Source organism: Pannonibacter sp. Q-1 (assembly GCF_054073275.1).
Map to the genome: position 1 here is coordinate 731,451 of NZ_JBSXNB010000002.1, position 113,017 is coordinate 844,467.

The 113,017-nt window shown below is 63.7% G+C and carries 101 protein-coding genes (2 of these 101 only partly in view); 47 read left to right on the top strand and 54 right to left on the bottom strand.

The genetic code is table 11. The annotated features are described in order from the left end of the window. Positions 1 to 527, bottom strand: partial view of a LabA-like NYN domain-containing protein gene (locus tag ACVNHC_RS07425; protein ID WP_457166845.1) — the 5' portion only. The gene continues 61 nt to the left of window position 1, outside the view; the window shows 527 of its 588 coding nt (coding positions 1-527); the start codon lies at positions 525 to 527; its stop codon lies beyond the left edge, outside the window. Positions 528 to 892: 365 nt separating this feature from the next. On the opposite strand from ACVNHC_RS07425, the gene rpoZ reads away from it, so the two are divergent. From rpoZ to parC, 10 genes are all read left to right on the top strand, one after another. Continuing rightward, a complete protein-coding gene (gene rpoZ, locus ACVNHC_RS07430) occupies positions 893 to 1,291 on the top strand; it encodes a DNA-directed RNA polymerase subunit omega (RefSeq protein WP_019962555.1) in 399 nt (132 codons plus the stop codon). A gap of 77 nt (positions 1,292 to 1,368) precedes the next feature. Further along, positions 1,369 to 3,579 carry a RelA/SpoT family protein gene (locus ACVNHC_RS07435; protein ID WP_058900230.1) on the top strand — a complete coding sequence of 737 codons (2,211 nt, stop codon included), beginning with the start codon at positions 1,369 to 1,371 and terminating at the stop codon, positions 3,577 to 3,579. A gap of 27 nt (positions 3,580 to 3,606) precedes the next feature. Then, the gene (gene pyrE, locus ACVNHC_RS07440; RefSeq protein WP_457166846.1) at positions 3,607 to 4,188 is read left to right on the top strand and encodes an orotate phosphoribosyltransferase; all 582 of its coding nucleotides are present in this window, start codon (positions 3,607 to 3,609) and stop codon (positions 4,186 to 4,188) included. 32 nt (positions 4,189 to 4,220) lie between these two features. Continuing rightward, positions 4,221 to 4,793, top strand: coding sequence for a DUF2062 domain-containing protein (locus ACVNHC_RS07445; protein WP_058900231.1), 573 nt, complete (start codon positions 4,221 to 4,223; stop codon positions 4,791 to 4,793). A gap of 69 nt (positions 4,794 to 4,862) precedes the next feature. Further along, a complete protein-coding gene (acpS, locus tag ACVNHC_RS07450) occupies positions 4,863 to 5,303 on the top strand; it encodes a holo-ACP synthase (protein WP_123195625.1) in 441 nt (146 codons plus the stop codon). A gap of 136 nt (positions 5,304 to 5,439) precedes the next feature. Beyond that, complete coding sequence (gene lepB, locus ACVNHC_RS07455; protein ID WP_457166847.1) at positions 5,440 to 6,201, top strand: signal peptidase I; 762 nt, start codon at positions 5,440 to 5,442, stop codon at positions 6,199 to 6,201. Positions 6,202 to 6,214: 13 nt separating this feature from the next. Next, the gene (gene rnc / locus ACVNHC_RS07460; RefSeq protein WP_122519775.1) at positions 6,215 to 6,922 is read left to right on the top strand and encodes a ribonuclease III; all 708 of its coding nucleotides are present in this window, start codon (positions 6,215 to 6,217) and stop codon (positions 6,920 to 6,922) included. A 154-nt stretch (positions 6,923 to 7,076) separates the two neighbouring features. After that, positions 7,077 to 7,991, top strand: coding sequence for a GTPase Era (gene era / locus ACVNHC_RS07465; RefSeq protein WP_457166925.1), 915 nt, complete (start codon positions 7,077 to 7,079; stop codon positions 7,989 to 7,991). Between the two features lie 42 nt (positions 7,992 to 8,033). Beyond that, positions 8,034 to 8,798 carry a DNA repair protein RecO gene (recO, locus tag ACVNHC_RS07470; protein WP_457166848.1) on the top strand — a complete coding sequence of 255 codons (765 nt, stop codon included), beginning with the start codon at positions 8,034 to 8,036 and terminating at the stop codon, positions 8,796 to 8,798. A gap of 93 nt (positions 8,799 to 8,891) precedes the next feature. Beyond that, entirely contained in the window at positions 8,892 to 11,141 is a 2,250-nt protein-coding gene (parC, locus tag ACVNHC_RS07475) for a DNA topoisomerase IV subunit A (protein WP_457166849.1), read from the top strand. 710 nt (positions 11,142 to 11,851) lie between these two features. Here parC and smpB read toward each other — a convergent pair. Together smpB and dapA are read right to left on the bottom strand one after the other, a co-directional pair. After that, a complete protein-coding gene (gene smpB, locus ACVNHC_RS07480; RefSeq protein WP_055455546.1) occupies positions 11,852 to 12,328 on the bottom strand; it encodes an SsrA-binding protein SmpB in 477 nt (158 codons plus the stop codon). A gap of 278 nt (positions 12,329 to 12,606) precedes the next feature. Next, the gene (gene dapA, locus ACVNHC_RS07485) at positions 12,607 to 13,485 is read right to left on the bottom strand and encodes a 4-hydroxy-tetrahydrodipicolinate synthase (RefSeq protein ID WP_123193970.1); all 879 of its coding nucleotides are present in this window, start codon (positions 13,483 to 13,485) and stop codon (positions 12,607 to 12,609) included. 226 nt (positions 13,486 to 13,711) lie between these two features. Here dapA and ACVNHC_RS07490 point away from each other — a divergent pair, with 226 nt between their 5' ends. Continuing rightward, complete coding sequence (locus ACVNHC_RS07490; RefSeq protein WP_457166850.1) at positions 13,712 to 14,593, top strand: alpha/beta fold hydrolase; 882 nt, start codon at positions 13,712 to 13,714, stop codon at positions 14,591 to 14,593. A gap of 313 nt (positions 14,594 to 14,906) precedes the next feature. Here ACVNHC_RS07490 and ACVNHC_RS07495 read toward each other — a convergent pair whose 3' ends face one another. The 15 genes from ACVNHC_RS07495 to ACVNHC_RS07565 form a co-directional block, all read right to left on the bottom strand. Beyond that, positions 14,907 to 16,142, bottom strand: coding sequence for a porin (locus ACVNHC_RS07495; protein WP_457166851.1), 1,236 nt, complete (start codon positions 16,140 to 16,142; stop codon positions 14,907 to 14,909). A 467-nt stretch (positions 16,143 to 16,609) separates the two neighbouring features. Continuing rightward, positions 16,610 to 18,817, bottom strand: a complete 2,208-nt coding sequence (gene pbpC / locus ACVNHC_RS07500) for a penicillin-binding protein 1C (RefSeq protein ID WP_457166852.1) — start codon at positions 18,815 to 18,817, stop codon at positions 16,610 to 16,612. A gap of 360 nt (positions 18,818 to 19,177) precedes the next feature. Continuing rightward, complete coding sequence (locus ACVNHC_RS07505; protein WP_457166853.1) at positions 19,178 to 24,715, bottom strand: MG2 domain-containing protein; 5,538 nt, start codon at positions 24,713 to 24,715, stop codon at positions 19,178 to 19,180. A 246-nt stretch (positions 24,716 to 24,961) separates the two neighbouring features. Then, a complete protein-coding gene (parA, locus tag ACVNHC_RS07510) occupies positions 24,962 to 25,633 on the bottom strand; it encodes a ParA family partition ATPase (RefSeq protein ID WP_050471283.1) in 672 nt (223 codons plus the stop codon). A gap of 31 nt (positions 25,634 to 25,664) precedes the next feature. Beyond that, entirely contained in the window at positions 25,665 to 26,915 is a 1,251-nt protein-coding gene (locus ACVNHC_RS07515; RefSeq protein WP_457166854.1) for a lytic murein transglycosylase, read from the bottom strand. Between the two features lie 141 nt (positions 26,916 to 27,056). Beyond that, complete coding sequence (locus tag ACVNHC_RS07520; protein WP_094463734.1) at positions 27,057 to 27,932, bottom strand: alpha/beta hydrolase; 876 nt, start codon at positions 27,930 to 27,932, stop codon at positions 27,057 to 27,059. A gap of 40 nt (positions 27,933 to 27,972) precedes the next feature. Next, complete coding sequence (locus ACVNHC_RS07525; protein ID WP_457166855.1) at positions 27,973 to 28,791, bottom strand: aspartate dehydrogenase; 819 nt, start codon at positions 28,789 to 28,791, stop codon at positions 27,973 to 27,975. After that, complete coding sequence (locus tag ACVNHC_RS07530; RefSeq protein ID WP_457166856.1) at positions 28,778 to 29,479, bottom strand: ABC transporter ATP-binding protein; 702 nt, start codon at positions 29,477 to 29,479, stop codon at positions 28,778 to 28,780. The genes ACVNHC_RS07525 and ACVNHC_RS07530 overlap by 14 nt, the downstream gene beginning before the upstream one ends. Then, positions 29,473 to 30,228, bottom strand: coding sequence for an ABC transporter ATP-binding protein (locus ACVNHC_RS07535; protein ID WP_457166857.1), 756 nt, complete (start codon positions 30,226 to 30,228; stop codon positions 29,473 to 29,475). Before ACVNHC_RS07535 ends, ACVNHC_RS07530 begins: the two co-directional genes overlap by 7 nt. After that, positions 30,225 to 31,208: a branched-chain amino acid ABC transporter permease gene (locus ACVNHC_RS07540; RefSeq protein ID WP_050471278.1), complete on the bottom strand. Its 984-nt coding sequence runs from the start codon at positions 31,206 to 31,208 to the stop codon at positions 30,225 to 30,227. Before ACVNHC_RS07540 ends, ACVNHC_RS07535 begins: the two co-directional genes overlap by 4 nt. Then, entirely contained in the window at positions 31,208 to 32,122 is a 915-nt protein-coding gene (locus ACVNHC_RS07545; RefSeq protein ID WP_094463730.1) for a branched-chain amino acid ABC transporter permease, read from the bottom strand. Before ACVNHC_RS07545 ends, ACVNHC_RS07540 begins: the two co-directional genes overlap by 1 nt. A gap of 187 nt (positions 32,123 to 32,309) precedes the next feature. Continuing rightward, positions 32,310 to 33,476, bottom strand: coding sequence for an ABC transporter substrate-binding protein (locus tag ACVNHC_RS07550; protein WP_058900240.1), 1,167 nt, complete (start codon positions 33,474 to 33,476; stop codon positions 32,310 to 32,312). 128 nt (positions 33,477 to 33,604) lie between these two features. Further along, entirely contained in the window at positions 33,605 to 34,147 is a 543-nt protein-coding gene (locus ACVNHC_RS07555; protein WP_019962580.1) for a 3-hydroxyanthranilate 3,4-dioxygenase, read from the bottom strand. Positions 34,148 to 34,207: 60 nt separating this feature from the next. Beyond that, positions 34,208 to 35,185, bottom strand: coding sequence for a dihydrodipicolinate synthase family protein (locus ACVNHC_RS07560; RefSeq protein ID WP_457166858.1), 978 nt, complete (start codon positions 35,183 to 35,185; stop codon positions 34,208 to 34,210). A 65-nt stretch (positions 35,186 to 35,250) separates the two neighbouring features. Next, positions 35,251 to 36,684 carry an NAD-dependent succinate-semialdehyde dehydrogenase gene (locus ACVNHC_RS07565; RefSeq protein WP_457166859.1) on the bottom strand — a complete coding sequence of 478 codons (1,434 nt, stop codon included), beginning with the start codon at positions 36,682 to 36,684 and terminating at the stop codon, positions 35,251 to 35,253. Positions 36,685 to 36,855: 171 nt separating this feature from the next. Between ACVNHC_RS07565 and ACVNHC_RS07570 the strand changes: the two genes are divergently transcribed. Beyond that, positions 36,856 to 37,758, top strand: a complete 903-nt coding sequence (locus ACVNHC_RS07570; RefSeq protein ID WP_050471273.1) for a LysR family transcriptional regulator — start codon at positions 36,856 to 36,858, stop codon at positions 37,756 to 37,758. Between the two features lie 24 nt (positions 37,759 to 37,782). Here the strand turns inward: ACVNHC_RS07570 and ACVNHC_RS07575 are convergent, their stop codons facing one another. The 7 genes from ACVNHC_RS07575 to ACVNHC_RS07605 all read right to left on the bottom strand — a co-directional run bounded on the left by ACVNHC_RS07575 (position 37,783) and on the right by ACVNHC_RS07605 (position 45,538). Then, the gene (locus tag ACVNHC_RS07575) at positions 37,783 to 39,417 is read right to left on the bottom strand and encodes an AMP-binding protein (RefSeq protein WP_457166860.1); all 1,635 of its coding nucleotides are present in this window, start codon (positions 39,415 to 39,417) and stop codon (positions 37,783 to 37,785) included. 135 nt (positions 39,418 to 39,552) lie between these two features. After that, positions 39,553 to 39,987: a RidA family protein gene (locus tag ACVNHC_RS07580; RefSeq protein ID WP_019962585.1), complete on the bottom strand. Its 435-nt coding sequence runs from the start codon at positions 39,985 to 39,987 to the stop codon at positions 39,553 to 39,555. Between the two features lie 63 nt (positions 39,988 to 40,050). Then, positions 40,051 to 41,196 (bottom strand): acyl-CoA dehydrogenase family protein, encoded by a 1,146-nt coding sequence (locus ACVNHC_RS07585; protein WP_457166861.1) that lies wholly within the window; start codon positions 41,194 to 41,196, stop codon positions 40,051 to 40,053. 1 nt (position 41,197) lies between these two features. After that, on the bottom strand, positions 41,198 to 42,010 hold the full coding sequence (locus ACVNHC_RS07590; protein ID WP_457166862.1) for an enoyl-CoA hydratase family protein: 813 nt from the start codon (positions 42,008 to 42,010) through the stop codon (positions 41,198 to 41,200). Continuing rightward, a complete protein-coding gene (locus ACVNHC_RS07595) occupies positions 42,007 to 42,489 on the bottom strand; it encodes a MarR family winged helix-turn-helix transcriptional regulator (protein WP_050471269.1) in 483 nt (160 codons plus the stop codon). The genes ACVNHC_RS07590 and ACVNHC_RS07595 overlap by 4 nt, the downstream gene beginning before the upstream one ends. Further along, entirely contained in the window at positions 42,486 to 43,226 is a 741-nt protein-coding gene (locus tag ACVNHC_RS07600) for an SDR family NAD(P)-dependent oxidoreductase (protein ID WP_050471268.1), read from the bottom strand. Before ACVNHC_RS07600 ends, ACVNHC_RS07595 begins: the two co-directional genes overlap by 4 nt. After that, positions 43,223 to 45,538, bottom strand: coding sequence for a bifunctional salicylyl-CoA 5-hydroxylase/oxidoreductase (locus ACVNHC_RS07605; protein ID WP_457166863.1), 2,316 nt, complete (start codon positions 45,536 to 45,538; stop codon positions 43,223 to 43,225). Before ACVNHC_RS07605 ends, ACVNHC_RS07600 begins: the two co-directional genes overlap by 4 nt. 200 nt (positions 45,539 to 45,738) lie before the next feature. On the opposite strand from ACVNHC_RS07605, the gene ACVNHC_RS07610 reads away from it, so the two are divergent. The 3 genes from ACVNHC_RS07610 (at position 45,739) to ACVNHC_RS07620 (ending at position 49,349) form a co-directional block, all read left to right on the top strand. Further along, on the top strand, positions 45,739 to 46,149 hold the full coding sequence (locus tag ACVNHC_RS07610) for an MbcA/ParS/Xre antitoxin family protein (protein ID WP_058900249.1): 411 nt from the start codon (positions 45,739 to 45,741) through the stop codon (positions 46,147 to 46,149). Beyond that, a complete protein-coding gene (locus tag ACVNHC_RS07615) occupies positions 46,149 to 46,838 on the top strand; it encodes an RES family NAD+ phosphorylase (RefSeq protein ID WP_457166864.1) in 690 nt (229 codons plus the stop codon). Before ACVNHC_RS07610 ends, ACVNHC_RS07615 begins: the two co-directional genes overlap by 1 nt. 342 nt (positions 46,839 to 47,180) lie before the next feature. Further along, a complete protein-coding gene (locus ACVNHC_RS07620; protein WP_457166865.1) occupies positions 47,181 to 49,349 on the top strand; it encodes an anthranilate synthase component I in 2,169 nt (722 codons plus the stop codon). A gap of 63 nt (positions 49,350 to 49,412) precedes the next feature. On the opposite strand, the gene ACVNHC_RS07625 is transcribed toward ACVNHC_RS07620, so the two are convergent. Then, complete coding sequence (locus ACVNHC_RS07625; RefSeq protein ID WP_457166866.1) at positions 49,413 to 50,441, bottom strand: hypothetical protein; 1,029 nt, start codon at positions 50,439 to 50,441, stop codon at positions 49,413 to 49,415. Between the two features lie 86 nt (positions 50,442 to 50,527). On the opposite strand from ACVNHC_RS07625, the gene ACVNHC_RS07630 reads away from it, so the two are divergent. Then, positions 50,528 to 51,601 (top strand): trypsin-like serine peptidase, encoded by a 1,074-nt coding sequence (locus ACVNHC_RS07630; RefSeq protein ID WP_058900252.1) that lies wholly within the window; start codon positions 50,528 to 50,530, stop codon positions 51,599 to 51,601. A gap of 46 nt (positions 51,602 to 51,647) precedes the next feature. Here the strand turns inward: ACVNHC_RS07630 and ACVNHC_RS07635 are convergent, their stop codons facing one another. Next, positions 51,648 to 52,079: an Lrp/AsnC family transcriptional regulator gene (locus ACVNHC_RS07635; RefSeq protein WP_050471403.1), complete on the bottom strand. Its 432-nt coding sequence runs from the start codon at positions 52,077 to 52,079 to the stop codon at positions 51,648 to 51,650. 145 nt (positions 52,080 to 52,224) lie between these two features. On the opposite strand from ACVNHC_RS07635, the gene rocF reads away from it, so the two are divergent. The 3 genes from rocF (at position 52,225) to ACVNHC_RS07650 (ending at position 54,788) form a co-directional block, all read left to right on the top strand. Beyond that, on the top strand, positions 52,225 to 53,154 hold the full coding sequence (gene rocF / locus ACVNHC_RS07640) for an arginase (protein WP_457166867.1): 930 nt from the start codon (positions 52,225 to 52,227) through the stop codon (positions 53,152 to 53,154). Positions 53,155 to 53,168: 14 nt separating this feature from the next. Further along, on the top strand, positions 53,169 to 54,248 hold the full coding sequence (locus ACVNHC_RS07645) for an ornithine cyclodeaminase (RefSeq protein WP_457166868.1): 1,080 nt from the start codon (positions 53,169 to 53,171) through the stop codon (positions 54,246 to 54,248). 351 nt (positions 54,249 to 54,599) lie between these two features. Then, on the top strand, positions 54,600 to 54,788 hold the full coding sequence (locus ACVNHC_RS07650; RefSeq protein ID WP_050471259.1) for a hypothetical protein: 189 nt from the start codon (positions 54,600 to 54,602) through the stop codon (positions 54,786 to 54,788). An 81-nt stretch (positions 54,789 to 54,869) separates the two neighbouring features. Here ACVNHC_RS07650 and ilvD read toward each other — a convergent pair whose 3' ends face one another. After that, positions 54,870 to 56,732 carry a dihydroxy-acid dehydratase gene (gene ilvD / locus ACVNHC_RS07655; protein ID WP_050471258.1) on the bottom strand — a complete coding sequence of 621 codons (1,863 nt, stop codon included), beginning with the start codon at positions 56,730 to 56,732 and terminating at the stop codon, positions 54,870 to 54,872. A 202-nt stretch (positions 56,733 to 56,934) separates the two neighbouring features. Here ilvD and ACVNHC_RS07660 point away from each other — a divergent pair, with 202 nt between their 5' ends. Together ACVNHC_RS07660 and ACVNHC_RS07665 are read left to right on the top strand one after the other, a co-directional pair. Then, entirely contained in the window at positions 56,935 to 57,276 is a 342-nt protein-coding gene (locus tag ACVNHC_RS07660; RefSeq protein ID WP_058900256.1) for an ArsR/SmtB family transcription factor, read from the top strand. A 1-nt stretch (position 57,277) separates the two neighbouring features. Then, positions 57,278 to 57,739, top strand: a complete 462-nt coding sequence (locus ACVNHC_RS07665) for an SRPBCC family protein (RefSeq protein WP_122519757.1) — start codon at positions 57,278 to 57,280, stop codon at positions 57,737 to 57,739. 96 nt (positions 57,740 to 57,835) lie between these two features. Here the strand turns inward: ACVNHC_RS07665 and ACVNHC_RS07670 are convergent, their stop codons facing one another. Continuing rightward, a complete protein-coding gene (locus ACVNHC_RS07670) occupies positions 57,836 to 58,936 on the bottom strand; it encodes an alkene reductase (protein ID WP_058900891.1) in 1,101 nt (366 codons plus the stop codon). 94 nt (positions 58,937 to 59,030) lie between these two features. Continuing rightward, positions 59,031 to 59,663 carry a TetR/AcrR family transcriptional regulator gene (locus ACVNHC_RS07675; RefSeq protein WP_055455573.1) on the bottom strand — a complete coding sequence of 211 codons (633 nt, stop codon included), beginning with the start codon at positions 59,661 to 59,663 and terminating at the stop codon, positions 59,031 to 59,033. Between the two features lie 99 nt (positions 59,664 to 59,762). Between ACVNHC_RS07675 and ACVNHC_RS07680 the strand changes: the two genes are divergently transcribed. Both ACVNHC_RS07680 and ACVNHC_RS07685 read left to right on the top strand, forming a co-directional pair. Further along, positions 59,763 to 60,779, top strand: coding sequence for an LLM class flavin-dependent oxidoreductase (locus tag ACVNHC_RS07680; protein ID WP_457166869.1), 1,017 nt, complete (start codon positions 59,763 to 59,765; stop codon positions 60,777 to 60,779). A gap of 63 nt (positions 60,780 to 60,842) precedes the next feature. Then, positions 60,843 to 61,385 carry a hypothetical protein gene (locus tag ACVNHC_RS07685; protein ID WP_457166870.1) on the top strand — a complete coding sequence of 181 codons (543 nt, stop codon included), beginning with the start codon at positions 60,843 to 60,845 and terminating at the stop codon, positions 61,383 to 61,385. Positions 61,386 to 61,394: 9 nt separating this feature from the next. On the opposite strand, the gene ACVNHC_RS07690 is transcribed toward ACVNHC_RS07685, so the two are convergent. Continuing rightward, positions 61,395 to 61,880, bottom strand: a complete 486-nt coding sequence (locus tag ACVNHC_RS07690; protein ID WP_050471254.1) for a MarR family winged helix-turn-helix transcriptional regulator — start codon at positions 61,878 to 61,880, stop codon at positions 61,395 to 61,397. Positions 61,881 to 62,007: 127 nt separating this feature from the next. On the opposite strand from ACVNHC_RS07690, the gene ACVNHC_RS07695 reads away from it, so the two are divergent. After that, positions 62,008 to 62,433, top strand: coding sequence for an organic hydroperoxide resistance protein (locus ACVNHC_RS07695; RefSeq protein WP_094463712.1), 426 nt, complete (start codon positions 62,008 to 62,010; stop codon positions 62,431 to 62,433). Between the two features lie 122 nt (positions 62,434 to 62,555). Next, positions 62,556 to 63,761: a lytic murein transglycosylase gene (locus tag ACVNHC_RS07700; protein WP_457166871.1), complete on the top strand. Its 1,206-nt coding sequence runs from the start codon at positions 62,556 to 62,558 to the stop codon at positions 63,759 to 63,761. Positions 63,762 to 63,831: 70 nt separating this feature from the next. Here the strand turns inward: ACVNHC_RS07700 and ACVNHC_RS07705 are convergent, their stop codons facing one another. The 5 genes from ACVNHC_RS07705 to ACVNHC_RS07725 form a co-directional block, all read right to left on the bottom strand. After that, the gene (locus ACVNHC_RS07705) at positions 63,832 to 64,881 is read right to left on the bottom strand and encodes a hypothetical protein (RefSeq protein ID WP_457166872.1); all 1,050 of its coding nucleotides are present in this window, start codon (positions 64,879 to 64,881) and stop codon (positions 63,832 to 63,834) included. Between the two features lie 343 nt (positions 64,882 to 65,224). Then, positions 65,225 to 65,992, bottom strand: coding sequence for an SDR family NAD(P)-dependent oxidoreductase (locus ACVNHC_RS07710; RefSeq protein ID WP_019962609.1), 768 nt, complete (start codon positions 65,990 to 65,992; stop codon positions 65,225 to 65,227). Positions 65,993 to 66,278: 286 nt separating this feature from the next. Continuing rightward, positions 66,279 to 67,103 (bottom strand): MBL fold metallo-hydrolase, encoded by an 825-nt coding sequence (locus ACVNHC_RS07715; RefSeq protein WP_457166873.1) that lies wholly within the window; start codon positions 67,101 to 67,103, stop codon positions 66,279 to 66,281. A gap of 11 nt (positions 67,104 to 67,114) precedes the next feature. After that, complete coding sequence (locus ACVNHC_RS07720; RefSeq protein ID WP_050471401.1) at positions 67,115 to 67,573, bottom strand: cyclic nucleotide-binding domain-containing protein; 459 nt, start codon at positions 67,571 to 67,573, stop codon at positions 67,115 to 67,117. Positions 67,574 to 67,615: 42 nt separating this feature from the next. Continuing rightward, the gene (locus ACVNHC_RS07725) at positions 67,616 to 70,216 is read right to left on the bottom strand and encodes an ABC transporter ATP-binding protein (protein ID WP_050471248.1); all 2,601 of its coding nucleotides are present in this window, start codon (positions 70,214 to 70,216) and stop codon (positions 67,616 to 67,618) included. Between the two features lie 237 nt (positions 70,217 to 70,453). Here ACVNHC_RS07725 and ACVNHC_RS07730 point away from each other — a divergent pair, with 237 nt between their 5' ends. The 5 genes from ACVNHC_RS07730 to ACVNHC_RS07750 are packed head-to-tail and all read left to right on the top strand — an operon-like array spanning position 70,454 to position 75,966. Beyond that, positions 70,454 to 71,668, top strand: coding sequence for a glycosyltransferase family protein (locus tag ACVNHC_RS07730; protein ID WP_122519749.1), 1,215 nt, complete (start codon positions 70,454 to 70,456; stop codon positions 71,666 to 71,668). 36 nt (positions 71,669 to 71,704) lie between these two features. After that, positions 71,705 to 72,925, top strand: a complete 1,221-nt coding sequence (locus ACVNHC_RS07735) for a glycosyltransferase family 4 protein (protein ID WP_457166874.1) — start codon at positions 71,705 to 71,707, stop codon at positions 72,923 to 72,925. Positions 72,926 to 72,929: 4 nt separating this feature from the next. Beyond that, positions 72,930 to 74,039, top strand: coding sequence for a glycosyltransferase family 4 protein (locus ACVNHC_RS07740; protein WP_457166875.1), 1,110 nt, complete (start codon positions 72,930 to 72,932; stop codon positions 74,037 to 74,039). Further along, positions 74,039 to 75,211 (top strand): glycosyltransferase family protein, encoded by a 1,173-nt coding sequence (locus tag ACVNHC_RS07745; RefSeq protein ID WP_457166876.1) that lies wholly within the window; start codon positions 74,039 to 74,041, stop codon positions 75,209 to 75,211. The genes ACVNHC_RS07740 and ACVNHC_RS07745 overlap by 1 nt, the downstream gene beginning before the upstream one ends. Beyond that, positions 75,208 to 75,966, top strand: coding sequence for a polysaccharide deacetylase family protein (locus ACVNHC_RS07750; RefSeq protein WP_457166877.1), 759 nt, complete (start codon positions 75,208 to 75,210; stop codon positions 75,964 to 75,966). The genes ACVNHC_RS07745 and ACVNHC_RS07750 overlap by 4 nt, the downstream gene beginning before the upstream one ends. Positions 75,967 to 76,076: 110 nt before the next feature. Here the strand turns inward: ACVNHC_RS07750 and ACVNHC_RS07755 are convergent, their stop codons facing one another. The 3 genes from ACVNHC_RS07755 to ACVNHC_RS07765 are packed head-to-tail and all read right to left on the bottom strand — an operon-like array spanning position 76,077 to position 78,287. After that, positions 76,077 to 76,523, bottom strand: coding sequence for a Fur family transcriptional regulator (locus ACVNHC_RS07755; RefSeq protein ID WP_050471242.1), 447 nt, complete (start codon positions 76,521 to 76,523; stop codon positions 76,077 to 76,079). Between the two features lie 26 nt (positions 76,524 to 76,549). Continuing rightward, positions 76,550 to 77,377: a metal ABC transporter permease gene (locus ACVNHC_RS07760; protein ID WP_058900269.1), complete on the bottom strand. Its 828-nt coding sequence runs from the start codon at positions 77,375 to 77,377 to the stop codon at positions 76,550 to 76,552. Continuing rightward, the gene (locus ACVNHC_RS07765) at positions 77,367 to 78,287 is read right to left on the bottom strand and encodes an ATP-binding cassette domain-containing protein (protein WP_050471240.1); all 921 of its coding nucleotides are present in this window, start codon (positions 78,285 to 78,287) and stop codon (positions 77,367 to 77,369) included. Before ACVNHC_RS07765 ends, ACVNHC_RS07760 begins: the two co-directional genes overlap by 11 nt. A 153-nt stretch (positions 78,288 to 78,440) precedes the next feature. On the opposite strand from ACVNHC_RS07765, the gene znuA reads away from it, so the two are divergent. Beyond that, positions 78,441 to 79,469 (top strand): zinc ABC transporter substrate-binding protein ZnuA, encoded by a 1,029-nt coding sequence (znuA, locus tag ACVNHC_RS07770; protein ID WP_374628749.1) that lies wholly within the window; start codon positions 78,441 to 78,443, stop codon positions 79,467 to 79,469. A gap of 380 nt (positions 79,470 to 79,849) precedes the next feature. On the opposite strand, the gene cysN is transcribed toward znuA, so the two are convergent. The 3 genes from cysN to pcaQ form a co-directional block, all read right to left on the bottom strand. After that, complete coding sequence (gene cysN / locus ACVNHC_RS07775) at positions 79,850 to 81,787, bottom strand: sulfate adenylyltransferase subunit CysN (protein WP_457166878.1); 1,938 nt, start codon at positions 81,785 to 81,787, stop codon at positions 79,850 to 79,852. A gap of 2 nt (positions 81,788 to 81,789) precedes the next feature. Further along, complete coding sequence (cysD, locus tag ACVNHC_RS07780; protein ID WP_050471400.1) at positions 81,790 to 82,695, bottom strand: sulfate adenylyltransferase subunit CysD; 906 nt, start codon at positions 82,693 to 82,695, stop codon at positions 81,790 to 81,792. 246 nt (positions 82,696 to 82,941) lie between these two features. Beyond that, positions 82,942 to 83,862 carry a pca operon transcription factor PcaQ gene (gene pcaQ / locus ACVNHC_RS07785; RefSeq protein ID WP_457166879.1) on the bottom strand — a complete coding sequence of 307 codons (921 nt, stop codon included), beginning with the start codon at positions 83,860 to 83,862 and terminating at the stop codon, positions 82,942 to 82,944. A 456-nt stretch (positions 83,863 to 84,318) separates the two neighbouring features. Between pcaQ and pcaD the strand changes: the two genes are divergently transcribed. The 5 genes from pcaD (at position 84,319) to ACVNHC_RS07810 (ending at position 88,482) form a co-directional block, all read left to right on the top strand. Beyond that, positions 84,319 to 85,107, top strand: a complete 789-nt coding sequence (gene pcaD / locus ACVNHC_RS07790; protein WP_457166880.1) for a 3-oxoadipate enol-lactonase — start codon at positions 84,319 to 84,321, stop codon at positions 85,105 to 85,107. Then, complete coding sequence (gene pcaC, locus ACVNHC_RS07795; protein WP_050471235.1) at positions 85,100 to 85,546, top strand: 4-carboxymuconolactone decarboxylase; 447 nt, start codon at positions 85,100 to 85,102, stop codon at positions 85,544 to 85,546. The genes pcaD and pcaC overlap by 8 nt, the downstream gene beginning before the upstream one ends. Continuing rightward, entirely contained in the window at positions 85,543 to 86,295 is a 753-nt protein-coding gene (gene pcaH / locus ACVNHC_RS07800) for a protocatechuate 3,4-dioxygenase subunit beta (protein ID WP_457166881.1), read from the top strand. The genes pcaC and pcaH overlap by 4 nt, the downstream gene beginning before the upstream one ends. 3 nt (positions 86,296 to 86,298) lie before the next feature. Continuing rightward, positions 86,299 to 86,925: a protocatechuate 3,4-dioxygenase subunit alpha gene (gene pcaG, locus ACVNHC_RS07805; protein WP_374628745.1), complete on the top strand. Its 627-nt coding sequence runs from the start codon at positions 86,299 to 86,301 to the stop codon at positions 86,923 to 86,925. A gap of 216 nt (positions 86,926 to 87,141) precedes the next feature. Continuing rightward, a complete protein-coding gene (locus ACVNHC_RS07810; RefSeq protein ID WP_457166882.1) occupies positions 87,142 to 88,482 on the top strand; it encodes a 3-carboxy-cis,cis-muconate cycloisomerase in 1,341 nt (446 codons plus the stop codon). A 254-nt stretch (positions 88,483 to 88,736) separates the two neighbouring features. Here the strand turns inward: ACVNHC_RS07810 and ACVNHC_RS07815 are convergent, their stop codons facing one another. Then, positions 88,737 to 89,036 carry an excalibur calcium-binding domain-containing protein gene (locus ACVNHC_RS07815; protein WP_457166883.1) on the bottom strand — a complete coding sequence of 100 codons (300 nt, stop codon included), beginning with the start codon at positions 89,034 to 89,036 and terminating at the stop codon, positions 88,737 to 88,739. Between the two features lie 114 nt (positions 89,037 to 89,150). After that, positions 89,151 to 90,680, bottom strand: coding sequence for a LysM peptidoglycan-binding domain-containing protein (locus tag ACVNHC_RS07820; protein WP_457166884.1), 1,530 nt, complete (start codon positions 90,678 to 90,680; stop codon positions 89,151 to 89,153). Between the two features lie 243 nt (positions 90,681 to 90,923). On the opposite strand from ACVNHC_RS07820, the gene ACVNHC_RS07825 reads away from it, so the two are divergent. Then, positions 90,924 to 91,529: an LOG family protein gene (locus ACVNHC_RS07825; protein WP_050471229.1), complete on the top strand. Its 606-nt coding sequence runs from the start codon at positions 90,924 to 90,926 to the stop codon at positions 91,527 to 91,529. A 223-nt stretch (positions 91,530 to 91,752) separates the two neighbouring features. After that, positions 91,753 to 93,000: a diguanylate cyclase gene (locus ACVNHC_RS07830; RefSeq protein ID WP_050471228.1), complete on the top strand. Its 1,248-nt coding sequence runs from the start codon at positions 91,753 to 91,755 to the stop codon at positions 92,998 to 93,000. A gap of 157 nt (positions 93,001 to 93,157) precedes the next feature. Here ACVNHC_RS07830 and cimA read toward each other — a convergent pair whose 3' ends face one another. The 5 genes from cimA to cysS all read right to left on the bottom strand — a co-directional run bounded on the left by cimA (position 93,158) and on the right by cysS (position 98,840). After that, positions 93,158 to 94,750, bottom strand: coding sequence for a citramalate synthase (gene cimA, locus ACVNHC_RS07835; RefSeq protein WP_457166885.1), 1,593 nt, complete (start codon positions 94,748 to 94,750; stop codon positions 93,158 to 93,160). A 35-nt stretch (positions 94,751 to 94,785) separates the two neighbouring features. Beyond that, complete coding sequence (gene pip / locus ACVNHC_RS07840) at positions 94,786 to 95,748, bottom strand: prolyl aminopeptidase (protein WP_457166886.1); 963 nt, start codon at positions 95,746 to 95,748, stop codon at positions 94,786 to 94,788. A 15-nt stretch (positions 95,749 to 95,763) separates the two neighbouring features. Further along, positions 95,764 to 96,243, bottom strand: a complete 480-nt coding sequence (locus ACVNHC_RS07845) for a GFA family protein (protein ID WP_457166887.1) — start codon at positions 96,241 to 96,243, stop codon at positions 95,764 to 95,766. Positions 96,244 to 96,541: 298 nt separating this feature from the next. Beyond that, positions 96,542 to 96,910 carry an endonuclease domain-containing protein gene (locus ACVNHC_RS07850; RefSeq protein WP_457166888.1) on the bottom strand — a complete coding sequence of 123 codons (369 nt, stop codon included), beginning with the start codon at positions 96,908 to 96,910 and terminating at the stop codon, positions 96,542 to 96,544. A gap of 367 nt (positions 96,911 to 97,277) precedes the next feature. Continuing rightward, complete coding sequence (gene cysS, locus ACVNHC_RS07855; protein WP_457166889.1) at positions 97,278 to 98,840, bottom strand: cysteine--tRNA ligase; 1,563 nt, start codon at positions 98,838 to 98,840, stop codon at positions 97,278 to 97,280. 360 nt (positions 98,841 to 99,200) lie between these two features. On the opposite strand from cysS, the gene ACVNHC_RS07860 reads away from it, so the two are divergent. Together ACVNHC_RS07860 and ACVNHC_RS07865 are read left to right on the top strand one after the other, a co-directional pair. Beyond that, positions 99,201 to 99,389, top strand: coding sequence for a hypothetical protein (locus ACVNHC_RS07860; RefSeq protein WP_058900287.1), 189 nt, complete (start codon positions 99,201 to 99,203; stop codon positions 99,387 to 99,389). A gap of 93 nt (positions 99,390 to 99,482) precedes the next feature. Further along, positions 99,483 to 99,833 carry an ArsR/SmtB family transcription factor gene (locus ACVNHC_RS07865; protein ID WP_457166890.1) on the top strand — a complete coding sequence of 117 codons (351 nt, stop codon included), beginning with the start codon at positions 99,483 to 99,485 and terminating at the stop codon, positions 99,831 to 99,833. Positions 99,834 to 99,854: 21 nt separating this feature from the next. Here the strand turns inward: ACVNHC_RS07865 and ACVNHC_RS07870 are convergent, their stop codons facing one another. Then, positions 99,855 to 100,385 (bottom strand): CreA family protein, encoded by a 531-nt coding sequence (locus ACVNHC_RS07870; RefSeq protein ID WP_374628740.1) that lies wholly within the window; start codon positions 100,383 to 100,385, stop codon positions 99,855 to 99,857. Between the two features lie 317 nt (positions 100,386 to 100,702). Here ACVNHC_RS07870 and kdpF point away from each other — a divergent pair, with 317 nt between their 5' ends. The 6 genes from kdpF to ACVNHC_RS07900 are packed head-to-tail and all read left to right on the top strand — an operon-like array spanning position 100,703 to position 108,569. Continuing rightward, positions 100,703 to 100,804 (top strand): K(+)-transporting ATPase subunit F, encoded by a 102-nt coding sequence (kdpF, locus tag ACVNHC_RS07875; RefSeq protein WP_197717589.1) that lies wholly within the window; start codon positions 100,703 to 100,705, stop codon positions 100,802 to 100,804. A gap of 19 nt (positions 100,805 to 100,823) precedes the next feature. Next, positions 100,824 to 102,533, top strand: a complete 1,710-nt coding sequence (gene kdpA, locus ACVNHC_RS07880; RefSeq protein ID WP_457166891.1) for a potassium-transporting ATPase subunit KdpA — start codon at positions 100,824 to 100,826, stop codon at positions 102,531 to 102,533. Positions 102,534 to 102,546: 13 nt separating this feature from the next. Beyond that, entirely contained in the window at positions 102,547 to 104,610 is a 2,064-nt protein-coding gene (gene kdpB / locus ACVNHC_RS07885; RefSeq protein ID WP_457166892.1) for a potassium-transporting ATPase subunit KdpB, read from the top strand. A 4-nt stretch (positions 104,611 to 104,614) separates the two neighbouring features. Continuing rightward, positions 104,615 to 105,184, top strand: a complete 570-nt coding sequence (kdpC, locus tag ACVNHC_RS07890) for a potassium-transporting ATPase subunit KdpC (protein WP_457166893.1) — start codon at positions 104,615 to 104,617, stop codon at positions 105,182 to 105,184. A gap of 5 nt (positions 105,185 to 105,189) precedes the next feature. Further along, complete coding sequence (locus ACVNHC_RS07895; RefSeq protein WP_457166894.1) at positions 105,190 to 107,871, top strand: ATP-binding protein; 2,682 nt, start codon at positions 105,190 to 105,192, stop codon at positions 107,869 to 107,871. After that, positions 107,868 to 108,569 carry a response regulator gene (locus ACVNHC_RS07900; protein WP_457166895.1) on the top strand — a complete coding sequence of 234 codons (702 nt, stop codon included), beginning with the start codon at positions 107,868 to 107,870 and terminating at the stop codon, positions 108,567 to 108,569. The genes ACVNHC_RS07895 and ACVNHC_RS07900 overlap by 4 nt, the downstream gene beginning before the upstream one ends. Before the next feature lie 10 nt (positions 108,570 to 108,579). Here ACVNHC_RS07900 and ACVNHC_RS07905 read toward each other — a convergent pair whose 3' ends face one another. From ACVNHC_RS07905 to ACVNHC_RS07915, 3 genes are all read right to left on the bottom strand, one after another. Further along, on the bottom strand, positions 108,580 to 109,212 hold the full coding sequence (locus tag ACVNHC_RS07905; RefSeq protein WP_186393838.1) for a LysE family translocator: 633 nt from the start codon (positions 109,210 to 109,212) through the stop codon (positions 108,580 to 108,582). Positions 109,213 to 109,304: 92 nt separating this feature from the next. Continuing rightward, the gene (locus tag ACVNHC_RS07910; protein ID WP_457166896.1) at positions 109,305 to 109,706 is read right to left on the bottom strand and encodes a VOC family protein; all 402 of its coding nucleotides are present in this window, start codon (positions 109,704 to 109,706) and stop codon (positions 109,305 to 109,307) included. A gap of 98 nt (positions 109,707 to 109,804) precedes the next feature. Further along, positions 109,805 to 110,770, bottom strand: a complete 966-nt coding sequence (locus ACVNHC_RS07915; protein WP_457166897.1) for an MBL fold metallo-hydrolase — start codon at positions 110,768 to 110,770, stop codon at positions 109,805 to 109,807. A 570-nt stretch (positions 110,771 to 111,340) separates the two neighbouring features. Here ACVNHC_RS07915 and ACVNHC_RS07920 point away from each other — a divergent pair. Beyond that, on the top strand, positions 111,341 to 112,753 hold the full coding sequence (locus ACVNHC_RS07920) for a DUF2865 domain-containing protein (protein ID WP_457166898.1): 1,413 nt from the start codon (positions 111,341 to 111,343) through the stop codon (positions 112,751 to 112,753). Here ACVNHC_RS07920 and gltX read toward each other — a convergent pair. Beyond that, a protein-coding gene (gene gltX, locus ACVNHC_RS07925) for a glutamate--tRNA ligase (protein ID WP_457166899.1) crosses the window boundary here: on the bottom strand, positions 112,716 to 113,017 show its final stretch. Its footprint extends 1,069 nt past the window's final position; only the last 302 of its 1,371 coding nucleotides appear in the window; its start codon lies beyond the right edge, outside the window — the gene reads right to left on this strand; its stop codon occupies positions 112,716 to 112,718. The two genes, ACVNHC_RS07920 and gltX, sit on opposite strands and share 38 nt — an antisense overlap.

Below are 113,017 nucleotides of genomic sequence, written 5' to 3' on the forward strand. Positions count from 1 at the left end.
GCCGGATCACGGCCAACGCGGTTGGCAAGGCTCGCCAGCTCGATGAAGTGGTCAGCCTGGCGGCGCAGGTCATCGGCAATCATCGGCGGCTGGGTCTGAAGCGTGGAGACGACGCTGACCTTGCGGCCCTTGCGCTGCAGAGCTTCAACCAGCGAGCGGAAATCGCCATCCCCCGAGAACAGGACGATGTGATCAACGCTGTCGACGAGCTGCATGGCATCCACCGCCAGCTCGATATCCATGTTGCCCTTGACCTTACGGCGGCCGCTGGAATCAACAAATTCCTTCACCGGCTTCGTCACAACCTTGTAACCGTTGTAATCAAGCCAATCAATCAGCGGACGAATTGAGGAATATTCCTGATCCTCAATGATCGCAGTGTAGTAATAGGCGCGCAGCAAATAGCCTTTGCTTTGAAACTCCTTCAACAGCATCTTGTAATCGATATCAAAACCGATCGCCTTTGCCGTCGAATACAAGTTCGCCCCATCAATAAACAAAGCAATTTTTTCTCTTGAATCGAACATAAAGCAATTCCTTTCCAGCACCAGCGGGCTTTGGTGCAGCACTCAACCTGTCAGGGCGCAATTGATTGACTTGTATAAACAATCACTCGCTCGTTTGCGTTGCTTCCCAGGCAGCAAAAGTTAAACTTTTAACTGAACGCCATTATTTGGACGTCTTTTGATGGGCGCAACAGTTGGGGTACTACATTGGCGCAGCACTCCGCAATCGTAAATATGGCCCCCAATTGCGCATGTGAAAGGTTCTCAAGCCATTTTTTCGCCCTTGTGACGCCTCATGCTCAATCACGAAACAGCGAGGGTTGCGCTAAGGTGCAGTTGCTAATATACGCTCATCACTTGAATTCCAGAACATATGGAGAAGTCCTATGGCGCGCGTGACCGTCGAGGATTGCATCGACAAGGTTGATAACCGGTTCGAGCTGGTGCTGCTGGCAGCACATCGCGCCCGGATGATCTCAAGCGGTTCGCCGCTGACCATCGATCGCGACAACGACAAGAATCCGGTCGTCGCCCTGCGAGAAATCGCAGATGAGACGGTGAGCCCGGAAGATCTTAAGGAAGACCTCATTCATTCTCTGCAGAAATATGTGGAAGTGGATGAGCCGGAGGCGGAAGCCGTACCGCTCGTTCCGTCCAGCAATTCTGGCGGCACCCAGGTCAATGCGGTAGACGATTCGAACGTTGAGTTCGACCGCATGTCGGAAGAAGATCTGCTGCGCGGTCTGGAAGGCCTTGTGCCGCCGGAGCGTTCGGACGACATCTGATTTCCGGCATGAGGCGGGTCATCTGAGTTGGCAAGCCCTGGTGCTGCAATCTGTGTCCAAGGGTGTCTGCTGCGGCCATGATGCGCCAATACGAGCTTGTCGAACGGGTTACCCGCTATAATCCGAATGCCGATGAAGGCCTTTTGAACAAGGCCTATGTCTATGCCATGAAGAAGCACGGGTCCCAGACCCGCGCTTCCGGCGATCCCTATTTCTCCCATCCGCTCGAAGTGGCTGCCATCCTGACCGATCTCAGGCTGGATGATGCGACCGTTGCCGTCGCGCTGCTGCATGACACCATCGAGGACACGGATGCAACCCGCGCGGAGATCGACACGGTCTTCGGCGAGGAAATCGGCAAGCTTGTCGAAGGCCTGACCAAGATCAAGCGCCTCGACCTCGTCTCCCAGAAGACCAAGCAGGCGGAGAATTTCCGCAAGCTGCTGCTCGCCATCGCCGATGATGTGCGTGTGCTGCTGGTGAAGCTGGCGGACCGGCTGCACAACATGCGCACGCTCCAGCACATGCCGGAGCACAAGCGCGGCCGCATCGCCGAAGAGACGATGGAGATCTATGCCCCGCTCGCCGGGCGCATGGGCATGCAGGACATGCGCGAGGAGCTGGAGGACCTGTCCTTCCAGGTGCTCAATCCGGAAGCCTATGCCACGATTGCCGAGCGGCTCACGGGCCTGCGCGAGCGCAACGGCGGGCTGATCGGCGAGATCGAAAGCCTGCTGACCGCCCAGATCGCCGAGCGCGGCATCGCCGCCCGGGTCAAGGGCCGTGAAAAGCGCCCCTACTCCATCTTCCGCAAGATGCAGCAGAAGTCGCTGGGCTTCGAGCAGCTTTCCGACATTTACGGCTTCCGCGTCATCGTCGGCACCACCGAGGCCTGCTACCGGGTGCTGGGCATCATCCACACCACCTGGCCGACCGTGCCGGGGCGGTTCAAGGACTACATCTCGACGCCGAAGCAGAACGACTACCGCTCGATCCACACCACGATCGTCGGCCCCAGCCGCCAGCGCGTGGAACTGCAGATCCGCACCGAGGCGATGGACCGGGTGGCCGAATACGGCATTGCCGCCCACGCCCTCTACAAGGACGGGCAGACGGGCGGACGCAACATTGCCCGGCACACGGATGAAAGCCGCGCCTATGACTGGCTGCGGCGCACCATCGATCTCTTGTCGCAGGGCGACACGCCGGAAGAATTCCTTGAAAACACCAAGCTGGAACTGTTCCACGACCAGGTGTTCTGCTTCACACCCAAGGGGCGCCTGATCGCCCTGCCGCGCGGGGCAACGCCGATCGACTTTGCCTATGCGGTTCATACGGGCATCGGCAACACCTGCGTCGGTTGCAAGATCAACGGCAAGATCATGCCGCTGGTGACTGAACTGCGGAACGGCGACGAGGTGGAAGTCATCCGCTCGCAGGCGCAGACGCCGCCGCCCGCCTGGGAATCGATTGCCGTGACCGGCAAGGCCAAGGCCGCGATCCGCCGGGCCACGCGCGAATCCATCCGCAAGCAATATGGCGCCCTTGGCGAGCATGTGCTGCAACGCGCCTTCAACCGTGCGGACAAGCCTTATTCGGAAGGCCTGCTGGATGGCGTGCTCGGCCTGCTCAATCAGGAAACCATTGCCGACCTGCTGGCCAGCGTCGGGCGCGGCGAGTTGAGCGCGCAGCAGGTGGTCAAGGCAGTGCACCCGGACTATCAGGACGAGCGCACAGCTCATCTGAAACCGGAGCCTGGTGAAGGCTGGTTCGATCTCGAGAAGGGCCAGGGCCTCAAGTTCCGCATTCCCGATGCCGCGCAGGGTACCGATGGCATGGCGCTGCCGATCCGCGGCCTGACCGGTGACATTCCGGTGAGCTTTGCCCCCAATGGCGGCGCTGTGCCCGGTGACCGGATCGTCGGCATCCTGACGCCTTCGGAAGGGCTGACGATCTATCCGATCCAGTCGCCGGCACTGAAGGAATTCGACGACCAGAGCGACCGCTGGATCGACGTGCGCTGGGACATCGACGTGGACAATCCGGAGCGTTTCCCGGCGCGCATCAACGTGTCAGCGCTGAATGAGCCCGGCTCCCTCGCCGCCATCGCCCAGGTGATCGGCGACAATGGCGGCAACATCGACAATCTGAAGATGGTCCGCAAGGTGGCCGACTTCCATCAGATGATCATCGATCTCGAGGTATGGGATCTGAAACATCTGAACCGTATCATCAACCAGCTGCGGGCCAAGCCGAACGTGTCGAGCGTGACACGTGTCAACGGCTAACCCGGCACAAGACGGAGACTTTGGACGATGACGCAGGACGAAGTCCTGGCCGTTTTCCGCGAGGCGGGGGCCATTCTGGAAGGGCATTTCATTCTTTCCTCCGGGCTGCGCAGCCCGGTCTTCCTGCAGAAGGCCCGCGTCTTCATGTATCCGGAGAAGACCGAACGCCTGTGCAAGGCGCTGGCGCGGAAGATCGAGGCGGCCGGCCTTGGCAAGATCGATGCCGTCGTCTCCCCTGCCCTTGGCGGCCTGATCCCCGGTTATGAAACCGCCCGCCACCTCGGCGTTCCGGCCATGTGGGTGGAGCGTGAGGGCGGAGAGTTCCGCCTGCGCCGCTTCGAGATGGAAAAGGGCGCGCGCGTCGTCATCGTTGAAGACATCGTCACCACGGGCCTGTCCAGCCGCGAGACGGTTGACGCACTGAAGGCAATTGGCGCCGAAGTTCTAGCCGTGGCCTGCCTGATTGACCGCTCCGCCGGAGAGGCGGACACAACCGTGCCACTTGTATCGCTGACACAGTACAAGGTGCCGGCTTATGAGCCGGACAAGCTGCCGCCGGAACTGGCGGCGCTTCCGGCCGTGAAGCCGGGCAGCCGCAACCTCGCCTGAGCGGGCAAAACGGGAAAGGGAGACAGGACCGCATGCTGTTTCAGCGCAGAACACCGCCAACCCGGCTTCAAAAGATGCGCGTCGCCGTCTGGCCGCGGGAAAGCTGGTCCCGGTCGTTCCGCTATTACGGCAAGCGCGTCCTGCGCCTGACTGCAAGCCCGGACGCAATCGCCAGAGGTTTCGCGGCAGGCGCCTTCGCCTCCTTTACCCCCTTGATGGGCTTTCATTTCCTGCTGGCGGCCGCCTGCGCCTTTGCAATCCGGGGCAACATGCTGGCCTCGGCGCTTGGCACGGCTGTCGGCAATCCGCTGACCTTTCCCTTCATCTGGGCTGCGACCTACAAACTGGGCCACCTGATCCTGGGCTCCAGCCAGCATGAGATTGCCCGCCGCGAAGGCGCCACCCGCTATGGCTTCAACCTGATGGAGCAGTCGTTCGATACGCTCTGGCCGGTGATCAAGCCCATGCTGATCGGCGGGATTCCGCTGGGACTGGTCTGCGGTGCACTGTGCTATGTCATCGTTTTCCAGAGCGTGCGCACCTATCAGGAAGCCAAGCGCCTGCGCCTTGAAAAGCGCCGGGACGCAAGCCGCAAGGCCGAATAGCTTGAAGATGCCTGTCCGGCATCCTAATTCCATGTCTTGCGCGTTCTGACGGGCCAGGGAAAGGCAGCCATGATTCTTGGCATCGGCAGCGATCTGATCGACATCCGCCGCATCGAGCAGACACTGGAACGGTTCGGCGACCGCTTCACCAACCGCGTCTTCACCGAAAGGGAGCGCCAGCGCTCCGACCGGCGCGCCGAGCGGGCAGCCTCCTATGCCAAACGCTTTGCCGCAAAGGAGGCCTGCTCCAAGGCACTTGGCACCGGCATCCGCATGGGCGTTGCCTGGCGGGAGATGGGGGTGGTGAACCTGCCGAGCGGCCGCCCGACACTGGAACTCACAGGCAGCGCCGCCGGACGGCTTGCCCGGCTGACGCCCGAAGGCTTCAAGGCCCGCATTGACCTGACCATTACCGATGACTACCCGCTGGCGCAGGCCTTCGTGGTGATTTCCGCCTGGCCGCAGGACTGGCCGGAGCCCCCTGCCCCGCCCGTGCGCGAGCAGGCCTGAGGCTTCCACAAGCAGCAAGAAAGGCTTGTGGCAGGCCTTGCGCCAAGCCTTGCGTTGCCAGTCCCGGCATGAACGGCTAAAAGTCGCAGCAACAGACTGAGGCCGATGGCGCCTCGCGGCACGAATGAAGGACGACATGAGCGTGACGGACAAGAAAAAAGCCAAGGAAGGCAGCCTTGGCGAAACGGTCAAGGTGATCATTCAGGCCCTGCTGATCGCGCTGGTCGTGCGCACGTTCCTGTTTCAGCCGTTCAACATCCCCTCCGGGTCAATGATGAACACGCTGCTGATCGGCGATTACCTGTTTGTGTCGAAATACAGCTACGGCTATTCGCGCTACTCCTTCCCCTTTGGCATGCCGCCCTTCTCCGGCCGCGTGCTGAGCTCGGATCCGGAGCGCGGTGATGTGGCCGTGTTCAAGACCCCGCACGACAATTCCACCGACTACATCAAGCGTGTCATCGGCCTCCCGGGCGATGAAATCCAGATGATCGATGGCGTGCTGCATATCAACGGCGAGGCCGTCCCGCGCGAGCGCATCGAGGACTTCATCGACAAGGACAGTTTCGGCAACGAGCGCCGCGTCGCCCGCTACCGTGAAACCCTGCCCAATGGCGTCAGCTACGACACGCTGGACCTGACCCCGCGCGGACAGTCCGACAACACCCGCCCGTTCAAGGTGCCGGCCGGCCATTACTTCATGATGGGCGACAACCGCGACAATTCCACCGACAGCCGCGTTCCGGTGGAACTGGGCGGCGTCGGCTATGTGCCGCTCGACAACTTTGTCGGCCGCGCCGAAGTGATCTTCTTCTCGGTGGATGGCGGTCAGCCTGCCTGGCAGTTCTGGTACTGGCCCTGGTCCGTCCGCTGGGACCGCCTGTTCCAGTCGATCTGAGGCAGGAGACGGCATGACCATTTCCCGCAAGACAGACATGCTTGCCGCCGTCGAGGCGCGCATCGGCCACAAGTTTACCGACCGCAGCCTGCTGCAACAGGCGCTGACCCATGCCAGCGCCCTGTCCGGGGCCGACACGTCCGGCGGCAGCTACCAGCGGCTTGAGTTCCTCGGCGACCGGGTGCTCGGGCTTGCGGTTGCCAGCATGCTGCACCGGCACTATCCGCGTGCTGACGAAGGCGAAATGGCGCGGCGCCTGAACCACATGGTCAAGCGCGAGACCTGCGCCGAAATCGCCATCGAGCTGAAGCTGGGCGATGACATGCGCATCAGCCAGAGCGAGGCGCAGACCGGCGGGCGCCAGAAGACGGCACTGCTGGCCGATATCTGCGAGGCGGTAATTGCCGCCATCTATCTGGATGCGGGCTTCGAGACGGCGGAAGACTTCGTGCGCCGCCTGTGGGAGCCGCGCATGCTGACCTTCTCCGGCCCCTTGCGCGATGCCAAGACCACCCTGCAGGAGTGGGTGCAGGCCAAGAGCCTGCCGGCCCCGCTCTACAAGGTGGTCGACCGCACCGGCCCGGACCATGCGCCGGAATTCATCGTTGCCGTGCAGGTGGAAAAATTCCCCAGCGCCGAAGGGCGCGGCAACTCCAAGCGCGTGGCCGAACAGGCTGCCGCCGAAACCATGCTGCGGCGGGAAGGCGTCTGGAGCGACTGACGCCCGGGGCCCATGCACGGGATGCTTCGCCTCACCCAACAAACCCGCTATGATTGACCCGCCGGGGCCGGACCGCTGTCCGCCACGCCGGATGACACCTTGAAAGACGACAGATTTGACCGATCAGGACCTGCCCGGCGCCGCCGGGACCGACATGGACGCCCTTCATACCGCAGACGGCACCCGTGCGGGCTTCGTTGCTCTCATCGGCGCGCCGAATGCCGGCAAGTCGACGCTGATCAACCAGCTGGTCGGCACCAAGGTTTCCATCGTCACCCACAAGGTCCAGACCACCCGCGCCATCGTGCGCGGCATTGCCATGCATGGCTCCTCGCAGATCATCTTCGTCGACACCCCCGGCATCTTCAAACCCAAGCGCCGGCTGGACCGGGCAATGGTCGACACCGCATGGGGCGGCGCACGCGACGCGGATGTGACGGCACTTCTAATCGATGCGCGCAAGGGCCTGACCGAAGAGGTGGAAGGCATCCTTGGCCGCCTTGCAAACATGCCCGGCAAGAAGGTGCTGATCCTCAACAAGACGGATGTCGCCAACCGGGAAAAGCTTCTGAAGGTCGCCACCACCGCGAATGAAACCGTCACCTTCGAGCGCACCTTCATGGTCTCGGCCCTGACCGGTGATGGCGTTTCGGACATTCTCGCCTATTTCGCCGGAGAAGTGCGCCCCGGCCCCTGGCTTTATCCGGAGGATCAGGTTTCCGATGCCCCCATGCGCATGCTGGCGGCGGAAATCACCCGCGAGAAGCTGTTCGAGCGCCTGCACGAGGAAATCCCCTACGTCTCCACCGTCGAGACCGAACTGTGGGAAGAGCGCAAGGATGGCTCCGTGCGCATCGAGCAGACGATCTATGTGGAGCGCGACAGCCAGAAGGCCATCGTGCTGGGCAAGAAGGGCCAGACCATCAAGATCATCTCGCAGGCCGCCCGCACCGAACTGACGGAAATCGTGGAACGGCCCGTGCATCTGTTCCTCTTCGTCAAGGTACGCGAGAACTGGGCCGATGATCCGGAGCGTTACCGCGAGATGGGGCTGGAATTCCCGCGCTGATCCGGCGCGGGACACAGAACAGGGAAACCGGGTGGCACGCCGATGGAATGGACAGATGACGGCGTTCTCCTTTCCTGCCGCCCGCAAGGGGAAAGCGCGGCTGTCGCCGAGGTGATGACCCGCCATCAGGGCCGGCATCTCGGCCTTGTCCGCTCGGCGCGCTCACCCCGCCTGACGCCGCTGTTGCAGCCCGGCAACACGCTGCGCCTCACCTGGCGCGCCCGGCTGCCCGGCCAGCTCGGCCTTTTTTCCGTTGAAGGCCTGTCGTTACGCGCCGGTTTCCTGATGCAGGAAGCATGCGCACTTTATGGCGTGCAGCATCTGGCCGCCCTCACCCGCCTGCTGCCGGAACGCGCCGCGCATGAGGGCCTGTTTCAGGCCCTCACCGTGGTGCTGGACCACCTGCACGAGCCGCTGATCGCAGGTCCCCTGATCGTGCGCTATGAACTGGCGCTGCTGACAGAACTCGGCTTCGGCCTTGACCTCAGCCGCTGCGCCGCCACCGGTCAGGCCTGGGATCTGGCCTATGTTTCTCCGAAAAGCGCCCGTGCCGTCAGCCGCGATGCCGGGGCCCCCTACCGCGACAAGCTGCTGCCTCTGCCCGCCTTTCTGGTGGAGGGCGAGCGCCAGCCGGGCACGGAAATCAACTTCACCGACCTCTCCGGCGGCTTCACGCTCACCGCTTTCTTCCTCGACCGGCATGTCACCGGTCCCGCCGGTCTTGACCTCTCCACCACGCGCACCGGCATGACAGCGGCCTTCGCCAAGGCCTATGAGCAGGCGGGCCTGATGGGCTTTGGCGGATAAACCGCTCAAGACCGGGGAAAAACCTGCAGAATTCTGCCATTTCCGCCCCTGCAGAATTGTGTGGATGGGCCAATCCGGGCTATGGCTCGCAGCATGGGAAACGAGCTGATTCCACCAAGCGGCATTGAAGGCGTCAACCTGCGCGAAGCGCTGGAAGAACGGTACCTTGCCTATGCCCTCTCCACCATCATGCACCGGGCGCTGCCCGATGTGCGCGATGGCCTGAAGCCGGTTCACCGGCGCCTGCTCTACGCCATGCGCCTTCTGAAGCTGGACCCCGGTGCCGGCTTCAAGAAATGCGCCCGCGTGGTCGGCGACGTGATCGGTAAGTATCACCCGCATGGCGACCAGGCCGTCTATGACGCCCTTGTGCGCCTTGCCCAGGATTTCGCGCAGCGCTATCCGCTGATCGAGGGCCAGGGCAACTTCGGCAACATCGACGGCGATAACGCGGCGGCGATGCGTTACACCGAAGCGCGCCTGACCGACACGGCCAAGCGCCTGCTGGACGGGCTGGACGAGGATGCCGTCGATTTCCGCGAGACCTATGACGGCGAAGAGCGCGAGCCGCTGGTTCTGCCGGGCGGCTTCCCGAACCTGCTCGCCAACGGCTCCTCCGGCATTGCCGTGGGCATGGCGACTTCCATTCCGCCGCACAATGCCCATGAGCTGTGCCTTGCCGCCCAGCACCTGATCAAGCACCCGGAAGCCGAGACGCGGGATCTGCTGGCCTATCTCAAGGGCCCGGACTTCCCCACCGGCGGCATTCTGGTGGACGATCCCAAGGGGCTGCTGGAGGCCTATGAGACCGGCCGTGGCAGCTTCCGCGTCCGCGCCCGCTGGGCCGTGGAGGATCTGGGGCGCGGCCAGTGGGTCGTCGTCGTCACCGAGATCCCCTATCAGGTGCAGAAGTCTCGCCTGATCGAGAAGATCGCCGAGTTGCTGACCGCCCGCAAGCTGCCGCTGCTGGACGACGTGCGCGACGAATCCGCCGAAGACGTGCGCGTCGTCCTGGTGCCGCGTTCGCGCAACGTCGACCCGGCTCTTCTGATGGAATCCCTGTTCAAGCTCAGCGAGCTTGAAACCCGCTTCCCGCTGAACCTCAACGTCCTGTCCATGGGCAAGGTGCCCATGGTGATGGGCCTGAAGCAGGTTCTGCGCGAGTGGCTGGACCACCGCAAGGAAGTGCTGGTGCGCCGCTCGCAGCACCGTCTGGCGCAGATCCTGCACCGGCTTGAGGTGCTGGAAGGCTATCTGATCGCCTATCTCAACCTCGACGAGGTGATCCGCATCATCCGTGAGGAAGATGAGCCGAAGGCCTCGCTGATGCGCGCCTTCAGCCTCTCCGACGTGCAGGCGGAAGCCATCCTCAACATGCGCCTGCGCTCCTTGCGCAAGCTTGAGGAAATGGAAATCCGCAAGGAACACGAGAAGCTCAGCGCCGAACGTGACTCGATCAACGCACTGCTGGGCTCCGATACCAAGCAGTGGGCGCATCTGGCCAAGGAAACGGCGGAAATCGCCAAGGCCTATGGCCCGGAGACTGAGCTCGGCAAGCGCCGCACCGATGTGGCCGAAGCGCCGGACCATGACATCGGCGACATCCAGCAGGCCATGATCGAGAAGGAGCCGGTCACGGTCATCATCTCGGAAAAGGGCTGGATCCGTGCACTCAAGGGCCATCAGCAGGACCTCGCGACCGTCGCCTTCAAGCAGGGCGACAAGCTGAAGTTCTCCTTCCATGGCGAGACCACGGACAAGATCCTGCTGCTGACCACCGCCGGCAAGTTCTTCACCCTTTCCGCCGCCACCCTGCCGGGCGGGCGCGGGCACGGAGAGCCGGTGCGCCTGATGGTGGACATGGACGAAGGCCAGGACATCGTCTGCGCCTTCATCCACAAGCCGGGCCGCAAGCTGATGGTGATCAGCGACGAGGCACGCGGCTTCATCGTGCCGGAGGCCGATGTCATCGCCAACACCCGCAAGGGCAAGCAGGTGCTGAATGTCACCGCGCCGAACGAAGCCGTGCTCTGCATTCCGGTGGAAGGCGATCAGGTCGCCATCATCGGCCAGAACCGCAAGCTGCTGGTCTTCCCGCTGGCGCAGGTGCCGGAAATGGGCCGCGGGCGCGGCGTGCGCCTGCAGCGCTACCGGGACGGCAGCGTCGCTGATGCGGTGGTCTTCTCAGGCGAAGCCGGTCTTGTCTGGATCGACAGCTCGGGCCGCAGCTTCAACCGCTCCATGGACGATCTCGCCGACTGGCGCGGCGACCGGGGCCAGGCCGGCCGCCTGCCCCCCACCGGCTTCCCCCGCACCAACAAGTTCGGCACGGGCAAGCTTTGATAGCATGAGCAGTTTCAAGGCGTGATGCACCAGCATCGAAAGCCTTGGTGTGAAACGGCACGGGGAGAAGCTGCAAGGCTTCTCCCCAATGTTATTAGAGCTCCCCAGCACAATAGCCACACTCTCCGTCATGCCATGACTTGATCATGGCATCCATTCCATTGCCGTCTACGGATAAAGACCTTCCGCATCGCACTGGAATGGCACAAGGTGCAAGCTGAAGCGGAACGGTGTGGATCCCATGATCAAGCCATGGGATGACGGATACGGTGTGATCAGTGACAGGTGGCGAGTGGACCGGCGTGCCTGCAACAGACACTTCTCAGCCAGCCAGATCCAGAAAAAGCAAGACCGAAACAGCGTTTCAACCAGCCCAATCACATCAGCCACACACTCCGTCATGCCATGACTTGATCATGGCATCCATTCCACTTCCCATCCAAGTGCAAAGATCTTCCGCATCGCACCCGAATGACACCAGGCGCAAGCTGAAGCGGAACGGTGTGGATCCCATGATCAAGTCATGGGATGACGGATACGGTATGTTCAGTGGCGGGTGGCGGCGGGTGGCGGCGTCTTGCGCATGCGCATGAACGTGCCGCATATGAGTTTTACCCACAACATATCCACAGCCTGCCAACAGCTCTTTCACAAGCTGTCAACAGACTTGGGCACAGGGTTTTCCGGAAGGTTTCAACACGTCCGGCAAGTCAGCCGCCGGACTTCAGCAGGCGGCCTTTTTCGCGGGCCCAGTCGCGGGCCTTTTCGGTTTCGCGCTTGTCATGCAGTTTCTTGCCGCGGGCAAGGGCGAGCTCCAGCTTGGCGCGGCCCTGCTCGTTGAAATAGATCTTCAGCGGCACCAGCGTCTTGCCTTCCTTGGCCACGGCTGCTGCCAGCTTGGCGATCTGGCGCTTGTGCAGCAGCAGGCGGCGCGGGCGGCGCGGCTCGTGGTTGAAGCGGTTGGCCTGAAGGTATTCCGGCAGATAGGAATTATAGAGCCAGATCTGACCGTCTTTCTCCGCCGCGTAGGATTCCTGAATGTTGGCCTTGCCGCCGCGCAGGGCTTTCACTTCCGTGCCGCGCAGCTCGATGCCGACTTCCAGAACGTCCTCGATCTCATAGTTGAACCGCGCCTTCCTGTTGTCCGAAACAACCGTCCGGGCGGGGCCGCCAGACTTGGGCGCCATGGTCACATCTTCCCTGTATGGACGCGGAAGGGCCACATCCCGGCCCTTCCGGTCAGTTTGTCAACACAACCTATCCCTCCTTCGTCATCCCGGCCAAGCGCAGCGCGAGCCGGGACCGGTGAGCCGGAGGGCAAGTTGTTTTTCTCCAGAGCCATAACCGGTGCGCCTTGGCTCACCGGTCCCGGATCTCCGCTTCGCTGCGTCCGGGATGACTAGGGAGAGGTTTTGTCATAAATCAGACCGAAGGGGCGGTCGCAGGCCCTTCCGGTCTCTCTATTTCAGTTGATCAGACCCGCGTGCACCATGGCATCGCGGATCTGGGCCTGCGTTTCCGGCGAAACCGGCACCAGCGGCAGGCGGACTTCGTTCTCGATCTTGCCGAGGAGCGACAGGGCATATTTCACGCCGGTCGGGTTCGGCTCGATGAAGAGCGCGTTGTGGAGCGGGCCCAGCCGGTCCTGAATGGCGAGCGCGGCGGCATAGTCACCGCGCAGCGTTGCCGCCTGGAACTCGGCACAGAGCTTCGGTGCCACATTGGCCGTCACCGATATGCAGCCCTGCCCGCCGTGGGCGTTGAAGCCGAGCGCCGTGATATCCTCGCCCGAGAGCTGGAGGAAGTCCGGTCCGCAAGTCTTGCGCTGCTGGGTGACACGCGCCATGTTCGCCGTCGCGTCCTTGACACCCTTGATGTTGCGGCAGGTGCTGAACAGCTCTGCCATGGTCTCCGGCGTCATGTCGATGACCGAGCGGCCCGGGATATTGTACATGATGATGGGAATGCCCACAGCATCATCAATCGCCCGGAAATGCGCCTTCAGGCCTGCCTGGTTCGGCTTGTTGTAGTAAGGCGTCACCACCAGCAGCGCATCCGCACCAGCCTTTTCCGCATGGCGCGCGAAATCGATTGCCTCGGTGGTGTTGTTGGACCCGGCACCGGCAATCACCGGCACGCGGCCAGCCGTCACCTCGATGCAGAGTTCGATCACGCGCTTGTGCTCGTCGTGAGTCAGCGTCGGGCTTTCGCCCGTGGTGCCCACCGGAACGAGGCCGGAGCTGCCCTCTTTGATCTGCCAGTCCACAAAATCCTGAAAGCGTTTCTCATCGACCGCGCCATTCCGGAACGGAGTGATCAGCGCTGGTATCGATCCCTTGAACATTTTCAGAATTCCTTGTTGGACTTTGTTTTCCCGCAGATTTCAGGCGGGAATGGTCCGGCACAATAATGTGCAAGTGGCCTTGCGGCAATGGCTTAGACGGCATCAGATTGCGCTTGCGGACAGGCCTTGCACACCTGTTGCAGCAAGGTAGCATGGCTGCTCCTGCGGCATCCGCAAATGGTGGCTGCAAACCGGCGGCAAGCGGCCGGGCAGCCGGGGAGAGATCATGAGCATTACGGCAGAAGACTTCCACTGGACGGCCGCCGACGGGCTGAGACTGGCCGGATGCGTCTGGCACCCCCCCGTTGAAGTGCCCGGCGCCGTACCGCTGATCTGCCTTCCGGGCCTCAGCCGCAACACCCGGGATTTTGCGGATGTGGGGCAGGCTCTGGCCGTCAATGGCCGCAAGGTCTATGCGCTCGACTATCGCGGGCGCGGGCGAAGCGGATGGGATCCGAACTGGACCAACTACAGCCTGCCCGTAGAAGCCTCTGACATTGCGCTGTTTCTGGCTCAGGCCGCCCTGCCCCGTTTTGCGGTGCTGGGCACCTCCCGCGGCGGGCTGCATGCCATGATGATGGCAGCGCAAATCCCGCGTGAGATCTTCTGCGCGGCTATCCTGAACGATGTGGGGCCACGAATCGAGCTCGGTGCCCTCCTCGAAATCCGTGACAGCTTTGCCGCGCGCCGGGTCTATGCCAGCTTCGAGGACGTGGCAGCCACACTGAAGAGCGCTCTCGCCCGTGATTTCCCGAAGATCGACGATGCCGGCTGGCTGAAATTTGCGAGGCAGGCCGGAAGGGCAACCCAAGAAGGCGTCATCTTTGACCACGACCCCGCGCTGGACAAGCCGATGGAAGCCATCACCGCTGATACGCCCTGGCCCGAACTCTGGCCCCTGTTCGCTCCGCTGCTGGACAGGCCGGTACTCGTGCTGCGTGGCGCCAATTCCCGTTTGCTGACGCAGGAGACCCTGCAGGAGATGGCGGCCACACATCCGGACCTCTCAAGCCTGAGCATCCCGGACGAAGGCCACGCGCCGCTCCTGTGGGACTGTCTCAGCCAGAGGACGATAGACGACTTTCTGCGGGCAAGAGTGGACGGTTGAGCGGGCGCGGCAGGAAGTCTTCCGCTTGAAGCCCGCCTCCACGAAAGACCGGCAGATCCTTAGACCGGCAGAGCTTATACCAAGGCGCTGAGATGCTGATGCATCACGCCTTGAAACTGCTCAGGTGCCGCACGGGCTTGACCAACTCTCGATGAGTTAAGCTCATCGAGAGTTGGTCTTAGTCATGCCACAGCCACAGGTAGAGACTGGACGAGACCACGGCAAAACGACCGCTGTCATCGCATAGCACCTTGAACAAAGAAAAACCCCGCAGCTTTCGCTGCGGGGTTTCCATCAAATCCAGAGGATCTGATTAGAACGTGCGCTGCACGCGGAACATACCGACGACGGAGTCCTTCTTCGGAGTGCCCTTGACGTTGACGTTCTGGTACTCAAGCTCGCCACCGAAGAGGAGACCGGAGACCGGCTCCCACACGAGGTTACCAGCAACGTTCCACTGGGTCACGTCAGCCAGACCGAACGGACGATCGAGCTTGCCGTAAGAAGCGTCGAGGTTGCTCGACCACTGAGCGGTCCAGTAGTGGGTCGCACCGGCAGAAACACTCCAGCCCTTGGTGGTCTTGGTCTGGCCGTTAGCGAACACAACGTCAGCATAGCTGCTGTTGGCGTTGCCCATGTAGCTGGTAGCGCCATCGGCGTACTGAGCCTGGAAGGTGATGGAGTCCTTAGCTGCGATCATCGGCAGCTTGAAGGTCACACCAGCGCCGATTGCATAACCGACCTTGCTCTTGGACGCAGTGTTGCGGAGACGCGACTCGTGCAGAGCACCCATGATCTGGGCAGAACCCCAACCCTGATCAACGCGCAGGTTTGCGACCAGATCCGGGAAGCGGTGACCAGCGGCGTTAGAAGTGCTGGTGATGCTGTTAACAGCAACGCCGTTCACGGTCGTCGTCGTCACAGACTGCGTGCTGCCGGCGACGGTGCGGTAGGTGCCATCTTCAACCGACACGGTGGCGCTGATGCCGTTGCCGAAAGCAGCGGTGTAAGCAGCAACCCAGGTGGAACCCTTGTCGGAGAACACCTGGCTCATGCGGTTAAACGCAGAACCGGTGTAGTAGTCGAAGAAGGAACCGGTGCGGCCGAAGGTGAAGCTGCCGAACTGGATGAACGCCTTGTCCAGGGTCGTACCAGTCGAAGAACCGGAGTCAGCCGTGAAGTAGGTGTCGATGTAAGCGCGAACCAGACCGTATTCGGTGTTGGTGCGGGCGTCCAGACGGATGTAGCCACGAGCACGGGTCGAGGTGCCATTGCCAGAACGTGCATCCCAAGCGTTGGAGGACGAGCCAGTGATACCGCCGATGGAGCCGGTCTTGCCGAAGTCGTTGAAGTAGAAGTCAGCGCGGACGCGGCCGCCAACGCGGAGGCAGGTCTCGGTGCCCGGGATGTAGAAGAAGCCCGTGCCGAAAGCGTCGCAAACGCGAACGTAGTCAACCGGCTCCGGAGCGACCGGCAGATCAGCGGCCTGTGCGGTGGTGGCAGCAGCAGCGGCAGCAGCCGCGCCGAGCAGAATGCTCTTAAGGTTCATTTTCTGACCTCCAAATCAGTCAATCAATGGTGTTCATCGCCGCCGCCCTCTTGGGCTACAATCGAATTCCACCGATCCCCGCGAATTGTTCTGATATTGCCACCGGCCGGAGGTATGATCCTTGGACGGCAATCCAGTGCGACCCGGAGGCCGCTCGCACAGTGACCATACCCATCCGCGTTTTTCGTTCAACCTCGAAACACCCTCCAGCCCCGGTCCGGAGCCGCTTTCAAAATGCGGTGTTGCACGAAAGTCACGACTTTGGGGGTGATCTTAAGATTCCCGTAACCAGTGCGGCCGGATCTGGGCGGAAAAACCCTTACGAATCCGTTTCTTCTCTGGTTAATCCGCCGCTGCGGGCTTGTTGAAAGCGTGTCTCTCACGCCGGATTCGGCGCGGCGGAAGGGCAACAGCGGGGCATTTCCGCCGTTCCCGGCCTCAAGTCAGGCGCTCTAAATCCGTTCCGTTCAGTGCAGGCGCACGCTGATCCGGTCGCTGCGGCCATCCGCATCCACGACCGTAATGACAGAATCGCCCGGACCATCGGGCGCCCAGGCAAGGCTGGTCATGAACTGGCCGGTTCCAACGGGGCGCCCGTTGGCAAACCAGGCATAAGGCCCGCGGCCGCCCTGAAGTTTCACCACCAGCGCCGCATTCCGGTCCGATGCAAGGCCAAGTTCGACCTCTGCGCCATCGGGCGGATAAGCGATTCGCAGCGCTGCGCTCTTCTGAACAGACTGTGTCCCGCCAGACTGAGCTGCAACGGGCCCTCCGCTGTCGAGCGAACGGACACGCGCTTCCTTCAGCGGCAGCGGCAATCCGGCATTGGCGCTCTGCAGCACACCGGCAGGCGGCTGCGGCAGGGGAATGCGCTTGGCCCCCAGCCGCTGGAACGCCTCAAAGAGAATCGGTGCGGCAGAATTGATGCCGGTCATGCCCGGCACCGGCGTGCCGTCCGGCCGCCCGGTCCAGACGGCCACCACGTGCCGGCCATCGAATCCGGCCGCCACCGCATCCCGGTAGCCATAGGCCGTGCCGGTCTTGAAGGCGATTTCGCCCTCACCGCTCGAATCGGGCCGCGGCACGCCGAGAAGAACATCGCCCACATACCAGGCCGCCGCAGGCTCCAGCAGCGGCAGGCCTGAGGGACGGGCCGCAGCCTTCATGTCAAAGCGCAGCGGCATTGCCTTGCCGCCGTTGGCAAGGTCCGCATAGAGCGTTGCAAGATCCTTGAGGCTGAGGCCGACGCCGCCAAGACCGATGGCCAGCCCCGGCGCAACACCTGAGGGCAGAACCGGCTCGACGCCCGCCCGGCGCATGCGCGCAGTCAGCTGGGCAGGCCCCACCGCATCCAGCAGCCGGACAGCAGGAATATTGAGCGAGAGCTGCAAGGCCTCGCGCACGGTCACTGTCCCCTGAAAGGACATGTCGAAGTTCGTCGGTGTGTAGCCACCAATGCGGACGGGCCGGTCCTCAATGTAGCTTTCAGGGTGCGCAACCCCCTCCTCAAAGGCAAGCCCATAGATGAAGGGCTTCAGCGCCGAGCCGGGAGAACGCACGGCGGTGACCATGTCCACGTGCCCCTGACGGCTTTCTTCCTCGAGGCCGGGCGAACCGACCCAGGCCAGAATCTCGCCCGTGGTGTGATCGGCCACAAGGGCTGCGGCGGAAAGGCGGGAATTGCCGCCCCGCACTTTCGAGGCCAGCAAGGCTTCAAGCGATTGCTGCAGATTGCGGTCAAGGGTCAGGCGCTGCTCCAGGGCCTGAGGATTGGCGCTCACCACCTGACGGGTCAGGTGCGGGGCGATCATCGGCATGGCACGGCGAACGGAAGGGACAGATTCGCCCTTGGCGGCCTCTGCCTCTTCGCCGTCCAGAACACCGGCCTCTACGGCCCTGTCCAGCACCCGGTCCCGCGCCACACGGGCAGCCTCCGGCGAGCGGTCCGGCCTGCGGGCTTCCGGCGCCTGCGGCAGGGCGACGAGCAGCGCAGCTTCTGCCGGCGTCAGGCGGCCCGGCTCCTTGCCGAACCAGACGAGGCTTGCCGCCCGCACGCCTTCCAGATTGCCGCCGAAGGGCGCGCGCAGAAGATAGAGCCGCAGGATCTCGTCCTTGGACAGATCCCGCTCCATGGCCAGTGCGGCCACCATCTGCTGATATTTGCCGGACAGGCTGCGCGTGTCCGCCTCGCGGGCAAGACGCGCGGTCTGCATGGTGAGGGTGGACCCGCCGGAGATGATGCGCCCAGCCATCAGCATCTGGCCGAGAGAGCGGACCAGCGCCAGAGGATCAACGCCGCCATGGTCATGGAAGCGCCGATCCTCGAAGGCGATGAGCATCCGTATATAAAGAGGATCGACCGCGGTGACGTCCACCGGCAGGCGCCAGCGCTCATCTGAGGCCGTGAAGGCGCGCAGCAGATCGCCGTTTCGGTCGAGCACTGTCCGGGAAACAGACAGGTCATCATATTTGCGGGCTGAGGGCACCGCCGCCACATCGAGCGCCACGCGCAAGGCCCCTGCCCCGGCAGCGGCAAGAACCAGCCCGGCAACGCAGCTCATTCGCCAGAAGCGGCGGCGCCTGAAGCGCCAGCGCGGTGGTTTATTGTCCGGAGGGGAGATCTCCCGCCCGGAGAGTTCAGATGATTGAACCAGCTTGTCTTCGCCATCGGTCATGACTGGCTCATCCCGTTTCAGCAGGGCAACTACATACACACAACGCGTTTGAATGCGCTATGAACCTTGCCCGGCCGTGAAAGAGATGATTATTTTCAAAAACTTATCTCTTTAGCCGAAGCCTCTCATTTCCCCTCCCCCTTGAGGGGAGGGGGCAGGGGTGGGGGTATTCACGCCGGAGCGTTACATAACTGCCCCTCTACTCTGTGCAGCAAACCAACAATCAAAATACCCCTGTTTTTCAGTCTGTTACCCCCACCCCCAACCCCTCCCCTCAAGGGGGAGGGGGGTAGAAAAGCTGTGCCGTGGAAGCCAGACTGCCACCTTGTGTCAGACGGGAGCAGGCCTCCCCTCCCCCGCTCAGCGCACCGGCCCGAGGATCTCGAACCGGCTTGTGGCCGTCACGCCGTAGCGGCTGGTGACATACATGTCCTCCACCGTGGCGGGCGGATGGGCATAGGAGCCCGGGGTCACCGCCCTCGCCAGATAGGCGAAGGTCAGCACCGGATCGCCGAAGCGGCGCTGGTCGACGGAGACCACGAAGCGGTCCTGACGGAACTCCACATGGTCGGGCATGTCGATGGTGTTGAGCCAGGACAGTGCCCCCAGATCGCCGGAGCGGACAAGGCGCGGGTTGTCGATGACAAGTCCGCCGGGCAGACGGTCCACCACGATCAGCCGGCCGTTGTTTTCCGTCAGCGGCTCCACTTCGATCACCACCACCAGGCGGCTGTTGTAGGGCACCGCGGCGGGGTCAACCTCAGCCCCGTCCAGATCATAGATCTTGCGGGAGATGGCAAAGCCCTCGCCGCCTTCCGGCAGCGGCTCGGTTGTCTGGCCGGTCACGGTCAGCATGACGCGCTGCGGCTTGCCGCTCGTGTTCACGAAGGTGACAGCATCATCCGAGACATCCTCGCCGGAGAAACGCCAGCCCAGACGGTCCGTCTGCTCCTGACCGTCCACGGTGAAGGTGGCCTTGCGGGCCTCTTCATTCGCCTGACGGGCAGCCATCAGCATCCAGGCCATTTCCTGGGTGGAGTTATAGGCGGTCACGTCCTGCTTGGCAGCAATGAAGTCCGCCACCGGACTGCTCGCCTTGCTCTGCCCGGCTTCCGACATATAGGTCAGAATGCCCGCAGCATCGCGCACCGGCGAGCCATAGTCCGCGCGGAAGATGCCGGCCCGCTCCAGCGGCAGGGCATCGGCAGCCTTTTCAAAGCCGCGGGCCGAGCGCTGCTGTTCACCGTAAAGGGCGAGAGCAGCGGAGACCTGTGCCTTGGCCAGCGGGGTCGAGAAGTCCTCGAACTTCACATCCATATAGTAGCGCAGGTCGCCGATGGAGGCCCGTCCCGTCCGTGACAGGACATAAAGCGCATAGGCAATGCCCTCCCCGCCCGACGAGAAGTCATTGGCGTAGGAGACGCGGTTCTGCAGGCTGTCGAGCGCCGCGGTATAGGCCACATCCGGCACGTCATAGCCCTTTTCACGGGCACGCACGAGGAAGTCCGTCACATAGGCGTCGAGCCAGGTGTCGCTTTCGCCATAGCTGTTCCACATGCCGAAGGAACCGGAATAATTCTGGTTCGCCAGCACGCGGGCGATGGCGTTGACGACCCGCTCACGCAGTTCCGGATCCGTGCCGAGCCCGGCATCTGCCGCCACTTCGTTCAGATACAACAGCGGCAGGGCGCGGCTCGTCGTCTGCTCGGTGCAGCCATAGGGATAGCGGTCCAGCGCATCCAGAAGGCCGGGCACGTCAATATCCGCCTTGCCGCCGATGGCAAGGCTGACGGATGCCGTGTCCGCATGGAAGCCATCGAGGGTGGAGCTGTCCAGCACCAGTTCCTCGCCTGCCCCCAGTTCGAACGTCTCCGTCTGGGTGGAATAGGGCTGGGTATCGCGCACGCCCAGCTTAAGGGACTTGGACGCCGTGGTGCCTTCCGGCCCGGACATGGCCAGATCAATGGCCGCATCACCCACCGCCTCCATGGCCTTCACCGGCAGGCGCAGTTCCAGCTTGCCGCCCTTGGCGAGGTCCAGCGTGCGGGTGGTCTGGCCGTCTTCCAGCTCCACCGGCCCATCGATGCTGGTCACCAGCTCATAGGAACCGGCGGGACCATCCACATTGTCGATCTCGATCAGGATGCGCGAGGTGTCGCCCGGTGCCATGAAGGCCGGCAGGCTGGTGCTCATCACCACCGGATCGCGCACCTGCACGTCGCGGCTGGCTTCGCCCACGCCACTGGCGGACCAGGCAACGGCCATCAGCTTCAGGGTTCCGTTGAAGTCCGGCACGTTGAAGGTAACAGCCGCCGTGCCGTCATCGCTGACTTCAACGATGCCGGAGAACAAGGCCACCGGCTCCTCGTCGGGCGGCGGGGCCTTGAGGCCGGAGCCGCCGTCACCGCCGGAGCGCACCGTGCCGCGTGTGCCGGCCGTGCGGTCGATCAGCTGGCCGTAAAGGTCACGGATCTCGATGCCGAGGCGGCGCTGGCCGAAGTACCAGGAACTGGGCTCCGGTGCCTTGTAGCCCGTGAGATTGAGGATGCCCACATCCACGGCAGCCAGCGTCACATAGGCCTTGTCGCCCGCAGGCAGGTTGGCAAGCTTCAGGGTTGCGGTCAGCTCCTGACGCGGGCGCATGGTGTCCGGCGCGGTGATCTCCACCGCCAGCTTGCGCTCGCCCGGCTCCACCTTGCCCCAGGCAAGGCCGATGCTGCGGGCGGGCATGCGCTTGGCGTCGATGTCCATCGGCCGCAGCAGGGTCGCCGTCACATAGGCCCCTGCCCCCCAGTCATCCGTCACCGTCAGGCTGACTTCGGTTTCCGAACCATCCACCTCGACGGTTTTGGTTTCCAGCAGGCCATCGCCAAAGACGTTGATCACGGCGACACCTTCCGTCTTCGGCTTCAGGCGCAGGATGGCCGTTTCACCGGGGCGGTAGGCGGACTTGTCGAGGCCCACTTCCAGCCGGTCCGGCGTATCGGAAGAGCCGCCTGCCGAGTACCAGCCGGCAGAGAAGGTATCGCTGGTCTCAGCCGGCTGACTGCCGCCGAGCGAGACTTCCAGCTTGTACTCACCCCAGTTCACCGGCAGGGAGAGCCGCGCCGGACCATCGGAGGGAATATCGATCTTGCCGGAGGACACCCGTTCGCTGGAGGTCACCGGTTCGAAGTTCCACTGGCCGTCGCTGCGGTACCACTGATAGCGGCGGTCGATGCGCGACAAGGTCCAGGTGATACCCTTGCCTGCAATCTGCTTGCCGTTTTCATCGACGAGCACGATCTCGTAATCCGCCGGGCCGCCTTCATCGACACCGCCTGAGAACAGCGGCTTCACGCCGATACGCGGACCGCCGGGCAGAACCGGCAGGTCAAGGCTGCGCTCCACATAGCGCCCACCGGTTTCCACCAGACGGGTGATCAGCGTCGAGGTGTAAAGCCCCGACGTGGGTTGCAGCTGCGGCAGGGCGAGCGGGAAGGTCACCACACCATTTTCATCGGTCGCAAGGCCTTCGGGCAGGCTGGCGCGTTCCGGATAGATACCCTCATCCGCAAGGCCGAAGACATAGCCGGGGAAGCCCGCAAGGTTGCGGACCGGGGCAGCGATGATCTCGCCCTCAAGCGTCTGGTTGGCCGCCGGGGCTCCATAGAGGAACCGCCCTTCCACCGTCACGTCCACCGGGCGGGCAAGGCTCAGCGCATCGGCCGATGCCTTCAGCGTGTAGTCTACGCGTTCCGGCTGATAGTCCTCCACGAGGAAGGTCTTTTCGGCCAGCGCGTTGCCTTTGGGGTCCAGATAAACCCGCAGCGTCCAGGAGCCCTGCTGCACACCGGCCGGCAGGGACAGGTCCTGAAGATAGCCGCCCAGACCGCCGTCATTGATCACGGTACGGGAATATTCGACGCCATCGGGGCGGATGAAGATGAAGGTCAGCGGCAGATCCGTCTGCGCATCAGCCTTGGCCGTGCGCAGCAGCGCCTGAGCGTGCACCGTCTCACCCGAGCGGTAAATGCCCTTGTCGGTCCAGCTGAACACATCCAGCGGCCCGGGAGCCGGACGGCCCTCGACCCCACGGTCGGACAGATCGAAGGCAGGCTTGCGCAGATCGAGGAAGGAGTAGTCGCCCTGCTCTGTTTCAGCAACGACCAGCGCCGGAGCCCGGCCGCCGCGGCCGCGCGACAGGCCGGCCGCAAAACTGGCAAGGCCGTTGGCATCGGAGACGGTCTCGCCCAGCACCTCATTGTTGACGGCAACGAGGCGGACTTTCACGCCTGCCATCGGCTTGGCATCGGAGAGCGAGCGCAGCGAGGCAATCACCCCTTCCGTGCCCGAATAGGAGCTGAGGCCGATTTCGGAGACAATGAACCACTGGGTGGCCTTGCTGCTCCACTCGTCGGTCTTGTCGAGCTTCGACTTGGCCGACATGGCATAGACGCCCGGCTTCAGCTCAAGGCCCATGTCCTCCAGCGGGATCGCCGTCGTCACGTCCTCGTTCAGCGGGCTGGCCGTCTCCACGACGCCGGACCAGACCTTCTCGCCAAGCTGTTCCTCAAGCTGGTTGCTGTCATAGTAGGACAGCTGGCGCATGAAACGCTCGTCGCGCACCACGTCCACAAGGCCGCGGTCGCCGACGCGGAAGATTTCCAGCGCCACTTCCTTGCTGTTGACGGAAACAACCGGGATCGTCGCGTCCTTGCCCTTCGGCAGCACATAGGCCCGGCCGAGGAAGTGGACGGACGGCGCGCGGTCGCGGATGTAAAGCGTCAGATTGGCGGTCTTCTCCAGCTTTTCGCCATCGTTGGCGGGCACGCCGGCGCGCAGTTGCATGTCATAGCGCTGGCCATGGCGCACACCGGTGACGCAAAGCTGCGAGCCTTCGGAGGTGACCGCCGTACCGTTGCCGCCCTGCACTTTCACGAAGTCAGAGAAATCCCTGTTCTTTTCCAGCTCATCGGAAAAGATGACGCAGATACGCGGTTCGGCCGCATCCGCGTCCACCCGGTGATCGAGAATGCGGAAGCCGTGGTCCGCGACCATCTTTTCATAGCGCTGTGTCAGGGACGGATCGGACGGATTGAGATCGCGCGCCTTGCGCAGGCTGCGGATCGCCGGTTTCCACTCCTGCGACAGGGCAAAGGCTTTTGACAGCGCGTCAAGCGCGGCGCCCTGCTGGCCGCCGTCAGCGGCGTTGAGGTAACCATTGACCGCCGCCGAAATGCTGTTGCGGCGCAGGGCCATGCGCTGCTCCCAGTCGTCCGGCTGCTGGTTGACCTGCGCCAGAGACAGACCGGTCCATGCGGCACTGTTGGCCGTATCCACGGCCAGAAGCGAGCTGAAGACCGCCTGCGCCTGCGTATAGGAGCTCATCAACAGGTCCTGTTCGGCCTGCTGCAACTGGGTCTCGACAGGGGTGCTGGCCGGCGTGCTGGTCCGCGTCACCTGCGAGGCATAACGCTGGGCTTCTTCCATGTAGTAGTTGGAAACGAAGCTCAGCTCGGCCCGCCGCTCGGCGATGGTGGCCGTTGAAGAGGCCCGAACCTCGACCACACGGCCGGCAATGGCACCGTTGAAGGACTGAAGCTCGCCCTGTGCATTCTTCAGGAAGCACCAGCGGGCGGAGGTGTTGTAGGTGAAGGCCTTGCACTGGCGGTCATCAAGGCAGGCACTTTCGCAGGTGGCGATGTCCACATCCTTGACCGTGCGGTAGTCGCCGCCGAAGTAATCGGCATTGGGCACCTGCACGATGCGCTTCTGCTGGGCTGCCGCCGGGGCCACTCCGGCCAGCGGCAGAATCACCGATGCCGCCAGAAGGGCCGCGAAGCCGTGCCGCACGAAGGCCGGAACCGGAGCCGCGCTCCATCCCTCCGGCGTGAACATCCGCTTCAAAATCCGCATGATAGTGCCTCCCGGGCGGTTTCTGACGGTTTCAGGCCGTTCGAACCGCCGCAACATTGCCTGCCGGCAAAAAACTGCCGGCACAGCAAAACCTCAGACGCCCCAGGCGGGGCAAAATGACCTCAAAAAATCCATCGGGAGCATCGCGGCAGGACACCCTCCGCGTCAAGCGATGCAGATCACATTTTGGGCGATGGCATGGCTGATGCGAGACACTCGAAGAGCCCCGCCGAACGGGTCCGTCCGTTATTCGGCCTTCGGACCAAGCAGCGCAGCGATGGCCTGCATCAGGCTGGCAGCTTCCGCCGCCGCCTTGCCGCGCGGATCGGTCTCGAACACGGTCAGCCCCTCGCCCATGGAAGCGGCAAAACCGGTGCGGTTGCCGAGCATCGGCGCCAGCCGCTCCAGCCCCTGCGCCCGGATGGCTTCTTCCACATCCACCGTCAGGGCCGCGCGCGGCGGCACCCGGTTGAGGATCAGGAAGGCAGGCGTATCCTCGCGCTTTGCCATCTGAAAGGTCTGGCCCGTGGCCCACAGGTCCACCGGGGTCGGCTGCACCGGCACCAGCACCAGTTCGGCCGCATCGATGGCCGGCCTTGCGTCCACATCCGTCTTCGGCGGCGTGTCGATGATGACGAAATCATGGTCGCGGGCCAGCGCCTTGGCCTCACGCCGCGCACCCCAGCCGCTGGCGGTGCGCAGGGTGATGCCGGTCGTCTCCTCACCCAGCTTGCGCTCACGCGCTTCATACCAGGTGCCGAGCGAGCCCTGCGGGTCCACATCCAGAATGGCGACCCTCAGCCCCTTGGGCAGTCCCGTCACGATACCGTTCAGGAACCCGGATGCCACATGCGCGGTCAGGGTGGTCTTGCCCGATCCACCCTTCTGCTGGGCGACTGTCAGAATATGTCCCGTCATTCCTGCCCCCGCGCAAGCAATCTGCAGCAGCCTACTGGCCGCCAAGCGCCTGATAGATGCGGTAACCCGGTCTGCCCGTTACAGGCAAGCCAAAGTTTTGTTCCGCTTTCTTGATGCTCTCACGGGTTGCCGGACCGACGCGGCCGTCAACTTCGCCGTCATAGAACCCGCCGCGCGCCAGAAGCTTCTGCAATTCCAATCGCTTGGCCCGTGAAAGACCGGGATCATCTGTTGGCCAGGCTGCCGCGAAAGGCTCTCCACTCGAAATCAGCTGCGACAAAAGCGCAATAGCAAGGCCATAGGACTGCGAGGCGTTGTAGGAGAACAGCGCATCGAAGTTGCGGGTGACGAGGAAGGCCGGACCATTGGCACCTGCGGGCCGGATCAGCCCCGCCTCCGTGCTGCCTGACAGGGGCTTGCCATCGAGGCGGCGGATGCCGCGCCGGGCCCAGTTGTCGAGGCTCGCCTTTTCCCGGCGGCCAACGGGTCCCTTGTAGTCCTTCGGCAGGCGCACCTCATAGCCCCAGGGCCGTCCCTGCTGCCAGCCCGCATCCTTGAGGAAATTGGCAGTGGACGCCAGCGCATCGGCGGTCGTGCCGACCAGATCCTTGCGGCCATCGCCGTCAAAATCCACGGCAAGGCGGATATAGGTGGTGGGCATGAACTGGGTCTGGCCGAAGGCCCCGGCCCAGGAGCCGATGAATTTCTCCGGCGGCACATCACCCCGGCTGGCAATCTGCAGTGTCTTGATCAGCTCGTCGCGGAAATATTTGGAGCGGCGGCTTCCGGCACAGGCAAGGTTTGCCAGGGCATGAGGCGTGTAGAAATCGCCCATGGACTTGCCGAAGTCGCTCTCGATGCCCCAGACGGCGACGACCACATGCGCTTCGACGCCATAGGCCTTTTCAACGGCAGCCAGCACCGTCTTGTGCTGCTGCAGCAGGACCTTGCCGTCGCGGATGCGCTCTTCATCCACCAGGGTCGCCATATAGTCCCAGATCGGCGTTTCATATTCCGGCTGGCTGGTGGAGAAACGCAGGACGCGCTCGTCCGTCTTGGCTCCGTCGAGCATGCGGGAGGCGATCTCGGGGCGCACACCGGCTGCCACTGCATCACTCTTCAGCCGCTCCAGACAGCTGCCGAGCGCGCGGGCTTCGCCCATGCCGGCAAAGCTGCCGAGCATCGCAGCCGCAACGGCGCCGCAGGCCGCACGCCCTGTCCCCGCCAGAAATCCGCTTTTCAGAAACTCACCCGCCAGAACCTGCCTCAGCCGCACCGTCATTCTCCTCGCCTGACGCCGGATGCCCCCACCCTGCGCCGTGCCGCAAATCACCTGCCCGCATCACCTGCAATTGCAAACTGTAGCGGATTTGTGGCGGCTTCGTGAGATGCTGCGGTGCAAATTGGCCAAAAGAAGTAGAGGCTACCGCAACAGGCGCATCAATGCGGCGGAAAGGCCGCTCGCCGGATCGCAGAGATCGAAGACGATGTCGAAATGGTTGCGGCCCGGCACCACCAGTTCCGGAGCACCGAGCGCCGTGGCATAAGCGCGGGTCTGGCGGTGGAAGCCGGAGACCTCGTGCTCTGCAACCGCAATCACCGAAGCAGGTGCGCCTGCCGGGGCGCGCAAGGGGCTGAGGGTTTCAACCTCCTGCGGGGTCAGGTTCATCCAGTCCTGCACATGGCTTCCTGCAATGGGCGCCAGTTCGAACAGGCCGCTGAGCGGCAGCGCGCCTTTCAGCACCTGCCCCGGCAGATCAAAGTCCTGCTGCCAGCCGTTCATCATGAGTGTTCCGGCCAGATGCCCGCCGGCGGAGCTGCCGGTGACCACAATGCGGTTGCGGTCGATGCCGAGGCTTTCCGCCTGATGCCAGAGCCAGGCAAGGGCCGCGCGCATCTGGCGGGTGATTTCGGTGAGCGAAACGGCGGGAGCGAGTGTGTAATCCGGCACGGCGGTGGCAATGCCGAGGTCGGCCAGCAACGGCGCCATGAAGGCCGACTGGTCCTTCGACAGCGCCCGCCAGTAGCCGCCATGGATGAAGACGAGCAGAGGCCGCAGCTCGCCCGCGCGGGTGCCGTAAAGATCGAGCTTTTCCCCGCTCGGCCCGTCATAGACCAGATCGAGTTTTGCCCCGGCCATGGCCTTGGCCGGGCGGGAGCGGTTGCCGTACTCCGCGATGATCTGCGCAAACCGCTCGGGCGTGACGCAGTTTTTCGCGGTGTAATCCGCGTCCAGCCGGTCGCGCGGCCAGGCGCCTTCGGCAATCAGGGTCGTGGCAGTGGCAGGAACGTCGGACATGGCTCAATTCCTTCAAGCAGAAGCTGCGGCACCGCTCGCGTCAGAGCACCAGCGCGCCCGCGCGGTTCTCGATCAGGCGCACCAGCGACAGGGCGGTCATTTCGGAGGATTTCGGATTGGAGGCGAGCGGCTTGTTGGTCAGCATCAGCTCCATGCTGCCGAAGGCACCGCTGGCCGTGAGGCGGTGAGCATTGCCGGCAGCCGCCGGGTCTGCCACCAGCGCCACCTCCGTCCGGTCGAGACCGAGCCCGGCCATGGCGGAGATGACGGCCACATTGGCATTTTGCGGATAGGCGGCAGCCGCTTGCCGGGCGGTGCCGGTGAAGAAGGTGTGGGCCGAGGTGAGATGGTCCAGATCACAGGCCGCCATGGCCGGTGTGCCCTGCCATGCCGCGGGCGGTTTGATGATCTCGTGGCGCACATGATCGAGCCTCAGCCGGGAAGCTGCGGCCAGCGCATCAATGCCGCCGAGGGCGCCGGGGGGCACGAGGATCTGGGCACCGGTGCCTGCGGCCAGCGCCAGCAGTTCGTCCAGCAGATCCCCCTCCACGAATGCCGATGTGGAGGACACGGCAAAGTCCATTCCGGCCGCAAGGGCAGCGCGGCCAAACGGGGCGACGCTCTCCCGCCCTGCGGCTTCCAGCACGAGGCCCGGCCTCTGCCCTGCCCCGTCCGTCAGCTCTTCCGGAGAACTGATGTGGCGGCACGCGTCCGGCAGCCCCGCAAGATCTGCAGCGGCATCACGGGTGGCAACCGCAACAATGCAGACTGGCGCCTTGCGCTCAGCCAGAACCGCCGCCACCCTGCGGGCGATGGCGCCCCAGCCGATGAGGGCGACGGCCAGCTCAGAGCCCGGCATAGGCCTGCACCTGTTCTGCGTCCCGGTCCATGTCCTCTCCCGTGCCGCTCCAGACCGTACGGCCTTTCTCGACAACATAGTGCCGGTCGGCAAGGCGCTTGAGAACCGACAAATTCTTGTCGATCAGCAGGATCGACTGACCCTCGCGCTTGAGGTGCTCGATGCAGTGCCAGATTTCCGTGCGAATGACCGGGGCAAGCCCTTCGGTCGCCTCGTCAAGGATCAGAAGGCGCGGATTGGTCATCAGCGCGCGGCCCACGGCCAGCATCTGCTGCTCGCCGCCGGACAGGGTGGCTGCCATCTGATGCGCCCGCTCCTTGAGCCGGGGGAACAGGGCATAGACCCGATCCAGAGTCCAGGGGGCCTTGCGCTTCAGCCGGTTGGAAGCGGTGGCGACAAGGTTCTCGCGCACATTCAGCGTGGGGAAGATCTGGCGCCCTTCCGGCACCAGCCCTGCCCCGAGCCGGGCAATGCGCTCCGGCGCAAGGCCTGCGGTGGCCACGCCCTCGAACTCAATGCCGCCGCCGCGCGGGGCCAGAAGCCCCATGATGCAGCGGACGGTGGTGGTCTTGCCCATGCCGTTGCGGCCCATGAGCGTCACCACCTCGCCCTCGCGGATCTCAAGGTTGATGTCGAACAGAACCTGGCTCTTGCCATAGGCGGCCTGAAGGTTGGAGACGCTCAGCACAGTTCGTCCTCCGCTCCGAGATAGGCCTCACGCACGGCCGGATTGTTGCGGATCTCGTCCACCGTGCCGCTGGCGATGATGCGGCCATAGACGAGCACAGAGATACGGTCGGCAAGCGCGAAGACCGCCTCCATGTCATGCTCCACCAGCAGCATGGCCGCGCTCTTGCGCGTCTCGTTCAGCATGCCGATCATCGCCTGACTTTCCACATGGCCAAGACCGGCCATGGGTTCGTCCAGCAGCAGCAGGCGCGGCTTCATGGCAAGGGCCACCAGCAGTTCCAGCTGCTTCTTCTCGCCATGGGAGAGGTCCGACACGCGCACCCTGCCCCGCCCGGCAAGGCCGCTGGATGCCACCCGCTCCTCCGCCTCGGCCCAGACGGAACGGCGGCTGCGGACGAGATCGAAGATGCGGAAATTGTGACCCTCGCGCACCTGGATCGCCATGCCGATGTTCTCGAGCACGGTCATCTCGTCGAGAAGACTGGTGATCTGGAAGGTACGCCCAAGGCCGAGAGCCACGCGCTCCGGCACCTTCAGGCCGGAAATTTCCTGCCCCGCCAGCCTGATGGAGCCTTCATCGGAGACAAGTTCGCCGCAGAGCTGGTTGATCAGGGTGGATTTGCCCGCCCCGTTCGGGCCGATGAGGGCGTGGATCTCGCCGTCGCGCACATCAAGGCTGACGTGATCGGTGGCAATCAGGCCGCCGAAGGTTTTCACCAGCCCCTCGATGGACAGGATGACACTCATTGGCCGCCTCCCCTGACAAGACGTGACACGCGGGCGATGAGAGCCTGCAGGCCGCCGCGTGTGCCCAGCACCAGCAGCAGCAGGATCAGGCCGAGCGCCAGAGGCCAGTGCTCGGACCATTGCGCGAGGAATGTCTCCAGCACCAGGAAGGCGCCTGCACCGAGGAAGGGGCCGAACAGGGTGCCGACGCCGCCGAGGATGACCATGATCATCAGCTCACCCGATTTGGTCCAGTGCATCATGTCCGGCGAGGCAAAGCGCAGGAAGTTGGCCATCAGCGCCCCGGCAAGCCCAGCGCCCATGCCCGACAGCACGAAGGCATAGAGCTTGTAGCGGTAGGCCGGGATGCCGAGGGCCGCCATGCGCCGCTCGTTCTGGCGGATGCCGGAAATCACCGCACCGAAGCTCGACTGCGTCAGGCGGCGCAGGCCGAAGAAGAACAGGACGGTTATGGCCAGCACCACGTAATAGAAGGTGGCCCTGTCGCGCATGTTGAGCCCCGGCAGCTCGTTGCTGCGGCGGATGATGATGCCGTCCTCGCCGCCATAGGCCTTCAGCGAAACGAACAGGAAGAACAGCATCTGCGCAAAGGCGAGCGTGATCATGATGAACTGCACGCCGCCGGTGCGCAGCGACAGAGAGCCGATGACCGCCGCGAAGAACCCGGCCACCAGAACCGCCAGAGGCAGGGTGATCAGCATCTGATCCGTGCCGGGAATGAAGCCGAACAGCGGCTCGCCGCTGGAATGGTGGGTGGCGAGAATGCCGACCACATAGGCGCCGATGCCGAAGAAGGCAGCGTGTCCGAAACTGACCATGCCACCATAGCCGAGCACGAAGTTGAGGCTGGCAGCGGCCATGCCATAGATGAGAATGCGTGTTGCCAGCGCCAGCAGCGAGGCCTGGCCGAATTCGGCCGTGAGCGTGGGAATGGCGGCGAGAAAGACGATGAGCAGAAGGGCAAGGATAGGCTTGCGCATCACGACCCCGCTGCAAACAGGCCCTTGGGCCGGACAAGAAGGACAAGGGCCATCAGCAGGTAGATCCCCATCGACGAGATGCCGGTGCCGAGCGCATCGGCTTCCGGCCCGGCCATGAAATTGCGCAGAAGACCCGGCAGGAAGGCGCGCAGGCAGGTGTCGATGACACCAAGACCGATGCCCGCCACGAATGCGCCCCGGATCGATCCGACCCCGCCGATGACGACCACCACGAAGGTCGCCAGCAGGATCTGCTCACCCATCCCCACCTGAACGGCAAGGATCGGACCGGCCATGTAACCGGCAAGCCCCGCCAGCAGCGCACCAAGGCCGAAGACCACCGTGTAGAGCAGGCGGATATCGACACCGAGCGCCCGCACCATCTCGCGGTTTGTGGACCCGGCCCGGACCAGCATGCCGATGCGGGTGCGGTTGATGAGGAAATAGAGCCCCACCGCCACCAGAAGCCCCGTGCCGATGATCAGCAGCCGGTACGGCGGATAGTAAAGCCCCGGCAGCAGTTCCACCGAGCCTTCGAAGCCGGAGGGAAGCAGCGTGAAGACCGGCGAGCGGCCGAACAGCATGACGATGATCTGGTTGAACATCAGGATGAGTGCGAAGGTCGCCAGCACCTGATCCAGATGATCGCGGCTGTAGAGCTTGCGGATCACCAGCGCCTCGATGGCAAGGCCGGTGAGGGCAGCGGCGCCAAGGGCTGCGGGAATGCCGAGCCAGAAGCTGCCCGTCTCCCCCGCCACCCAGGTGCCCGCATAAGCGCCCACCATGTAGAGCGACCCATGGGCGAGGTTGATCACCCCCATGATGCCGAAAATCAGCGTCAGCCCGGCCGCCAGCAGAAACAGCATGACGCCGTACTGAAGGCCGTTCAGCAATTGCTCGAGTACTAGGATCATCCGCCCGTCCGGTAATTGTCAGAACTATGACTGGCAAGGCACAGAGGTGCAGTCCGGCGCGCCCATGGCGGACGTCCGGCTGGCCGCATCCGGCAGGCCTGAGGGTCAGGCCGGGAACCGGATGCGCGCTTGCGCCGTGCAACAGATCCGGCGCGGCGGAGCCCCCCGCCGCGCCCAACCTGTCAGCTTACATCTTGCACTGATCGGCGTAGGCGTCGCCATAGTCTTCAAGGAGCTTGTCCTTGGTGACGGCCACCGGCTTGCCATCGGGACCGGCAACGATGTCCAGCAGATACCAGTCATGCACCGGATGCTGGTTCGGACCGAACTTGAATTCACCGCGCACGCTCTTGAAGTCCGCAGCGCGGACAGCTTCGCGGAACTTGCCGATATCGTCCAGACCACCGGTCTTGGCCAGAGCGGAGGAAATCAGCTTGGCCGTGTCATAGCCCTGAGAGGCGTAATAGGTGATGGGGCGGCCGTATTTCTTGTCCCAGGCTTCGACGAACTCAAGGTTCGCGTCGTTGGTGAAGTCACGGTTCCAGTGGGCGGTGGCAAAGATGCCAACGGCAGCGTCGCCAACGGCGTTCAGCACCACCGCATCGGTGGAGGGCTCGGACAGAACCATCGGAATGTTGCCGTTCAGGCCAGCCTGCGCATACTGCTTCAGGAAGGCGATGCCGAGGCCGCCCGGGTGGAACTGGAAAACCACTTCCGGATCGGCCGCGCGGATCTGGGCCATTTCCGAGGCGAAATCAGTCTGGTCGAGCTGGGTGTAAAGCTCACCGACGATTTCACCGCCGAAGGTGCGCTTGAAGCCGTTGATGGCGTCCTTGCCGGCCTGATAGTTCGGCGCCAGCACGAAAGCCTTGTTGAAGCCGAGCTTCTTGGCGGCGGCACCGGCTGCCTCGTGCAGGGCATCATTCTGCCAGGACACGACGAAATAGTTCTCGTGGCACTCGGAACCGGCAAGGTTGGACGGGCCGGCGTTCGGGGAAATATAGATCGCGTCGTTGTTGACGATATCGGGCACGGTGGCACCGGCAACGTTGGAGAAGACAATGCCGGTGAGCAGCTTCATGCCGTCGTCGTTCATGAACTTTTCGGCGATCTGGCGGCCGTTGCCCGGCTTCAGGCCATCATCCTCGACAACCAGCTCGACCGGAACGCCGCCCAGCTTGCCGCCTTCCATTTCGATGGCCAGCAGCATGCCGTCGCGGATGTCCTGACCGAGATAGCCGCCGGGGCCGGACAGGGTCGTGATCATGCCGATTTTCAGGGGATCCTGCGCCAGGGCAGTGCCGCTCATCAGCGCAGCGATGCCCGCTGCGGCCAGAAACAGTCTCTTCTTCATCTCTTCACCCTCTGTTGTCGCCTTGCGGCAGCCAGCCGGATGCTGCCATCTTTGGTCAGCTCCAGTCTTGATCTTTTTTCCGGGACCCAGCTTGCACAGGGTCCAGAAATATTTCAAGCCTAAAACATTTACAGATTGACCCAACCTGCAGGCGGCTCCTTGCCGGGGTGGATGGTGCCGCATTTCGGGCAGGTGCGCTTGGCCTCGTCCGCGTAGAAGGCCTTGTAGATCGGCGGCAGGTCGTCAACGATCGACTCAAGATCCACCTCGGCCCTGTGCACCAGCGCCTTGCACTCGAAACAGTACCACTCCACCGCATCCAGCGCGCCTTCCGGGCGGGCCGGTTCGATGACGAGGCCGATGGAGCCTTCCTGCGGGCGCTGGGGCGAGTGGCGCACATGCGGCGGCAGCAGGAACACATCCCCTTCCCGGATCGGCACGTCGTAGAACTCTTCCCCGTCATAGAGCTTCAGCAGCATGTCGCCCTTCAGCTGATAGAAGAATTCCTCAACCGGATCATCGTGATAGTCGGTGCGCTTGTTCGGCCCGCCGACGACCGTGACCATCAGGTCCGCGTCCTTGAACACCATCTGGTTGCCGACCGGCGGCTTCAGCAGGTGCTTGTGCTCGTCGATCCACTTCTGGAAATTGAAGGCTTTCAATCTGGCCATTGCCGTTCTCCTCAGGGTCTTCAGACCGCTCTTGTCATTTTGGGGTAGCGGGACGCCGGATCAGGAGGCCTTGCGGGCGCCATCATCCAGCCTGAGCCCGCAGGCGTCAAATGCCGCCCGTGTGCGGGCCTTCTCGTCTTCGGTCAGTTCCAGCATGGGCGGGCGCACCCGTCCGCCGGTCTGGCCCAGCAGGTCCTGCCAGTACTTCTGGTGGGCATGGGGCTTTTCGGCAGGACGCGTGTCCTTGAGCGCCCGGCGGACCGGCTCAAGGGAATCGCGCAGCGCCCGCGCCTCTTCCGCCTTGCCTGCAAAGGCCAGATCCGTGTAGGCACGCATCCGCCTGTCGGCGGCGGTCTGCAGCAGATAGGGCGGTGACGAGCACAGATAGAGCTGCCAGTTCAGCTCCAGAATGTTGTCGAGCCACTCCTCCTCCGAGGCGGTGGAGACGAGGATCCGGTCTCCGGCGAGCGCAGTCAGCTTTTTGTACATCTCGCGCGGCACTGAGTATTTGATCGCCACCACCGTCTCGATATCCGCCAGCCGATTGCATAGTTCCGGGCTCATCAGATAGCCGCTGTCCGGGTGGGACCACAGCGCAATGCCGATATCCACCTTCGAGGCGATGGTTTCGTAGTAGCGCAGCAGCGTCTCGTCCTGCGCCTTGAAGAAATGCAGGATGGGCGCGTGGACGACGATATAGTCTGCACCGCAGGCCTGCGCATGGCGGGCAAGATCGATCACCACATCCATGTTCTGGTCCGAGCAGGACATGATCGTCTGGGCCCGCCCGCCTGCCGCCTCAACCGCCAGATCAAAGCAGCGCTTGCGCTCGTCCACGGACATGGAGAAGAACTCGCCCTGCTTGCCGGCGATGAAGAAGCCATCGATGCCAAGATCATCGATCCAGTGGTTCATGTTGGCGCGGAAGCCGTCCTCATCGATGGACAGATCTTCCCGGAACGGCATCAGGGCCGCTGCCCAGATGCCGCGCATGGTGGCAAAAGCATGAGCCTTGGCGTCCTTGCGTGTGTATTTCATCCTCATTGCCTTTCGGGCAGATGCCCTCCGAGGGGCAAAGTTGCGCAGGACGGCTGCTTTGGCCGTCAGATTTCCATGCGGTGGGAAACGGTCTTCACCACCGTGTAATGCAAGATGCCTTCCGCCCCGCCCTCACGGCCAAAGCCGCTTTCCTTGACCCCGCCGAAGGGCGTCGCAGCCACCGAGGCTTCCAGCGTGTTGATGGACACATTGCCCGCCTCCACCTCGTCGGTGATGCGGTCCACATTGGCGGCGGAGTGGGTGAAGGCATAGGCGGCAAGGCCGTAGGGCACGCTGTTTGCCCGAGCAATCGCCTCGTCGAGCGAACGGACGGGATTGATCACCGCCAGCGGGCCGAAGGGCTCTTCCTGCATGACACGGGCATCATCGGGCACTTCCGACAGGACCGTGACCGGATAGAAGTAACCCGGCCCCTTGGGCCGCTCTCCGCCGCACAGAAGCTTTGCCCCCTTGGCCAGCGCATCGGCCACCAGCATTTCCATCGCCTCTACCCGGCGGTGATTGGCGGTCGGCCCCATCTCGGTGTCCGGATCAAGGCCATTGCCCATCTTCACCGCCCTGGCGCGGGCAACGAAGGCGTCCCGATAGGCGCCAAAGACAGTTTCATGCGCAAAGAAACGGGTGGGCGAGGTGCAGACCTGACCGGCATTGCGGGCCTTGCGGATGGCGGAAACGGTGCCCGCCTTCTGCGCATCCGCATCCTCGCAGATGATCACCGGCGCATGGCCGCCCAGTTCCATCAGCACCGGCTTGGCGTGGCGGGCGGCGATGCCCGTCAGATGCTTGCCCACCACCGTGGAGCCGGTGAAGGCGACAAGGCGCACCTGCGGCTTGGGGATGAGATACTCGGAAATCTGCGCCGGAACGCCGAATACAAGATTCAGCACGCCCGCTGGCAGGCCCGCATCATGGAAGGCGCGGGCAATGTGCCAGGCACCGGCGGGCGTTTCCTCTGCCGCCTTGAGGATGATGGAGCAGCCGGAAGCGAGCGCCCCTGCCACCTTGCGTGCGGGCTGGCTGAGCGGAAAATTCCAGGGCGAGAAGGCCGCCACCGTGCCGATGGGCTGGTGGTGGACGATGTAGCGGATGCCCGGTTCACTCGGGATCACCCGGCCATAGAGCCGTTCTGCCTCGCCGGCATCCCACTCGAAGAACTCCGCGCCGCGGATCACCTCCAGCCTCGCCTGCTGCAGCGGCTTGCCATGTTCGCGGGTGATATCGGCGGCTATTGTCCCGATCCGCTCGCGCAGCAGGGAGGCCGCCGTGCGGATGATCCGCGCCCGCTCCATCGGCGCGGTGCGCCGCCACACGGCAAAGCCCTTTGCTGCCGCCTCCAGCGCGTCATCCAGATCCGCCGTGGCTGCAACGGGCAGCCTGCCGGTCTCTTCTTCGGTTGCCGGGTTGATCACGCGCAAGGTCTCGCCGGTCTTGCGCCACGCGCCGCCGATATAGAGCTGGAGGTCCGGATAGTCGTGCATGATGGGGCCTTCTGTTCCTTGGCTCTTTCGCCCTCGCCAGCAGCCTGTGAGGCCGCAGGGCGAAGCGTGTTGAAGGCAGGATCGGCGAAAGCTGAATTATCGGCAAGACAGATTTATCTGATAAATTTATACCGTATTTCATATCAATTAGACCGGTGGCGGAGTGCCCCCATGAAAATCACCCTGAAGCAGATCCAGAGCTTTCTCGCCGTGGCGGAGGCTGGCAGCTTCTCTCTCGCCGCCAAGCGCCTCAACACCGCCCAGCCGGCATTGTCTCAGTCCGTCAAGGATCTGGAGACTGATCTTGGAGTGCGCCTGTTCGACCGCACGACCCGGCGGGTGGAGCTGACGGCGGCAGGCGAGGAGTTCCGCCACTCCTCCGCCAAGGTGCTGGAAGATCTGGAACATGCGGTGGAAGGCCTGCACATGCTGGCAGACCGGCGGCGCGGCAAGCTGCGTGTGGCGGCCCCACCGCTGCTCGCCAGCTTCGTGCTGCCGCAGGTGATCGCCAGCTTTCAGGCATCCTCACCCGGCATTGCCGTGCAATTGTCCGATGTGGGCACCGAGCAGATCCTGGAGGCCGTGCGCAGCGGCAGGGCCGACTGTGCCGTCGGCACCTTTCCCCCGGCAGGCGATGACATCGAGCGCCAGCCGCTCGTGCGCGACAGCCTGATGCTGTTCTGCCGGGAGGACAGTGCTTTTGCCGCAAGGGACAGCGCGGTCTGGTCCGGCCTTGCCGAGGCACCGCTTGTGACGCTGACACGGGACTCCGGCATCCGCCTGCTGGTGGAAGTGGGCTTTGAAAGCGTGCGGATCGAGCCCCGGATCAGCTTCGAGGTGACGCAGATCACCACTGCTCTGGCGCTGGTGGAGGCAGGGCTTGGCGTTGCCGTCCTGCCCGCCTATGCGCGCGCCGCCGTGCGCGGGCCCGGCATTCGCGCGCTGCCCCTGGAAGAGCCGGTCATCACCCGCGAGATCATGCTGCTGAAATCCCGCGACCGCATGCCCACCCCTGCCGCACAGGCCTTCATCGAGCACCTGACCCGCGCCCTCAGACGGCTGGCGGCGGTATAAGGGGCCGGACTCAGCCCCTTCCCTTCAGCTCGCCTCCTTCAACCGGAACCGCTGGATCTTGCCGGTCTGCGTCTTGGGCAGGGCGTCAGTAAAGAGGATGCGGCGCGGGTATTTATAGGGTGCGATGGTTGCCTTTACGTGATCCTGCAGGCGCTTGACGGTCACAGCGTCGGGCTCGACACCGGCGCTCAGCACCACATGGGCTTCCACGATCTGCCCGCGCTCCTCGTCCGGCGCGCCGATGACGGCGCATTCCAGCACGTCGGGATGGGCCAGAAGCGCGGCTTCCACATCCGGCCCGGCGATGTTGTAACCGGCGGAAATGATCATGTCGTCGTTGCGGGCGGCAAAGTGGAAATAGCCCTGCTCGTCCTGCCAGAAGGCGTCCCCGGTGATGTTCCAGCCCTCGTGCACGTAACCGGTCTGGCGGCTGTCGGAGAGATAGCGGCACCCGGTCGGCCCGCGCACAGCCAGACGCCCCACCTCGCCGCGCGGCATCTCGCGGCCCAGATCATCAACGATCCGCGCCTCGTAGCCGGTGACGGGGCGGCCGGTGCAGGCCGGGTGGCTGTCGCCGAAGCGGTTGGAAATGAAGATATGCAGCATTTCCGTGGCGCCGATGCCGTCTAGCATCGGCTTGCCGGTCTTGGCCATCCACTCCTCATAGACCGGCGCCGGCAGCGTTTCGCCCGCCGAGACGGCGGCACGCAGGCTGGACAGGTCCGCCCCCTCGTCCATGGCCTTCAGCATCACGCGGTAGGCCGTGGGGGCAGTGAAGCAGACCGTGGCGCGGTATTTCTGGATGATCTCGATGAGGTTCGGCGGCGAGGCGGTTTCAAGCAGCGCCGCCGCCGCCCCAAAGCGCAGCGGGAACACGGCAAGGCCGCCAAGGCCAAAGGTGAAGGCGAGCGGCGGCGAGCCGACGAACACGTCATCCGGCGTCACGCCCAGAACCTCGCGGGCATAGCCGTCCGCGATGATCAGGATGTCGCGGTGGAAGTGCATGGTCGCCTTGGGATCACCGGTGGTGCCCGAGGTGAAGCCCAGCAGCGCCACGTCATCGCGGCCCGTCTTCACGGCTTCAAAGCGCACCGGCTTGCCCAGCGCCGCCCGGTCCAGTTCCGCGTCATGATTGGCGGTGCCGTCGAAACCGATGACGGTCTTCAGGTAGGCAGAATCCTTGGCGCAGGCGACCATCTCGTCCATCAGCCGCGTGTCGCACAGGGCAAAGGAAATCTCCGCCTTGTCGACGATCTTGGCCAGTTCGCCTGCCCGCAGCATCGGCATGGTGTTGACCACCACGGCACCGGCCTTGGTCGCCGCCAGCCAGCAGGCCACCATGGCCGGATTGTTGGCCGAGCGGATCAGCACCCGGTTGCCGGGCTTCACGCCATAATCCTCGACCAGCGCATGGGCGATGCGGCTCGTCCAGTCGGCCAGCTCCTTGTAGGTGCGCTGGCGGCCGTTGCCGATCAGCGCCACATGGTCGCCGAAGCCCTTTTCCACCATGCGGTCGGTCAGCTCGACGCCGGCGTTGAGGTAGTCGGGATAGTCGAAGCCCTCGAGCTTCAACTCCGGCCACAGTTCCACGGGCGGCAGGTTGTCCCGGGTGAATGTATCCACATGGGCACTCGGACCCAGTTTCAGCGCAGCTGTCATCATCAATCCCCTGGATGGTTGCCCGCTGTCGCGGACCTGCGGCCCTTCCATTTTGCGGAAGCGGGTTTTCCCTTGAGCCGCCTTGTCTTGTTCCTGAGCGTCGTCTTCCCGAATGTCACGATCCGCGCGTGCGGATCACTCCGGCACCACGGCGGTTGCCTCGATCTCCACCAGCGCCTCGTCTTCCACGAGCCCGGCCACCTGCACCAGCGCCATGGCCGGGAAGTGCTTGCCGAGCACCTTGCGGTAGACGGCGCCCACATCGCGCAGGCTGGCGAGATAAAGCTGCTTGTCGGTGACGTACCAGGTCATCCGCACCAGATGCTCGGGTCCGGCCCCGCCCTCGCGCAACACCTCGACAATGTTCTTCAGCGTCTGCTCCACCTGTCCGGTGAAGTCCTTCGCCTCGAATTCCTGCTGGCCGTTCCAGCCGATGAGGCCGCCAAGAAAAAGCATGCGGCCGCTGGCGGCGACGCCGTTGGAATAGCCCTTGGCGGGCTTCCAGTTGCGCGGGTTCAGAAACGCGTGCGGGCTTTCGGCGGTGGAGGCATCTGCCGTTGTCTGTGTCATGTGGCCTTCCCGTCTTCCTGCGGGGCCATCCGCCCCGCTGATTGCATTCAAATTCCGGTTCGCTCAGCGCGCCTCGCCCAGCGCGGCGCGGGCGATAACGATCTTCTGCACGTCGCTCGCCCCCTCATAGATGCGCAGGGCGCGGATCTCGCGGTAAAGGCTTTCCACGGCAAAGCCCTTGCGCACGCCATCGCCGCCATGCAGCTGCAGGGCCGTGTCGATGACGCGCTGGGCCGCTTCCGTCGCGTGCAGCTTGGCCATCGCCGCCTCGCGGCTGACGCGGGCCGCGCCCATGTCCTTGGTCCAGGCAGCGCGGTAGATCAGCAGCGCCGAAGCATCCACATCCAGCGCCATATCGGCGATATGCCCCTGCACCATCTGCAGCTCGGACAGCGGCGCACCAAAGAGCTGGCGCTGGCGCACGCGGGCCAGCGCCTCGTCCAGCGCCCGGCGGGCAAAGCCCAGCGCCGCTGCACCGACGGTGGAGCGGAACACGTCCAGCACCGACATGGCGATCTTGAAGCCATCGCCGCGCTTGCCGATCAGTGCCGTTTCCGGCAGGCGGATGCTGTTGAAACGCAGATGCGCCAGCGGATGGGGTGCCATCACCTCGATGCGCTCGACGATCTCCAGCCCCGGCGTATCCGCAGGCAGCAGGAAGGCGGAAAGCCCCTTGGCCCCCGGCGCTTCGCCCGTGCGGGCAAACACGACGTAGAGATCGGCAATGCCGCCGTTGGAGATGTAGGTCTTCTCACCGGTCAGGATGAAGCCGCCCGGAACGGCCTCTGCCGCTGCGGTGCTGTTGGCCACATCCGAGCCGGAGCCCGGCTCCGTCAGGGCAAAGGCGCTGATCGCGGTGCCAGAACGGGTGCGCTCCAGCCACTTGCGCTGCTCCGCCGTGCCGAACAGGGAGACGGCGCCCATGCCCAGCCCCTGCATCGCAAAGGCAAAATCGGCAAGCCCGTCATGCCGGGCCAGCGTTTCACGGATGAGGCAGAGGCTGCGCACATCCAGCGTCTCGCCCTCGCCTGCCCCCGAATGGCGCAGCCAACCGGCCTGACCCAGATCGCGCACCAGCGTACGGCAGGCCTCGTCCGTGTCGGCGTGATCGACATGAAGATGGGCGGCGCACCAGGCATCCAGCGCCTCGGCCAGTTCGCGGTGGCGGGTCTCGAAGAAGGGCCAGGAGAGGAAAGAGCGGTCAGCCATCTCAGTTGCCCTCGAAAACCGGTTTCTGCTTGGCGACAAAGGCATGGTAGGCGCGGGCAAAGTCCTGCGTCTGCATGCAGATCGCCTGCGCCTGCGCTTCCGCCTCGATGGCCTGCTCCAGACCCATGTTCCATTCCTGGTTCAGCTGGGTCTTGGTGATGCCATGGGCAAACACAGGCCCGGAGGCGAGCCTTGCGGCCAGCGCCATGGCCTCGTCTTCCAGCTTGTCCGCCGCATGCAAGGCATTGAAGAAGCCCCAGCGCTCGCCCTCGGCGGCGCTCATGGTGCGGCCCGTGTAAAGCAGCTCCGCCGCCCGGCCCTGTCCGATGATGCGCGGCAGCATGGCGCAGGCGCCCATGTCGCAGCCCGCAAGGCCAACGCGGGTGAAGAGGAAGGCCGTCTTGGCTTCCGGTGTTGCCAGCCGCAGGTCGCTGGCCATGGCAATGATCGCTCCGGCCCCGACGCACACACCATCCACCGCCGCAATGATGGGCTTGCCGCAGCCGATCATCGCCTTCACCAGATCTCCGGTCATGCGGGTGAAGGCAAGCAGGCCCTTCATGTCGAGCCCGACCAGCGGGCCGATGATGTCATGCACATCCCCGCCCGAGCAGAAATTGCCACCGTTGGAGGTAAAGACCACCACATCCACGTCCTCGGCATAGACGAGGGCGCGGAAGGTGTCGCGCAACTCGGCGTAGCTGTCGAAGGTCAGCGGGTTCTTGCGGTCGGGACGGTTGAGGCTGACACGCGCGATGCGGTCCTTCACCTGCCAGAGAAAGTGCCGGGGCTTCAGATCAGCCAGAGCGGTCATTGCGCGTCCTTCCCGAGTTTCTTCAATATGTCCTTGAGCGCGTCCAGATCCGCGTCCGTCAGCCTGGCGAAGAGCTGATCCACCTCCCGCTCATGATCGGCGGCCAGCTTTTCGAACTGCGCCAGCCCCTCGTCCGTCAGCGACACATGCACCGTGCGCCGGTCCGCCTCGAAGGGCACACGGCGGACGAGGCCATCCTTCTCCAGCCGGTCCACCACCGTGGTGGCGTTGCCGTTGGAGACAAGCAGCAGGCGTGACAGCTCGCTCATGCTCAGCGGCACGCGGCGGCGGTAAAGCGCGGCCATCACGTCAAAGCGCGGCAGCGTCGTGTCATGCTCCACCCGCAGAAACTCGCGCAGATGCGCTTCCGCCATGCGGGTGACGCCGAGAATGCGGATCCAGGTCTTCAGCCGGCGCTTGGAGAGCGGCACGGAAGCTGCTTCCGTTTCCTGCACGGCTGTTTCCCTCTCTGCGCTCATACCTCGCCTCCCGAAATGGCCATTGCCTGCCCGTTCACCCCGTCAGATCCGGCAGCGCACAGATAAAGAGCCATGGCCGTCACCTCCTGCGGGGTGATGAGGCGCTTCTGCGGATTGGTGTCCGCAAGGGCGGCCATGGCGTCGTCCCGGTTCTTGCCGGTCTTGGCCATGATGTTCTGAACGGAGCGTTCCGTCATCTCCGTATCGAGGAAGCCGGGGCAAATGGCGTTGACCGTCACCGGACGGCGGGCCACTTCCAGCGCCAGCGCCTTCACAAGGCCGACAACCCCGTGCTTGGCCGCCACATAGGGCGCCACATAGGGATAGCCTTTCAGCCCTGCCGTGGACGCAATGGCGATGAGCCGCCCCCAGCCGTCCATCCGGGCAAGCCCCTCGCGGAAGGTGAGGAACACACCGGTCAGGTTCACCGCCAGCATGGCATTCCATTGATCCAGCGACGTGCGGCCAAAGGGGGCGCTTTCGGCAGCGCCCGCATTGGCAATCACCACATCCACCGGGCCTGCAGCCTCGAACAGCGCCTTCACGGAAGCTTCATCCGTCACGTCCGCCGTCAGCGCCCGCACGCCCGGCAGGGAAGCCGCCACTGCCTGCAGCGGCTCTGCCCGCCGTCCGGTGATGATGACCTGCGCTCCGGCAGCATGGAAGCCGCGGGCCAGATCTGCCCCTGCGCCCGTACCGCCGCCCGTGATGAGAACGCGCCGTCCTGCCACCGTCATGCCCGGATCACCTCTCCCGCAGCCTTGGCGCCATCCACCTTGGCTTTTGCCTGTTCGGCAAGGCGCAGGGCCTGATCACGCCCGGCAAGGTAGGGCAGCGGCCAGCTGGCCTTGCGGTCGCCCTGCTCCACCGCCGCATGCAGCGTCCAGTAGGGATCGGACAGATGCGGACGGGCAAGGCAGACCAGATCGGCACGGCCTGCCATCAGGATCGAGTTCACCTGATCGGCCTCTGTGATGTTGCCCACCGCCATGGTCGCCAGACCTGCCTCGTTGCGGATGCGGTCGGAGAACGGGGTCTGGAACATGCGGCCATAGATGGGGCGCGCATCCGTCGTCGTCTGACCGGCGGAGACGTCGATGATGTCGGCACCCGCCTCAGAGAAGGCCCGGGCGATCTCCACCGCCTCGTCCGGCGTCACGCCAGCCTCACCCACCCAGTCATTGGCAGAGATGCGCACAGACATGGGCTTATGCTCCGGCCAGACGGCACGCATGGCGCGGAAGACTTCCAGCGGATAGCGCAGGCGGTTTTCAAGGCTGCCGCCATATTCATCGTCCCGAACGTTCGACACCGGCGAGATGAAGGACGACAGGAGATAGCCGTGAGCGGCGTGCAGCTCGATCATGTCGAACCCGGCGCGCTCTGCCATCTTCGCCGCCTCGACGAACTGGCCGAGCACCAGATCCATGTCGCCCCGGTCCATCGCCTTCGGCACCGCATTGCCCTTGGACCAGGCAATGGCGGAAGCGGACAGCAGCGGCCAGTTGCCGTCCGGCAGCGGCGCATCCATGCCTTCCCAGCCAACCTGCGTCGAGCCTTTGCGGCCCGAATGGCCGATCTGGCAGCAGATCTTCGCTGCCGTCTCGGAATGGACGAAATCCGTCAGCCGCTTCCAGCCGGCCTCATGCTCCGGCGCATAGAGGCCGGGGCAGCCGGGGGTGATGCGCCCTTCCGCCGACACGCAGGTCATTTCGGTGAAGACGAGCCCTGCCCCGCCCTTGGCCCGCTCGGCATAATGGATCAGATGCCAGTCGCCCGGCACCCCGTCCACCGCCTTGTACTGGGCCATGGGCGAGACGACGATGCGGTTCTCCAGCCGCATGCCGCGCAGCGTAAAGGGAGCGAACATCGGCGTGCGGCCCGGCTGGCCGCCGGCCTGCTTCTGGAACCAGTCTTCAGCGGAGCGCAGCCATTCGGGATCGCGCAGGCGCAGGTTTTCGTGGGAAATGCGCTGGGACCGGGTGAGCAGCGAATAGTTGAACTGCACCGGATCAAGATCCAGATAACGCTCCACCTGCTCGAACCACTCCAGCGAGTTGCGTGCGGCAGACTGCAGGCGCAGCACCTCGATGCGGCGCTCTTCCTGATAGCGTTCGAAGGCCGCTTCCATGCTGGCTTCGCTATGGAGATACGTCGCCAGCGCGATGGCACTGTCAAAGGCAAGCCGGGTGCCGGAGCCGATGGAGAAATGCCCCGTCGCCGCCGCATCGCCCATCAGCACCACATTGCCGTTATACCACTTCTCGCAGATCACCCGCGGAAAGTTCATCCAGACGGCAGAGCCGCGCAGGTGCGCCGCGTTGGACATGAGCTTGTGGCAACCGAGATGCGCGGCAAACACCTTCTCGCAGGTCTCGATGGTCTCTTCCTTGGACATGTGCTCGAAGCCGAAGCGGTCCCAGGTTTCCTGCGTGCATTCGACGATCACCGTCGCCGTATCGGCATCGAACTGATAGGCATGCACCCACATCCAGCCGTGTCCGGTCTTCTCGAAGATGAAGGTGAAGGCATCATCGAACTTCTGGTGCGTGCCAAGCCAGATGAACTTGCACAGGCGCAGATCCACATCGGGCTTGAACACATCGGCATATTCGCGCCGCACCAGCGAGTTGATGCCGTCGCTGGCGACCACGAGGTCATAGTCCTTGCGGTACTCTTCAGCGGTCTTGAACTCCTGCTGGAACTCCAGCTTGATGCCCAGCTCCCGCGCCCGCTCCTGCAGGATGATCAGAAGTTTCTTGCGGCCAATGCCGGCAAAGCCGTGGCCGCCGGAAACGGTGCGCACGCCATCATGGACGACCGCAATGTCGTCCCAGTAGGAGAAGTTGGCGCGGATCTCTTCCGTGCTCTTCGGGTCATTGCGCGCCATGTTGCCCAGCGCATCATCGGACAGCACCACGCCCCAGCCGAACGTGTCATTCGCCTTGTTGCGCTCCAGCACCGTGATGTCATGGGCCGCATCACGCAGCTTCATCGAGATTGCAAAATAGAGCCCCGCAGGCCCGCCTCCCAGGCACAGGATCTTCATTGCCGCAGTCCCTTCCGTTTGTCTTGTTGAGCATGAGCCTGCCACCAGCCGGAAATTATTTCAAGCTTGAAATATCGCCCTGCGAAACGAAACTTCAGGGGCGGACTGAACAGGCCGATATGCCGATCCGGGAGCCGTTTCAGCATGAAGTCTTGCCATTTGGCATTAAATATCTTATTTTATGCCAAAAGGAGCTGACCATGCTGCAGGAAATCCCCCGCACCCGCGCTGTGCCGGACGTGCCGCAGATCACCGCCGAAGAAGCGGCGGCGATGGCGCGGGCGGTGATCCGGCTGTTCGAGCGCTGGCAGTTGTCCGATGCGCAGGCGCGGGAGATTCTCGGCGGTCTGCCAGCCCGCACCCATGCGCGCTGGAAGGCGGGTGAGCCGGGGCGCATCGACCGCGATCTGGCCACCCGCCTCTCCCTGCTGATGGGCATCCACAAGGGCCTGCGTTATCTCTTCACCGAAGCGGAACGCGGTTACGCCTGGGTGCGCAAGCCCAACCCGGTGTTTGGCGGGCGCACGCCGGTCGAGGTGATGGCGCAGGGCGACATATTCTCGCTGGCCCGCGTGCGCGCCTATCTCGACGCGGAGCGCGGCGGCTTCTGATGAATTCAACGGCCCTTACGCGGGTGGAGTGGCAGAGCGCCTTCCGCCTCATCCGCTCCATCCATCCGCCTGTTGATCTGTTCGAGGACATTGCCGACCCGCAGGACTGGGAAGCGCTTGCCTCGGCCGAATCGAAGACCAATCCGCGGATCTGGGACCATCTCGGGCAACTGGATCTGGTGCCGCCGCACCGGCGGGTGAGCGGCCCTGGCGCCAGCTATCTGATGGCACCTTTCGTCCATGTCAGCACAGACCGGCCGGGCCGCTTCACCGATGGCACCTATGGAGTCTACAGCGCGGGCAATGCAGAGGAAGTGGCGATCCGGGAAGTCGCCCATCATCACGGCCGCACCATGCGGGCCACGCAGGAAGCGCCGGGCTGGACCTCCCAGTTCCGCATGCTTACCTGCCGCCTTGATCTTGAGCTGCATGATGCAAGACCGGACGTCCGCTATCACCACCCGGATGACTATGCCCCCTCGCAGGCACTGGGCCGGGATCTGAGAGCCTCAGGTGCCAACGGTATCCTCTACCGCAGTGTCCGTTGCGAAGGCGGAGAATGTGCCGCCATCTTCTGGCCGGACCTCATCCCCGTTCCCCTGCAAGCCGATCACTTCGACTTCCACTGGAACGGCACCACCGCCGACAAGGTGCGCAACTGCCGGACGGGAGCGATTTTCGGGCTGTGAAAGATAAAAAGAGCCGCCCCCGTAAGGCACACAAATAATTCAAGCTTGAAGCGACTGGTCTATTTTGCAACAGGGGCAAGGCAAGTGGCGCAGGGGCGGTTTTTACGCCGTTTCCCCGGTTGCCTGCCGCCTGTGGCTGCGCTAGGCAAACAGGCATGAACACGCAGATGATCCGCATGGGCTGGTGGTGGCAGGACGCTTGATTGGCGGCCTTGCGATTTCTCATGTTCTGACGTGATCGAAGTTGACCCAAAGGCCGCCGCGGCAAGACCCGCAGGCGGCCTTTGGTCTGTCTGGGGTCTGGCCGGGGGAAGGCCTGGACCTGAACTGGAGGATGGACGAATGCCGGTACCGGCTGAGCAGACTTTCAAGACCAAGGGCGGCATTGCCGTCACGCGCGGCGCACGCCCGGCCGATTATGCGGAAGGCACCTCCCGCTGGATCGACCGGCTGGATGCAGAGCGCGGCGCGGTCCTCTCCTCCTCCTATGAGTATCCGGGCCGCTACACCCGCTGGGACATGGCACTGGTCAATCCGCCGCTCGTGCTGGAATCGGCAGGGCGCAACGTCGAAATCCGCGCGCTTAACGCCCGTGGCCTCGTTCTGCTGCCGGCCATTGCCGGGGTGCTGGCCGCCCATCCGGACGTGGAGGACTTCGCTGCCAGTGAGGGCCGCATGACCCTGACGGTGCGCAAGCCCGCCGCTCCCTTCCGCGAGGAAGACCGCTCGCGTCAGGCCTCCACCTTCTCCGTGGTGCGGACCATCAAGGAGCTCTTCGCCTGCGATGACGATCAGCTCGGCCTTTACGGTGCCTTCGGCTATGATCTGGCCTTCCAGTTCGAGCCGATCGAGCTGAAGCTGAAGCGCCCGGCGGACCAGCGCGATCTGGTGCTGTTCCTGCCCGACGAAATCCTCATCGTCGACCACCATGGCCGCCGCGCCTATGTGCTGGAATATGACTTCGAGGTGGATGGCAAACGCACCCACGGCCTGCCGCGTGACGGGGAGAAGCAGCCCTATCAGCCGGCCAATGAAGATCCGGGCCGGGGCGACCATGAACCGGGCGAATATGCGAAGATCGTGGACCGGGCCAAGGAGTATTTCCGCCGGGGCGACCTGTTCGAGACCGTGCCGGGCCAGACCTTCTACGAGCCCTGCGCCAACCCGCCTTCGGCCGTCTCCCGCCGCCTGCAGCAGATCAACCCTTCGCCCTATTCCTTCTTCATCAACCTCGGCAATGCGGAATATCTCGTCGGCGCCTCGCCGGAAATGTATGTGCGCGTCACCGGCGGGCGGCGGGTGGAAACCTGCCCCATCTCCGGCACCATCCGGCGCGGCAAGAATGCCATCGAGGATGAGGCGCAGATCCGCAAGCTGCTGAACTCCGCCAAGGACGAAGCCGAGCTGACCATGTGCTCGGACGTGGACCGCAACGACAAGAGCCGCGTCTGCGTGCCCGGCTCGGTCAAGGTCATCGGCCGCCGCCAGATCGAGATGTATTCCCGCCTGATCCACACGGTGGACCATATCGAAGGCATCCTGCGAGAGGACATGGACGCGCTCGACGCCTTCCTCTCCCATGCCTGGGCCGTCACCGTCACCGGTGCGCCGAAGCGCTGGGCGATGGAATTCATCGAGAACAACGAGAAGAGCTCCCGCGCCTGGTATGGCGGGGCCATCGGTGCCGTGCTGTTCAACGGCGACATGAACACCGGCCTCACCCTGCGCACCGTCCGCATCAAGGACGGCGTCGCGCAGATCCGCGCCGGTGCGACGCTGCTCTATGACAGCATTCCGGAAGACGAAGAGGCCGAGACCGAGCTGAAGGCCGAAGCCATGCGCGCCGCCGTGCGCGAGGCGGGGCTGGCCGTGAAGGCCACGGAAACCGTGCGCGAGAAGAAGCCCGGAGCGGGCCTCAAGATCCTGCTGGTGGACCACGAGGACAGCTTCGTCCACACGCTGGCCAACTACTTCCGCCAGACAGGGGCCGATGTGGTCACCTACCGCACGCCCGTTGCAGACCACGTGTTCCATGACGTGAACCCGGATCTGGTGGTGCTCTCCCCCGGTCCCGGCAGCCCGAAGGACTTCGACTGCGCCGCCACCATCGGCCGTGCCCGCGCGCGCGGACTGCCGGTGTTCGGCGTCTGCCTCGGCCTTCAGGCTCTGGCCGAAGGGCTGGGCGGCGAACTTGGCCAGCTCGACGTGCCGATGCACGGCAAACCCTCGCCCATCAGCCTCACCGGCAATTCGGTTCTGTTCGAGGGCTTGAGTTCACCGGTCACGGTCGGCCGTTACCACTCGCTGTTTGCGAAGAAGGACAAGCTGCCCGCAGACTTCCGCATCACGGCGGAGACGGAAGACGGGGTCATCATGGCCATCGAGCACACCAGCGAGCCGATCGCCGCCGTCCAGTTCCACCCGGAAAGCATCATGTCCCTCGACCAGGACGCCGGCCACCGCATCATCGAGAACGTGGTGACCCGCCTGGTGAAGACGCGCCGGGCGTAAAGTGCGATCCCCCGGTGCAGAACCTGTGCCGGGGGATATTCCAAGGCTTGGCTTCCAAGCTCCTCAAACACCAGCCTTCTTCAGCACCTTGCGGAATTTTGCCGCCACCTTGCCAAAGCCCTCATCCGTGCCGTGGATCTCGTCGATCCAGTCCGTTACATCCGGCATGGCGCCCCGGCAGTCGACAAGCCAGACCCCTGTCTGCTTGGGGTCACCCGCCACACGCTCCAGCATGTCGTAAAGCGCATCCACCAGAAACTTGATGATGTTGCGCCTCAGGGCATCGTCCACGATGCCCCGCGCATCCAGCGGTTCGCCCAGCCATTCATCCCGCTTTGCATGCTTTGGCTTGCGCGGGTCCTTTTTCTGCTTCAGTTCCGGATAGGCATGGTCATAGCCGTGAATGAAGACCGGCAGCGTCTTGAACTCCGTATACTGGCGGATGTTGGTGATCACATCCCGGTAGGCTCTTTCAAGGAAGGCCAGCTTTTCGCCAAGCACCGCCATGTTGATGTGCCCGGGCACATCTTTTGCGTTGCTGTTGAACGGCTTCAGAATGTCATGCAGCGCCGCCTTCCCCGTCGCCGGATCCTCGCCGATAATGTCGTTTCCCGCGGCAGAAAACAGGAAGCCCTTCACGTTATCCTTGTATTTCCAGAGAGCGGCCAGATATTCGTTCCCGCCCTTGCCCGCGGGACCATAGACCATGTTTTCCGCAGTATCTCCGGCGGCGGCAACGGAATAGATCAGGTAATCCTTGCCCAGATGATCGACGACATCCTTCACAAGCAAGGGAAACTGGTGCCAGCTATCTCCCTCTTCAACGAGAACGGGCAGCTTTTCACCCGAGTTGAACCGGTTGCGGAACCGGACCCAGCGCCGCCAACGCTCCAGGTTGTTGCCGATGCCAAGGGCACTTTCCAACTCTGCCTGTTCAGGCTGTATATCGACCTTTTTCGGGTCCGGAATAATGGCGAAATCCAGACCGTGATGCCGTGCCCGAACCTTGGCAACAGTCAGAATTTCCTCATCCGTGGACTCCGGATCAAGAAGAATGTCCAGATACTCAGCGTAGCTGATTTTCTCTGGCATGACTTGCCCCCTTTTCTTATTCCCCTACGTTAACTATACCTTAAATTGCATACTGGTCAACGCACTAGTTGATATGGGGGAGCGTCATGCGGGAAGAAGGCACCGTCACACTTTCTGAACTGGGGGATGAGCTTGCAGAAGCAGCTGCAGGGCGCGTCCAGAAGAACCTGCGCAACCTGCGCAGAGCGCTCAAATATGCAAGCCAGGGCCTTGTCTCGCCGACAGAAACGAAGGCGCGTATTGAACGCTATCTGCAAGGACAAAGCCGCCCGCCAGAGCGCCAGCGAGCCCTGATTGAAGGGCATGACGATCTGGGCAAGGAAGCGCTGATCGGCACCAGCGACCTGCTGTCGGTCGAGTTTCTGGAGGCCGGACAACTTGCCGCCAGAGCCGTTGCCTGCATTCAGATCGCAGGCGGAGCCATCAGCGGGACGGGCTTCCTGGCCGGGCCCGGCCTGCTGCTCACCAATCAGCATGTTCTGGAAACACCGACCATGGCCGCTGCGGCGACGGCAGTATTTGGCCATGAGGAGCAAAAATTCGGCATACCCTCAGCGACCAGCGAATATGCGCTTGATCCAGGCACGTTCTGGCTTGCCAACAGAGAGCATGACTTTGCACTCGTGGCCGTTGCTCCGGTCGGCGACACCGGCGTTCCCTTGACGGACTTTGGCTGGCATCCGCTGCTGGACGAAGGCAAGATCCTTGAGGGCCATCCGGTCAGCGTGATCCAGCATCCGCAGGGACGGCCGAAATGCATCGCCCTGCACAACAGCTATTTCCTGCTGCTGGGAAAGACGGACGATGAGGATCGGTTCTGCTGGTATACAGCTGATACTGAAAGAGGAAGCTCCGGCGCGCCTGTCTTCAGCCGCGACTGGCAAGTCGTCGCGTTGCATCACAAGGCCGTGCCGAAGACCAATGAGGATGGGGAGATCCTCGACCGCCTCGGCGAACCAATGCCGCGCGTGGAATATGAGCGCTATCCCGACCGGGCAGATCATGTCGCCAACGAGGGCATCCGGGCATCCCGCCTCCGGCGGTTCATCGCCAGTGCCCCGCTGGAGGTTTCCGCACACGCGGCCCTGCGGGATCAACTCGTCGCCCACTGGGACAGTCCACAAGCCCGCTCCTTACGGGCGCGTTTTCCAGCGCTCTGAACCGTGCTGGATGCCCGTCAGCACTGGATCTGGAGCAGCCAGCTCCTCACCGCCGCCAGGTCTTCACCGCTGACAGCATCAGGCTGGTTTCGGTGGCGGAGACGCCTTCTATGAGGCGGATGCGGTGGAGGGCGGCGTCGAAGGAGGCGAGATCCGGGGTGGCGAGTTCGATCACCAGATCCCAGCGGCCATTGGTGGTGTGGATCGAGCGGGCCTCCGGCATGCCGCTGAGGCGGCGGATCACCGCATCGGCCCGCTTGCCCTCGATGGCCAGCATCATCATGGCGCGGATCGGCAGGTCCTGCCCCTCGTTGCGCAGAACGGCGGTGAAGCCCTGGATCTCGCCGCTTTCCACCAGCCGCGACAGGCGCGCCCGCACGGTGGCGCGGGAGAGTTTCAGGTCCAGCGCCAGATCCGAGATCGAGCGGCGGCCATCCGCCCTGAGGGCTGCGATCAGCGCCAAGTCTGTATCGTCCAGCATGCGGCATCCTTCCAGTTTGGGAAGTTCAGCTTATCACTCTGGATAGCCTGCTGCCCAGAGTGCACAATTTTTTGTCTTCAGACTGCCATCTGATGGCTGCACTCTGGAAGAGATGCAGATCCGCAGTGAAGGAGGCCGAGGGATGACGCAGATTGCGCTTGTGGGAGCACCGGTGGAAGCAGGCGCAGGGCGCAGGGGCTGTCTGATGGGACCAGCCGCCTATCGCACCGCAGGCCTTCAGGAAGAGCTGGAAGCTCTGGGCCTTGCCGTCGAGGATCACGGCGACGTTGCGCCGGATCAGGCGCTCGACGTTCCGGACTCGGACCCGAAGCTGAAGAACCTGCGCGCCGTTGCCGGCTGGACGCGGGCGCTTTACCGCAAGGCCCGGTCTTTGGCGGCGGGGCCGCAGATGCCCATCTATATGGGCGGCGACCATGCGCTGGCTCTTGGCACCCTCGCCGGGCACGCAGCCCATGCGGCCGGTGCCGGGCGGCCGCAATTCGTGCTGTGGCTCGACGCCCATTCCGACATCAACACCTTCGAAAGCACGGTCAGCGGCAATCTGCACGGCACGCCGGTTGCCTTTGCCTGCGGCTTGCCGGGCTTTGACGTGATGCTGGGGGAGAAGCTGGACACGCCTATATCGCCGGGCAACCTCTGCCTGCTCGGTCTGCGCTCGGTCGATCCGCCGGAACGGGCGCTGATCCGGGAATTCGGCATCACCGCCCATGACATGCGCGCCATTGACGAGAACGGCATCGCCCGCCTGCTGGAACCGTTTCTGGAGCGCTGCGCCCGCGCCAACGGCTTCCTGCATGTGAGCCTTGATGTGGACTTCATCGACCCGGACATCGCCCCGGCGGTCGGCACCACCGTGCCGGGCGGCGTCACCTTCCGCGAGGCGCATCTGGTGATGGAGATGCTGCATGACAGCGGCCTCGTCACCTCGCTGGACCTGGTGGAACTGAACCCCTTCCTCGACGACCGGGGCCGCACCGCCCGGCTGATGGTGGACCTGACCGCGAGCCTCTTCGGACGGCGCGTCATGGACCGCCCGACCCGCAGCTACTGAACGGGAGCCAGAAAATGACCACCACCGCCAGCCATCCGGCACAGGATACCCCCTCGCCTCTCGCACTGGTACCCTTCGTCAGCGTCGGCAACATGATGCGCATTCTGAATGCGGTGGGCGTCGAAGCCTTCATCGAAGGGCTTGCGGCTGTGATCGAGGAGGATTTCCGACGCTGGCCGCTGTTCGACAAGACGCCGCGCGTCGCCTCCCATTCGAGGGAAGGCGTCATCGAACTGATGCCTGCGTCGGATGGCGTTGCCTATGGCTTCAAATATGTGAACGGACATCCGAAGAACACCCGCACCGGCCGCCAGACCGTAACCGCCTTTGGCGTGCTCGCAGAGGTGGAGACGGGCTATCCCGTGCTCCTGTCGGAGATGACGATCCTCACCGCCCTGCGCACCGCCGCCATGTCGGCGCTGGCGGCAAGGTATCTGGCCCCGGCGGATGCCCGGTCCATGGCGATCATCGGCAATGGCGCGCAGTCGGAGTTTCAGGCTCTTGCCTTCCGCAAGCTTCTGGGTGTGGACCGTTTGCGGCTCTATGATATCGACCCGGTGGCCAGCCGCCGCTGCGCCCGCAATCTTGAAGGCTTCGGCTTCGACATCACCGTCTGCTCCAGCGCCGAAGAAGCGGTTGAAGGTGTTGCCATCATCACCACGGTGACGGCAGACAAGCAGCGGGCGACCATCCTCACTGACAACATGGTGGCCAGTGGCCAGCACATCAACGCGGTGGGCGGCGACTGCCCCGGCAAGACGGAACTCCACCGGGATATCCTGCTGCGCTCGTCCATCTTTGTCGAATATACGCCCCAGACCCGCATCGAGGGCGAGATCCAGCAGCTTGCGGCAGATCATCCGGTCACAGAACTGTGGCAGGTGATTGCCGGAGACGCGCCGGGCCGCCGGTCGGCGCTGGAAACGACGCTGTTCGATTCCGTCGGCTTTGCGGTGGAGGATTTCTCTGCCCTGCGTTATCTGCGCGGGCTTTTGAAGGATCTGCCCTATTGCGAAATGCTCGATCTTCTGGCGGACCCGGATGATCCGCGGGATCTGTTCGGCATGGTCCTGCGCGCCAGTTCCTCTAGCTGACGGATCCAGCGCGGGAAATATCATGCAACGGGACAAGGGATGTCAGATCCGGTCAGCACTGAGTCGGATCAGCATCCGTATCAAGCCCGTTTCCACACCTTGAGCTCAACCTGGGCGCGATATTTTCCAGATAAAGTTTCAAATTCAAGAAACAAACTTCTCATGAGGCGAAGATCATTTCGCTGTAGGCGATATAAACATTTATCACCCTTAGTAATACAATTCAAAAAACCTACATTTCCTTCTCTCTCAAAGATTTTCACGTGACAAGAGTGCAGCCTATGACATACCAAAGTTGCGTATCAGAGACATAGCTGCTTACCAGTCCTGCAGGAACCGGCGGAAGCCCCCATGCAACGCAACGTGATTATTGAATTGATGAGCATGATCGCCGGCTTCTTCGGCGGCATCGTCATTTCTTACATTTTCGGCTGGGGCCTTCTGTTCGGCATGCTTGTGACGGTAAGCCTCGGCGTTTTTGGCGATTGGCTTTACGGCCGCAAGGCGCGGGGGCGCGAGGCGCGCAGCCGCCGGAACTGAAGGCAGATGCCTTGAACTGGCCAAAAGAAAAAGCCGCCGGCAGAACCGGCGGCTTTGTCATTTGGTGGCCATGCAGCCAGCTTACTTGCGTGTCAGCTGGTCCACATCACGCACGGCGCCGCGGGCGGCGGAGGTGGTGAGGGCGGCATAGGCCTTGAGGGCTGCCGAAACCTTGCGGGTGCGCGGCTTTTCCGGCTTCCAGGCGTCAGCGCCTTTGGCTTCCATCTTCGCGCGGCGCTCTGCCAGCACTTCGTCGCTCACATCCACGCGGATGATGCGGTTCGGGATGTCGATGACGATCGGATCGCCATGCTCCACCAGACCGATCGCGCCGCCTTCCGCCGCTTCCGGAGAAGCGTGGCCGATGGACAGGCCCGAGGTGCCGCCGGAGAAGCGGCCATCGGTGATGAGCGCGCAGGCCTTGCCGAGGCCCTTGGACTTCAGGTAGCTCGTCGGATAGAGCATTTCCTGCATGCCGGGGCCACCCTTCGGGCCTTCGTAACGGATGACCACCACATCGCCTGCCTTGACCTTGCCGGTGAGAATGTCGCTCACCGCCTGATCCTGGCTTTCGCAGATATAGGCCGGGCCGGAGAACTTCAGGATGCTCTCGTCCACGCCCGCCGTCTTCACGATGCAGCCATCCAGCGCGATGTTGCCGAAGAGCACGGCAAGGCCGCCGTCCTTCGAAAAGGCATGTTCGGCCGAGCGGATGACGCCGGTCTTGCGGTCGGTATCGACGCCTTCGCTGTAGCGGCGCGACTGGGAGAACGCTTCCTGCGTCGGCACGCCGCCGGGGGCTGCCGAGTAGAAGGTGTGAACGGCTTCGCTCGAGGTGCGCACCACATCCCAGCGGTCCAGCGCATCCTTCATGCTGGCGGCATGAACCACCGGCAGCGAGGTGTCGATGAGGCCGGCACGGTCCAGTTCGCCCAGAATGCCCATGATGCCGCCAGCGCGGTGCACGTCTTCCATGTGCACATCCGGCACAGAAGGCGCGACCTTGCAGAGCACCGGCACGCGGCGAGACAGCCGGTCGATATCGGTCATGGTAAAGTTCACCTCGCCCTCATAGGCGGCGGCAAGAAGATGCAGAACCGTGTTGGTGGACCCGCCCATGGCGATGTCCAGCGTCATGGCGTTCTCGAAGGCCTTGAACGAGGCGATGCTGCGCGGCAGCACGCTTTCATCGTCCTGCTCGTAGTAGCGGCGGGCGAGATCGACGATCAGGTGGCCGGCTTCGACGAACAGGCGCTTGCGGTCGGCGTGGGTGGCCAGCGTCGAGCCATTGCCCGGCAGCGCGAGGCCCAGAGCCTCGGTGAGGCAGTTCATCGAGTTGGCAGTGAACATGCCCGAGCAGGAGCCGCAGGTGGGGCATGCGGAGCGCTCGATCACCTTCACGTCCTCTTCGGACACGCGGTCATCGGCTGCTGCCACCATGGCGTCCACCAGATCCAGCGCCTTGGTGGTGCCGTCGGCCAGCACCGCCTTGCCCGCTTCCATCGGGCCGCCGGAGACGAAGACCACCGGAATGTTGAGGCGCATGGCGGCCATCAGCATGCCCGGGGTGATCTTGTCGCAGTTGGAAATGCAGACCAGCGCATCGGCGCAATGGGCGTTGACCATATACTCGACCGCATCGGCGATGATCTCGCGCGAGGGGAGCGAATAGAGCATGCCGTCATGGCCCATGGCGATGCCGTCATCCACCGCGATGGTGTTGAATTCCTTGGCAACACCGCCTGCCTTCTCGACCTCGCGGGCGACAAGCTGGCCAAGGTCCTTCAGGTGCACATGGCCCGGAACGAACTGGGTGAAGGAGTTGGCAATGGCGATGATCGGCTTGCCGAAATCGCCGTCCTTCATGCCCGTGGCGCGCCACAGGCCGCGCGCGCCGGCCATGTTGCGGCCGTGGGTAGAGGTTCTGGAACGATAGGCGGGCATCTGGAACTCCCTGGGGTTATCCTATTGGCGGCCTCTTTGTCCGCCTCACGCTTGTTGCGTGCTTCAAATGTAGGGTTTGGCAGGTTTTTGGGGCGAGCGAAAGGGCAGAAAACCCAAAAAGAGTACGCTGCGGTACGGTTCCGGTAAAAGTTCTGCTATAGTTAGCCATTGACCTCACAATCGGATCAGAATAGTTATCCATATGGCTAACCAACAGCAGCCACTCGACGCCCTGTTTCATGCCCTGTCGGATCCCACCCGGCGGGCAGTGCTTCAGCGTCTGGGCGCGGGAAGTGCCAGCGTCAAGGATCTTTCCGGACCCTTTTCGATGGCCCTGCCCTCGTTTCTCAAACACCTCGCTGTCCTCGAGGACAGCGGGCTGATTACAACGCATAAGTCGGGCAGAACCCGAACCTGTAACCTCAACAAGGCGGCTTTTGCGCCGGTGGACGACTGGCTTTCAAGCCAGAAGGCGATGTGGACGGCACGCACGGACCGGCTGGCGGCCTTTGTCGAGGCGGAAACCGCATCTGAGGAGGACTGACATGTTTGATCCCGCGCTTGACCTCGAAATTTCCCGCATCATCAAGGCTCCACCGGCCGCGATCTGGAACGCCTGGAAGGATCCGGCCGCGCTCGCCAAGTGGTGGGCACCGGAACCGGTCGTGACCGAGGTACACCAGCTCGACCTGCGGCCTGGCGGCGCCTTCGAGACGACGATGACCCTGCCGGACGGCACGAAGATGAACAATATCGGCTGCTTTCTCGATGTGATCGAGAACCGCCGGATTGTATCAACGGACGCCCTTCTGCCGGGCTACCGGCCGCGCAAGGAAGGTTTCATGACCGCGATCATCACGCTTCAGGAGGTCGATGGCGGCACGAACTATGTCGCACGTGTCCTGCATGGGAATCGCGAGGACAAGGACATCCACGAAAAGATGGGCTTCCACGATGGCTGGGGCACCGCCCTGACGCAGCTGGCAAATTTCGTCGAAGGCCACTGACGGAAAACGGCCTCGCGGTTGGGGGTGGCCGCGAGGCCGTCCCGGCTGGCGCACAGAGAGGACTGCACCAGCCGGAAAGCATGTTCAGGCTGGGCCTTAGGCAGCTGCACTATCCTCAAGGGCCGGATAGTCGGTGTAGCCCTTGGTGCCGCCGCCATAGAGCGTGTCGCGGTCCAACTCGTTGAGCGGGGCGTCACGGCGCAGGCGCTCCACCAGATCCGGATTGGAAATGAAGGGGCGGCCGAAGGCGACCATGTCCGCACGGCCGCTTTCCACCGCCTCGATGGCGCTGGCCCGGTCGTAGCCGTTGTTGGCGATGTAGATGCCGTTGAAGCGGGCACGCAGGGCGCCGATGTCCTCGCCCGGCTTCAGCTCGCGCGTGCCGCCGGTCTGGCCTTCCACCATGTGCAGATAGGCAAGGCCGTAGCCGTTGAGAATGTCCACGGCGCGGGAGAAGGTCTCGACCGGGTTGTCATCATGAATGCCATTGGCATTGGAGAAGGGGCTGAGGCGCACGCCCACCCGGTCCGCGCCGATGGCATCCACCACCGCGTCCATGACTTCCTTGAGGAAACGGGTGCGGTTTTCCAGGCTGCCGCCATAGGCATCCGTGCGGGTGTTGGAGCCAGTGCGCAGGAACTGGTCGATGAGATAGCCATTGGCTGCGTGGATCTCGACGCCGTCGAACCCGGCAGCAATCGCATTGCGGGAAGCCTTCACATAGTCGGCGACGATACCGGCGATCTCCGAGGTCTCCAGCGCGCGCGGCTGCGGCGTGTCGACAAAGCCGTTGCCGTCATAGACCTTGGACTGGGCAGCAATGGCGGACGGCGCAACCGGTGCGGCGCCGCCCGGCTGCAGCACATTGTGCGAAATGCGGCCGACGTGCCAGAGCTGGATCACGATCTTGCCGCCCTTGGCGTGAACGGCATCCGTCACCTTCTTCCAGCCCTCCACCTGGGCATCGGAATAGATGCCCGGCGTCCAGGCATAGCCCTTGCCCTGCGGGCTGATCTGCGAGGCTTCGGTGATGATCAGGCCGGCGCTGGCACGCTGGGCGTAATACTCCACGTGGATGTCATAGGGCGTATCATCTTCGGCGCGGGCGCGGTTGCGGGTCAGTGGCGCCATCGCAATGCGGTTCGCCAGCTTCATGCGGCCAGCCTGCACGGGTGAGAAAAGCTTTGCTTCCGTCATGATGTCTTCCTTCTTCCGGGTTGCTTTCCGCCCTTTCTGGATCAAACAGTCCATAATTGAGCGGGATTTGAGATCTGGTTCTGCGTGAGGGGGTCTAGGCGGGGACGGCTTGCGGCGGAGCCAGAAGCCGGGCAAGCCCTTCGTCCAGCGCCGAGGTGATATAGGCCTCGTCCAGGCCGGACTTGCGCAGGGTCAGCGTGCCGATGGCAAGCGCGGCCAGCGCCCTTGCCCGGGCCCGCAGGGGCTCCGGCCCGTTTTCATCCAGCGCCTCGGCGATGATCGCCTCGATCCGCTCCAGATGATGGCGGCCAAGCGCGGCCACCTCCTCGTTCTGGGGGGCAAGCTCGGTGATGCAATTGACCAGCAGGCAGCCATGCTTGCCGCCGGACGGGTCCGCCAGCGCCCGCAGCATGGCGGCCACCGCCTCTGCCCGGTGCGCATGCGGCGCATCGCCAATAGATTTCAGCGCCTCAAGCGCCGTTGCCGAATAGCGCCGCAGGGCGGCCAGCAGCACGTCCTGCTTGGAGCCAAAGGCGGCATAAAGTGACGAACGGCTGATGCCCATCGCCTGTGTCAGGTCGTCCAGCGACGTCGCCTCGAAGCCCTGACGGCGGAACAGCTCCAGCGCCGCACGCAGAACCTCACCCTCGTCATAGGAACGCGGGCGGCCCGGACCGGCAGTTGCACCGGCAGCAGAGAGGCGTGGTTCGGCAGTCTTTTTCGTCATGGCCTTGAATATGGACTGCTCAGTCCGTAATTCAAGGGGGACACGAACAGGCCACCCTGCCTGTCCACCCTTTGCACCGCAAACAGCACGGAGGCGCATATGCTGCCCTACAGCATGCTGGATCTTTCCCCCATTCCCGAAGGCTCGGACGCGCGTGATGCGCTGGCCAGCACGCTGGATCTTGCCCGCCATGCGGAAGACCTCGGCTTCACCCGCTACTGGCTGGCCGAGCACCACAACATGCCCGGCATCGCCAGCGCGGCCACGGCCATCGTCATCGGTCAGGTGGCCAATGCGACGAAGCGCATCCGCGTCGGTGCGGGTGGCATCATGCTGCCGAACCATGCTCCGCTGGTGGTGGCCGAGCAGTTCGGCACGCTGGCGACCTTCTTCCCCGGCCGCATCGATCTGGGTCTTGGCCGTGCACCCGGCACCGACATGGGCACCGCCCGCGCCCTGCGCCGCACGCTGCAGGCTTCGGATGACTTTCCGGCCGATGTAGAAGAGCTGATCGGCTACCTCTCCCCGGCCCAGCCCGGTGCGCAGGTGCGGGCCATCCCCGGCGAAGGCACGGAAGTGCCGGTCTGGATCCTTGGCTCCAGCCTTTATGGCGCGCAGCTGGCGGCCCATTTCGGGCTGCCCTATGCCTTTGCCTCGCATTTCGCGCCGCAGGCGCTGGATCAGGCGGTCACCATTTACCGCAGCCGCTTCCAGCCGTCCCGCCATCTTGAGCGCCCGCATTTCATGCTGGCGGTGAATGCCTTTGCCGGGGAAAATGACGCGGAAGGCGCCTATCTGCGCTCTTCCATGCAGCAGGCCTTCGCCAACCTGCGCAGCGGCCGGCCAGGCCCCCTGCCCCGGCCTGTCGGGAACATCCAGGCCGTGCTCGATCCGCAGATGCTGGCCATGGTGGAAATGGCGCTCTCCTGCAGCGTCACCGGCGGGCCGGAAACCATCCGCAGCCAGCTTGCCAGCCTGATCGAGCGCTACCAGCCGGACGAGATCATGTTCAACGGCAACATCCACGATCCCGCCGCCCGCAAGGCCTCCTTCACCCGCACGGTGGCTGCCCTGAAGGATGTGACGGGAGCGATGGCACCCCAGGCGGCCGGGTGAAAATCCGGCCATGGTGGGCGCCAGGGTCTGGACTGTGCTAGGCTGGGGCCAAGGAGTTTCCTGATGCCGACTGCCCGTGCCTTGTTTCCTGTCTTCTGTCTCGCCGCCGCACTTGCGGCAGCGGGAGCCGTGCTGCCTGCGGCCGCTCAAGGGCAGGACATGGTGTGCGATGCCTCGGCGCGGGACTTTGCCAATGCCCATGCGGGCGGCGGGCGGGACATGGGCACCAGCATTCTGGAAGGCGCGATGAGTGGCACGGTTGCCGGCGGCGCCTGGGCTGGCCCTTCCGGCGCAGAGCGCGGCGCCCGCGCGGGAGCAGCGCTTGGCGTGCTCGGCACCATGGCGCAGGACCCGCGCGTCTGGCAGGCGCTCTACGACAGCGCCTACCGGACATGTCTGACACAGAGGTACAGTGCTCCGGCACAGGGAGCGCAGATGCCACCGCCGCCGCAACAGGTTCTCCCCCAGCAGCCTGCACCGTCCGTGCCGCTGGAGGAGTTTCAGTCCTCGGGCGGGCCCTGCGGCTCCAGCGCCAGCTACCGCAAATTTGCGCCCGGCACCCAGCCCTCGACATTTACCGCAAGATCCGGCGGCAATTGCCAGTAGGGCTGGCGCTCAGGCCGTGAGGCTTGCCGTGGCCTTTTCCAGCGCCTGCTGAAGGTCGCCGAGCCTGCGCTTCAGGTCGCGGATTTCCGCAAGATCTAGCCCGGCGGCCCCGCCAAGGCATTCCGGGATCGCCTGACCGGCCTTGCGCATGTCTGCGCCCTTGTCCGTCAGCTTGACGCGCACCTGCCGCTCGTCTGCCGCATCACGGCGGCGGGCGACAAGCTCCATGGCCTCCAGACGCTTCACCAGTGGCGTCAGCGTGTTGGATTCCAGCCCCAGCCGCTGGCCGAGCCCGCCAACCGTCTGGTCATCCTCCTCCCACAGCACCATCATCACCAGAAACTGCGGATAGGTGAGGCCCAGCCCCTCCAGCAGCGGCTTGTAGGCGCGGTTGAAGGCGTGATTGGCCGAATAGATGGAAAAGCACAGCAGGTCCCCGAGGGTGCGAGGACTGGAGCCGCCGGCACTTTCGGGGGAACAGGTGGATGGGGTCATGGGTTACTCCTTCAGGAGAAGAATTTAGTTCGCGCACGATTGAATCGCAACGCTTGACAAGCAGTTATAATCAGACTATCTATCTTTTGCGATTAAATCGCACACGATTTAAATACAGGAGACCGAAATGCCCGTGAACGTTCTGTACACCACCGCAGCCCGCGCAACCGGTGGCCGTGACGGCTCCGCCGAGACTCTCGACGGCACCTTCAAGGTCAGCCTCTCCACCCCGAAGGAACTGGGTGGCGCAGGTGGCGATGCCGCCAACCCGGAAAAGCTGTTTGCCGCCGGCTACTCGGCCTGTTTCCTTGGCGCCATGAAGTTCGTGGGCGGCCAGACGGGTGTGAAGGTTCCCGCCGACACCACGGTCACCGCAACGGTGGGCATCGGCCCGCGTTCGGAAGGCGGCTTCGGCCTTGAGGTTTCCCTCGCCGTTTCCCTGCCGGGCCTGCCGCAGGATCAGGCGCAGGAGCTGATCGAGAAGGCGCATCAGGTGTGCCCCTATTCCAACGCCACCCGCAACAACATCGACGTCAAACTGTCGCTCGCCTGAGCGAAAGCCCTGTCTGACGGACCGGCGGCAGGAGCAATCCTGCCGCCTCCCTTTTGCAGGCGGTTGACGGCTTCCGCCTGACGGGCCACCCTCTCGCAACCTTGGAGAGACGGAGTCGCCCGATGAAAGCCCTTTCCCGCAGCAGTCTCATCCGCACCGCTGCGCTTGCCCTTCTGACCGGCCTTGCCGCTACGCCCGCCTTCGCGGCGCAGCAGAAATGCGGCGGCGATTTCAAGACGTTTCTTGCAGGCGTGGAGCAGGAAGCCGTCGCCAGCGGCGTCCCGCAAGGCATTGCGGCGCGCGCTCTTGCCAATGCCCAGATCGACAAGAAAGTCCTCTCGCGCGACCGGGGACAGGCTGTCTTCAGGCAGACCTTCATCGAGTTCTCCGCCCGCTCGGTCAGTTCCGCGCGCCTGCAGCACGGCGCCAACAACATGAAGAAATATGCGCAGGTCTTTGCCCGCGCCGAGGCGGAATACGGCGTTCCTGCTGCCGTCATCACCGCCTTCTGGGGGCTGGAGACGGATTTCGGCGCCGTGCAGGGCGACTTCAACACCTTCAACGCCCTCGCCACACTGGCGCATGACTGCCGCCGCCCGCATCTCTTCCGGCCGCAGTTGATTGCCGCCCTGCATATGGTGGCCCATGGCGATCTGGATCCCGCCACCACCACCGGCGCCTGGGCAGGCGAAATCGGCCAGGTGCAGATGCTGCCCGAAGACATCATCCGCTACGGCGTTGATGGCGATGGCGACAACCATGTGGACCTGAAGAACTCTGCGCCCGACGCCATCCTGACGGCGGCGCATTTCATCCAGTCTCTCGGCTGGCAGCGCGGCCAGCCCTGGCTCATTGAAGTGGAGACGCCGGACAACCTGCCCTGGACAGACAGCAGCCTCGACAAGACCAAGCCCGTGTCCGAATGGGCGGGCCTTGGCGTCCGGGCCCGCAACGGCACGCTGCCCGCCGGTGGCCTGCCCGCCTCCCTCATTCTGCCGCAGGGGCGCAAGGGGCCAGCCTTCCTCGCCTTCCCCAATTTCGGCATTTACCTGAAATGGAACCAGTCCTTCATCTACACGACGAGCGCCGCCTATTTCGCAACGCGCCTCGCCGGTGCGCCTGTTCTGGCCAAGACCTCGCCGGAACCGGGGCTGGATGATGTCGGCATGCGCGCGCTTCAGACCAAGCTGCAGGCCCGCGGCCATGACGTTGGCAAGGTTGACGGCATCCTCGGCTCCGGCACCCGCCGCGCCGTCCAGGCCGAACAGCAGCGCCTCGGCATCCCCGCCGACGGTTGGCCGACACCGGCCTTGCTGCAGAGGCTGTGAGGGAAAGAAGAACGAAAAAGCCCGGAACCGTACGGCTCCGGGCCTTTCTATTTCACACGCCGGAACGCGGTTACTTCCAGCTCTGGTGATCGGCAGCGGTGCAGCCGTAGGGCGCGCGGTCGTGGCCGAAGCGGGCCTTCAGCTGGTCACAGCCCCAGCGGTTGAGCGGCTCGGGCATCATGTTGTTGATCTCCATGCCCGGCTGCTGGAACGCGGTGGGCGAGCTGGTCACGTACCAGACCCAGAAGCCAACCGCACCCACGATCATCAGCAGGATGATGCCCACGAAAGCCTTCACACCGCGCATCACCACCTGACCGGCCGACGGAGCGGGAGGACCCGCCATCGCCTGCGTGGCAGCCCCTTCATCGGACGGCACGTCGAGGCCTTCCAGCGGCCGCAGAGCGGTCCGGCGCTCTTCCTCGGTCATCTCGATGCGGGCAAGCTGATCATCCGGCAGCACCGGCAGGGCCGAATTGCCATGGCGCACGGCAAGAGCCACCGCATGGCCATTCTGCTGGCCGACAATCATCGGCAACTGGCCGTTTTCCAGCCGTGTATGGGTCACCCGGCCCGTCTTGTCCTCGGCGAGATTGTCCGTATAGGTGATGAAGAGGCTGTCCTTCCTGGTCTCAAATCCGGTCACTTCGACCGGGATTTCCTTCAAGACGGCCGGATTGCGCAGGCGCTTCTGCACCCCAAGGGCGCGGATATACTGGAAGATATTGTAGAGGCAGATACCGAACAGCAGCAGGCAGAAGCCGCCAAGCGTCAGGATACGGTTCCAGAGCTTGTCGAGACCGAGCGTCAGCGTTGCCAGTTCCGGGTTGTCACGGGAGATGACGACGCCCGCCTCATAGTCCCCCATGTGAATGTCGAGGAACATGATGCGCACATCGCTCTGATAGGCCTTGCCGTCGAAACTATAGGCAACCTGTGCCTTGCAGTCGGTGAAGACGCCGCGCCGGGTGGTGCACTGGCCGTTGCGCACATCCCCTTCCACTTCAACCGGATTGAAGCTGATGCGGATGTCACGCCAAAGATCCGGCCCTTCCCATGCGAGAAGGAAAATGCCGAGCGCCAGCACGATGGGCACTGCCCAGAACAGCGCCTTCGGCATGGATACAACATCCCCCTTCAGGGAGAGGGGGCGTGCGGGTAAATCAAGCAGTTGGGGTGCCATGAGACCTCTTTCTCGCAACTAGCAGGTGCGTCCCTGCGAGTTCTACGGAGATGCAAAGTCCAGAACTGGCATCCACATCACAAAGTTCCGCTTTGGCGGCCGTGTGAGCAGATTTCTTCATGGCTGCGGAAGAGGTCTGTGGAAAAGCGCAAGAATGCGCGCTCCTGCCCGGCAGTGATACCCCGCCAAACAAAACAAACGCCGCATCAAGACCTGATGCGGCGCCTTGCAAATTGCCCCTTGGGCATCAATGATTTGCTGCATCAGGCCAAGGCCAGCATCAGCGCGGGGCCATACGGATGGCTCCATCGAGACGGATGGTTTCGCCGTTGAGCATTTCGTTCTCGCAGATGGCCTTCACCAGCTGCGCATATTCGGCGGCCTTGCCGAGGCGCGAGGGGAACGGCACCTGCTCGCCCAGCGACTTCTGCACGTCCTCCGGCAGCCCCAGAAGCATGGGCGTTTCAAAAATGCCGGGGGCGATGGTCATGACGCGGATGCCGGACTTCGACAGGTCACGGGCGATCGGCAGGGTCATACCTGCGATTCCCGCCTTGGAAGCGGCATAGGCCACCTGCCCCACCTGCCCGTCAAAGGCGGCGACAGACGCGGTGGAGACGATGACGCCGCGCTCGCCGTCTGCGGTCAGCGGGTCCTGCGCCGACATGGCGGTGGCTGCATGGGCAATGCAGCGGAAGGTGCCGGAAAGATTGACCGCGATCACCTTCTCGAACAGCTCCAGCGAATGCGGCTCACCGCGCGAGGTGGTCTTGGCGGCGGGGGCAATGCCCGCGCAGTTGACGAGAATACGTTCCACGCCATGGGCGGCGCGAGCAGCGGCAAAGCCGGCCTTGACGCTCTCCTCATTCGTCACGTCGACGCTGACGAACAGCCCGCCAATTTCCTTCGCAACCGCTTCACCCTGCTCCGCATTGCGGTCGAACAGGGCCACCTTCACGCCGCTGGCGGCCAGAAGCCGGGCCGTCGCCGCGCCCAGGCCCGACGCACCACCGGTGACAACAGCCGCAATGGCGGATGAGAGCTGCATGAGTTCCTCCTGTATATATATCGATCAAGCCAATGATTCATATTGGCTTTTACGCATTCATTGACGGTTGCGTCATATACAGGAGACTCTGCGCCGAAAGTCGCAGGCGGTCAAGCCGGACAGCCTTCGGCGAAAGAGGGGATGGCGGAGCAAACTTCCGTAGCGGAGGCGGGGACGTGGAAACAGGGGCACCCGCCCCGGTAAGACCAAGGCTTCCGCTGCTCACGCATCACTCCTTGAAACGGCTCAACGCCGCACGGGCTTGAGAAAATCCCCGCCTGCGGCCTTATGGCCGCAGGATCATGCCTTCCATGGCGGTCAGGCAGCCTGAATAGGCGGCACTTGCGGCGGCGGCAATCTCGTCCATGCCATCATCCATGCGGCGCGGGTCGTGGTGGAAGAGGACGGGCGTCTTCACCCCGGCCTTCTGCGACAGTTCCACCGCCTTCTGCCACGTGGAATGACCCCAGCCGCGATAGGTGGGATATTCCTCATCCGTGAACATGGCGTCGTAGATCATCACATCCGCGCCTGCGACGAAGCGCTCCACATTGGCGTCGATCCCGGGATCGCCATGCTCGTGGTCGGTGATGATGCAGATGGATTTGCCCTGGAAGTCGAAGCGGTAACCGCAGGCCCCCCCCGGATGGTTGAGGCGGATGGTGCGGATCGACAGGCCATCCTGCCGCGGCAGGTTTTCCCCGGCGCGGAAGCTGCGGAAGGTCACTGCCTTCAGCGTGTTGGCGGCCACGGGGAAGATCGGGGGCGACATGATCCGGCAGATGATATCGGTCAGGTCCGTATCGTCCTGAAAGTGACCGGCCCAGGCATTGATGGTGAAAGAGGGGTCATAGGCAGGCTTGAAGAAGGGCAGGCCGCAGATGTGATCGAGATGCGTATGGGTGAACAGCAGGTCAAAGGACCGGCTGCCCTGGGCGCACAGGTCCGCACCGAGCTTGCGCGCGCCAGAACCGCAATCGACCAGAACGAGCGCGTCCCCCGCCCTCAGTTCAAAACAGGTCGTCTCGCCGCCATACTTCAAGGTGCCGGCCCCAGGAGTGGGGGTCGAACCACGCACGCCCCAGCACCGGAGCCAGAAATCTTCCGCCACGCGGCCTCTCCCTATGCTGCCGCTTCACCAGACCTGGCAGCGGCCAGATCGCGGGTGGTGCGCTCAAGACGCTGGGCCAGAGTTCTCATCACTTCCAATGACATATCAGGAAATTCTTTCAAAAGTTTCAGGAAATCGTCCTTGCTGACAGACAGCACATCCATATCGGTTCTGGCAACCAGCGTCGCGGTTCGCGGCACATCGCAGAGAATGGCGATCTCACCGACAATGGAATGCTGGCGGGCGATGGCCACGGTCTGGTCCTGGCCGTTGCTGCGCACCTGCACATCCGCCTCGCCCTTCAAAATGATGAAGGCCGTATCGCCCTCCTCGCCCTGCTCGCACAGATGCTCTCCCGGCTGAAAGCCGATCCGGTCACTGATAAATGCCAGAAGCCGCAATTTGGTTTCATCGATGCCCCGGAACAGGGGCACCTTGCGCAGGGCGTCGACTTCCAGATCGAGAGACACGGCCAACCTCCATTACACCATTACTTGCAGCCAGAGCTTGTTTCAGGCTTGTTCTTCCCTGTTGTCCTGCCGGACGGTCCGGCCCTGATCCATGATCACGGCCTGATCGAATTCCGAGGCTATGTCAGCATGCGCCGTTCCGAACAGTACCGTACGGCCCGCAAGGATCTCCCGCAATATGCGGCGCAACTGTTTGTCATCCTCACCGGGACCGGCGGCAACATCGTCCAGAATAGTGACCGGCGCATTTTTCAGCAGGCCTCTGACGAGCGCAAGCTTGCGGCGCTGGCCGGCGGACAGGCGCGAGCCGCTGACACCCACATGGTAGTCAAAGCCGGTGAAGATGATCGGCTCGCGCAGCCCCTCCTCCTCCACAACCTGCCGCACCAGCGCGTCGATCCGCTGGCGCGCGTCGCGCCTGTCGAGACGGGCGCGGCCGAAGAGCAGATTGTCCTCAATGCTGAGCGGCGGCAGATAGACGGCCGGATCAACCGCGATGAAATTGCGGCTGCCGTCCACCACCTTGTGCCGGAAGTCGCGCCGGGCCTCGACAACCTTCGCCCGCATGTCCTCGTCCAGAACACCCAGGCGGTGGCGGGCGGGAATGAGGCGGAAGGCCAGCGTCACAAGGCGCGCCCGGTCGGCCGGCGTGATCGTGTTCTTCAGGGCTTCGGAACGGAAGGCCCGCACGATCCGGTCAAACTCGGGCAGATCATCCTGCGTGATGAAGGAATAGGTGCTGAGCAGCCCTGAATCGCCGCTGACATTGGCAAAAAGCTCCACCATCGTCTCGGCAATGCGCAGGCCCAGCAGCTGCAGCTTCGTCTCCAGCCCGGTGTCAGACAGGAACTGCTTGACCTCCGGCATGGACGGCATCTGGTCCATCATCACATTGGGGTCAGAGGGCACGGCAAAGAACAGGTTCTCGGCCAGCGAGGCATTCTGGTTGAAGGCGTTGACGTCCCACAGTTCGACCAGCGCGGCGATGCGGCCATCTTCGGCGATCCGTTCGCCAATGCGGGCGCGCACGGCCAGAAGGCGCTCGACAAAGCCCGGATCGCGCGCCGGATCAAAGCGGGACTGGAGGCCAAGGCGGTAGATGTCCCCCTCCATCCCGGCCGCAGACAGCAGCGCCAGCGCCAGTACGTCGAGATCCTCCCGCGAGGCAACGCCCGCAGCCCGCAGATCTTCCCAGGTGGCATGAATATCATGCAGCGGATTGCGGGTCTCCCGCGCCTCGCGCATGGCCCGCAGGAAGCTGTCAAGATCCTTGCCTGTGCGCTGTACCTCGTTCTGCGGCCGGTGCTTCAGTCCGTAATAGAGATTGTCGCGGATGGTGCCGGTCCAGATGTGCACCGCGCCGCCCACATAGGCGATTTCCCGGCCGAGAGTTGCCTCACCCAGCTTCTCCAGATCGTGACCGCCAATCTCCACCCGGCCCGAAGTGGGACTGACCAGCCCTGCGGCAAGTTGCAGCACCTCGGAGCGTCCGGAGCCATCTCCGCCGGCGATGGCGCAATGGGTGCCTTCCGGCACCTTGAGGGAAATGCCGAACACTTCCTGACCTGCCGCGCCGCCGGAGAAGCTGACATTGTGCATCTCGAGCGCACCCGTGAGGCTGGTGCGCTCATCGGCCACCAGCCGTTCGACCGGATAGATGTCCGCGGCGTCGAAGTTTTCCACAACGGTCTGGTATTTCACCTGCACGTCGGCGACGAGCTGGTAATAGGCCAGCAGTTCCTTCCAGGGGCCTGCCAGATCCTTGTAGGCGGCAATCACCGCCAGCAGGGCACCGATGCTGAGATTGCCCTGGATGACCAGATAGCCGCCGATCAGATAGAAGAAGAATGGCGTCAACTGGTTCATGAAGTTATTCACGAACTTGATGAAATATTTCCGGTTGTAGATCTCGTAGCGGATCTTGAAATTTTCATAGAGGCGGTCGGCAATATCGGCAGAGTGCAATGCGGAGGTATCGTTGGCGTGGATCTCATGCACGCCGGTGATCGTCTCTCCCAGCTTGTCGGAAATGACACGGACGTTCTTCACGCGCTGGCGCGACAACAGCACGACCTTCCGCTGAAGCTTCGGGATGATATAGGCCTGAAGCGGATAGGAGCTGACGGCGGCGAGGCCCAGCAGCGGGTCCTGCATGAAGATGAAGCCCACCTGCACCACCAGAAGGCCGCCCTGATAGGCGGGCAGCGCTATGGCATCGCCGACGAAACCGCCCACATCCTCCACCTCGGCGGTGATCATCGGGATGATTTCGCCGGAGCTCACCTTCCGGAAATGCGGCAGGCGGAACCTGAGCACACGTTGAAAAAGTTCAAAGCGCAGGCGGCGCAGCATGCGCTCACCCAGCCGCCCCTTGTAGACGTTGATCCAGAGCTTCAGCCCGTTGCTGACGACAACGAGGGCCAGAAACGTGAGGCAGAGCAGGAAGAGATAGGAGATCTGGTCAAACTCAAATCCCTGAAACTCCCGCGGAAAACCGTCACCCTGCACCGCATCGTTGACGATCTGTTTTGGCAGCTCCAGCAGGATGTAGCTGATCGGATAAGACAGGACTGTGAGAAAAAGAATGAAGAGCTGCTGCCGCGCACTGAACTTCCAGATGAAGCGAAAAAGGCTTTTTTCCATAGGTGAAGTCCAGTCTGGCGAAACTGCGGCCATCCTTGTACTGGTATGACGTTGCCAGTTAACTCGCAACGCCGGATATGCCATAGAGGCAGAAAGTTTTTCTGATCCGCCCCAAAACTGCCGGAATTCAAGAGAGCAAAAGCGCAGGACGGACAGGGATTGGCTTCAGGCCGGAGCGGCTGACGCTCACGGAAAGCCGCGACAGAGACACAAGACGGGGCATGCACGCGGGGGCACATGAAGTCCGAATCGCCACGAATCCTGATCTACAGCCATGACTCCTTTGGCCTTGGCCATCTGCGCCGGTGCCGTGCCATCGCGCAGTCACTGGTCGGCAAGTTCGACACGCTGTCGGTCCTGATTCTCTCCGGCTCGCCCATCATCGGCAGCTTCGAATTCCGCTCGCGGGTGGATTTTGTCCGGATTCCCGGCGTGATCAAGCTGCGCAACGGGGAGTACACCTCCCTGTCGCTGCATCTCAACATCGACCACACGCTGGAGATCCGCTCCTCCATCATCGAGCATACGGCGCAGGTCTTTGCCCCGGACATCTTCATCGTCGACAAGGAGCCGCTGGGCCTGCGCGGCGAGGTGCTGGGCACGCTGGAAATGCTGAAGGAAACCGGCACCCGGCTGGTTCTGGGGCTGCGCGACGTGATGGATGACCCGCAGATCCTGCAGCAGGAGTGGGAGCGCAAGAACGTGCATCCCGCGCTGGAAGACCTTTATGACGAGCTGTGGGTCTATGGCCCGGAAGGCATGTGCGACCCGCTGGCCGGGATCGACCTGCCGCAGTCCGTCTTCGACAAGATGCTCTACACCGGCTTCCTGCGCCGCGACATGCCCAAGGGCGCAAAACTGTCCGAACCCCTGCCCTTTGGCGATGAGCCCTTCATTCTGGTCACGCCCGGCGGCGGCGGCGATGGGGTGGAGATGGTCGACTGGGTGATGCGGGCATATGAATCGCACGGCCGGCCGCTGTTTCCCGCCCTGATCGTGCTTGGCCCCTTCATGCCGGGAGCCGCCGTAACGGATTTCATGGCGCGCGCCGAACATCTGCGCGACGTGCATATCATGCGCTTCACCCCGCAGATCGAGCCTTACCTTCAGGCGGCAACGGCCATCGTCGGCATGGGCGGCTACAACACCTTCTGCGAGATCCTGTCCTTCGACAAGCCGACGCTGCTGGTGCCGCGCATCATCCCGCGCCGGGAGCAGGCGATCCGCGCCGCCCACGCCGAGGAAAAGGGCCTGCTGACGGTTCTGCCGATCGAGCGCTATCCGGAGGTCAAGCCCATGCTGAACGCGCTCGCCGCACTGCCCGGCCAGCCTCGCCCGTCCATGGCGGGCGTCGACAACCTTCTTGGCGGTATCGAGGTGATCGAGACACGCGTCGAGGAAATCCTGTCCGCACGCTCCCGCTTCCAGCAGCCGCGCCGCTCCGCCGTCTGAGCGCGCCCTTCCAGATCAAGACCAGAGGCCCCTCCCATGTCCCGCATTGCTGTTGTCGTGAAAGGCTATCCGCGCCTGTCGGAAACCTTCATCGCGCAGGAAATCCTCGGGCTGGAGCGCCGGGGCATCGGCCAGCTGATCGTTGCGCTGCGCAAGCCCTACGACCCCTTCATTCACGAGCTGCACCGGCAGATCAGCGCCGAAGTGCTGTACCTGCCGGAATATCTGAAGGACGATCCGAAGCGTGTTGCCCGCGCCCGCCGCTGGGCGGAGCAGCAGCCCACCTATGCCGCTGCCCGCGCCCTGTTCGAGGCGGATCTGAAGCATGAGAGCAACGCCGGACGGCACCGGCGCTGGGGCCAGGCCTGCGTCTTCGCCCATGAACTGCCGGAAGACGTGACGTGGATTCACACCCACTATCTGCACACGCCCTGTTCGGTGGCGCGCTATGCGGCGCATCTGTCCGGGCGCGGCTGGTCCTTCTCGGCCCATGCCAAGGACATCTGGACGAGCCCGGAATGGGAGCTCAGGACCAAGCTCGATGACGCTGCCTGGGGCGTGACCTGCACCTCCGTCAATGTGGATTATCTGCGCAGCCTTTCGGCCGACCCTGCCAAGGTGGAGCTGGTTTATCACGGGCTGGATTTCACCGGCTTTCCCGAACCCTCGGGCCGCCCCTCCACCCGCGATGGCAGCGGTGAGCCGGTGCGGCTTCTGTCCGTTGGCCGGGCCGTGGCGAAGAAGGGCTATGACGATCTTCTCACCGCCCTCGCCCGCCTGCCGGAAGAGCTGAACTGGCATTTCACCCATATCGGCGGCGGCGAACTGTCGGACACACTCAAGGCGCAGGCGGACAAGCTCGGCCTTTCCGCCCGCATCACCTGGATGGGCGCGCGCCCGCGTGAGGAGGTGATTGCCGCCTCTCTTGAAGCTGACCTCTTCGTGCTACCCTCCAAGGTGACGAAAAGCGGCGACCGGGACGGACTGCCCAACGTGCTGATGGAGGCCCAGTCCATGGGCCTGTGCTGCCTGTCCACCGCCGTTTCCGCCATCCCCGAGCTGATCGACAACGGCGAGACCGGCATTCTGGTGCCCCCGGCAGATCCCGCAGCACTGGCAGAAGCGATGGCGCGGCTGATCACCACGCCCGCCCTGCGTGATGAACTCGGCCTTGCTGCCTCGCGGAAGGTACGGGCCGAGTTTGCCACTGCGCCGGGGCTCGACCGGTTGGCGGTGAAGTTCAAAGCGCTGGTCTGACGGGATGCGCGCCGCCTTCTACGCGCCGATGAAACCTGCCGATGATCCGGTGCCCTCCGGCGACCGGACCTTTGCGCAGCTCATCCTGCGGGCGCTGGAGACGGGAGGCCATGACACCTGGGTCGCCAGCCGGCTGAAGACCTGGCGCGCTGCGCCGAAGGACCTGCCGGAGGCCCATGCGGCGGCACAGGCTGAGGCGGAGCGGATCATCGGCGGCTGGGAAGCCGAAGGCTGGCGGCCGGAGGTGTGGGTGACCTATCACCTCTATCACAAGGCGCCGGACTGGATTGGGCCTGCAGTGGCTGACCATTTCGCCATTCCCTATGTGGTGCTGGAGGCAAGCCGGGCGCCCAAGCGCCAGACCGGCCCTTGGGCATATGGGTTTGCCGCTGCCGATGCGGCCCTTCAGCGGGCTGACGCGGTGGGCGCGATCCACCGGGCCGATGCGGGCTGCCTTGAGCCGGTGCTGCCGCCGGATGTGCTGCATCTCTTCCCGCCGTTTCTCGATGCAACGCCGTTTCTGAAGCCGCGCCCGGCCCTCTCCGAAGAAGGCCCCGTGCGGCTGCTGGCTGTGGGCATGATGCGCCCCGGCGACAAGGAAGCCTCCTACCGGGTTCTGGCTGAGGCACTGGCGCAGCTGATGGATATCGACTGGGAGCTGACCCTTGTTGGCGATGGCCCCTCCCGCGAGATTTTGGCGCCGCTGTTTCCCGCCGCCCGTTGCCACTTCGCCGGGGCCCTGCCGCCCGAAGCGCTGCCGCAGCAGTATCTCTGCCATGATGTGTTTGTCTGGCCCGCCATCCGCGAGGCCTTCGGCTTCGTCTTTCTGGAGGCGCAGGCCAGCGGTCTGCCGGTGGCAGGCGGCGCCACCTTTGGCGTACCGGATATCGTCGAGGATGGCCGCACCGGACTTCTGTCCCCCGAAGGTGATGCTGGCGCTCTTGCCGCCAGCCTGCGCCGCCTGATCCTGAACCGGGGCCTGCGCAGCACCATGGGAGAGGCTGCCCGCGCCCATATTCTCGCCCGGCATGATCTCACTGCAGGCGCTGCCCGGCTCGATGCCCTTCTCCATGCGGCGCAAAAGCATTATCTGGGTGCGAGGACAAGACCCTGATGACCGACGCCCACACACGCCCCCTGCACGCCTTCATCCATGTTCAGCACCTCCTCGGCACCGGCCACGCGGTGCGGGCAGCGGCCATCGGGCAGGCGCTGGCGGCGCGTGGCGTAGACGTGACGCTGGCGACCGGCAATACCCTGCCGCCGACGCTGGATGTATCCGGCCTCGACATCATCGCCCTGCCGCCGGTGCGCAGCCCCGATGCGGTGTTCAACCGGCTGGTGACACCGGAAGGCGTTGACATTGACGAGGCATGGATGGCGCGCCGGGCAGAGGCCACGATGACGGCATTCACGGCCCGGCCTGTCGATATTCTCCTGACCGAAACCTATCCCTTTGGCCGCCGCCAGTTCGAGTTCGAGCTGGCACCGCTGCTGGCTCATGCCCGTGCCTTGCCGCAGCGCCCGCTGACCGCCAGCTCCATCCGCGACATTCTGGTGCGCAAGCAGCAGATCTGGAAGGAGGAGTGGATGGCGGATCAGGCGCTGGCATCCTATGACCGGGTGCTGGTCCATTCCGATCCGGATTTCGTCGAGCTTGGCGACAGCTTCCCCTTCGCGGAGCGCATTGCCCATCTGGTACGCTACACCGGCTATGTCAGCACGGACGGGCGGCCCGAAGCGCCCGGTGAGGATGGGCAGGACGAAGTGATCCTCTCCTGCGGCGGCGGCGCCGTCTCTGGGGCGCTGATCGAGGCGGCTCTTGGTGCCCGCGCCCTGTCTGCCCGCGCCAATGACGCGCGCTGGCGTCTGCTGGTGGGCCACGACGTGGAGGCGGAAGCCTTCGCTTCCTATGTGGCACGCGCGCCGGATGGCTTGATCGTGGAGCGGGCGAGGCGCGACTTTCCGAACCTTCTTGCCCGAGCAAGGCTGTCCGTCAGTCAGGCCGGCTACAACACGGTGCTGGATATCCTGCGGGCGGGGGTGCCCAGCGTGCTCGTGCCCTTTGCGCAGGTAAAGGAAACCGAGCAGACCCAGCGCGCCGAGGCGCTGGTCAACCATAGCAGAGCCATCATGCTGGCCGAGAAGGATCTTTCTGCCGCCACACTTGCCCGGGCGGTGGATGAAGCCTTGTCCCTGCCCCCAACCGCCACCTCCGTGCGCCTTGGCGGCGCGGAGGCGAGCGCTGACATTCTCCTCAAGGATCTGGAAGAGTTCCGCACATGACGAATGAGCTTGCCGCGTTCCGGGACAGCCTCAAGGCGCATCTCGACTGGTTTGCGGAGCGGGACCGGAAGGTGCGCTTCTGGTGGCGCGACGATGATGCCATCGAGCCGACGCCTGCGCTGGAAGCCATCCTTGGCCTTGCCCGTGCCCACAAGGTGCAGGTGGCCCTTGCCGTCATTCCCCGCACGGCGACGCAAGCGCTTGCCAAGCGGCTGGCGGAGGATCCCCATGCGGTGGTGCTGCAGCATGGCTGGCAGCATCTCAACCACCAGCTCAAGGATCTTGGCGAAAAGGCTTCCGAATTCGGCACGCGGCGGGATGAAACGGAAGCGCTGGCGGAGTTGAAGGCCGGATACGAGAGGCTTGGCCAGCTGTTCGGGACACGCTTTGTGCCTGCCATGGTGCCGCCCTGGAACCGCATCGCCCCCGGCATCGTCCGTCTTCTGCCGGAGGCCGGGCTGACAGGCCTGTCCACCTTCACCTGGCATTACCACGGGCCGCATGTGGTGCAGGCGCATGTGGACATCATCAAGTGGAAGAAGGACCGGCGCTTCATTGGCTGGAAGAGTGCGAGGAAGCGGCTCGACCTGCAGTTTCTGCGCCGCCGCAACACGGACAGGGAACCGCTGGGCATTCTCACCCATCACCTCGTTCACGACGAGGGATGTCAGGCGTTTCTCGAAGACTTTCTCGCCATCGCCGCGCACCATCCCGGTGCAGACTGGCCGGACGTGCCGGGGCTCTTCAGCGAGTAATACCAGCACTCAACGAGCTCGATTTACTGAGTGCTGGTCAAGCCCGTGCGGCGCATGAGCAATTTCAAGGCGTGATGCATCAGCTGCGAAAGCCGTTGCATGAGAAACTGTCACTGCGCGGCAGCGGCATCCTTGCAGGTGCAGCAGAGGCCGCGCAGTTCGATCACCGTCTTGTGCAGGACGAAGCCCTCGCCCTTGGCCCAGCCGCTGAGCCGCTTGGAGACCTCTTCATCGGCAAACTCGGTCACCGAGCCGCAGGTTTCGCAGATGGCAAAGGCCGTGCTGGCGTGATCCTCGCAGGAGGGATGGCGGCAGGCGACGAAGGCATTGAGGCTTTCCAGCCGGTGCACCATGCCCATTTCAACGAGCTTTTCCAGCGCCCGGTAGACCTGCAGCGGCGCACGGAAGCCCTCCACCCTCAGCTTGTCGAGGATGGTATAGGCCGTCAGCGGCCCTTGCGCCTCTTCCAGCGCGCCGAACACCAGGTTCTGGTTGCGCGTCAGGCCCGAGCGGTCGTGGTGATGGTGGTGGTGATGATGGTCGTGGTGGTCACTCATCGTCGCTTCCTTCTCTCCGCCGCCGGTCAGCCCTGGCCCACACTGTCTGCGCGCCGCTTGCGGCCCAGCATGGCCCACGCTGGAAACAGGCTTACACCGAAAAGCAGCATAGCCGCCACCACGATGGAAGGTCCTGAGGGCGTGTCAAAATGCAGTGAGGCAAAAAGCCCCATGACGACGGCACTGGCTCCGACCAGCGCCGCGACCACCGCCATCTGCTCGGGCCCGCCGGACAGCCGCCGGGCGGCCGCAGCAGGAATGATCAGCAGAGCGGTGATCAGCAGCACGCCGACAATCTTCATGGCAATGGCGATCACGGTCGCCATCAGCACCATGAAGATGAGGTTGGCCCGCTGCGGCTGCATGCCTTCTGCTTCGGCCAGATCGGTGTTGACAGTTGCGGCGAAGAGCGGCCGCCAGATCATCGCCAGCACGACCAGCACGGCTGCGCCGCCTGCATAGATGATACCGATGTCCAGCCGCGATACGGCGAGGATATCGCCGAAGAGGAAGCCCATCAGATCCATGCGGATCCAGGTCATGAAGGCCAGGCACACAAGGCCCAGCGCCAGCGAGGAATGGGCGAGAAGCCCCAGCAGCGCATCAGAGGACAGGCCGCCGCGCCGCTGCAGCGTGAGCAGCAGCAGCGACACCAGCGTGCAGATGAGAAAGACCGCCAGCGTGATGTTGACATTCAGCAGGAACGCCAGCGCCACACCCAGCAGCGAGGCGTGGGACAGGGTGTCGCCGAAATAGGCCAGCCGCCGCCAGACGATGAAACAGCCGAGCGGACCGGCCACAAGCGCAACGCCGATGCCGGCCAGAATGGCACGTGTGAAGAAATCATCCAGCATGGCGCTCGTCCTCCTTCACACCGCCGCAAGGCTCCACGCCCGCTTCATGGGCGTGATCATGTCCGTGGTGATGGTGACCATGATGGTCATGACTGTGACTGTGGCCATGGCTGTGATCGTGATGCCCGTCGCCCGGATGGCAGCTGTCGGTGACCGAGCCATCCGCATGGCGGACACGGCCATCGGGCAGATGCTCGTGATCGTGACTGTGCTCATAGACCGCCAGCGCCCCTGCGGCACGGATGCCGAAGAGTTCGCGGTAGGCGCTGGAGCGGGCGACATTGACCGGCGTGCCCCGGCAGCAGACATGGCCATTGAGGCAGATGACCTGATCGGTGGCGGCCATCACCACGTGCAGGTCGTGGGAAATCATCAGGATGCCGCAGCCGATCCGGTCGCGCAGGTCCTTGATCAGGTCGTAGAGCAGGATCTCGCCGTTGTAATCCACGCCCTGCACCGGCTCGTCCAGCACCAGAAGGTCCGGCTTGCGGGCAAAGGCGCGGGCCAGCAGTGCCCGCTGCATTTCGCCGCCAGAAAGGTTGCGCATCTCGGCCTTGATCAGATGGGCGATGCCGGTGGCGGACAGGGCCTCGACGGCTTCGGCTTCGGACAGCGGCGACGTCAGGCGCATGAAGCGGCCGACCGTCAGCGGCAGCGTCCAGTCGATGGCAACCTTCTGCGGCACGTAGCCAACCCTGAGCCCGTGCTTGCGGGCCGAAGTGCCCTCCGTCGGCGCGATGATGCCGAGCGACATCTTGGCCGTGGTGGACTTGCCGGATCCATTGGGGCCGATGAGCGTGACAATTTCACGCGGAGCCACGGTCAGATCGACGCCGCGCACCAGCCAGCGGCCGTCGCGCTGCACGCCGGCATTGGACAATTGGATGAGATGGGAACCGCTGGGAGACAAGCCGGTTGCTTTCCAGTGTGAGGATCGGGGTTGCCGGGACTTATCTCATACGTTATACGATCACGCAAACAATGTAACAACATAACATCACAAGTTCCGCCTGACGCGCCTCCTGCGCCGGGCCTTTCCCCCGAGGACTGAAGGAGACTTCCCATGTCCCAGACTTCCCGCACCGGCTCCAAGAGCCGCCTCGCCCGCGCAGCACTGGCCGGCACGGCCCTGATGCTGCTCAGCCTTTCCCCTGCACTCGCCGCGCCCAAGGTCGTTGCCTCGATCAAGCCGGTGCACAGCCTCGTTGCCGCCGTCATGGACGGCGTAGGTGAGCCCTCCGTCATCGTCGATGGCGCCGCCTCGCCGCATACCTTCGCGCTGAAGCCTTCAACCGCCAAGCTGATCGCGGATGCGGATGTGGTGTTCTGGGTCGGGCCGGAGCTGGAGCCTTTCCTCTCAAAGCCGCTCGAAACGCTGGGCGAAAAGGCCGAGGCCATCGAACTGTCCGAAGCGCCGGGCGTCAACAAGCTGCCGGTGCGCGAGGATGCCAATTTCGAGCCGCATGACCATGGTCATGAAGAGGGCGAAGCAGGACACAGCCATGCGGGGCATGATCACAGTCATGGCCATTCGCATTCGCATGACCACGGCCATGGCCACGAGCATGGCGAGTTCGACGCCCACGTCTGGCTGGACCCGGAAAACGCCAAGGCCATGGCGGACGACATTGCCCACCACCTGTCCGAAGCCGATCCGGAGAACGCGGCCACCTATGCCGCCAATGCCGCTGCGCTGAAGGAAAAGCTGACGGCGCTGGAAACCGAGCTCGCCGCCGAGCTGGAGCCGGTGAAGGACAAGCCCTTCATCGTCTTCCACGATGCCTACCAGTATTTCGAACACCGCTTCGGCGTGCGGGCGGCCGGCTCCGTCACCCTCAGCCCGGAAGTGCAGCCGGGTGCCGAGCGTGTCGCCGCCCTGCGCACCAAGCTGAAGGACCTGGGTGCCGTCTGCGTCTTCTCCGAGCCGCAGTTCGAGCCGAAGCTGGTCAGCGTGCTCATCGAAGGCACGGATGTGCGCACCGGCGTTCTCGACCCGCTGGGCGCGGATGTGGCCAATGGCAAGGACCTCTATTTCGAGGTGACCCGGAACATGGCCGCCTCGCTGAAGTCCTGCCTGTCTGGCGCGAACTGATCGCGCACATAACGTCAAGGCTGAAACATCAAGGGCGCGGAGATGATCCGCGCCCTGTTTTTCGTTGAACGACAGTCATTTCGTCATGGCATGACTTGATCATGCCATCCATGCCGAGACCTCTCACAACGGGCAGTCAGCATGGGAAGACAGCAATGTTGAGGCCTCGCCGGGCAGAAGCGTCACGGCATGGATGCCATGGCCGTAGCCATGGCATGACGAAAATGGTTTGCGTTCCCCGCAACCGGCGGCCCCGCATGTGCCCCGCCTTCAGACTCATACCAAGGCTCTGAGATGCTGACGCATCACGCCTTGAAATTGCTCAGGCGCCGCACGGGTTTGACCAACTCTCGATGAGACAAGCTCATCGCGAGTTGGTCTCAAATCCCCTCGCCGGCCGCGAAATAACCGATGGCGGGGATGATGCCTTCCCGGCGCAGGTGGTTGAGCACTTCCTCGGCCAGAACCTCTGCCTCACGCCCTGCGGTCTTCAGGTGCAGTTCCGGGTTTTCCGGAGCTTCATAAGGGCTGCTGATGCCGGTAAAGTTCGGGATCTCGCCCGCCATCGCCTTCTTGTACAGGCCCTTGGGATCGCGCGCCTTGCAGTCGTCCAGCGGCGTGTCCACGAAGATCTCGATGAACTCGCCCGGTTCCAGAAGTTCGCGCGCCATCTGGCGCTCGGCCTTGAAGGGCGAGATGAAGGACACCAGCGTGATCAGGCCCGCATCAGTGAAGAGCTTGGCCACCTCGCCGACGCGGCGGATGTTTTCCACCCGGTCGCCGTCGGTGAAGCCCAGATCCCGGTTGAGGCCGTGGCGGACGTTGTCGCCGTCGAGCACATAGGTGTGCCGGCCTTCCAGATGCAGCTTTTTCTCCACAATGGAGGCGATGGTGGATTTGCCGGACCCCGACAGCCCGGTGAACCACAGCACCACCGGCTTCTGCCGCAGGCTCTCGCTGCGCGCCGCCTTGTCCACGTCCAGCGCCTGCCAGTGGATGTTGCTGGCCCGGCGCAGCGCATGGGCCACCATGCCCGCCCCCACCGTCGCATTGGTCATGCGGTCGATCAGGATGAAGGCACCGGTCGTGCGGTTGTCCTTGTAGGCGTCAAAGGCGACGGCACCGGACAGCGCGAGATTGCAAAGGCCAATCTCGTTCAGCGCCAGCGTCTTGGCCGCCGTCTGCTCGAAGGTGTTGACGTTGATCTTGTGGCGGATGTCGGTAACGGAGGCAGCCAGCGTGCGTGCGCCGATCTTCATGAGATAGGAGCGGCCCGGCAGCAGGGCGTCTTCCGCCATCCAGATCACATGGGCGGAGAACTGGTCCGCCACATCAGGCCGTGCCTGCACCGGCGCCAGCACGTCGCCGCGTGAAATATCGATCTCGTCCTTGAGAACGATGGTCACCGCCTCACCGGCCCTTGCGCTGTCCACATCCCCGCCCGCACCCAGAATGCGGGTGACCGGGGACGTCTTGCCGGAAGCTGCAACGATCAGTTCCTCTCCCAAGGACACGCGGCCGCTGGCGATGGTGCCGGAATAGCCGCGGAAGTCTAGGTTCGGGCGGTTCACCCACTGCACGGGGAACCGGAAGGTGCGGGCCTCCTCAGCCCCGTTCACATCGACGCTTTCCAGATGCTCCAGCAGCACCGGACCATCATACCAGGGCATGCGGGCGCTGCGAGTGGTGACATTGTCGCCATAGCGGGCGGAGATGGGGATCGCCTGGAGCGTCTCGAAGCCGAAGCCACGGGCCAGCTCCTCGAAGGCCTCCCGGATTTCGTTGAAACGCTCCTGCGAGAAATCCACCAGGTCGATCTTGTTCACCGCCAGCACCGCGTGGCGGATGCCCAGCAGAGAGGCAATGAAGGCATGGCGGCGGGTCTGGGTCATCAGCCCGTGGCGGGCATCGACCAGCAGCACGGCGAGATCAGCCGTCGAGGCACCAGTCGCCATGTTGCGGGTGTATTGCTCGTGGCCCGGCGTGTCGGCAACGATGAACTTGCGCTTGTCCGTGGCAAAGAAGCGGTAGGCCACGTCAATGGTGATGCCCTGCTCGCGCTCGGCCTCAAGACCATCCACCAGCAGGGCAAGGTCCATATCCTCGCCCACGGTGCCGTGCTTGCGGCTGTCCTTTTCGAGTGCTGCCAGCTGGTCCTCGAAGATCAGCTTCGTGTCATAGAGCAGGCGCCCGATCAGGGTGGACTTGCCGTCGTCGACGCTGCCGCAGGTGAGGAAGCGCAGCTGGTCCTTGTTTTCCTGCGAACGGATATAGTCGAGCACGGCCTCTTCGGACGTGAGCTTTTCGGAGAAGTCCATGATCAGAAATACCCCTCGCGCTTCTTCTTTTCCATGGAGGCGCTGTCGTCGTGGTCGATCAGGCGGCCGGAGCGTTCGGATGTGCGCGCAATCAGCATCTCGCGCAGGATGGCCGGCAGCGTGTCAGCCTCCGATTCAATGGCACCGGTCAGCGGGTAGCAGCCGAGCGTGCGGAAGCGGACGGATTTTTCCTCCACCGTTTCCCCGGCCCGCAGTTTCATCCGGTCGTCATCGACCATGATCAGCATGCCGTCACGCTCCACCACCGGGCGGGGTGCGGCGTAATAGAGCGGCACCATGGGGATGTTTTCCGCCAGGATGTACTGCCAGATGTCCAGCTCGGTCCAGTTGGACAGGGGGAAGGCGCGGATGGATTCGCCCTTCGCCACACGGGCGTTGTAGAGGTTCCACAGTTCCGGCCGCTGGTTCTTCGGGTCCCAGGTGTGGGCCGCCGTGCGGAAGGAAAAGACGCGCTCCTTGGCGCGGGACTTTTCCTCGTCGCGGCGCGCGCCGCCAAAGGCCGCATCGAAGCCGTATTTCGTCAGCGCCTGCTTCAGCGCCTCGGTCTTCATGATGTGGGTGTGGACCTGCGAGCCGTGGTCGAACGGATTGATGTTCTGCGCCAGCCCGTCCGGGTTGGTGTGAACGATCAGTTCCAGCCCGAGCCGCTTCACGGTCTCGTCGCGGAAAGTGATCATCTCGCGGAACTTCCAGCCCGTATCCACATGCAGGAAGGGGAAAGGCGGCTTGGACGGATAGAAGGCCTTCATCGCCAGATGGAGCATCACGGAGGAGTCCTTGCCGATGGAATAGAGCATCACCGGATTGCGGAACTCTGCCGCCACCTCGCGGATGATGTGAATGCTCTCCGCCTCAAGGCGCCGGAGATTGCTGAGCCGGTCTGACATGCGATTGCCTTCTTCCACTCCCTCTTCCCGCTGCGCTGCTGCGCCGGGAAACATGTGCGCGAGACTATAGGGCGTTGCCCTTGCGCATAAGAAATAGTTTTGCGCAGATTGCCAGAAGCTGGACCTTTACTCCCGCTTTTTGAAGCCATGAGAGAAATCCCTTCGGCAGCATCAATTTGCACGCGGTGCCGCGCAGCGTGCATGGACACAGGCCGTGCCCGCTGCACCGGGGCATGTATCAATCGGTCAGCGCGCCTTTTCGGCGGCAAAGCGCAGGCAGGCCTGCATCAGGATCAGCGCCGGTGTCGGCGGCGTGTCGGCGCGGGTGGTCAGCCCCACCGGCCCCAGCGTTTCCGCCGTCTTTACCGGCAGTTCCACCAGATCGCCATTGGCGATGTCGCGGGCAACAACGCCGCTGGAGATGATCCACACCGCGTCACTGTCCAGCGTGTAGATGCGGCCGAACGTGTCGGAGATGGTCTCCACCCGCTTCGGTAAATGGCTGACGCCGTTGGCAATCATCAGCCGCTCCACATAAGGCCGGATGATCGCCTCGCGCGTTGGATAAAGCACGGTGAAATCCGCGATCCGCGCCAGATCCGCCGAAGGCTCGTCCAGCAGCGGATGCCCCCGGCGCACCACCAGCGACACGCTTTCGGAATAAAGATGCGTGAAAGACAGGCCCTGCATCTGTTCAGGATCTGCAAGCCGCCCGACGACGAGATCCAGTTCCCCCACCCTGAGACGCCCTAGCAGAAAGCGGTTGGGGCCCGCTTCCATCGTCAGAACCGTGCCGATGGCCTCTGCCTCGAAGCGCTGCACCGCCTCCGGGAAGATGCGCGCTGCGACACTTGGCAGCACGCCGACATTCAGGAACGAATCCCCCGACATGCGCGCCTGCGCCACGCTGTCGAGCCCCTGCTTCAGCGCGGCAAGGCTGGCACCTGCATAATGCAGCAGCACGTCGCCGAACTGGGTCAGTTCCACGCCCTTGCGCGAGCGTTCGAACAGGCGCACGCCAAGAATGTCCTCCAGCTCCTTCAGGGTCTTCGAAACAGCTGGCTGGGTGATGGCCAGTGCATCGGCGGCCTTCACCAGACTGCGCCTGCGGGCCACCTCCAGAAAGCACTGGATGTGGCGGTATTTCACCCGGCCATCAATGATCATGCATTCCCTCCGGTTATGTTGACTGGACAATTTGTCATTTTACATAACCGATTAATGAATGAAATAGTCTGCCTCAGGAGAAGACGTGTTCCAGATGGGGCGCTACGAGTTCACTTACCGCTTTCGCGCAAGAGACTTCAGACTGAAGATGGCTTGCTGCACAGCATCTCAGCCCCCCTCCCCCTCGTGGGGAGGGGTAAGGGGTGGGGGGCTCTGAGCTTGCAACTACCTGAAGGATTGGTCGCCTTTTGAAGAAACCTTCAAAAGGAAGTGCGTCCCAAGAGCATTTGTTTCTCTGCCTGCCGGATAGGCTTCCCCCCCACCCCTACCCCTCCCCACGAGGGGGAGGGGGGCGGAAAGGCTCTGCCAAAGAAACGGGAATTGGGGCCTGCGAGACAGTCCGGAATGAACATTGCCCGCAAGGGGATGCGGCAAGAGGGAGAAATTGCGTTGCAGATGATCCGCGCAAACGGGGTATGCCTGCATGTGAGCGACAGCGGCGAACAGCACCTGCCTGTTCTCGTTTTCGCCAATTCGCTTGGCACGGACTTCCGCTCATGGGACCGGGTGGCGGCGCATTATTCCGGCAAGTTCCGCATCCTGCGCTACGACATGCGCGGCCACGGCCTGTCCGAGTGCCCCGATGCTCCCTATTCCATTGAGGATCTTGTCGCCGACCTCGACCAGCTTCTGGCGGCGCTTGGCATCACCTCTGCCATTGTCGTGGGCCTGTCTGTCGGCGGACTGGTGGCACAAGGGCTGGCGTCGAAGCGCCCCGGCCTTGTACGGGCCGCTGTCTTCAGCAATACGGCTGCCAAGGTGGGCACCGCCGAAATGTGGGCCCAGCGCATCGCCGCGATTGAAGCGGGCGGAATTGCCTCTCTGTCAGAACCCATTCTGGAGCGCTGGTTCTCTGCCGCCTTCCGCCAGAGCCGCCCTGAGGAACTCTCTGGCTGGCGCGCCATGCTGACCCGCACCACGCGGGAAGGCTACACCGGCATCTGCCATGCGCTGGCTGGCGCCGATCTCACCGCCTCGACCGCGAAGCTGAAGCTGCCGGTGCTGGTGATTGCGGGCAGCGAGGATGGCTCGACCCCGCCGGATCTGGTGCGCGGCACTGCTGATCTCATCGAGGGCTCACGCTTCACCCTGATCGAGGGCGTGGGCCACATCCCTTGCGTCGAGGCGCCGGAGGCCTTCTGCGCGGCCGTTGATACTTTCCTTGAGGAGCATTCCCTTGTCTGACCGTTCCCCCGGCTCGCGCCATGCCAATGGCATGAAGACCCGCCGCTCCGTTCTGGGCGACGCCCATGTGGACCGGGCCATTGCCAACCAGACGCCCTTCGACGAGGACTTCCAGACGCTGATCGTGGAAAGCGCCTGGGGCACGGTCTGGGCCGATGACAGCCTGACAAAGCGCGAGCGCAGCCTTGTCACCATTGCCCTGCTGGCCGGCCTCGGCCACCATGAGGAACTGGCCATGCATGTGCGGGCCAGCGCCAACACCGGCGCCAGCGCGCGCGACATCCGCGAGGCGCTGCTGCATGTGGCGATCTACGCCGGAGTGCCCGCGGCCAACACCGCCTTCAAGATTGCCCGCGAAACCCTCGCCGCCAACGGGCGGATGGGCGAAGTGGAGGAAATGCGCAAACCTGCGGATCTGGACCAGGGAGGCCAGTCATGAGCGAGACCCCAAGCAACTTTCCGAGCCCGGGACTGGGCGACTATTACCAGCGCGAGCTGTCCATGCATCCGCCCGCCTATGCGCCGGGTTACAAGAGCTCCGTTCTGCGCTCGCCGCAGAAGGCACTTCTGTCGCTGGAACAGGGCATGGGCGAGATCACCGGCCCGGCCTTCAACCACAACGACCTCGGCCCGCTCGACAATGACATGATCCTCAACTACGCCAAGACGGGTGAGCCCATCGGCGAGCGGATCGTGGTCCATGGCCGCGTGCTGGACGAGAACGGCCGCGGACTGCCGGAAGTGCTGGTGGAAGCCTGGCAGGCGAATGCAGGCGGCCGCTACCGCCACAAGAAGGACACCTATCTCGCCCCGATCGATCCGAATTTCGGCGGCTGCGGCCGCACCCTGACGGACGAGAACGGCTACTACTGCTTCCGCACCATCAAGCCGGGCCCCTATCCCTGGCGCAACTACATCAACAGCTGGCGCCCGGCCCATATCCACTTCTCGGTGTTCGGCCATTCCTTCACCCAGCGCCTGATCACCCAGATGTATTTCGAGGGCGACCCGCTCATCGATATCTGCCCGATCGTCAAGACCATCCCGGATGCCGGTGCCATCGAGCGGCTGATCGCCCCGCTGGACATGAAGGCCTCCGCCCCGCTCGACTACCGGGCCTACCGCTTCGACATCGTGCTGCGCGGCCGCCGCTCCACGCTTTTCGAAAACCGTCTGGAAGGAAACTGAACCATGGTTCTGCCGCTTCCCTATCTTCAGGAAACCGCCAGCCAGACGGCGGGCCCCTATGTCCACATCGGCCTTGCCCCGCAGGCGGCCGGGTTCGACATCTTCGAGAAGAACTTCAGCCATGTGGTCGCCGGTCCCGATACGCGCGGCGAGCGCATCCGCATCGAGGGCCGCGTCTTCGACGGCTCCGGCACGCCGCTGAAGGATGTGCTGATCGAGAGCTGGCAGGCCAACAGCGATGGCCGCTACAACCACCCGGAAGACAAGGGGCCGGGCCAGCTTGATCCGGACTTCCGGGGCTGGGGCCGCACCTGCTCGGACTTTGAAACCGGCGTCTTCGTCATCGAAACCATTAAGCCCGGCTCCGTGCGCTGGCGTGACGGGCGCCCGCAGGCCCCGCATATCAGCCTGTGGATCGTCGCACGCGGCATCAACCTCGGCCTCAACACCCGGCTTTATTTCTCCGACGAGGAAGAAGCCAATGCCAAGGACCCGGTCATCAACCTCGTGGAGCACCCGGTGCGCCGCAAGACGCTGATCGCCCAGCGCGGGGAGCGCAATGGCGAGGTGGTCTACACCTTCGACATCCACATCCAGGGCGAAAACGAGACGGTGTTCTTCGACATCTGATCGCTCGCAGGCAAGAGACGGACCTGACCGGGGGGAGATCCAGATAGCCCATCAAACCCTGATCGGGAACCGTGCATGGAGCCGGGCCAAAGACGGCCCGGCTCCAGTCTTTTCTGCGATGCTCCAGCACCCGGCATCCGGCCCGCCCTTGGCGGGCCCTTGCCGTTCCAGTACCAATACATACCAGCGCCATTTCCGGCCGCATCAGGGACAGCCATGACCGTCAGCCCCTTCGATTCCCCTCTCCTCTCCGGCCTGCTGCAGGATGGTGAAACAGCGGCGCTGTTCAGCGATGCTGCCGCCCTTGCGGCCATGCTGGAGGTGGAGGCAGCGCTGGCGCTGGCGCAAGGGGACTGCGGCCTCATTCCGCACGAAGCTGCGAAGGCGATCAGCGCGGCCGCAAGACACCTGACGCTGGACCCGGCAGCGCTGTCGGCGGCCACTGCGCAGGACGGCGTGCCCGTGCCGGCGCTGGTCGCGGCCCTGCGCAAGGCAGTATCTGCAGACCATGCCCCCTTCGTCCATTGGGGCGCGACCAGTCAGGACATCGCCGACACCGGTCTGGTGCTGCGGCTGTCGCAACTGGCAGACCTTTTCGAAACGCGCCTGCGTGACCTTTCCCGGCTGCTGCTGCGCATGGCTGAAGCGCACCGGGCAACACCCATGGCGGCGCACACCCGCATGCAGCAGGCAACTCCCACAAGCTTCGGCCTGAAGGCCGCCGTGTGGCTGGCACCGCTGCTGGCGCATCTGGAACGTCTTGCTCAATTGCGCCCGCGCCTGCTCCGCCTGTCGCTGGGCGGGGCGTCGGGCAACCTTGCCGCGCTGGCCCCGCATGGGCTGGCGGTGGAGGCAAAGCTCGCCGAACGGCTGGGTCTCACAATTTCGCCCGTGCCCTGGCATGTGAGCCGCGACGGGCTGATGGAATTTGCCGGCTGGTGTGCCCTCGTCACCGGCAGCCTCGGCAAGACCGGGCAGGACATCGCCCTTCTCTCCCAGAACGAAATCGGCGAGCTGCGCCCCGGCAGCGGCGGCGGCTCGTCCACCATGCCCAACAAGGCCAACCCGGTGGGCGCCGAAGTGCTGATCGCCCTCGCCCGTTACACCGGCGGCCAGCTCGGCACCCTGCAGCAGGCAGCCATCGCCGAGTATGAGCGCAGCGGCGCCGCCTGGCTGATCGAGTGGCTGAGCCTGCCGCAGATCGCTGCCGCCACCGGCAAGGCGCTCGCAACCGCCACCAGCCTGCTGGACAGCCTCGTCATCGACACCGCCCGCATGCGTGCCAACATCGAGGCAAGCAACGGCCTGCTTCTGGCAGAGGCCGCCAGCTTTGCGCTCGCCGCCACCATGCCCCGTCCGCAGGCGCAAGATTTGGTAAAGAAAGCCTGTGCTACAGTCCTTGCGAGCGGCACCCATCTCTTCGATGTGCTGGCCGTCATGACTCCGGTTCCCGCTGACTGGAGCGCGCTCAAGGACCCTGTGCTCCACATGGGTGAATCGGCGGCGCTGATCGACCGGATTGTAGAGTCGGCTCAGGCACTTGGCCTGGAGAGCTGAGAGACAGATTCGGCTTCTTCACAAACTGATTCAAGCACTTGGCATGTTGATTCCGGTTTTCCGGCCAATTGCCTCTTGTGATTCATGTTGCCGGTGCAAGTGGCTGATACCGCTGAGTCAGTGTGTTGACATGTTGAATCAGCAGACGCTTGTACCAAGGCATCCGGGATGCTGACGCATCACGCCTTGGTAATGCTCAAACCCCGCACGGGCCTGACCAAGTCCCGATGAGCCACGCTCAGCGGGATCTGGTCTTAGCGGCAACCGAACTGGTCCATCAGCTCCCGCACCTTCTGCAGATTGCGCTGCGTGCTGTCGCCGCAGACCTTTTCGCAAGGCACGCCATCGCCGTCACCATCGGCACGGGCATAGCCGCAGACACACCAGAGATAGACGGCCTCCTCGCAGGAGCGCACCGTGCCGCAGGTGCCGCCGCAGCTGAACCGCTGCGCCACCTGAAGCTCATCGAGGGTAAGGGAGAACGGCTCAGCCTCAGCGCGCACCTGTTGCGCGGCGGCAAGCAGGATGGCGATCATCGCCAGGACAACACGCATGGCCAAGCAACTTCTTTCGTGAACCGGCTTCCATCATAACAGGTCTGCAAAGCCAGAAAAACCGAAGGCGCCGGTTGCCCGGCGCCTCGCAATTCGTCGGCACAGATCCGCAGCTTACTTGGCAGCGTCATCCGGTTCCGCACCCGGGGTCAGGAACACCTGTCCCGGATAGATCAGGTCCGGATTGCGGATCTGGTCCTTGTTGGCCTGATAGATGGTGGTGTAGCGGAAGCCCGTGCCATAGAGGCGGCGGGAGATGTTCCAGAGATTGTCGCCCTTGCGGATGATGACATTCGGCACCTGCGGGGCAGCAGCGGCATCGGACGCGCCTTCAGAACCGGCTTCCTCGACCTTGCTGAGAACGATCTCCTGCGGCTCGGCCTTGCGGAACGATACGGCAGCACGGGCCAGAACCGCACCGGTGACCGGGTCCACATGGTCGGCACGAACCTCGACGTCACCAACCGGAATCTCGGCCGTGGTTTCCAGCAGCCAGCGGCCATCCCCGTTGGCCTTCGTTTCACCAACCAGAGCATCGGCCACATAGATGCGCAGCAGCGCATCCGCCGTGCTGGTGCCAGCCACATAGAGCTTGCCATCCTCGGACTCGACCGCTTCCACGGTGACCGGCGCGATGACGGGCTTGACCTCTGCTGCGGGCGCTTCTGCGGGCGCAGGCGCGGCAGCAACTGGTGCAGGCTCGGGAGCGGCCCCGGCCGGCACGGCAGCCTGTTCCGGACCGGCCTCCGCGGCAGCTTCAGGAGCGGCGTCTGGGGTTGCGTCTGGGGCTGCATCTGGGGCTGCTTCAGCAGTGGCTTGCGGGGCAGCTTCAGGTGCAGATGCAGGTTCCGGTGCAGATGCTGCCGCCGGTTCGGTGGTGCCGGCCTCCGGCGCGGCGGTTTCAGCGGCCGCAGGCGCCGGCTCGGCAGGAGCTGCTTCTGCTGCAGGCTCTCCTTCGGGCGCTGCCACCGGTGCCGCTTCAGGTGCCGCTTCAGCTGCTGGCGCGGTCTCCTCCGGCTTCGGAGTGGCCTCAGCACTCGCCACCTCGACAGCGGCGGGCTGCTGCAGCACGCTGGACGGTGCATCCGGGCTGTTGAGGACGATCAGAGGACGTTCCTGACCGCTGCCCGGAAGGGAAACGGTCAGGCGCTGCGCCGACTCTATGGTCTTCCCGTCAGCCGTTTCCATGCGCAGCAGCATGTCGTAGTCGCCGGGCGCCAGCGGCTTGTCGAGGACCATCGACCATTCCCCTGCCTCATTGGCTGTGGCGGTGCCGATCACCTCGCCATTGGCCAGCAGAGACACCTTCGAGCCCGGTGCCGCACGGCCCGCAATCACGGCTGCGCCATCGGCTTCAATTCCAGCGACGTCAAAGCTGGGAGCTTCCGGTTCGGGAGTTGCGGCAGGTTCAGCCGCCGGGGCCGGGGACTGGACTGCGGCTGGCTGGGACGCGGTATCAGGAGCCGTTGCCGCCGGGGCCTCGGCCGGAGCTGCAGGGGCGGCCGTCTGACTTGCGGCTTGCGGGGCACTTGCCGTTTCCCGGGGCGCTCCCGCATCCTTCTGGCTCAGATAGCCTGTCAGCAGCGCAATGATCCCCACGACCACGGCAATGACCAGACTGACGGTAACCCCTTTACGTGTCATCTCAGACCCCAAACCCTGATTGGAGGTGCGGCGGCTCTCTTCAACAGCCGCGCAGCTCGCCCCCTGCCACATGCCCGGCTGCACCGGACACCCAATTTCTGAACAGTTCCCCAGCGTTTCACGAAGAACACCACAAGATCTAGCAGATTCGCCGCATAAACGGCATTTTGCACAAGGCACGCAAGCTTTGTTGCCGCAGGCAATGCTTGACCATGGCTGTCTGCCAATGCCAAACATTTTGCCATGACGAATCTCAAAAGCATTTGTGTCTATTGCGGATCAAGCTTCGGCCATGACGCAACCTATCTGGACGCTGCCCGAAGCCTCGGCCGGTTGATCGGCGAGGCAGGGCTGTCGCTTATCTATGGCGGCGGTTCCGTTGGCCTTATGGGGGCAGTCGCCAAGTCCGCCCTTGATCATGGGGCACAGGTAACCGGCATTATCCCGGAGTTTCTCGAGCAGCGCGAAGTCATGCTGCATGAGGTGAGCGATCTCATCGTCACCCGCGACATGCACGAGCGCAAGAAACTGATGTTCCAGAAGTCGGATGCTTTTGTCGCCCTGCCCGGCGGTATTGGCACTCTGGAGGAAGTCGTCGAAATGATGACCTGGGCCCAGCTGGGACAGCACCGCAAACCGGTACTTCTGGCCAATATCAACAGTTTCTGGTCTCCGCTCCTGGAACTCCTCGACCACATGCGTAACGAGGCTTTCATCCGGCCCGAGCAGGATGTGCCCTATCTCGTTGCTTCTGACACTGCCAGTATCATTCCGATGCTGCAGGAAGCCTTCCAGTCCTCACAAAACGCCCAACTTGTTGATGCCGCAGCGGGACTTGAGAACTTCTGACAAGGCATACGTATAACTGCCTATAACAACTCAAGGAAGTCTTTGCCGGGGCGCACACCTATAATTCGAGCACTCGGGCAAACTATTGATATTTTGACTCTTTCCCCGCCGCCGGCACCGCGTCAAATTGGTCATTTGAGAAAAATTGACGCGTCAGGATAACTGTTTGTTTGTGATTGGCATTCACTATTCTCGAAACTTTTATCAATGCCGGCGGACAGATATGCAGAAGATCCTTCTCGTCGAGGATGCCGCCTTCTTTGAGAAGGCTGCACTCAAGAAACTCGCTGAGATCGGAGAGCGCCGGATCACGGTGGCAAGGACCCTTGCCCAGGCGGAAGCCCAGCTCACAGGCGGCGGCGAAGCCTTTGAGCTGGCCCTTGTCGACCTGACCCTGCCCGATGCTCCGGACGGTCAGATTGTGGACCTGTGTATCTCGCACAGGGTTCCCACGGTCGTTTTCACCAGCCGCTTCGAGCCCCACCTGCGCAAGGCGATGCGTGACAAGGGGGTGCTCGACTACATCATCAAGGATAGCCCTTCCAGTCTCGACTACCTCGGCGATCTGGTGCAGCGGCTGGGCCGGAATTCGTCCATTGGCGTGCTGGTCATCGATGACGCGGTGGTCGAGCGGACCTATATGAGCGAGACGATTGCCCGGCACCGCTACAAGATGTTTGTGGCCAGTTCCGCCAAGGAGGGCATGCAGTATCTGCAGGATTATCCGGAAATCCGGCTGGTCATCGTGGATTACTTCATGCCGGAGGAAGACGGATTCTCGTTCCTGAAGGCAATCCGGCGCAAGCGCAGCCGGGAATCCCTCGCCGTCATCGGTATTTCCGGATCCGAAGACATGGAAAACCGCATCCGCTTTCTGAAATACGGCGCCAGCGACTTCCTGCACAAGAGCTGTCCGCCGGAAGAACTGCTGCTGCGGGTTTCCCAGAACCTCGATGTCATCGACCGTTTTGCCGATCTCAGCGACCGCAGTTTCCGGGACGCTCTGACCGGGCTCTACAACCGCCGCTTCCTGTTCAGTGAAGGCATCCGCCTTGTTTCAGAAGCCCAGGAGCGCGGTGAAGTCCGCTGGCTGGCGCTGGTTGACGTGGACAAGTTCAAACATGTCAACGACACCTACGGCCACGAAGCCGGAGACCGGGCGCTGATTGCCCTGTCGGACGAGCTTCTGCGGCTTGCAGGCGAGGAAGGTCAGGCGGTGCGGCTGGGCGGTGACGAGTTCTGTGCCGTATTATGCGGAAAGAGCGAAGCAGAGGTCATGACCCGCGTCGAAGCCTTCCGCTGCCGGCTGCAGAGCCTCGACATTTCGTCCGGCGAGCAGACCTTCCGCATTGCCGCCAGCATTGGCCTGTCAGTCATCCCCGGCCATGACTTGTCGGAAGCCATCCGGACCTCCGACGCCCGGCTGTATTCCGCAAAGGACTCCGGACGCAACCAGCTCGTTGCCTCCTGAGCCTTCGCGTTCAGTCACCCCTGCCTCGGGCGGAAGGGGCTGATCTTATACCAATGCTTGATGAGCTTGACTCATCGAGCATTGGTTAAGCCCTTGCGGCGCTTGAGCATTTTCAAGGCGTGATGCGTCAGCATCGAAAGCCTTGTCATTAGGGGTCCTATCCCGCCGACTTCAACAGCGCATAGGTGATGGAATCCGTCAGCGCCTGGAACGAGGCATCGACGATGTTGGACGATACGCCGATGGTGAACCAGCGCTGGTGCGTCGTCTTGTCGTGGCTTTCGATCAGCACACGCGTGATGGCGCCCGTGCCGCCATCGAGGATACGCACCTTGTAGTCCACCAGCTCCAGCCCCTCGATGGCCGACTGATACTTGCCCAGATCCTTGCGCAGCGCGCCGTCCAGCGCGTTGACCGGGCCGTTGCCCTCGCAGACGGACATGCGGGTTTCCCCATCGATATCCACCTTCACCACCGCCTCGGACATGGTGACCTGCTCGCCCACCGCGTTGAAACGCCGCTCCACCATGACGCGGAAGGACTTCACCTCGAAGAAGCGCGGCACCTTGCCGAGAATACGCCGGGCCAGCAGCTCGAAGGAGGCATCGGCCGCTTCATAGGCGTAGCCCTTGGCCTCGCGCTCCTTCACTTCCGTCAGCAGCGCATCCAGCTTCGGATCGGCCTTGTCCACGTCAATGCCGAGCCGGGACAATTCGCCAAGAAGATTGCTCTTGCCCGCCTGATCGGACACCAGCACCTTGCGCTTGTTGCCGACGCTTTCCGGCTCCACATGCTCATAGGTCTTCGGGTCCTTCAGCAGGGCCGAGGCATGGATGCCGGCCTTGGTGGCAAAGGCGCTCTCACCCACGTATGGCGCATGCCGGTCCGGGGCGCGGTTCAGCATCTCGTCGAAGGTATGAGAGATGGCGGTGATGTCCTTCAGCCGCTCCGGCCGGACGGAGAGTTCCACCGTATCCTTGTAAGGCGGCTTCAGCATCAGCGTCGGAATCAGGCTGATCAGATTGGCATTGCCGCAGCGCTCGCCAATGCCGTTGAGCGTGCCCTGGATCTGGCGCACGCCAGCCTCCACCGCCGCCAGAGAATTGGCGACTGCCTGGCCTGTGTCATTGTGGGCGTGGATACCCAGATGACTGCCCGGCACCACCTGGCTCACCCGGGCGATGATCTCCTTCACCTCGCCCGGCAGGGTGCCGCCGTTGGTGTCGCACAGCACCACCCAGCGCGCCCCCGCTTCATAGGCGGTGCGGGCGCAAGCCAGCGCGTAGTCCGGATTGGCCTTGTAGCCATCGAAGAAATGCTCGCAGTCGATCATCGCTTCCCGGCCAGCAGCAACAGCGGCCTGCACCGTGTCGCGGATGCTTTCGAGATTTTCCTCGTTGGTGCAGCCGAGCGCCACTTCCACATGATAATCCCAGGACTTGGCCACAAAGCAGTTCGCATCCGCCTTGGCTTCCAGCAGCAGCTGCAGGCCCGGATCGTTGGAGGCGGAGCGCCCTGCCCGCTTTGTCATGCCGAAGGCGGTGAAGCGGGCGGTCTTCGTCCGCTTCTCCGAAAAGAACTCGGTATCCGTCGGGTTGGCACCCGGATAGCCGCCCTCGATGTAATCGACACCCAGCCGCTCCAGCAGCTCGGCAATGGCGATCTTTTCCGCGATGGAAAAGTCGATGCCGCTGGTCTGCGCCCCGTCACGGAGCGTGGTGTCGAACAGGTAGAGTTTCTCGCGGGTCATTGTCTGGATACCGGTTTCTGGCTGTTTTTTTAGCTTCAGGCCTCGGGAAGGCCTGCGAACATGTCGGTGGCGCGGATCAGCCGGTCGAGGATGCCCGGCTCGTTGAAGGCATGCCCTGCCCCTTCGATGAGGTGGAAATCCGCCCGCGGCCAGGCCTTGTGCAGGCCATAGGCATAGCGCGCCGGGCAAGGCATGTCGTAGCGGCCATGGACGATCACACCCGGAATGTCCTTCAGCTTGCCCGCATCACGCAGCAGCTGTCCCTCTTCCAGCCAGCCGCCATGCATGAAGAAGTGGTTCTCGATGCGGGCGAAGGCATGGGCGAACTCGTCCTCGCCGAAATGCTGGCTGTTGTCGAGGCTCGGCAGCAGGGTGATGGTCTCACCTTCCCACAGGCTCCAAGCCTTGGCCGCCTCCACCCGCACCCCCTTGTCCGGATGGGTCAGCAGGCGCTGGTAGGCCGCCATCATCGCATGGCGCTCGCCCTCCGGCACCGGCGCCTGAAAGCGCTCGAACTTCTCGGGGAACATTTCGGAGACGCCGAACTGGTAGTACCAGTCCAGTTCCGCCTTGGTCAGCGTGTAGATGCCGCGCAGCACCAGTTCGCTCACGCGCTCCGGATAGGTCTGCGCATAGGCCAGAGCCAGCGTCGAGCCCCAGGAGCCGCCGAAGACCAGCCACTGGTCCACGCCCGCCAGCTTGCGCAGGCGCTCGATGTCCTCCACCAGATGCCAGGTGGTGTTGGCTTCCAGTTCCGCGTGGGGCGTGGAGCGGCCGCAGCCGCGCTGGTCGAACAGCAGCACGTCATAGTGATCCGGATGGAACAGCCGTCTGTGCGCCGGCGAAATGCCGCCGCCCGGCCCGCCATGCAGGAACACCGCCGGCTTGCGCCCCGGTGTGCCGGAGCGTTCCCAGTAGATGGTGTGACCATCGCCCACATCGAGCATGCCGGAGGCATAGGGCTCGATTTCGGGATAAAGGCCGCGCAATTCCGTCATTGGATCATTCCTTCCTCAGGCCGCCTCAGGCGGCCAGACGTCTGTATCATGATCGGGGTGCTGGAAGCTGACGATGGCAGCCAGAAACGCCGCCGCCGCAAAGTCCTCCTCCGTCTTGCGTTCCGGCAGATCCGGCACCGCATCGGCATAAGGCAGCTTGCCTTCCACCCCATAGGCAACGATGGGCACGATCCCGGACGGGTCATCAAAGGCGGCAATGGCGATGGCCATGCCGTCCGGCGCCTCATAGGTCAGCGGCGTGCCGCACGCAGAACAAAAGCCGCGGGAGACCACATTGGAACTGCGGAAGACGGTCCGCTCCCCGCGCGTCCACTCCACACTGTCCGCCTCGCGCACCGACACCAGCGGCGCATAGAAGCCGCCGAAAGCCTTCTGGCACATGCGGCAATGGCACACCGACGCATGCCCCAGCTGCCCCCTCACCCGGAACCGCACCGCCCCGCACTGACACCCGCCAGACCGTTCACTGGTCATGATTGGTTCTCCCTGTTGCAACTCGCCATACCTCGCGCCTAGCCATGACACACAACACTGGCCAGTTTGCATTCTACTGCCGAGCCCCCCACCCCTTACCCCTCCCCACCGGGGAGAGGGGGGCTGTGAGACCTTGCTTCACGTCACTTTCAGACCGGAGGAAACTCAACACAAAGGAAGTTTTTCCCTTACCCGCAGTGAGGAGGCCTATTTGAAGCCCTGCCTATCCGCCCCCCTCCCCCTCGTGGGGAGGGGGTAGGGGTGGGGGGGCAGACTCTCGAGGGACGCCCAGCTCAAGTCACCCGGCACTCCCCTGCAATCCCAACCGCCTCAGCACATCCTCGACCACACCCTCAAGATTATGTTCAACATCCGCAGCCGCATAACGCCAGACTTGAAACCCTTCCTTCTGAAGCCACCTGTCCCGGGTTTCATCCCTTGAAACTTGAACCCCGGTCCCATGCACCTCACCGTCGACCTCGATAACCACACGGCGCGAGAGGATTGCGAAATCCGCGACATATGGACCAACCGGAGCCTGGCGCCGCACGTGAATTCCATATGCCTTCAACTCTCTCAACTGCACCCAAAGCGCTTTTTCCTGAAAGGTCTGCTCCCTCCTCAAGCTGACCGCCCGGCGTCGTGTGTCCTTCGAGATTGCAGTCAAGTTACACACCCCTTTTGCCTGCAGTCAGTCGCACTTTGAAGCCCAGCTTCCTTGCAACCGCAGAGCCCCCCCACCCCTTACCCCTCCCCACCAGGGGGAGGGGGGCTGAGAGGCTTTGCCAAACCCCACTTCCAGAGGAGAGGAAGCTCATCACAAAGGAAATTTTTCCCCTTACCCGCAGTGACGAAACCTGCCTGAAACACCGCCCGTCCGCTCCCCTCCCCCTCGTGGCTATTGCATCCACACATTAGGTTCGGACATTGCCCGCAGTTCTAAATCTGATCTGTGGCGGCGCTTCTCCGCCCCCCTCCCCCTCGTGGGGAGGGGTTAGGGGTGGGGGGCAGACTCTCGAGGGACGAAACGCCCCTCAGCGCTTCACCTCCCAAGAGGTCACACGCTCTCCCGTATCCTTGTCCTTGCCGTCCTTAAGCAAAATACCCATGGCGGAGAGTTCGTCACGGACGCGATCGGCTTCAGCCCAGTTTTTTTCAAGAATTAGCGTAAGGCGATGCCCAACTTTCCGGGCAATGTCGTCTGGCTCAAGCCCTAGTGTCGAGGCCACAACATAGTCCTTCACCGTCGGACGTTGCACTAGAACAGCTTGACCTGCACGATCCCAAAGTTCACCGAACTTCTGATCTGCAATGTCAAACTGTTCCTGGGGTAAATCGTACCAGGCCTGAATTTCTTTAAAGGGTGCACCCGTTACGAAGCACAAGTCAGCTGCAAATTGCTCAAGTGAGCCCTCCCCCGCTCTGATTGCTGCGGCTCGATGCGCAAAGGATTGAACAACCTCTGGCGTATTCAGATCATTTGCCAACACATTTACAACTTCATCTGAAGGCTTGGCTCTGATCAGTCCGATGTTAACGGTCTGAATCAACGACGCCCAGCTCTGCAGCAAGGCTTCCGCCTCCTCCAGCCGCTTCACCGAAAAATCAATCGGCTCGCGGTAGTGCGTCATCAGCATGGCAAGGCGCAGCACTTCGCCGGGCCATTTGCGGCCGCCGAATTTTTCCGTGTGCAGCAGGTCGTGGATGGTGACGAAGTTGCCCTCGGACTTGGACATCTTGCGCCCTTCCACCTGCACGAAGCCGTTGTGCAGCCAGAAGTTTGCCATCACGCTGGTGCCATGGGCGCAGCAGGACTGAGCGATTTCGTTTTCGTGGTGCGGGAAGATGAGATCCAGCCCGCCGCCGTGGATGTCGAACACCTCGCCCAGATGATGGGCGCTCATGACCGAGCATTCGATGTGCCAGCCGGGGCGGCCACGGCCCCAGGGGCTGTCCCAGCCCGGCTCTTCCGGGGAAGACAGCTTCCACAGCACGAAGTCGCCCGGGTTTTTCTTGTGGGCGTCAACGGCGATGCGCGCGCCTGCCCTCTGGTCTTCCAGATTGCGCTTGGAGAGCTGGCCATAGGCGGCCATGGAGCCCGTGTCGAACAGCACCTCGCCGCCATCTTGCGTCTGCGCCACATAGGCGTGGCCGCGGGCAATCAGCGTTTCGATCATCGACACCATGCCCGCGATATGCTGCGTGGCGCGCGGCTCATGGTTGGGCTCAAGGCAACCGAGCGCCTTCACGTCCGCATGGAACTGATCCGCGGTGGTGGAGGTCACCCGTGCGATGGCATCGTTCAGCGGCAGGCCGGGAAAGTCACGCAAGGCGCGGGCGTTGATCTTGTCATCCACGTCCGTGATGTTGCGCACATAGGTGACGTAATCGGCTCCATAGAGATGGCGCAGCAGGCGGTACAGCACGTCGAAGACGATGACGGGCCGCGCATTGCCGATATGGGCAAAGTCATAGACCGTCGGCCCGCACACATACATGCGCACGTTCTGCGGATCGATCGGATGAAAGACATCCTTCGTCCGGGTCAGCGTATTGGTCAGGCGCAGAACCGGGGCGTCCGGGCTGGCATTCGTCATGACACGTCGTCTCCTGGCCTGCTGGCCGGGGGCGTCCGTCTCTTTGGAATTGGCGCAAGGAGGGAACGGCCACAGCCAGCAGAGGTGCTAGCTGCAGATAATGGTGATCGGAATGAGAGTACCGCTGGCCGTATTCATGGCTCTGTTGTGACCGGTTTCCCGTTTCCGGTCAAGCATTCATCTGCCGCGCCGCGCGGGCCCACGCGCCCGGTTCCCTCAAGTTCCAAACATCTGTTCACAAAGCTGAACGCCAGCTGAATTTGCCCCTCAGACCCGGTTCAGCGCGCCCCTGCCACAGTAGCGCCATGAGTTGAACACAGCCCGCCGCAACGGCCGGGCAAGATGAAAATGGGGCCTGTCATGTTTGCACGTCTTGTCTCGGTCTGCTTCGTTCTCGCCATCATCGCTTCCCCCTTCGCCGGCCTTGCAGCCCTTGCCTCCAGCAAGCCGATGCCCTTCGGCGTCTCGGCCCAGAAGAGCATGTGCATGACCGCAGGCGTCAGCTGCGGCGCCGGCCACATCCTTCTGCCGGCCATGATCCGGGGCTGATCGCACTGGCAGGTTGCAGAGCCTTGCAGAAAGCCTGAAGACAGTGTGACGGCGCGGCTTGAAACAATCGGGTCTTGGTGCCATCTTGCGCCCATGGAAACCAAGGCTCTGGAAGAAAAGGCCGAAGCGGCCGTTCAATTTCTCAAGACCATCGCCTCGACACCGAGGCTGATGCTGCTGTGCATGATGGCCGACCGGGAGTGCAAGGTCGGCGATCTGGCCGGACAGACCGGCATGCGCATGCCCACCGTCTCCCAGCAACTCAGCCTGCTGCGCGCGCAAGGGCTCGTGCGCACCCGCCGGGAAGGCACGACGATCTATTACCGGCTGGCGAGCGACGCAGCCCGCGATGTCATGGGTGTACTCTACACCCATTTCTGCTCGCCCGATGCCAAGCCTCAGGAAGCCCCGCAGGCCGAGGACGAGGAAGAGCCCGCGCTGTAAGCCAGTGCGGACTTCTGCCTGTCATTTATCCAGAAAATCAGCACAGCGCGGCGCTTCGCCGCTGCCCCATGGCATGATGGGAACGGTGGAGGTGGAGTTCTTCGGGCTGCCTTCCACCAGCTTGTCGGAATAGACGAGATAGACCAGCACATTGCGCTTGGTGTCGCAGCCGCGCACGATCCGCATTTTCTTGAACAGGAACGACCGGCGCTGGCGGAACATCTCCTCGCCCTGCTCGAAGCGCGCCTTGAAGCTGACCGGCCCGACCTGACGGCAGGCGAGCGAAATGTCCGACACCTCCTCGGCAATGCCGAGCCAGCCGTCAATGCCGCCCTTTTCCGGGACGGTGAAATGACAGGCGACACCCTCCACCACCGGATCATCGATGGCATAGGTTGCAAGCTTGTGGTCAGGCGTGAGGAACTTCCACACGGTGGACTTCTTGAAGATGAGATCCGGCTGCTCCGCCGCGAGGGCCGAACCCGCCGCAAGCAGAAAAGCCAGAAGACCACCTGCGAGCCTTCCGGCCACGCCTCCGTGTCTGATGCTCATGCCCGTTGCCCTTTCCTGTCACGCAGATCAATGTTCCTTTTATGTGGCCGCTCCCACAGCAATTTTCCATAGCGGGCACAAGCTGCAGCCACAGCCGCACGGGCTGCGCCGCCTGCAAGACCAGTTTCAGCAGGAAGCTGGCCTTTATGTTTTCCTTATGCGCCCTGACTGACTTCCCAATCGAACCCTGATGCCGTTTGCGGCGATTGTGTGCCGGTCACAACAGGAGACCGGATCATGTCCGACATCATCTTTCTCGCGCTTGGATGCGGCTGCCTTGGGGGGCTTGCCCTCTATGCCCGTGCCCTCGACCGGCTGTGAGGACAAAAGCCATGTTCGAGCTTTTGTCCGGCCTTGCCGTGGTTTGCGGCCTCGGCATCTACCTCGTGGTCACGCTGCTGCGGCCCGAGCGGTTCTGATCCTCTACGGAGCGCACCCATGACCCTTTCCGGCTGGCTGCAGATCGGCCTGTTCTTCCTGGCTGTTCTCGCCATCATCAAGCCTCTCGGGCTTTACATGGCGCATGTCTTTTCAGGCAGGCGCACTTGGCTTTCTCCTGTTCTCGGTCCTGTCGAGAGCGGCTTCTACAAGGCTTCCGGCATTGATCCGCAGCGGGAACAGGGCTGGCTTGGCTACACGCTTGCCATGCTGACCTTTTCGCTGACGGGCTTCCTTGCCCTTTATGCCATCCTGCGGCTGCAGCACCTTCTGCCGTTCAACCCGCAGGGCTTTGCCGGCATGCCAGCGGATCTTGCCTTCAACACGGCCGTATCCTTCGTCACCAACACCAACTGGCAGAACTACGGCGGAGAGACGACCCTCAGCCACTTCAGCCAGATGGCCGGGCTGACAGTGCAGAACTTCCTGTCTGCTGCCACCGGCATGGCGCTGGCCGTCGCCTTCACCCGTGCCTTTGCCCACTCCAAGTCCAGCACGCTTGGCAATTTCTGGGCCGACATGACACGGGCGGTGCTTTACATCCTGCTGCCGCTGGCCATCCTCGTGGCCCTCGCATTCGTTGCCATGGGCCTGCCGCAGACGCTGAGCGCCTCTGCAACGGTCAAAACGCTGGAAGGCGCACAGCAGGTGATTGCCCTCGGGCCGGTCGCCAGCCAGGAAGCCATCAAGCAGCTTGGCACCAATGGCGGCGGCTTCTTCAACGTCAATGCCGCCCATCCGTTCGAAAACCCGACGGCTTTCTCCAACTATCTCAACATGTTAGCCATGCTCAGCGTGTCGTCTGCCCTCGTCTATGCCTTTGGCGTGATGGCAGACTGCCGCCGTCAGGCCTGGGCCTTGCTCAGCGCCATGGCGCTGCTGCTGATCGCCGGCGTTGCCGTGACCTACTGGGCGGAAACGCAAGGTAATCCGATCCTGACCGCCCTTGGCGCGGATGCGGCGGGCGGCAACATGGAAGGCAAGGAAGTGCGCTTCGGCCAGGCCATGACCGCGCTCTATGCCGCCGTTACCACAGGCCTTTCCAATGGCGGCGTCAACGGCATGCACGGGTCATTCACCGGCCTTGGCGGGTTGGTGCCGATGTTCCTGATCCAGCTTGGCGAGGTTCTTCCGGGCGGCGTGGGCTCGGGGCTCTATGGCATGCTCGTCTTCGCCCTGCTCTCGGTCTTCGTGGCGGGCCTCATGGTCGGCCGCACACCGGAATTTCTGGGCAAGAAAATCGACGGACGCGAGATGAAGTTCGCCATGCTGGCCGTGCTCATCCTGCCGCTGGTGATCCTCGGGTTCACGGCCGTGTCCGCCATGCTGCCCACGACCCTTGCCAGCCTTGGCACCGGTGGCCCTCATGGCCTGTCGGAGATGCTCTATGCCTATACCTCGGCTGCGGGCAATAACGGTTCGGCCTTCGGCGGGCTCAGCGGCGACACACCCTGGTACAATACGACATTGGGGCTCTCCATGCTCCTTGGCCGCTTTGCCTATGCAGTGCCCGTGATGGCGATTGCCGGATCTCTGGCGGCGAAGGTCAAGGTCCCTGCCTCATCCGGCACCTTCCCCACCGATGGGCCGCTGTTCACCGGCCTTCTCATCGCCATCATTCTCATTCTCGGCGGTCTGCAGTTCTTCCCGGCTCTCGCCCTCGGTCCCATTGCCGAACACCTGGCGATGCTGGCCGGCCAGACCTTCTGAAAGGGTTCCTCCCATGTCCACTGACACAAGGGATGCCAAGGGGCAGAAGCTGCCTCACGGCCCGAACATGCTCTCCCCCGCCATTCTGCTTCCCGCCTTGCGTGATGCGGTCGTGAAGCTCGACCCGCGCCAGCTGGTGCGCAATCCGGTCATCTTCGTCACCGAAGTGGTGGCGGCACTGGTGACCGTGCTGTTCGCCCGTGATCTGGTGCTGGGAGCGGAAGACACCGTCTTCTCCGGCCAGATTGCCGCATGGCTGTGGTTCACGGTGCTTTTCGCCACATTCGCCGAAGCCGTGGCCGAAGGACGCGGGCGGGCGCAGGCGGACAGCCTGAAGCGCACCAAATCCGAACTGACTGCCCGCCGCCTGCTGCCGGACGGCAGTACGGAAAACATCCCCGCCGCCAGCCTGTCTGTCGGCGACGAAGTGCTGGTGGCTGCCGGGGAGCTGATCCCGGGCGATGGCGAGGTGATCGAGGGCGTTGCCACGGTCAACGAAAGCGCCATCACCGGTGAATCGGCCCCGGTCATCCGTGAATCGGGCGGTGACCGCTCGGCGGTGACGGGCGGCACCGAGGTGCTGTCCGACGAGATCCGTGTGCGCATAACCGTGGCGCCCGGCTCCAGCTTCGTGGACCGGATGATCGCCCTCATCGAAGGCGCCCAGCGCCAGAAGACGCCGAACGAGATCGCCCTGTCGATCCTGCTGTCGGGCCTGACGCTGATCTTCCTCTTCGTCTGCACCGCTATCTGGGGCCTTGCCGCCTATTCCGGTGCGGTCATTTCCGTCACTGTGCTTGCGGCCCTGCTGGTCACGCTGATCCCCACCACCATCGGCGGGCTGCTGTCGGCCATCGGCATTGCAGGCATGGACCGGCTTGTGCGCTTCAACGTCATTGCCACATCGGGCCGTGCCGTTGAGGCCGCAGGCGACGTGGATACGCTGCTGCTCGACAAGACCGGCACAATCACCTTCGGCAACCGCATGGCCAGCGATTTTGCCGCTGCGCCCGGCGTCAGCATTCCCGAACTGGCGGAAGCAGCGCTTCTGGCCAGCCTTTCCGACGAAACCCCGGAAGGCCGCTCCATCGTTGCGCTTGCCACCGGTGACTTCGGCATCGCCCTGCCGCAGGTAACGCCTGATGCCGTCATCGCTTTCTCCGCCGAGACGCGCCTGTCCGGCGTGGACATGGGAGAGCGCCGCCTGCGCAAGGGGGCGGTGGATGCGGTGCTGGCCTTCGCAGGCCTCACGGCAGCAACGGCTCCGGCAGAGTTTTCCCGCGCCGTGGACCTGATCGCCCGCAGCGGCGGCACCCCGCTGGCGGTGGCTGATGGCAAGCGGCTGCTTGGCGTCATCCACCTCAAGGACGTGGTCAAGCCCGGCATCAAGGAGCGGTTTGCCGCCCTGCGCGCCATGGGCATCCGCACGGTCATGGTCACCGGCGACAATCCGGTCACAGCTGCCGCAATCGCCTCGGAAGCCGGCGTCGATGACTTTCTGGCCAGCGCCACGCCCGAAGACAAGCTCGCCTATATCCGCCGCGAGCAGCAGGGCGGCCGCCTGATCGCCATGTGCGGCGACGGCACCAACGATGCCCCTGCCCTTGCGCAGGCAGACGTGGGTGTTGCCATGCAGACCGGCACACAGGCAGCCCGCGAAGCCGCCAACATGGTGGATCTGGACTCCAGCCCCACCAAGCTCATCGAGATTGTGGAAATCGGCAAACAGCTGCTCATGACACGCGGCTCGCTGACCACCTTCTCCATTGCCAATGATGTGGCCAAGTACTTCGCCATCATCCCGGCGCTGTTCATCGCCGCCTATCCGGCGCTTGGCAGCCTCAACATCATGGGCCTCGCCTCGCCGCGCTCGGCCATCCTGTCGGCAGTTATCTTCAACGCGCTGATCATCGTGGCCCTGATCCCGCTGGCGCTGAAGGGCGTTGCCTACCGTCCGGCAGGCGCAGCCTCCCTGCTGCGGCGGAACCTTGCCATCTATGGCCTTGGCGGCCTGATCCTGCCTTTCGCAGGCATCAAGCTGATCGACATGGCCGTCAGCGCCCTCAATCTGGTGTAACCCCATGCTGAACCATCTCAGACCCGCAATCGTGCTCACCCTCGCCATGACCGTCCTGACCGGACTGGCCTATCCGCTCGCCATCACCGGAGCCGCGCAGGTTCTGATGCCGGGGGCAGCCAACGGCAGCTTGATCGAGCGGGACGGGAAGCCCGCAGGCTCGCTCTACATCGGTCAGGCCTTCAGCGATCCGCGCCACTTCTGGTCCCGTCCTTCCGCAACTCCGGACGCGCCTTACAACGCAGGCGCCTCGTCCGGCTCGAACCTCAGCACCACATCCGCCGCCCTGAAGGCGCGGGTGGAGGCAGAAGCGGCACGGCTGACCGGGAGCGGCCTGACCGCCCCCCTGCCAGCCGACGCCCTGATGGCCTCGGGCTCCGGCCTTGATCCGCATATCTCGCCAGCTTTCGCGCTGGCGCAGGTGCCGCGCATTGCGCAGGCACGCGGCATTGCGGAGGCAAAGGTCATCACACTGCTGCGTCAGCACACGGAAGAGCCGTTGCTTGGTGTCTTCGGAGAACCTCGTGTAAATGTGCTGGCGCTTAATCTGGCGCTCGATACCCTCAAGGAGTAAGCCGCATGGCCGAGGAAGACCGCAGGCCCGATCCGGATGCCCTGCTTGCCCTTGCGGACAAGGACCGGCGGGGCAAGCTGACGGTCTTCCTCGGGGCAGCCCCGGGCGTCGGCAAGACCTTCGCCATGCTGAGCCGCGCCCAGCGCCTCAAGGCCGATGGTATTGAAGTCGCCGTTGGGGTCGTCGAAACCCATGGACGCAGCGAAACCGCTGCCTTGCTGGACGGGCTGACTGTCCTGCCCCGCAAGCGGGTGCTGCATCGCGGGCGCATGCTGGAAGCCTTTGATCTGGACGGCGCCCTTGTGCGCCGTCCGCGCATTCTGATCGTTGATGAACTGGCACATTCCAACCCGGAAGGCAGCCGCCACCCGAAGCGCTATCAGGACATCGAGGAACTGACCGGCGCCGGCATTGATGTGTGGACCGCGCTCAACATCCAGCATCTGGAAAGCCTGGCCGACCTGGTGACCCAGATCACCGGCGTTACCGTGCGTGAACGGGTGCCGGATGTGGTGCTGAAACGGGCGGATGAGGTGATCCTTGTCGATCTTACACCGGCAGAACTGATCGAGCGCCTGCATGAAGGCAAGGTCTACCTGCCGGACAATGCACGCCGGGCCACGGAACGTTTCTTCCGTGTCGGCAACCTGACCGCATTGCGCGAGCTAGCCTTGCGGCGCACGGCTGGCCGTGTCGATGACCAGATGGTCGACTTTCTCAAGCAAAATGCCATTGAAGGCCCCTGGGCCACGAGCGAGAGGCTGATCGTTTGCGTGGGAGCGGATGAGCTTTCGGAGAAGGTGGTCCGGGTTGCCAGCCGTCTTGCCTCGGGCCTCAACGCGCCGTGGATTGCCGTCTCGGTGGAACGGGCCGACCGGGAAACGGAAACGAGCCCGGGTCTTGCCCGCATCGAACACATCCTGCATCTGGCAGAGCAACTGGGCGCCGAGACCCGGCGCATCATCGGCACCGATTTCGTGGAGGAAATCCTGCGCCTTGCCCGGCGCGAGCATGCCACCCAGATCGTCATCGGTGTACCCAGGAACCGTGGCTGGCGGCGCTTCTTCTCCCCCTCCCTGCCCGAAGCGCTCTCCCGCAAGGCATCCGGCATCGGCCTGCATCTGGTGATGCAGGAAGGCAAGGAAGCGCCGCGCGCCCTTGCCTGGCGCCCCCGGTTTTCCTGGAAGGACCTGCCGCACGCAGCGGCAACGGCCATGCTCTTTGCAACAGGTGTCACGGTCTTCGGGCAGGTGATCGACCTTTTCGTGCACCTGCCCAACATCTCGCTGCTTTTCCTGCTGGCGGTGTTGGGGGCAGCCGTCACCTCGGGCTATACGGCGGCTCTGCTGGCGGTGCTCTTTTCGGCGCTCTGCTACAATTTCTTCTTCATCAACCCGCGCCACACCTTCACCATCGCCGCCCCGCACGAGGTGTTCTCGTTCTTCGTGTTCTTTTGTGTGGCCGTGATCGCGGGCGGCTTTGCCTCGCGCATCCGTGAACAGGCGGAAACAGCCCGCAAACGCGCCACTGCCCTGCAATCTCTCTATGACTTTTCGCGCAAGATCTCCGGTACGGAGAAGGCGGAGGACGTGATCTGGGCCTCCGTCTCGCAGTTGCAGGCCAGCCTGAAGCGCAACATCGTCATGCTGGTGCCGGAGAATGGCGACCTGCGCATCGCAGGCGCCTGGCCGCCGGATACGGATCTGGACGTGACCGCCCTGACCGCCGCCCGCTGGGCTCTGGACAAGGAGGAGCGCGCCGGGCACGGCACAGGCACGCTGCCCAACTGCCGCTTCGAATTCCGCCCCCTGCTCAGCCCGCACGGGCCAGTTGGAGTGTGTGGCGTGGAGCAGACGGACGAGCGTATCGGCATCAATGAAGAACGGGCACTGTCAGCCATTCTGGATCAAACAGCGATCGCCATCGACCGGGCCCGCCTGTCGGAAACCAGCGCCGCCCAGACCGCACGGCAGGAGAGCGAGCGCTACCGTGATGCGCTGCTGTCTTCCATCTCGCATGACCTGCGCACCCCGCTGGCGACCATCACCGGGTCGGTTACAAGCCTGCGCCAGCTTGGCCGCCGCATGAGCCCGGAAAGCCAGGACGATCTCCTGCAGTCCATCGAGGAGGAAAGCAGCCGGATGAGCCGCTTCGTCGCCAACCTGCTGGACATGACCAGGATCGAGGCCGGCAGCCTTAAGCCCCGGCAGGAATGGCTGGATGTGACCGACGTGATCCAGTCCTCCGTCGAGCGGGCAAGGCGTTACTTCCCCGGCAGGGTGATCGAAACCGGCATTGCGCCGGGTCTGCCGCTGATCCGCGGCGACAGCGTGCTGCTGGGGCAGGTGCTGTTCAACCTCCTGGACAATGCCATCAAATATGGCGGGCAGGAGCCGGTGAACGTTTATGCAAGGCAAGACGGGGAGGACGTGCTCATTTCCGTCACAGATCTGGGCAAGGGTATTCCGCCGGAGGATCTGGAGCGGATTTTCGAGAAATTCTACCGGCGCGGCAAGGCAGATGGGCGGGCGCCCGGAACCGGGCTTGGCCTTGCCATCGCACGCGGTTTCGTGGAAGCCATGGGCGGGCACATCCATGCCGAAAGCCCGGCCATCCGGCGCAAGGGCACCCGGCTGGTCATGCGCTTTCCAGCAGGTCCCGCACAGGAAGGAAAATTGCCAGAATGACAGGACAATCCTCCGGCGCGCGCATTCTCGTCGTTGACGACGAGCCGCAGATCCAGCGGTTCCTCAAGCCTGCGCTGACGGCAGCGGGCTATGACGTGGTGGAGGCGGCAACCGGTGGCGAGGCGCTAAAGGCGGTGGCGACCGCCGCGCCTGATCTTGTCATCCTTGATCTCGGCCTGCCGGACATGGACGGCAAGGATGTGGTCGCCAGCCTGCGCGGCTGGAGCACCCTGCCGATCCTGATCCTTTCCGCCCGCGACCGGGAAAGTGAGAAGATCGCCGCACTGGATCTGGGCGCCGACGACTACATCGAAAAGCCCTTCGGCATCGGCGAGCTGACTGCCCGCATCCGCACGGCCCTGCGCCACCACGGACAGGCCGAAGCCTTGCCGCAAGTGCTGGAGACGGACGGGCTTGTGATCGATACCATTCGCCGGACCGTCTCGCGCGATGGTAGCGAGATCCGGCTGACACCAAAGGAATACGACCTGCTCGCCCTGCTTTCCCGCCATGCCGGGCGCGTCGTCACCCACCGCATCCTGCTGACCTCCGTCTGGGGCCCGGCACACGGGGATGACCTGCAGTATCTGCGCGTCTTCATCGGCCAGTTGCGCCAGAAGATCGAGCGCGACCCGGCCTCCCCAGCCATCCTGCGCACGGAACCCGGCGTCGGCTACCGGCTGATGACGGGGGACTGAGGGGCGCGCATCAGTTGCGCCAGAGCAGAAGACGGAAACCCGCCACGCCGAAGACCAGAGCCAGCGTTCCCTCGATCCAGCGCCGGGCACGCTGATAGATCCGGATCATTGGCCCCGTTGAGAACACCAGCGCATAGCCCGCGAAGACCGTAATCCCGAGAAGCACACAGCCGCCGATGATGGCATGAAGCGTATGGGCCGGAGAATTGGGCCGCAGCCCGAGCGTCATGATTGCCATCCACCCGAGAACGGCCTTGGGATTGGTGAGATGCAGCAGCATGCCGCGCCGGTAGAGCGCGCCCTTGCTGGCGGGCAGTCCGTTGCCCCGGCTCTCAGGCGCCTGAGCCGAAAGCGCCGACCGGGCGGCCTTGAAGGCAAGATACAAGAGGTAAAGCCCCCCTGCGATCTTCAACACGACCAGTGCCTCGGCATAGGCGGTGAGAATAGCCGAGATGCCCGTGGCGGCGAGCAAGGCCCAGCACATGCTGCCCGTGACGACGCCGAGCGCAAGCGCCACCGCCGGAGCGCGGCCCCGGCTCATCGCAACGCCCATGATGGCCATATTGCTCGGGCCGGGGCTGGCCGTTGCGATGACATAGGCCACATAGACGGGCAGCAACTGTTGCAGAAGATCGAGGTTCATCGATGTGCGCTTTCTGAAATGGCCTCAGGAGTGGGCCGCTCGCTGTAGCGGCGGCCAACAGCCCAGCCGGAAAATGCAAAGCAGGGAATCAATCAGACAAGATCTCCACGGAAGACCAGATGGATCTTGTTTCCATCGGGGTCCCGCAGATAGGCGCCGAAATAGCCGGGTGCATAGTGCGGACGCGGGCCCGGCGGCCCCTCGTCGCGGCCCCCGGCAGCCAGCCCTGCGGCATGGGCGGCACAAACGGCTTCCGCGTCAGGCGCAAGAAAAGCCGTCATTGCGCCGTTGCCGGCAGATGCAGGTTCACGGTTGAATGGCTGATAGGCGTAGAAGCGTGGCAGGGTTTGACCGGGGTTGACCCAGCATAGCGATGCTGGGCCGCCATCCGGAGCCACAGGCCGCTGCCGCAGGCCAAGAGGCTGCAGGACAGCGTCATAGAACCGGCCAGCCCTTTCCAGATCACTGACGCCGACCGTGATGTGACTGAACATGGACGCTCCTGCCTTTGTCTGACATGACACTATTGCCAATCAGCCGGGCAAGACAAGGCCCCATTCATGAGGCCATGCAAAGGCTTGCGGGCTTCCCCTTACGCCGCATCCTCACTGGCCGCCGCACGGCTGAGGCGGCTGATGGCGATCTGTTCGCGTTCCGCCGTCCAGATCTGCGGCACGTCGATGCCCTTGGCTTCGTCATAGGCGCGGGCGATGTTGAGCGGCATGATCCTGTCGTAGCCCGGGAGCTTGCCGTAGCGCGGGTCCATGGCGTCGCGCACCGCATCGTTGGTGGCCTTGAGGTCCAGTCCCTGATCCACACAGGCCGCCGCCGAGGCGCGCAGGGTTTCGATGAACTCCTTGGTGCGGGTGATGGCGTCATTCACCATCTGCGCCCCGCGCAAGGGGGCGCCGGAACCGGCAACCAGCGCGTTGCCCTTGAAAGCGCGCAGGCGCTCCAGCGTCTTCACCCAGTCACCAAGGTGGCCATCGGCGGCATAGGGCACCCCGCCGGGATTGAGCAGGTCGCCGGCAAAGATGGTGCCCGAATCCGGCACCCAGACCACGATGTCCCCCATCGTATGCCCGCGCCCCAGATGCATGAGCCGGATCTCGCGCGAGCCGAGCCGCAGCGACAGGGAGGAGGCAAAGGTCAGCCCCGGCCAGACAAGGGCATTGCTGACGGCAGGCGCACCATCAGATACACGGCGGCGCTCGCATTCGAGGTTGGCCTCGCCGCGCTCTTCAATCAGGCGGCGGGTGAGGTCCGAGGCGAGGATTTCGCCCGGCTCCAGTGCGTGCGCTCCGGCGATGCGCCCGGCGTGGTAATGGGTGAGCACGAGATAGCGCACCGGCTTGCCGCTGATCCGCTCCAGCGCCTCGGTGATGCCCTGCGCTGCCTCGACACTGGGCGGGGCATCAACCACGAGAATGGCCTCATCGCCGCGCACGGCGCCGATTGTTGGAAAGCCGTCCCGCATCAGGGCGTAGCAGCCGCTGGCCACTTCCGATACGGAAACGGCGGGAATCTTGCCTTCCGGCGCCTTGCTGTCTTCGCTCATGGCGTCCACTTTCGTTCTGGCGGGGCCCTGAGGCCCGCGTTGCTGCCGGGCGCTTGTGGCCCGCCGCGCCGGAGAGATGCGGGGACAGGGCGCAATGCGCCTGCCTCCGCTCATCGCTCACATCTCATCACTTCAACGTGAGAGTTCAGCGCGGACCGGTTCGATTCGCAAACAATTGCAGGCAAATCATGGCAGCGCCCGTTTTTTATCAACAAGAACAGCCGCCCCCCGGCAAGGGATTCAGATCTTTGTCAGAAAAGAGGAGTGAAGAAGGCAATATTCGGCCGTGACATCTGTGGCACTACAGCCCGGCCTACGGCGGACCGGCCCATGCCGGAACAGGTGTGAAGAGCCTTGTCTGCCGGACTTCTTTTGGCTTGCTGCAGTGCGGTGGAGCGGTGTCTGGTTCACGCCGGGCATGGGGCAGCCAGACGTGTTAACTCCGGCTGGCCCGTTGCTTGCAAAGGGTCAGTTCAGCCCCGATAGTTGCGTTGGGGAAAGTTGGGAAGCAGGCTTGGCCTGCACAAGTGACCGGGCCGCCGGACGGCCGGGTTGGGGATGGCTGTCACCATGAAGCGCGTAAAGTTCAGGCTTCTGGCCCTTTCTGGCCTCATGGCACTTGCCATGGGGGCTTCTGCTGCCCATGCACGCAGTTCCACCTGTGAAACCCTTGCCCGGCAGCTTTCCCGTCTTGAAACAGCTGGCGCCTCCTCCTCTGCTTCAAAATGGGACGAAGCTGCGGAGGCACAGGCCCGCTCGATCATGGCGGCGCGGCGCGATGCGGCCTATTACCAATGCGGACTGGCGGGCGCCAATGCACGGTGCCCCTCTCTCCTCGACAAGATCCAGCGCATGGAGGCCAACCTCGCCAAGATCGAGCGCCAGCGCGTCAAGGCGGGCAAGGCAAATGCAGGCCGCGGCGGCACAGCGGCGAACCGGGCGGAGATCCTGCGCATCCGCAAGGATATGGTGCGCAACATGTGCCCGGGCGAAGGCAACACGCGGGCCCTGCGGGAAGCTGCGGCCCAGCCGAAACTGGCGCCGCAGCAGCCGAGAGGACTTCTCACCCGCACTTGGGGCCAGCCAGACGCGCCGGCTGCGCCCATGGCACCGCTTCAGCCCGGGCGCAAAACCGTCATGCTGCCGGTGCAGCCGGAGCGGCGTGCCGCCGTCGACACTGTTCCCCAGGAACTGGAGCGCACCCGCGACGGCCTTGCCTATCCGGTCTATAACTTCCCGCGCAATGCCACCTACCGCACCTTGTGTGTGCGCACCTGCGACGGCTATTTCTTCCCCATCAGCTTCAGCGCCCGGCCGGGCCAGTTCGGCCAGGATGCAGCGGCCTGCAATGCGATGTGCCCGGCCGCGGAAACGGGCCTGTTCGTCTACCGCAATCCGGGCGGCGATCCGGAGGACATGATTTCGCTGGCGGGCGAGCGCTACAGCGAGCTACCCAATGCCTTCCGCCACCGCAAGGAATATGTGAACGGCTGCAGCTGTCAGGCCGCCCCCTCCGCCCGTCAGGAGGCAGCTCCGCTGACACCGGTCTCCGGAGCCGCAGGCGGCATTCTGACCTTGGCCGGAGGACGTGTTGTGGCCGGACAAGGCGCTGCCAACCCGCAGACGGATGCCATCCGCATGTCGATGCCCCCTGTAAGCGCCGATGACATGCCGCTGGATGCAGACCCGGACACGGCGCAGAACCTGCGCGAAGGTTTTGATGCCTCCAGCCTCGTCACCGCGTCCCTCCCCGCGACTGACGTCCAGCCCGAAACAGAGGGCATGCGCCCGTCCCTGCCCGTGCTGGGACGGAAGACGGAGGAGCAAGGCCCGGAAGAAAGCGCCGCAGGGGCAGAGCAAGCGCTGGACGGCACGCAGCCTGATCAGCAGGCCGCCTCACCGGAAGCGCCTGCGGAGGATGTGAGAGGCGAGCCGCGCGGGCCTGTCAGGAAAGTCGGGCCGCAGTTCTTTCCCGACCGATAAGCGGCAGCAGCGCCTTCATGTCGGGGCCGTGATCATGGCCGGTCAGCGCCAGGCGCAGCGGCATGAACAGGGTCTTGCCCTTGCGCCCGGTCTTTTCCTTCAGAAGGCCGGTCCAGATGCCCCAGCTTGAGCCATCCAGCGAGCCTTCGGGCAAGAGAGCGAGGGCCTCGGCCAGATAGGCCCGGTCCTCTTCTGCCACCTGCGCTGCATCGGCTGGCAGATCGCCGGAAATGATGGCCCACCAGCTGGCGGCATCGCCGAAGC

Excerpts from the sequence above, each read along its gene's own strand:
- rpoZ (WP_019962555.1), top strand. The coding sequence starts at position 893 with ATGGCGCGCGTGACCGTCGAGGATTGCATCGACAAGGTTGATAACCGG.
- ACVNHC_RS07435 (WP_058900230.1), top strand. The coding sequence starts at position 1,369 with ATGATGCGCCAATACGAGCTTGTCGAACGGGTTACCCGCTATAATCCG.
- pyrE (WP_457166846.1), top strand. The coding sequence starts at position 3,607 with ATGACGCAGGACGAAGTCCTGGCCGTTTTCCGCGAGGCGGGGGCCATT.
- ACVNHC_RS07445 (WP_058900231.1), top strand. The coding sequence starts at position 4,221 with ATGCTGTTTCAGCGCAGAACACCGCCAACCCGGCTTCAAAAGATGCGC.
- acpS (WP_123195625.1), top strand. The coding sequence starts at position 4,863 with ATGATTCTTGGCATCGGCAGCGATCTGATCGACATCCGCCGCATCGAG.
- lepB (WP_457166847.1), top strand. The coding sequence starts at position 5,440 with ATGAGCGTGACGGACAAGAAAAAAGCCAAGGAAGGCAGCCTTGGCGAA.
- rnc (WP_122519775.1), top strand. The coding sequence starts at position 6,215 with ATGACCATTTCCCGCAAGACAGACATGCTTGCCGCCGTCGAGGCGCGC.
- era (WP_457166925.1), top strand. The coding sequence starts at position 7,077 with ATGGACGCCCTTCATACCGCAGACGGCACCCGTGCGGGCTTCGTTGCT.
- recO (WP_457166848.1), top strand. The coding sequence starts at position 8,034 with ATGGAATGGACAGATGACGGCGTTCTCCTTTCCTGCCGCCCGCAAGGG.
- parC (WP_457166849.1), top strand. The coding sequence starts at position 8,892 with ATGGGAAACGAGCTGATTCCACCAAGCGGCATTGAAGGCGTCAACCTG.
- smpB (WP_055455546.1), bottom strand. The coding sequence starts at position 12,328 with ATGGCGCCCAAGTCTGGCGGCCCCGCCCGGACGGTTGTTTCGGACAAC.
- dapA (WP_123193970.1), bottom strand. The coding sequence starts at position 13,485 with ATGTTCAAGGGATCGATACCAGCGCTGATCACTCCGTTCCGGAATGGC.
- ACVNHC_RS07490 (WP_457166850.1), top strand. The coding sequence starts at position 13,712 with ATGAGCATTACGGCAGAAGACTTCCACTGGACGGCCGCCGACGGGCTG.
- ACVNHC_RS07495 (WP_457166851.1), bottom strand. The coding sequence starts at position 16,142 with ATGAACCTTAAGAGCATTCTGCTCGGCGCGGCTGCTGCCGCTGCTGCT.
- pbpC (WP_457166852.1), bottom strand. The coding sequence starts at position 18,817 with ATGACCGATGGCGAAGACAAGCTGGTTCAATCATCTGAACTCTCCGGG.
- ACVNHC_RS07505 (WP_457166853.1), bottom strand. The coding sequence starts at position 24,715 with ATGCGGATTTTGAAGCGGATGTTCACGCCGGAGGGATGGAGCGCGGCT.
- parA (WP_050471283.1), bottom strand. The coding sequence starts at position 25,633 with ATGACGGGACATATTCTGACAGTCGCCCAGCAGAAGGGTGGATCGGGC.
- ACVNHC_RS07515 (WP_457166854.1), bottom strand. The coding sequence starts at position 26,915 with ATGACGGTGCGGCTGAGGCAGGTTCTGGCGGGTGAGTTTCTGAAAAGC.
- ACVNHC_RS07520 (WP_094463734.1), bottom strand. The coding sequence starts at position 27,932 with ATGTCCGACGTTCCTGCCACTGCCACGACCCTGATTGCCGAAGGCGCC.
- ACVNHC_RS07525 (WP_457166855.1), bottom strand. The coding sequence starts at position 28,791 with ATGCCGGGCTCTGAGCTGGCCGTCGCCCTCATCGGCTGGGGCGCCATC.
- ACVNHC_RS07535 (WP_457166857.1), bottom strand. The coding sequence starts at position 30,228 with ATGAGTGTCATCCTGTCCATCGAGGGGCTGGTGAAAACCTTCGGCGGC.
- ACVNHC_RS07540 (WP_050471278.1), bottom strand. The coding sequence starts at position 31,208 with ATGCGCAAGCCTATCCTTGCCCTTCTGCTCATCGTCTTTCTCGCCGCC.
- ACVNHC_RS07545 (WP_094463730.1), bottom strand. The coding sequence starts at position 32,122 with ATGATCCTAGTACTCGAGCAATTGCTGAACGGCCTTCAGTACGGCGTC.
- ACVNHC_RS07550 (WP_058900240.1), bottom strand. The coding sequence starts at position 33,476 with ATGAAGAAGAGACTGTTTCTGGCCGCAGCGGGCATCGCTGCGCTGATG.
- ACVNHC_RS07555 (WP_019962580.1), bottom strand. The coding sequence starts at position 34,147 with ATGGCCAGATTGAAAGCCTTCAATTTCCAGAAGTGGATCGACGAGCAC.
- ACVNHC_RS07560 (WP_457166858.1), bottom strand. The coding sequence starts at position 35,185 with ATGAAATACACACGCAAGGACGCCAAGGCTCATGCTTTTGCCACCATG.
- ACVNHC_RS07565 (WP_457166859.1), bottom strand. The coding sequence starts at position 36,684 with ATGCACGACTATCCGGACCTCCAGCTCTATATCGGCGGCGCGTGGCGC.
- ACVNHC_RS07570 (WP_050471273.1), top strand. The coding sequence starts at position 36,856 with ATGAAAATCACCCTGAAGCAGATCCAGAGCTTTCTCGCCGTGGCGGAG.
- ACVNHC_RS07575 (WP_457166860.1), bottom strand. The coding sequence starts at position 39,417 with ATGACAGCTGCGCTGAAACTGGGTCCGAGTGCCCATGTGGATACATTC.
- ACVNHC_RS07580 (WP_019962585.1), bottom strand. The coding sequence starts at position 39,987 with ATGACACAGACAACGGCAGATGCCTCCACCGCCGAAAGCCCGCACGCG.
- ACVNHC_RS07585 (WP_457166861.1), bottom strand. The coding sequence starts at position 41,196 with ATGGCTGACCGCTCTTTCCTCTCCTGGCCCTTCTTCGAGACCCGCCAC.
- ACVNHC_RS07590 (WP_457166862.1), bottom strand. The coding sequence starts at position 42,010 with ATGACCGCTCTGGCTGATCTGAAGCCCCGGCACTTTCTCTGGCAGGTG.
- ACVNHC_RS07595 (WP_050471269.1), bottom strand. The coding sequence starts at position 42,489 with ATGAGCGCAGAGAGGGAAACAGCCGTGCAGGAAACGGAAGCAGCTTCC.
- ACVNHC_RS07600 (WP_050471268.1), bottom strand. The coding sequence starts at position 43,226 with ATGACGGTGGCAGGACGGCGCGTTCTCATCACGGGCGGCGGTACGGGC.
- ACVNHC_RS07605 (WP_457166863.1), bottom strand. The coding sequence starts at position 45,538 with ATGAAGATCCTGTGCCTGGGAGGCGGGCCTGCGGGGCTCTATTTTGCA.
- ACVNHC_RS07610 (WP_058900249.1), top strand. The coding sequence starts at position 45,739 with ATGCTGCAGGAAATCCCCCGCACCCGCGCTGTGCCGGACGTGCCGCAG.
- ACVNHC_RS07615 (WP_457166864.1), top strand. The coding sequence starts at position 46,149 with ATGAATTCAACGGCCCTTACGCGGGTGGAGTGGCAGAGCGCCTTCCGC.
- ACVNHC_RS07620 (WP_457166865.1), top strand. The coding sequence starts at position 47,181 with ATGCCGGTACCGGCTGAGCAGACTTTCAAGACCAAGGGCGGCATTGCC.
- ACVNHC_RS07625 (WP_457166866.1), bottom strand. The coding sequence starts at position 50,441 with ATGCCAGAGAAAATCAGCTACGCTGAGTATCTGGACATTCTTCTTGAT.
- ACVNHC_RS07630 (WP_058900252.1), top strand. The coding sequence starts at position 50,528 with ATGCGGGAAGAAGGCACCGTCACACTTTCTGAACTGGGGGATGAGCTT.
- rocF (WP_457166867.1), top strand. The coding sequence starts at position 52,225 with ATGACGCAGATTGCGCTTGTGGGAGCACCGGTGGAAGCAGGCGCAGGG.
- ACVNHC_RS07645 (WP_457166868.1), top strand. The coding sequence starts at position 53,169 with ATGACCACCACCGCCAGCCATCCGGCACAGGATACCCCCTCGCCTCTC.
- ACVNHC_RS07650 (WP_050471259.1), top strand. The coding sequence starts at position 54,600 with ATGCAACGCAACGTGATTATTGAATTGATGAGCATGATCGCCGGCTTC.
- ilvD (WP_050471258.1), bottom strand. The coding sequence starts at position 56,732 with ATGCCCGCCTATCGTTCCAGAACCTCTACCCACGGCCGCAACATGGCC.
- ACVNHC_RS07660 (WP_058900256.1), top strand. The coding sequence starts at position 56,935 with ATGGCTAACCAACAGCAGCCACTCGACGCCCTGTTTCATGCCCTGTCG.
- ACVNHC_RS07665 (WP_122519757.1), top strand. The coding sequence starts at position 57,278 with ATGTTTGATCCCGCGCTTGACCTCGAAATTTCCCGCATCATCAAGGCT.
- ACVNHC_RS07670 (WP_058900891.1), bottom strand. The coding sequence starts at position 58,936 with ATGACGGAAGCAAAGCTTTTCTCACCCGTGCAGGCTGGCCGCATGAAG.
- ACVNHC_RS07675 (WP_055455573.1), bottom strand. The coding sequence starts at position 59,663 with ATGACGAAAAAGACTGCCGAACCACGCCTCTCTGCTGCCGGTGCAACT.
- ACVNHC_RS07680 (WP_457166869.1), top strand. The coding sequence starts at position 59,763 with ATGCTGCCCTACAGCATGCTGGATCTTTCCCCCATTCCCGAAGGCTCG.
- ACVNHC_RS07685 (WP_457166870.1), top strand. The coding sequence starts at position 60,843 with ATGCCGACTGCCCGTGCCTTGTTTCCTGTCTTCTGTCTCGCCGCCGCA.
- ACVNHC_RS07690 (WP_050471254.1), bottom strand. The coding sequence starts at position 61,880 with ATGACCCCATCCACCTGTTCCCCCGAAAGTGCCGGCGGCTCCAGTCCT.
- ACVNHC_RS07695 (WP_094463712.1), top strand. The coding sequence starts at position 62,008 with ATGCCCGTGAACGTTCTGTACACCACCGCAGCCCGCGCAACCGGTGGC.
- ACVNHC_RS07700 (WP_457166871.1), top strand. The coding sequence starts at position 62,556 with ATGAAAGCCCTTTCCCGCAGCAGTCTCATCCGCACCGCTGCGCTTGCC.
- ACVNHC_RS07705 (WP_457166872.1), bottom strand. The coding sequence starts at position 64,881 with ATGCCGAAGGCGCTGTTCTGGGCAGTGCCCATCGTGCTGGCGCTCGGC.
- ACVNHC_RS07710 (WP_019962609.1), bottom strand. The coding sequence starts at position 65,992 with ATGCAGCTCTCATCCGCCATTGCGGCTGTTGTCACCGGTGGTGCGTCG.
- ACVNHC_RS07725 (WP_050471248.1), bottom strand. The coding sequence starts at position 70,216 with ATGGAAAAAAGCCTTTTTCGCTTCATCTGGAAGTTCAGTGCGCGGCAG.
- ACVNHC_RS07730 (WP_122519749.1), top strand. The coding sequence starts at position 70,454 with ATGAAGTCCGAATCGCCACGAATCCTGATCTACAGCCATGACTCCTTT.
- ACVNHC_RS07735 (WP_457166874.1), top strand. The coding sequence starts at position 71,705 with ATGTCCCGCATTGCTGTTGTCGTGAAAGGCTATCCGCGCCTGTCGGAA.
- ACVNHC_RS07740 (WP_457166875.1), top strand. The coding sequence starts at position 72,930 with ATGCGCGCCGCCTTCTACGCGCCGATGAAACCTGCCGATGATCCGGTG.
- ACVNHC_RS07745 (WP_457166876.1), top strand. The coding sequence starts at position 74,039 with ATGACCGACGCCCACACACGCCCCCTGCACGCCTTCATCCATGTTCAG.
- ACVNHC_RS07750 (WP_457166877.1), top strand. The coding sequence starts at position 75,208 with ATGACGAATGAGCTTGCCGCGTTCCGGGACAGCCTCAAGGCGCATCTC.
- ACVNHC_RS07755 (WP_050471242.1), bottom strand. The coding sequence starts at position 76,523 with ATGAGTGACCACCACGACCATCATCACCACCACCATCACCACGACCGC.
- ACVNHC_RS07760 (WP_058900269.1), bottom strand. The coding sequence starts at position 77,377 with ATGCTGGATGATTTCTTCACACGTGCCATTCTGGCCGGCATCGGCGTT.
- znuA (WP_374628749.1), top strand. The coding sequence starts at position 78,441 with ATGTCCCAGACTTCCCGCACCGGCTCCAAGAGCCGCCTCGCCCGCGCA.
- cysN (WP_457166878.1), bottom strand. The coding sequence starts at position 81,787 with ATGGACTTCTCCGAAAAGCTCACGTCCGAAGAGGCCGTGCTCGACTAT.
- cysD (WP_050471400.1), bottom strand. The coding sequence starts at position 82,695 with ATGTCAGACCGGCTCAGCAATCTCCGGCGCCTTGAGGCGGAGAGCATT.
- pcaQ (WP_457166879.1), bottom strand. The coding sequence starts at position 83,862 with ATGATCATTGATGGCCGGGTGAAATACCGCCACATCCAGTGCTTTCTG.
- pcaD (WP_457166880.1), top strand. The coding sequence starts at position 84,319 with ATGATCCGCGCAAACGGGGTATGCCTGCATGTGAGCGACAGCGGCGAA.
- pcaH (WP_457166881.1), top strand. The coding sequence starts at position 85,543 with ATGAGCGAGACCCCAAGCAACTTTCCGAGCCCGGGACTGGGCGACTAT.
- pcaG (WP_374628745.1), top strand. The coding sequence starts at position 86,299 with ATGGTTCTGCCGCTTCCCTATCTTCAGGAAACCGCCAGCCAGACGGCG.
- ACVNHC_RS07810 (WP_457166882.1), top strand. The coding sequence starts at position 87,142 with ATGACCGTCAGCCCCTTCGATTCCCCTCTCCTCTCCGGCCTGCTGCAG.
- ACVNHC_RS07815 (WP_457166883.1), bottom strand. The coding sequence starts at position 89,036 with ATGCGTGTTGTCCTGGCGATGATCGCCATCCTGCTTGCCGCCGCGCAA.
- ACVNHC_RS07820 (WP_457166884.1), bottom strand. The coding sequence starts at position 90,680 with ATGACACGTAAAGGGGTTACCGTCAGTCTGGTCATTGCCGTGGTCGTG.
- ACVNHC_RS07825 (WP_050471229.1), top strand. The coding sequence starts at position 90,924 with ATGACGAATCTCAAAAGCATTTGTGTCTATTGCGGATCAAGCTTCGGC.
- ACVNHC_RS07830 (WP_050471228.1), top strand. The coding sequence starts at position 91,753 with ATGCAGAAGATCCTTCTCGTCGAGGATGCCGCCTTCTTTGAGAAGGCT.
- cimA (WP_457166885.1), bottom strand. The coding sequence starts at position 94,750 with ATGACCCGCGAGAAACTCTACCTGTTCGACACCACGCTCCGTGACGGG.
- pip (WP_457166886.1), bottom strand. The coding sequence starts at position 95,748 with ATGACGGAATTGCGCGGCCTTTATCCCGAAATCGAGCCCTATGCCTCC.
- ACVNHC_RS07845 (WP_457166887.1), bottom strand. The coding sequence starts at position 96,243 with ATGACCAGTGAACGGTCTGGCGGGTGTCAGTGCGGGGCGGTGCGGTTC.
- cysS (WP_457166889.1), bottom strand. The coding sequence starts at position 98,840 with ATGACGAATGCCAGCCCGGACGCCCCGGTTCTGCGCCTGACCAATACG.
- ACVNHC_RS07860 (WP_058900287.1), top strand. The coding sequence starts at position 99,201 with ATGTTTGCACGTCTTGTCTCGGTCTGCTTCGTTCTCGCCATCATCGCT.
- ACVNHC_RS07865 (WP_457166890.1), top strand. The coding sequence starts at position 99,483 with ATGGAAACCAAGGCTCTGGAAGAAAAGGCCGAAGCGGCCGTTCAATTT.
- ACVNHC_RS07870 (WP_374628740.1), bottom strand. The coding sequence starts at position 100,385 with ATGAGCATCAGACACGGAGGCGTGGCCGGAAGGCTCGCAGGTGGTCTT.
- kdpA (WP_457166891.1), top strand. The coding sequence starts at position 100,824 with ATGACCCTTTCCGGCTGGCTGCAGATCGGCCTGTTCTTCCTGGCTGTT.
- kdpB (WP_457166892.1), top strand. The coding sequence starts at position 102,547 with ATGTCCACTGACACAAGGGATGCCAAGGGGCAGAAGCTGCCTCACGGC.
- kdpC (WP_457166893.1), top strand. The coding sequence starts at position 104,615 with ATGCTGAACCATCTCAGACCCGCAATCGTGCTCACCCTCGCCATGACC.
- ACVNHC_RS07895 (WP_457166894.1), top strand. The coding sequence starts at position 105,190 with ATGGCCGAGGAAGACCGCAGGCCCGATCCGGATGCCCTGCTTGCCCTT.
- ACVNHC_RS07900 (WP_457166895.1), top strand. The coding sequence starts at position 107,868 with ATGACAGGACAATCCTCCGGCGCGCGCATTCTCGTCGTTGACGACGAG.
- ACVNHC_RS07905 (WP_186393838.1), bottom strand. The coding sequence starts at position 109,212 with ATGAACCTCGATCTTCTGCAACAGTTGCTGCCCGTCTATGTGGCCTAT.
- ACVNHC_RS07910 (WP_457166896.1), bottom strand. The coding sequence starts at position 109,706 with ATGTTCAGTCACATCACGGTCGGCGTCAGTGATCTGGAAAGGGCTGGC.
- ACVNHC_RS07915 (WP_457166897.1), bottom strand. The coding sequence starts at position 110,770 with ATGAGCGAAGACAGCAAGGCGCCGGAAGGCAAGATTCCCGCCGTTTCC.
- ACVNHC_RS07920 (WP_457166898.1), top strand. The coding sequence starts at position 111,341 with ATGAAGCGCGTAAAGTTCAGGCTTCTGGCCCTTTCTGGCCTCATGGCA.